Here is a 110,595-nt window from a genome sequence, read left to right on the forward strand (position 1 = left end):
TCCGGTCCGGCAGTCCGCCGAGGAGCAGTCGGACCCCGACGACGCTCGCTGCGAAGACCGTGAAGACGTTCGCGGCCCCGGTCAGTCCCTGCGCGCCGACGCCCTGCCCGACCAGGTGCTGGATGAGGAACGCGATCATGAAGCCCTCGGCCGCCCAAGCCACGAGTCCCGCCGCGCCCGGTCGTACGACGGCCCGCAGCACCGCCGCGAGACCCGCACCGGCCGGTCGTGCCGGGCTGCGGTGCACCGGAGCCGATCCGCCCCGCGTGAGCAGTGCCACTCCGAGCCCGGCGAGCTGGATGCCGATCGCGACGACCCACACGGTGCGGTGTCCGGCCGACTGGTACAGGTTCTCGCCGACCACGGGCCCCAGGGCGAGACCGATCCAGACGGCGAGTCCGAACAGGCCGAGTGCGCGGCTCCGCTGGGTCACCGGGACCTCGGCGACGACCCAGGCAGTCAGGGCGGTGGCGGTGGCCGCGTTGCCGGCGCCGAAGACGAGCCGGCTGACCGCGAGGCTCGGGACGCTGAGCGCGACGAGCACGATGCCGAGTCCGGCCGCCGCCAGCAACCCGGCACCGAGGAGGACACGTCGTGGACCGAGCCGGTCGCTCAGGATGCCGGCGAGTGGCATCGCGCCGATCGCCACGAACCCCGCGAGCGACACGAGCAGCCCACCGACGGCGGGGTCGGCGCCGAGCTGGTCCGTCGCCACCCGCGGCACCACCGGGGTGCTCGCACCGTTGACGACGTAGCCGGCGGTCGACGCCACGACGAGGAGCCAGAACGCGGTCCCCCGCGTGCCGGTCTCGGCGAGCGGTCTCACTCCCCGGCTCGGCGGGGGCGGCACTCCAAGCTGAGCCAGAGCTCGAAGCAGGCGCTCCGCGACAGGGCGGTCGCACCGATCGACGCGCGGCCCATCCGGCCGACGTCCGGTCCGAAGACGTCGAACAGCAGGTCGCTGGCCGCGTTCGACACCTGGTTGAGCTGCTCGAACCCGGGCGGGCAGAGGACGAAGCACAGCCCGCGGGACAGCGCAGTGACCTCGTCGAGTGAGCCGAGGGCGTAGCGGATCATGCCGAGGGCGTTGACCGCGGTGTAGCGGGCCGCTTCACGAGCCTGCTCGAGGGTGATGTCGACCCCGACCGACCCCGGGTACAGCATCGTGCCGTCCCGCGACTCCGGGGTCATGCCGCTCAGCTCCAGCAGGTCGCCGGTGCGGTGGAACGCGCGGAGCGAGCTGCCGTACCGGCCACCGTAGGGCGGGTTCGCGTAGTCCGGGATGACGAGTCCGAGTTCCTGCGCGCGGGCTTCAGCGGAGTGCTCCATGGCTCAACAGTATCCGGCGGTGGCGGTAATGGATACAACCTGTTTATGATGGGATCCATTCAGCGTCCGGGGGTGACGCGCACGAGGGAGGACCCGCGACATGACGATCGGTCTCGAGGACGGCACGATGGCCGCCCAGGCAGTGACGGCGATCGACGTGGCCGCCGAGCGGTCCCGCACCGCCGGCACCGCAGGGCGCCACTACTTCAACGCGGCCGGCGCGGGCCTGGTCAGCGACGGCGTCCTGGAGGCAGTGGTCACCCACCTGCGCCGGGAACAGCGGGTGGGTGGGTACGAAGCCGCCAACCAGGTCGCCGACGAGGTTGCCGGCGTCTACACCGCGGCCGCCACCCTGCTCGGGTCGGCGCCGGACGAGATCGCCCTGTTCGACAGCGCCACGAGCGGCCTGCGCGGTGTCTTCGACGCGCTGCGGCTCGGCGCCGGGGACACGGTCGTCGCACCCCGATCCAGCTACGTCAGCCAGGCGCTCCGGTTGTTGGCCATGCAGCGGCACGACGACGTGCGGCTCGAGGTCGTGCCGAGCGACGCCACCGGTGCCATGGACCTCGAGGCCCTGGACCGCGCCGTCGCCGGAGCGAGCGGCCGTGTCGTCGTGAGCGCGGTGCACGTGCCGACCTCGTCCGGCCTCGTCGAACCGATCGCGGAGATCAGCGCCGTCGCCCGTCGCCACGGCGCCCTGACCGTCGTCGACGCCACGCAGTCCGTCGGCCAGATCGACATCGACGTGCGCGCCGTCGACTGCGACGCCCTCGTCACCACCGGCCGGAAGTTCCTGCGCGGGCCGCGCGGCACCGGGATCGCCTACCTGCGCCGCGGGATGCTCGAGGGCGTCGGTGCGTGGGCGCCGGATGTCCGCGGAGCCGTCTGGACCGGCGAGGATGAGTGGACGATGGACGGCACCGCGCGACAGCTCGAGACGTGGGAGTGCTCCGTCGCCGCACGGCTCGGCCTCGGAGTGGCGCTGCGCGAAGCGCTCGACCGCGGGCCGGCGGCGACCGAGGCGCACCTGGTCGGCCTCGGCGCCCACCTGCGCACCGCGCTCGACGCCGTGGACGGCGTCACCGTGGCGGACCCGTCCGCGTCAGCGTCCGCGATCGTCACCTTCACGGTCGACGGCGTCGCCGGCAAGGAGGTCTCGGCCCGGCTCCGGCAGCGCCGCATCGACTCGATCTCCGTCCCCGCGAGCCACGCGCAGTGGGACCTTGGCGCCCGTGGCCTGCCGAGCGTCGTCCGCGTCTCGCCGCACGTGTACAACGACGACGAGGACGTCCGGGTCCTGCTCGAGGGCGTCGCGGACGTCGTCGCCGAGGTCCGCGCGTGACGGCCGTGCACGACGTCGTCGTCCTCGGACTCGGCATCCACGGATCCGCCGCCACGTACGAGCTCGCGCGCCGCGGCCTCGACGTCGTCGCGGTGGAGCGCTTCGCGCCGGGACACGAGCGCGGCTCGTCGCACGGCGCCACCCGGATGATCCGCCGCGCGTACCCACACCCGGTGTGGAACGACCTCGTCGACCGTGCGTACCGCGGGTGGGACCGCTGGGGGACCGCAGCCGGCGCGCCCTTCCTGCACCGGACCGGTGGACTGTACGCGCACCGGGGCGAGCCGACGATGCAGGGTGGGGCGAGCCTCCCGGTCGACCGCGCAGCCTGGCCGACGCTCGCGCCCTCGCTGCGTCCGCCCGAGACCTACGGCGCGGTCCACGACCCCGACGCCGGTGTGCTCGAGGCCGCGCGGGCGCTCGCGTTCGCGCAGTCCGCCGCCGCGGCGGCCGGCGCCGACCTGCGGTACGGCGAGACCGTGCTCGACTGGCAGGTCGACGACGGCGTCGTCACCGTCCGGACCGACGCCGGCAGTGTCCGCGCGCGACGGCTCGTGCTCGCCGGCGGCGCCTGGGCGTCGCACCTGGTACCCGAGGCCGCCGCGTTCTTCGAGGTCTGGCGCATCGTCACGCTCACCGCGCCGACGGGGCAGACCGTGGCACAGCCGCCCGCGCTCGGGTGCTTCTCGATCGACCTGCCGGAGGGGCTCGTCTTCGGGCTCCCGGAGACCGCCGGATCCGGCGCGAAGATCGGCATCGACGCCGGACCCGTGTGGGACCCGGACGTGCCCGTCGCACCGCCGACCGAGGCCGAGGTCGCGCACCTGGCCGAGCTCCTCGAAGGGTTCGTCCCCGGCATCGTCACCGCCGGTGCCCAGGCAGTCGCGTGCCTCTACACGATGACCCCGGACAAGCGGTTCGTCGTCGGCGCCCTGCCCGAGCAGCCCGAGGTGCTCCTCGCCGCGGCCTGCTCCGGCCACGGCTTCAAGTTCGGGCCGGCGATCGGTGCGGCCGTCGCCGACCTGGTGCAGGGCATCGACCGCCCCGACCTCGCGTTCCTCAGCCCCGCACGGATGGTGACCACCGCATGACCGCCCCAGCTGCACGCTCCACCCGACGCGTCGCCGTCGCCGCACCGCACCCCGCTGCCCTCGACGCCGCCGCCGAGGCGGTCGCGGCCGGCGGGGACGCCATCGACGCCGCGCTCGCGGCGGCCACCGCACTGACCGTCGTCTACCCGCACCAGTGCAGCATCGGCGGGGACCTCGTCGCCCTCGTCCGTCCGCCAGGACAGCCCGTCGTCGCCGTGGTCTCCGCCGGCGCCGCACCGGCCGGCATCGACGTCGCGGCGCTCGCGCAGCACGACCGGATGCCCCGGCAGGGCGCCCAGACCGTGACGGTCCCCGGCGTCGTCGCCGGGTGGCAGGCGATCGACGCACTCGGCGGCCGGCTCGGGCTCGCCGACCCGTTGACCCGCGCAGCACGACTCGCGGCCGACGGGGTCCCCGTCTCCGCCGGACTCGGCCGTGCGATCGCGGTCCGGACCGACGAGCTCCACGCCGACCCCGGGATGCGCGAGGTCTTCACCGACGACGCCGGGGTGCTCCTGGCCGAAGGCGACCCGCTCGTGCAGCCGGCACTCGCCGCGACCCTGACCGAACTCGCTGCCGACCCGGGCGCGATGTACCGGGGACGGATCGCCGCCTCGATCACCGCTCGGCTGCGGGAGCTCGGCGGTGCACACACCGAGGCCGACTTCGCCGCGCACGACGCCGAGCTCGTCGAGCCCCGCGGCACGACGATCGGCGGTGCCCGATGGTGGGTCGCTCCGCCACCCACGCAGGGCGTCGTGCTGCTCGGGATCCTGCCGGAAGCACTCGCTGGCGGCAGTGAGCACGGCACCGCGACCGCCGCGACCGCCGACCTCGTCGACGCCGTGCACCGTGCCGCACTCGTCCGTCAGGCGGAACTCGGCGACCCCGCGGCGGCTCCATCGACGTCGCGGCCATGCTCGACCCACGCGACTCCGGTCGGGTCGGCGCACTGCCCCGCGCCGGCCGTGCCCTCGGCGACACGGTCGCGGTGACCGCTGCGGACAGCGACGGCACCGTCGTCACGCTCATCCAGAGCGTCTACCAGCTCTTCGGCTCCGGCATCCTCGACCCGGGGACGGGCGTGGTGCTGCACAACCGCGGCTCCGCCTTCAGCACCGACCCCGCACACCCCGCCCACGTCGGACCGGGCCTGCGACCGCCGCACACCCTGTTGCCGGTGATCGCCGAGACGGACGACCTGGTGCTCGGCCTCGGCTGCCAGGGCGGCAGCGCCCAGCCGTGGATCCTCGCCCAGCTCGCCCGTGACCTGGTCGCCGCGGGCAGCGACCCCGACGAGGTCCTCGGCCGACCGCGGTTCGTGATCGGTGCGCGCGACCTCGGGCACGAGGTGATGACGCTCGTCGCCGAACCCGGCTCCGAGGACGCGATCGCCGCGGCCGAAGCCCTCGGCCTGCCGGTCGCCCGCACCGACGGCCCCGTCGACGAGGCCGGGCACGTCCAGACCGTCCGGCTGCACGCCGACGGACACCTCGACGCCGCGAGCGACCCCCGCGCGGACGGCCGCGCCGTCGTCCTCGACGCCCACTGACCGCACGATCCACCCGAGAAGGAAGCCCATGAGCAGCACCCACGTCCTCGATCCGCTGACCTCCGTCGAGATCGCCTCCTTCGTCACCGCCGTCCGTGCCTCCGGGCGCATCGGGGACCGGCCGCGCTTCTGGGGGATCGCGCTCGACGAGGAGAAGGCCAGGGGCACGACCGCCGGTGGCGCCCGTCCGGTGCGGATCGTCGTGATGGACCCGGACGCCCACGCCGCTTGGGAGGTGCGCGGGTGGACCGCCGGCCCGGACTCGCCCGCGATCGTCGAGCTGTGGACCGACGTGGACCACCGTCGCCCCGGCGTCTCGAGTGACGAAGCACGGCTCATCGCGCAGGCCGCACGGAAGTCGCCGCTCATCATCGAGGCGCTCGCGAAGCGCGGGATCACCGACACGTCGCTCGTCTGGGTCGACCCGGAGTCGATCACCGGCTTCGTGCCCGAGGACCTCGCCGACCGCCGCCTGAGCTGGGGCACGGTCTGGTACCGCGAGTTCCCCGAGGACAACGGTTACGCACGACCCGTCGCCGGGCTCGTCCCGATCCTCGACCTCGACACCCTCGAAGTCATCCGGATCGAGGACCACGGCGTCATCCCGATGGCGAGCGAGACCGGCGTCTACACCTCCGGCACCTGGGGTCCCGACCGCGAGGTCTCCGCGCTCGACATCGTCCAGCCGAACGGTCCCGGCTTCACGATCGACGGGCACGAGGTCCGCTGGCAGAACTGGACCTTCCGCGTCGGCTTCTCGCACCGCGAGGGGCTCGTGCTGCACGACCTGTCCTACCGTGACGGCGACGTCGAGCGCCCGGTGCTGCACCGTGCGGCCGTCAACGAGATGTACGTGCCGTACCTGGACAGCGACCCGACCGCGTACCGGAAGAACTTCTTCGACTGGGGCGAGTACGGCGCCGGCCCGCTGACCGCGAGCCTCGAGCTCGGTTGCGACTGCCTGGGGGAGATCCGCTACTTCGACGTCGACTTCCTGGACGGCCACGGCGAACCGCAGACGATCGTCAACGGCATCTGCCTGCACGAGGAGGACGACTCGATCCTCTGGAAGCACGTCAACACCCGCACCGGCAGCGCCGAGGTCCGTCGCAGCCGCCGACTCGTGATCTCGAGCTTCGCGACCGTGGCGAACTACGACTACGGCTTCTACTGGTCGCTGTACCAGGACGGCTCCGTCGAGCTCGAGGTGAAGCTCACCGGCCTGATGTCGGTGTCCGGCATCGCCGACGGCGAGACCCCGCGGTACGGCCGGATGGTCGCACCGAACGTGCAGGCCCCGACGCACCAGCACTACTTCGCCGTCCGGCTCGACACCGCCGTCGACGGGCCGTTGAACCGGCTGGTCGAGGTGCACGCCGAGCCCGAGCCCGACGAGGCCCTGAACCCCTACGGCAACGCCTGCATCGCGGTCGAGACGCCGATCGGTTCCGAGGCCGACGGCGCCCGGATGACCGACCCGGCCCGCGCGCTGCACTGGCGCATCGAGAGCGAGTCCGCGCAGAACCGCTACGGCGAGAGCACGGCCTACCGCCTGGCGGTCCAGAACACCGCGCAGCTGCACGTCCGCCCCGGCAGCATCGTCGAGCGGAAGGCGCCGTTCGTCGCGAAGCACCTCTGGGCGAGCGCCTTCGACCCCGAGGAGCGCTTCATCGCCGGCGAGTACCCGAACCAGGGCGAGCTCGGTGACGACGGGGTGCACGTCTGGCAGCAGGCGGACCGGTCCCTCGAGAACGAGCGCCTCGTGCTGTGGCCCGTCCTCGGCGTGCACCACTTCCCGCGGCCGGAGCAGTGGCCGATCATGCCCGTCGACACGATCGGCTTCCGGCTCGAACCCGACGGCTTCTTCGACCGGAACCCCTCGCTCGACGTCCCGCCGTCGGCGACCGACCACTGCGCGCCGGGTTCCGGCCACGACCACGACCACGCGGCGCACGACCACGCGGCGCACGACCACCACGCCGACGCCGCGCACGACGGGCACGTGCACGCCGAGCAGCAGCACGACCACGAGGGCGGCCGCTGATGCCCGCGCCCGAGCACACCGCGGAGCACCTCGCCGACTGGTCCGCCGTCCGCCTGGCCGACGCCGTCGCGAACCGCGAGGTGTCGGCGGTGGAGGTGATGCGCGCCCACCTGGACCGGATCGAGGAACGCAACCCGCGCCTCCAGGCCGTCGTCTCCCAGCAGCCCGACTCGGTCTCGTTGGCCGCGGCAGAAGCGGCGGACCGCCGCACCGCCGCGGCACGCGCCGCGGGCGAACCGCTCCCGCTCCTGCACGGCCTGCCCACCGCGGTGAAAGACCTGATGGACGTCGCCGGCCTGCCGACCACGAACGGGTCGGCGGCGTTCGCCGACGCGCGCCCCGCCGAGCAGGACAGCGTCCTGGCGACGCTGCTCCGCGACGCAGGCGCGATCATCATCGGCAAGACGAACACGCCGGAGATGGGCCAGGGCGTGCTGACCTTCAACCCGGTGTTCGGCACGACCGTGAACCCCTGGGACACCTCGCGGCACGCGGGTGGGTCCAGTGGTGGCGCCGCAGCGGCCCTCGCCGGGCGGATCCTGCCGATCGCCGACGGCTCCGACAGCGGCGGGAGCCTGCGCTACCCGGCCGCGTTCTGCAACGTCGTCGGCGTCCGGCCGAGCCCGGGACGGGTGCCGAGCGGCCGGACCGGCAACGCCTGGACGCCGCACGGCGTCACCGGCCCGATGGCACGCGACTCCGCCGATGCGGCACGCTTCATGGAAGCCCTCGCCGTCGAGAAGACCGTCTGGCCGATGTCCGCCATGACGCAGCACCCGGTCCGTCCGGTGGAGCTCGACGGCCTGCGCGTCGCGTGGAGCGAGGACGCCGGCGGCCTGCCGATCGACCCGGTCGTGCGTGCCGTGCACCGCGCGTTCGGCGAGCAGCTCGCCGGGCTCGGCGCGGTCGTCGAGGCCGACGAGCCCGACTTCGCGGGTGCCGACGAAGCGTGGGAGACCATCGAGACGTTCGAGTTCTTCCTGGGCGGGCGGCATGCCGTCGATGCCGGGGCCACCGGCTTCCGTCCCGACTACGTCCGGAACGTCGAGCAAGGGCGCGCCACCACGGCGGCGCAGCTCGCCGATGCGTACGAGCGTCGGACCCGGATGTACCGGGACACGGCTGCGGTGCTCGACCGGCACGACGTGCTCGTGCTGCCGGCGACGCCGATGGTCGCACCGCCGGCCGAGGTCGAGTGGGTCGACGAGGTCGACGGCCACCGCTTCGACCGCTACTTCACGTGGCAGATGCTCGCGAACCGGCTGACGTTGACGGCGCACCCGGTCGTGGTGACCGCGGCCGGGTTCACGCCCGAGGGGCTGCCGGTCGGCGTGCAGGTCGTCGGGCGGTACGGCCGCGAGGCCCAGCTGCTCGCGGTGACGCGCGCGATCGAGGAGGCCACCGGCTGGATCCGGCGGGCGCCGGTCCTGTAGACGGCGGGCGCGGCCCGGTCGGGAGGCGCGGGTCGGCCCCGCCCCGTCGGTGCGGCGCTGAGCGGCCCGGTCTCTCGTGCCGCTTTCGCTGGTCGCGCCGGGTCAGCCGGTGAAGACGGTGGACGAGCGGCGCTCGTACCAGTGCGCCAGGTGCTCGCCGGCGCGCAGGACGTGGTCGCGCATGAGCTCGGCGGCGCGCTCGCGGTCGCCGGCGACGAGCGCCTCGATGAGCTCCTCGTGCTCGCGGAAGTTCTCCTCGCGGTGCCGGGAGTTCTCGCGGAGCACCAGGGCCGAGACGTTCCGGGGAAGGCGTCGTTGATCTCGACGAGCATCCGGGTCAGCCGGGTGTTGCCGGAGGCCTGGTAGATGAGCCCGTGGAACTGGTCGTTGTCGCTGCCCTCGCGCTGCTTCGGCTGCTCGCCCTCGGCCGCCGCCAGGGAGCGCTCGTACATCGCCTGGTTCACCGAGCGGAGCTGCGCGATGGTGGCGTCGTCGAGCCGGTCCACGGCGCGACGGGCTGCGAGCGACTCGAGCTCGGCGCGGACCTCGTACGCCTCGCGGACCTCCCACGGCACCGGCACCCGGACCACCGCGCCACGGTTCGGCACGACCTCGATGAGGCCGCCGGTCTGCAGCTGCCGGAGCGCTTCGCGGACCGGGGTGCGGCTGATGCCGAACTGCGCGGCGAGGTCGGCCTGGCGGAGCGGTGCGCCGATGGGGATCTCGCCGGACATGATCTTCGCGCGGATCCGGGCGGCGAGGTCGTCGACGAGTGCATTGCCGTCGCTGGTGGTCACGTCGTGGTCTCCCTCGGTACGTCGTCACAGCGAACCCCCGCTGCGGATCCAATCCTGCCAGGTGTTGGATCCCGTTGCCGTATCCGACTCGCTCGTGATTGGATCCAATCATGTCCGTGTTGCTCGTCGTCATGCTCGTCGCAGCCATCGGTGCGCTCGGGCTCGGCATCGCTGGCGGGCGACGGGTCGGGCCGGTCGCACTCGTCGCCGAGGCGGTGATGCTCGTCGCGATGCTCGACGTCCACGTGCCGGCGCTCCACATGGTGCCGGCGCCGTTCTGGGCGCTCCTGCTCGGTGGATGCGCGATGGGCACGGCTGCGGTGGACCGGTGGCGTCGCCGGAGTCGCCCCGGTGGTGACCACCTGCACGCGCTCGGGATGCTCCTCGGCGCGGTGTTCGTGCTGCTCGCGGGTGGTCACGCCGGTGCCGGTGCCGGCGCGGTGCACTCCCACGGTGCGGTGCTGCTGCCGGTCGGGGTGGCGGTCGCGGTGCACGCCGGTGTGGTGCTGTGGAACGTCGTCGGTGGCCGGGTGCCGCGGGTCGAGTCCGTGCGCCGGGCGGCGTCGCTGGTGAGCGTGCTGGCCATGGGCGCGATGGTCGTCGTGCACTGAGCCGGCGCGGCGGGGGTGCGTCGCGCCTCCAGGCTGGGTGTCTCGCACCCCAGTGCTACCAAATTGGATCCAATTCTGGCAGTATCGGATCACATGTGCGGGAGTTCCGCCCCACGAGCCGCCGACGAGGAGACGCCCACGATGATCATCGACGCCTACAACACCACGCAGGACCGCCGCGGCCGCAGTGACTACCTGAGCGGCGTGCGCCCGGGCGAGGAGCCGCCGGCGTACACGCCGTTCGACGCGAACCGGATCCTCGACCGCATGGACGCCGCGGGGGTCGACCGCGCCATGGTCTGCTCGCTCGCGCAGGGGATCGAGAACGACTTCCTGATGGACCTGGTCGCCGCGCACCCGGACCGGCTGTTCGGCTTCGGCCAGGTCATGCCGCAGTGGGAGAACGCGACCGACGAGATCCGTCGCTTCGCCGAGGGCGGGCTGGTCGGCCTGAAGCTGCACCCCAGCCTGCACGGCTACCACGTCGCGGACCACGGCCTGCTCGACCCGCTGTTCGAGGTCTGCGCCGAGCTCGGCCTGCCCGTGCTGATCAACGCACTCGACGACGCGTTCTGTGCACCGTTCTCCATCGAGGAGATCGCGAAGAACTTCCCGACGGTGCCGACGATCATCGCCCACATGGGTGCGGTGTGGAACGTGCCCGAGGCGATCATCGTCGCCGAGCGGAACCCGCACGTCTACCTCGAGACCTCGGCCACCCTGATGTCCGACGTCAAGCGGGCGTACGCGCGCCTCGGCGCGGAGAAGATCCTGCTCGGGTCGGAGTGGCCGGGCAGCGACTTCGACCTCGAGCGCATGAAGATCGCGAAGGCGATCCCGGACGAGGCCGATCGGGCCCTGGTCGAGGGTGGCAACATGGCGCGGATCCTGGGCTGGTCGTGAGCGACTCGACGGGCGGGGCTCCGTCCGGCGGCAGTGACCGTCCGGTGCTCGCCGGCCCGCCGTCCGGGATGGGCGCCGCGGACCAGGAGCTGCTCCGGATCGCGACCGACGTGCTCGACCGGCGGTACCGCACGGGGTGCACGAGGTCGCCGCAGCACTCCGGCTCGCCGACGGCAGTGTGGTCACCGGGCTGCACGTCGAGGCATCGGCCGGTCGCGCGTCGGTCTGCGCCGAGTCCGCTGCGCTGAGTGCGGCCGTCGTCGCCGGGTCGCCGGTGGTGTCGGTCGTGGGTGTGCTCCGCAGGCCGGGCGGGACGATGCACCTGATCGAGCCGTGCGGGGTCTGCGCGGAGCTGCTCGGTGACCACGCGCCCGACGCCCGGGTGTGGGTCGCGGTCGGGAACGGGTTCGGGCCGGTCGGGGTCGCCGAGCTGCTTCCCTTCCGGCGGCGGCGGAGCGCGCGGGCGGCGGCTGGAGCGGTGACGGCGCCCGCGGGGACACCGCCCGGTTCGGCGACACCGCCCGGTTCGGCGACACCGCCCGGTTCGGCGACACCGCCCGGTTCGGCGACACCTGAGGTTTAACACCGCGGAAACACCCCGGACCCCTGCGGTGCCGGATCCCGTCAGAGGATGACGGCGACGGCGCGCACCGGTCCCCACCCGCTGCACGATCCGTCCCGGAAGGAACCACCAGCATGCTCGCCGTCTCCGGCAACGCCGTCCTGATCGTCGTCGACATCCAGGGGGAGCTGCCTCGACGATGCCCACGCCCGGCATCCCCGTGATGGGCGGCCGTGCCGAGCGCGCACCGCGCGTCCGTGACCTCATCGAGCACTGCCGCTCCTCGGGTGTGCCCGTCGTCTTCATCCAAGAGGTCCACAAGCCGGACCTCGTCGACATCGGCCGTGAGCTCGACGGCGCCGAGGGCCCGCACTGCATCGAGGGTGAGGAGCAGACCGAGCTGGCCTCGTGGATCGACCCTCGGCCCGAGGAGTTCGTCATCCGCAAGCGGCGCTACTCGGCGTTCTTCGGCACCGAGCTCGAGATCGTGCTCAAGGCGTACAAGGCCGGCACCGTCCTGCTCGTCGGCGGACTCACCGACGTCTGCATCCACTACACGGCGGCCGACGCCCACCAGCACGACTACGCCGTCCGGGTCCTCACCGACTGCGTCGCCGGGTCGAGCGAACGTGCGCACGACGCGGCACTGGAGGCGATCGGGTACCTGCAGCGGGACGCCCTCGTGACCGCTGCGGACGTGCGCACCTGGCTCGACGAGCGGGAGCCCGTCGGTGTGTGAGGCGGCCGGCCGGTCCGCGCGGCTCGTCGTCGGACACGTCCGGACGATGGACCCCGGGGTGCCGACCGCCGAGGCCCTGCTCGTCGTCGGCGACCGGATCGCGGCGGTCGGGACGCTCGACGACGTGCGAGCGGCGGCTCCGGAGGGCACGGCCGAGGACCACGTCGAGGGCACCGTCCTGCCGGGGTTCACCGACGCCCACGCGCACGCGCAGCGCGCCGGACTCAAAGCGCTGCAGCTCGTGGACGGCGACGCCGACGCAGCGACGTTCTCGGCCGCGATGCTCGCCGACGGCGACGCGGACCCGGACGCCCCGGACTGGATCGGGGACGCACCGCCGACGCTCGGGGACCGGCTCGCCGCGATCCGCCGCATCCAGCCGCTGCTGCACGCGATGGGGTTCACCGGTGTCGTCGACCCGGCCGTCACGCTGCCCGAGCTCGAGGGGTACCGGGAGGCGCACCGGCGGGGACTCCTGACCCTGCGCGTGGTCGCGATGCCCTACCCCGAGCTCGGCAGTGCAGCGGTTCCCGACGTCGATGCGGCCCTGGCGGTGCTCGACTCGATCGACGGCGTGACCGGTGACGGCGACGACCGCCTCCGGCTCGGCCCGGTCAAGGTCTACTACGACGGCGAGGGCATGAAGGGGCAGGCGCTGCTCGAACGGCCCTGGACCGGCGACGACCACGGCGTGCAGCGGATCGCGGCGGCTGACTTCGCCCGCCTTGCAGCGTCGTGCGTGGCCTCGGGGTGGGGGCTCGGTGTCCACGCGGTGGGCAGTCGTGCGGTCGCCGAGGTGCTCGACGGGCTCGAGGCAGCGGAACGGGACACGGGGCGATCGGTCGCCGGACTCCGCTGCCAGCTCATCCACGCGTACCTCGAGCCGAGCGTCGCGAGCGCTGACCGTGCGGCACGCCTCGGTGTCGTGGCGTCGCTGCAGCCCTCGATCGCCTGGAAGAACGCCGCCGGGCTGCAGCGCCGGCTCGGCAGCCGTGTCGACGAGGTCAACCCGATGCGGACCTGGGCCGACGCCGGTGCCACGGTCGCCATGGGCTCGGACGCGCCGTACTTCCCCTTCGACCCGCGTGAGGTGGTCCCCGTCGCCGCGGCCCGTCGGATGCGCGGCCTCGACGAGCCGATCGGCCCGGCACAGGCACTCTCGGTGCTCGAGGCGGTCGAGGCCTACACGCGCGGTGCGGCACACGCGTCCTTCGCCGAGGACCGTCGCGGCGTGCTGCGCGCCGGCGCCCTGGCGGACTGGGTGCTGCTCGACGTGGACCCGGCCGCGTGCACGGTCGACGAGTTCGCCGCGGCGCGGGTCCTGCGCACCGACGTCGGCGGCGTGACGGTCTTCGACGCCGCTGCTCGTCCCGGGCAGATGTAATCCACTCGAAACACAGTTGGATGCGGATTGTTCTAAATTGGATCCAAGTTGGACCCGCCCCTGGGACTGACTCCCTGGCATCACCCCGAATCCCACTGGAGGACAGCACCATGGTGAGGAAGCGCATCCTCGTCGGCGTCGCGTTGGCGACCGCCGTCGGACTCTCCCTGAGCGCGTGCACCGCGTCCGGCTCCGCTGACGGCGGCGACAGCTCGTCGAGCACCGACACGATCAACGCAGAGCTCTGGTACGCCCCGGCGACCTTCGACCCCGCGAAGGCCTCGGCCAGCTCGGACGTCGAGGTCGCACGACTCGGCTTCGACACCCTGCTCCGGCAGGGCGAGGGCGACGACGGCGGCTACATCGGCGGGCTCGCGACGAAGTGGGACGCCGAGTCGGCGTCGAAGTACGAGTTCACGATCCGCGACGGCGCCACGTGCTCCGACGGCACCGAGATCACGCCGACGGTCGTCGAGAAGTCCTTCGAGTACCTGGTCGGCCTCGACGACTCGGGTGCGCAGACCTGGAAGAACCAGGCCTTCGGCTCGGGTGACCCGGAGTTCACCGCCGACGACGCCGCCGGCACGCTGACGATCTCGCTCAGCGAGCCGTACTCGCAGCTGCTCGGCGGCCTGACCCGCCCCGGTACCGGGATCATCTGCCCGGCCGGTCTCGCCGACACGAAGGGCCTCGCGGCCGGCACCGTCGACGGCGCCTGGTCCGGCCCGTACACGCTCGCGAAGTCCTCTGCCGGCAAGAGCGTCTCCTACGCGCTGCGGTCCGACTACGACGCCTGGCCGGCCTGGAAGACCGTCACCGGTGAGCCGGCCAAGACGATCAACCTGACCGTGCAGGGCGATTCCAACACGAGCGCCAACCTGCTGCAGTCCGGAGGTGTCGACGTCGCACGCTTCTACGACTCGAACGCCGAGCGCTTCAGCGGCGACGACTACTCCACCGTGCAGTTCGCCAGCTCGGCCTACAACCTCGTGTTCAACGAGGCAGAGGGCTCCGGCTCGGTGTTCGCCGACGACCAGCCGCTCCGTGCCGCGGTCGCCCAGGCGATCGACACGAAGGGGTTCAACAACGCCGGTCTCGACGGACTCGGGGTCGAGCAGAACACGGTGAACGCGGCGAGCTACCGCTGCGCGGTGGACGACTCGTCGCTCGTGCAGTCCTACGACGCGAAGGCCGCGACGAAGGAGCTCACGGGCAAGACGATCCGCCTGCTCATCATGTCGAACTGGGACCCCGCCGCCGACTTCCTGGCGGAGTCGCTGCGGAACGCCGGTGCGACCGTGAAGGTCTCGGCACCGGACCCTGCCGACTGGACCAAGCAGATGCGCACCGAGCCCAAGACCTGGGACGTCGCCGTGGCGGCCGAGGACGCGCAGACCGGGCTGATCAACACCTCGATCGCGCGCTACGTCGGACCGACCTACGCCGAGGGCGGCACGAACGTGTCCTCGAGCGACAACCCCGAGGGACTCGCGGCCTACCAGGCGGCGATGGCCACGTCGGACGCCGACCAGCAGTGCGAGGACTTCGCCACTGCGCAGAAGTCGATCCTCGAGCGCGTCGACATGACCCCGCTCATCACGGACACGCACCGGTACGTCGCCCGCAAGGGCTTCGAGACCCACGTGTTCTCGGGCTACTGGGACGTCTCCGCGATGCGGATCGTCTCCTGATCGCCTGACCGAACGAGCACCACGCACCACGCACCACGCACCACGCACCGAGCACCACCGCACCACCCCAGCCCGGACCGGAGCACCAGGAGGACCCGCGATGAGCACCACCACCGTCGACCATCTCCCCGTGCCCGGTCCGGGCACCCCGGGTCTCCGGGAACCCCGACCGCCGTCGCACCCCGGGCCGCGAGCCTCGGTGGCGCATGGCGCCGCTTCCTGCTCCGCCGTGCCGTCGGACTCGTCATCAACCTGGCGCTGCTCGTCCTCGTGACGTTCCTCATCGTGCAGCTCATCCCCGGCGACCCGGCAACGGCCATCGCCGGCGACACCGCGACGCTCGCCCAGGTCGAGCTCGTCCGGCACCAACTCGGTCTCGACCAGCCGATCCCCGTCCAGCTGTGGCACTACGTCGCCGGCGTCGTGCAGGGCGACTTCGGTGACTCGTACAAGTACCGCGCACCGGCGATGGACATCGTCATGACGGCCGTGCCGTACACGCTGACGATCACGATCGCCGCGGTCCTGCTGCTGCTCGTCCTCGGACTCGCACTCGGCATGACCGTCGGCGTCCTCACCCGCGGTGACCGGCACCGCTGGCTCGACGTCTCGTTCTCGGCGGTCACCGGCCTGATCTCGTCGATCCCCACGTACGTGCTCGCCACCGGGTTCGTCGTCGTCTTCGCGGTCCTGCTGCACGTGCTGCCGCCCGCGTACTCGCCGGCCTACGACTTCGGCGCGGCGGCGGTCCTGCCGATCGCCTCGCTCACCGTGGGCGGCACGTGCTCGGTGGCCCGCATCGTCCGCCGTGAGACCGCCGTCATCCTCGAGCAGGACTACATGCGCACCGCCCGCGGGTGGCGGCTGCCGGCGCTGTCGATCTACGCCAAGCACATGCTGCCGAACCTGCTCACCACCGCACTGACGCTGTCCGGGATCATCCTGACGGCCCTGCTCGGCTCGGCACTCATCACCGAGGCGGTCTTCGCGTGGCCGGGCCTGGGCGGCGTCATCGTGCAGGCGATCGCGGTGGACAAGGACTACCCCGTGATCCGCGCCGCGGTCTTCGTGATCGGGCTCATCTCGCTCGTGATCACGCTCGTCATCGACATCATCCTGGGTCTCATCGACCCGCGCACCCTCGGGGAGAAGCGTGGCTGACACCATCACCGCCGTCCAGGCGGCCTCGACCGACCCGGCATCGCGTCCCCGCACCTTCGCGTGGAACGGCGGGCTGATCGTCGGCTTGGCGATGTTCGGGCTGATCCTGATCGTGGCGGTCGTCGCACCGTTCGTGTTCGGCGCCCAGGCCACGGGCATCGGCGGAACCTCTGGGCTGGGGTCCACCGCCGAGCACCCGCTCGGTACCGACACCCTCGGCCGCGACATGCTCGCGCGCACCCTGGTCGCCACCCGGGCCACGGTCCTGATGGCGCTCGCCGCCACGGCCCTGTCCGCGATCGTGGGCATCGCGCTCGGCATCGGCGTCTGGCTCGCCCCCGCCGGGTGCGCGAGGCTCGGGCTGCGCGGGATCGAGTTCGCGGTCAGCTACCCGACGATGCTCGTCGCGATCATCGTCGCAGCGATCCTCGGGCAGGGCATGGTGCAGGTCGTCGTGGCCATCGCCGTCGCGAACATCGCCGGCTTCGCCCGTCTGACCGCCAACCTGGCGGCGAAGATCTCCACCAGCGAGTACGTCACCACCGCACGCCTGATGGGGGTCCCGGCGCACCGGGTCGCCATGCGGCACGTCCTGCCGAACATGGCCGAGCCGACGCTGATCCTGATCGCCGGCGCCTTCTCCGGATCGCTCGTCGAGATCTCCGGACTGTCCTTCATCGGCCTCGGCGCGCAGACCCCCGCGTTCGACTGGGGCACCCTGCTCAACGACGGGTTGGACCGGATCGTCGTGAACCCCGTCGTCATCGTCGGCCCCGCGGTCGCGCTGACCTTCGCCTCCCTCGCCGCCCTGCTCGTCGGCGACGGACTGGCCGCTGCCGCGAACCCGCGGTCGAACACCACGCGGTCCCGCACCACCCGCGCGACCGGCCCGTCGACGCTCGCGGTCGAGGACGACGCCGTGCTCGTCGCGGACGGCATCTCGGTGCAGCACGCCGCCAGTGGACGCGCCCTGGTCAAGGACGTCTCGTTCACCATCCGGCGGGGCGAGGTGCTCGGGATCGTCGGCGAGTCCGGTTCGGGCAAGTCGTTGACGGCCTCGCTCGTCGCCAAGCTGCTGGGCGAGGGGCTCGAGGGCTCCGCGCGGCGGCTCGAACTCGGCGGCGTCGACCTGCTCGGTCGAGTGCCGGACCGGGTGCTCGCCTCCCGCATCGGGCTCGTCTACCAGGACCCGGGCACCGCGCTGAACCCGGCGATGGTGCTCGGCATCCAGTTGTCCGACGTGCTGCGGATGCGGCTGCGACACAGCCGACGTGACGCGATCCGACTCCTGACGCAGGGCTTCCGCGCGGTGATGCTGACCGATCCCGAGGGTCGACTGCGCCAGTACCCGCACCAGCTCTCCGGCGGCATGAAGCAGCGCGCGATGATCGCGTCGGCGATGAGCACGAAGCCCGACCTGCTCATCGCGGACGAACCGACCACCGCCCTCGACGTCACCGTCCAGCGTGAGGTGCTGACCGTGCTCAAGCGGATGAACGAGGACTCCGGCACCGCCGTGCTGTTCATCTCCCACGACCTCGGCGTCGTCCGAGCACTGTGCGACCGGGTCCTGGTGATGCGGAACGGCGAGATCGTCGAGCGCATCGACGACGTCGCCGGGCTCTCCCCGGACACCGTCGACCACCCGTACACGAAGCAGCTCCTGGCGGCCACTCCGGTTGTGACGGTGCCCACGGAGTCCACGCGCACCGAGCAGGCGGAGGCACACGCATGACCGACACCACGACGACGCGCGAACGCCGCGCAACCGACACCGGCACGGCCCCCATGATCGACGTCCGCGCCCTCGACGTCGCGTTCGGCTCGACGACCGTCCTGCACGGCGTCGACCTCCGCCTCGAGCGAGGTCGCACCGTCGGCGTCGTCGGCGAGTCCGGCTCGGGCAAGTCCACCCTCGCCAAGGTCCTGGTCGGCACCGTGAAGCCCGCCTCGGGCAGCGCCGCGGTGGACGGCGTCGACCTGACCGCGGCCGACCGGTCAACCCTGCGCGGGTACCGCCGTCGGATCCAGATGATCCCGCAGGACCCGTACTCGTCGCTCTCGCCGCGACGGACCGTCGCGCAGACCCTGGCCGAGGCGATCGACCCCGTCCGCCCCCGGGTCGCCACCCACGAGGACCGCATCGGCGGCTGGCTCGAGCGGGTCGGGCTGTCCCGGGACATGATGCACCGCTACCCGCACGAGTTCTCCGGCGGGCAACGGCAGCGCATCGCCATCGCCCGCGGCCTCGTCATCGACCCGCACCTGGTCATCGCCGACGAGATCACCTCGGCGCTCGACGTCTCGGTGCAGGCGCAGATCCTGGAGCTGCTCGCCGACATCAAGGAGTCCCTCGGCCTGACGATGATGTTCATCTCGCACAACCTGGCGGTCGTGCAGCGTGTGAGCGACGAGGTCGTCGTGCTGTACCAGGGTGAGGTCGTCGAGGCCGGTCCGGTCGAGCAGATCTACGCCGATCCGCAGCACTGGTACACGCGTCGTCTCCTCGACGCGGACCCCGGTTCCGCCCGTTTCAGCCTGGCCGGCTGACCGACCCGGAAGGCCCGCTGTGGCGGCACGACTCCCGACGACCCCGCACGCCGACGGCGTGCTCCGACTGGTCGGCGCGACCCTGGTCGACGGCACGGGTGCTCCGCCCCGCGCCGACGCCGAGGTCGAGCTGCGTGACGGCGACGTCACCTACGTCGGTCCACGGCGCGCCCCGGCTGCGGACGTGCCGACGGTCGACCTGTCCGGCCGGTGGCTGCTGCCCGGCTTCGTCGACGCGCACGTGCACCTCAGCATGGTGCCGACGACGCCCGAGGAACAGCGGGCACGGTTCCCGGAGGAGCACGTGCTCGAGGTCGCCGAGGTGCTCCGGAGCACCCTGCACGCCGGCGTCACGACCGCGCGGGACCTGGACGGGCTGACCCCCGGCTACCGCGACGCCGTCGCCCGGGGCACCGTCGTCGGTCCGCGCCTGCACCTCGCGATCGCCATGCTCTCGCCGACCGGTGGCCACGCCGACCCGGTCCGGCCGAACGGGTCGCTGCCGGCCTGGGCCGTCCGGCCGGGCATGCCCGCGCCGGGCGTCGTCGACACCGACGAGGACGTCGTCCGGACGGTCCGCTCGCTGCTCCGCACCGGCGCCGACGCGATCAAGGTCTCCACGTCCGGTGGGGTCGGTTCGCCGACCGACGACCCGGACGACGTCGGCATCACCGAGGACCAGGTGCGGCTCGTCGTCCACCTGGTCGGCGAACGCGGCGGCCGCCCGGTCACCGCCCACGCGCTCACCGACGCCGCGGCCCGCGCCGCCGTGCTCGGCGGAGCCGCCAGCATCGAACACGGCTACGACCTGCACGACGACACCATCGCGCTCATGGTCGAACGCGGCACGGTGCTCGTCCCCACCCTCAGCACGCTCCTGCGCGAACTCGACCCGTCCACCGCCTCTGCGGAACGCCTCGCACAGCGCGCGGCACTGCACGCTCGCGGCCTCGACAGCGTGCGACGTGCCGTCGCCGCCGGCGTGCCCGTCGCGCTCGGCACCGACGCGGGTGTGCACCCGCACGGTCGGAACCTCGCCGAACTCGCCCGCCTCGTGCAGGTCGGGCTCTCGCCGCTCGCCGCGATCACGGCCGGCACGCTGCAGGGTGCCCGGCTGCTCGGTCTGGAGGCCCGGCTCGGCTCCGTCGAGCCCGGCAAGGCCGGTGACCTGGTCGTCTCGGGCGTCGACCCGCTCGCCGACGTCGGCGCGCTGGCCGACGCTGCCAGCGTGCGCGCGGTCATGCAGGCGGGTCGTGTGGTCAAGGACCTGGACGGACTGGTGACCACGGCCTCCTGACCGTGGCGCCACCCGCGCAGCCGGCGGTGGTCAGCGCAGCGCGGCCACCGCGCGCTCGATGACGGCGACGACCCGGTCCGGAGCGGCGTGCGCGACGGCGTGACTCGTGTCGACCTCGTCGACCACTGCTCCCATCCGGGCGACGAAGTCGCGCTGGATCGCGGGCAGCAGGTGCCGGTCGCTCGTGGCGACCAGGTACCAGCTCGGGCGGGTCCGCCAGGCGGGCTCTGCCGTGGGTTGCTGGAAGGCAGCGTCGGCGGTGACACGACCCTCCGCACGTGCGGCCCGGAGCACGTCCTCGGGCACGTCCCAAGCGAGCGCCAGCCGCGACTCCTCGTCGTCCTGTGCGATCCACTCGCCGGCCGGGCCGCGGTGCATGTACTGCGAGACGAGAGCGGGTTCCCGGGTCTCGACGATCCCGGAGACCGACTCGCCCGCGTCCGGAGCGAAGGCCGCGACGTAGACCAGTCCGACGACGCGGTCGTGCGTGCCCGCGTTCGTGATGACGGCGCCGCCGTAGGAGTGGCCGACGAGCAGGACCGGGCCGTCGATGCCGTCGACCAGGGCGCGGACCGAGGCCTCGTCGTCGCGGAGCGAGGTCATCGCGTTGTCGGCGAGCGTGTACGGGATGCGGCGGTCGCGCAGGAGCGGGGCGACGGACGACCAGGTGGACGGCGAACCGCCGGAGCCGTGGACCAGGACCACGTGGACGCTCATGCGTGGGTCGCCACGGCGAGGGGGAGCAGGACGGTCGGAGCGGGAGCGGCCTCGCGCCCCGCGAACGGCACCGGCTGGCAGACCATCAGGTAGTCGCCGGGCTCGACCTCGGACAGGTCCGCGTTCTCGAGGATCACGACGCCGGCGCCGCACAGGGCGACGTGTGTCGGCCACGCCTCGGTGTGCGCCGGGGCCTCCATCGTCATGTAGTCGATGCCGGCGAACCGGACCCCGCGGTCGACCAGCCACTGCGCGCCGCTCGGGCCGAGGCCGACCCACGTCTCCGACCGCTCGTTCCGGGTCAGCGCGTCGGTCGAGTTGCGCGTGCGGAACAGCACGCGCTCGGCGCCGGCCGCACCCGCCTCCTCGAGGTCGTCGGCGGTGATCTCCTCGACGACGTGTCGCAGGTCGAGGACGCGGACCGGGCCGACCACGCTCTCGAGCGCGATCTCGTCGACGGTCGTCGCGCCGGGCACGAAGTGCGACGGCGCGTCGACGTGCGTGCCCGTGTGCGCACCGATCAGCCAGCGGGAGACGTCCGACGGGTACCCGTTCGCGATCTCCTCGACCATCTCGAAGGTGGGGCGCCGGCCCCAGTGCAGCATCTCGGGGGAGATGGGGATGTTGATGTCGATCGCGTCGGTCATGGCTTCCTCCCGGAACTCCGGCACAATGGATTCGGATTGCTGCAAATTGTATCCAATTATCACGGAGGTGCAAGGCATGGCGAACGCGTTCGACGACACGACGCGCGCTGGACTCGTGGTCGGCGGTCGGCCAGAGCGGGTCGCGCCGCTCGTGCTCGGGTGGGAACCGATCCCCGAGTCGATCTCCCTGCAGGGCGGCGATCCCGCACGCTTCCTGCTCGAACCCGTCACCGCCGCGGCCGTCGTCTTCGACCACGGCTGGGTGCTCCTCGACGGCGGGTTCAACGTCGACCGCGTGCGCGACCCCGAGGAGCGGGCCGCGCACTACGAGTACGAGAGCTACACGGCGGTCGTACCGCCCGGCGACGCGCTCGCCGAGGGGTCGCGGCTGCGGGACTGGCGTGGGACGACCTGGCGCTCTGCGCGATCTCGCACGTGCACCTCGACCACACGGGCGGCCTGCGGCTCGTCCCACCGGGTACCCCGGTCGCGCTGCAGCGACGGGAGTGGGACTGGTTGCAGAGCGGCATCGGTCGGCGGGAGACGGTCGTCGTCGACGACGTGCTCGACGCCGACGTCCGGGTGTTCCTGCTCGACGGGGACACGGAACTGGCACCCGGCCTGACCGCACTCGACACCCGCGGACACACGCCGGGGCACCAGTCGTTCCGCGTCGACCTGCCGGATCGGACCGTGGTGCTCGCGTGCGACGCCGCCGACCTCGAGCGGAACCTCACCGAGCGGACTCCGTGTGGGTGGGTGGGGAGGGCCGGGGACGAGCTCGAGGCGCAGCGTTCGATCGACCGGCTGGCGGACCTGGCCGCCGAGCCCGGCGTCGAGGTCTGGCCCGGGCACGACCCCGAGTGGGCGGCCTGGCGGCGCTGAGCCGGCGGGTCCGGCCAGCGGGGCACCGCGCTCGGGATGGGTCACCCTGCCCGCAGTGGTTGCTCCGGCAGTGCGGCCCACACATCCGCCCAGATGAGCTCGAAGTCGACGGGCGCGAGCCGGTGCGCCCGCACCGCCCGCTCCAGGATCGAGAGCGCGTCGAGCGACCCAGCGAGGAGCCGCTCGTCGCCGTGCACCTCCGGCCGACCGTTGCCCAGGAACGTGGTCACGGTGACCGATCGCACCCGCGGACGGAGCCGCCGAGTGGCCCGGCCGAGGACGACGAACCCCGCGGCGTACAGCGCGAGTCCGACGGGCATGCCCGCCGCCGGCACCGAGACCGCCAGGACCACGACCACGAGCGCGGTGAACGCCCCGACCGCGGGCCAGACGTGCCATGCCCGGAGCAGCAGGCGTTCGCTCGTGTTCGTCCCGGGTGGGAACACGACGAGTGTCCGCGAGGTCCACATCGTGCGTCCCACCGGCCGGATCGTGTACCGGCCCCACAGGTGCGGCCCGTCGATCAGGCGGTCGCGGACCGACGTCGCCGTGGTCACCGCTCCGCCGGCAGGAGCTCGGCGCGGACGGGCACGGCCGTGCTGACGACGTCCCGGTGCCGGACGGTCGTGAGGCAGGGGAAGCAGACCAGGTCACCATCGCGGACGTCGGCCGGCAGCGGAGCCGGGAGGCGGTGGAACGGACCGTCGGCCTGACCGTCACATCGGGTGACGACGTACATCGTGGCGAGGGAGCGGTGCTCCGGCGTCCGATCAGACGCACCTGGTCGAGCACGGCGCAGGTCGGCAGGACCGCGTCCAGTTCCAGGAGCACCACCCCGGTGCGCGGCCGTCGGACCCGGGTGACCGACGCGACCGCGACGCTGACGTCTCGAGGGGTCCAGCCGCGTGGGCGGTAGCGCGGCGGCGCCTGCTCCGCGGTGTGCACGCTCGGGGTGCCGGTCAGGTCGGCGAGCCGGACCATCGAGATCGCGGCGACCACCAGGTCGTCGGTGGTCGCCACGGTGTGGGCCGGCCACAGGACCGGGTCCATCGGATCCGGCAGGGATGCGCGGAGCGTCGGCATGATCGCTGTCAGTGTCACACCGGACACGTTCCCGCGCGGACAGGCAAGGGGGAAGGTGCCCTGACGGAACCCCTACGCCCGAGTGCCGACTCCTGACGGTCCGCTCACTCGATGTCGACGTCCCGCTTGCCGCGCCGCACGATCAGCGGGTCCGGCTTGCCGATCACGTCGACCGCCTTGTCCGGGTAGTCGAACTGCGTCAGGAAGTACCGCATCGCGTTGAGTCGGGCGCGCTTCTTGTCGTTCGACCGCACGATGGTCCACGGCGCGTACCGCTTGTCGGTGCGCGTGAACATCGCCATCTTCGCCTCGGTGTAGTCCTCCCAGCGGTCGAGGGACAGCAGGTCGATGTCGGACAACTTCCACCGGCGCACCGGGTCGAGCTGCCGCATCGCGAACCGGGTGCGCTGCTCGCGGCGAGTGACCGAGAACCAGAACTTCGTCAGGTGGATGCCGGAGTCGACGAGCATCCGCTCGAACTGCGGCACCTGGGTCATGAAGGACTCGTACTGGTCGTCGTCACAGAACCCCATCACCCGTTCGACGCCGGCCCGGTTGTACCAGGAGCGGTCGAACAGGACCATTTCGCCAGCCGACGGCAGGTGCTGCACGTAGCGCTGGAAGTACCACTCACCGCGCTCCCGCTCGCTCGGCTTGCTGAGCGCCACCACGCGCGAGGTGCGGGGGTTGAGGTGCTCCGTGAACCGCTTGATGGTGCCGCCCTTGCCCGCGGCGTCACGCCCCTCGAACAGCACGACGACCTTCTGGCCGGTGTCCTCGAGCCAGTACTGGCACTTCAGGAGCTCGATCTGCAGCTGGTACTTCGCGTACTCGTACTCCTCGCGCGGCAGCCGCTCGTCGTACGGGTAGTCGTCGCGCCACGTCAGGACGGGGTTGCCGTGCGGGTCGATGAGGTCCGGGTCAGCAGTGTGCCCGTCGGCGACGCTGTAGCCCTCGGTCCGGAGCTGCTCGATGTACTCCCGGAGTGGTTGCGAGTACGGCGCTGTGTCCACGGTGTCTCCTCTGCCCGCCGATCGGTCGGCTGGTCCCATCCTGTCCTGTGCGACCCGACAACTGCCCAACCGGACGTGTCCCACAGGTGGCCAGGCGGCTGCGTCACCGGACGCGGTAGCGTTCTCGATGGCCTGTCCCCGACCCCGGATCGAGCAACGATGCCTGACGTCCACCTGCCTGCCGCCGACCGCTACGAGCAGCTCCCGTACCAGCGTGTGGGGAGGAGCGGCCTGCTGCTGCCGCGTATCTCCCTCGGCCTGTGGAACAACTTCGGCGCCGACCGCGCACTCGCCACGCAGCGCGACATCGTGCTGCACGCCTTCGACCGCGGGATCACCCACTTCGACCTGGCGAACAACTACGGTCCGCCTGCCGGGTCGGCCGAGGAGCAGTTCGGCCGCATCCTCGAGTCGGACCTGCGTCCGTACCGTGATGAGATCGTGGTGTCGACGAAGGCCGGCTACGACATGTGGCCGGGCCCGTACGGCGACCGGGGTTCGCGCAAGTACATGCTCGCGTCGCTCGACCAGTCGCTCGGGCGCCTCGGGCTGGACTACGTCGACGTGTTCTACTCGCACCGTCCCGACCCCGAGACACCCATCGAGGAGACGGTCAGCGCGCTCGTGACCGCGGTCCGTTCGGGCAAGGCGCTCTACGCGGGCATCTCGAACTACGACCCGGCGCAGACCGCCGCGGCAGCCGAGGCGCTCGCCGCCGAGAACATGCACCTGCTCATCCACCAGCCGCGCTACAACATGTTCGACCGGGTCCCCGAGGACGGGCTCTTCGACGAGCTCACGCGACTCGGCACCGGTGCGATCGTGTTCTCGCCGTTGGCCGGTGGGCTGCTGACGGACCGCTACCTGGACGGTTCGGTGCCGGTCGGCTCGCGTGCCGCCGAGGGCCGTTGGTTCGGTGCGGACCGCATCGACGACGAGTACCTGACCACGGCGCGCGCACTCAACGACATCGCGGCTGCCCGCGGGCAGACGCTCGCGCAGCTCGCGATCACGTGGGTGCTCCGGCAGCCCGCCGTCACGTCGGCGCTGGTCGGGGCATCGAGCGTCCGTCAGCTGGACGGCACGCTCGACTCGCTCGCGGGTGCCCCGCTCACCGACGAGGAGCTCGCGGCGATCGACGCACTGGTACCGCGCGGCTGACGCGCGCCGGAGGCAGTGGGCGTGACCCTTGGACGGACGGGAGGTGGGCCCCACCCGCCGGTACCGGCGCACCGCGCCAGCGGGGCGACGGCCGTGACGGGAGGGACGGTGCCAGCTGGCACCGTGCCTCCCGTCTCTTGCTGGGTTGCCCTAGACCGCCGCGGTCGCCTCGTCGCGGTGCGGGAGCTTCCAACCCGGGCGCACGAAGTGGCAGGTGTACCCGGCGGGGTACTTCTCCAGGTAGTCCTGGTGCTCCTCTTCGGCCTGCCAGAAGTCGCCCGCGGGCTCGACCTCGGTGACGACCTTGCCGGGCCAGATGCCGGAGGCGTCCACGTCGGCGATGGTGTCGCGCGCGACTTGCTCCTGCTCCGGCGAGGTGAAGAAGATCGCCGAACGGTACGCACGGCCGACGTCGTTGCCCTGGCGGTCCTTCGTCGACGGGTCGTGGATCTGGAAGAAGAACTCGAGCAGGTCGCGGTACGAGATCTCCGACGGGTCGAAGACGATCTCGACCGCCTCGGCGTGGTCACCGTGGTTGCGGTACGTCGCGTTCGGGGTGTCGCCACCCGAGTAGCCGACGCGGGTGCTGATGATGCCGGGTCGGCGGCGGAGGAGCTGCTGCGCTCCCCAGAAGCAGCCGCCGGCGAGGATGGCGGTTTCGGTGGTGGTCATGGTGGCCTCCTGAGGTCGTCGTGCCGCTGGCTGCGGCACCGTGTGGTGCAACCGGCGACGGGGCTGCGGTGTTCCCGTCGCCGGGCGGATGTCGGGCCGCGTCAGTTCGTGGTGTCCTCGAGCGCGTCGAGCGCGGCCATGTCGTCGGCCGACAGCACGAAATCGACGTCGGCGTTCGCGGCGATGCGCGACGGGGTCGTGGACTTCGGCAGCGGCAGGACGTCCTTCTCGAGCAGGTAACGGATCGCGACCTGGGCGACGGACTTGTCGTACTTCGCCGCGATCTCGGCGATCTGCTCGTTCTCGAGCAGGCCACCGGTGGCGAGCGGCGAGTAGCCCTCGGTGAGGATGTCGTGCTCGCGGTCGAACGCGGTCGTCTCGTCCTGGGTGTTGCCGATGAACCAGCGGATCTGGTTCGCGTGCGAGACGACGTCGGTGCGGCCGAGCAGGTCCTCGAGGTCGGCGACGGCGAAGTTCGAGACACCGATCGAGCGGGTCCGGCCGGCGTCGTAGACCTCTTCCAGCACCTTCCACACCTCGACGTTGCCGTCGCGGTGGTCGGAGCCGATGGCGTCCCAAGGCCACGGCGCGTGCACGAGGTACAGGTCGATGACGCCGACGTCGAGGTTGCGGCTCGAGGTCTCGAAGGCCTCACGGGCGCCGTCGGCGGTCTTGATCTCGGCGGGCAGCTTCGTCGTGACGAAGACCTCGTCGCGGGGGACGGCGCTGTCACGGATGGCCTGGCCGACGCTGGCCTCGTTGCCGTAGGCCAGAGCGGTGTCGATGTGGCGGTAGCCGGCGTCCAGGGCGGTCTTCGTGGCGTCGTAGGCGTCGGAACCGGACGGGATCTGCCAGGTGCCGAAGCCGATCTTCGGGATGTGCAGGCCGTTGGACAGGGTGAACGTGTCGGTGAGAGCGGGCATGCGACGGACAGTACGCCGCGGGTTGGTGGACGTGTGGAGCGCCGCCGCCGCGCACCGCACCCCGGAACGGGCATCGCGCCCAGACTCACATGGGCGCGATGCCCGCCTGAGGGCGCGAACGCGTCAGGCGACGGACGACTGTCAGCGCGTGCGCGCGCCGATGCGCGGCAGCACGAAGCCGAGGACGATCATCGCGACGGCGAGGAACGCGTGCAGGACGTTGTCCGCGCTGTTCAGGGGGACGAAGTTCGCGGGGTCCGCCATGCCGGCCGTGAACAGACCGTAGACGAACAGGACCGCGTAGACGATGCCGCCGACGACCAGGTAGAGGCGAGCGCCCGACGCCGAACGGGCTGCGACGAGTCCGACGATGCCGAAGAGCAGGTGCACGATGTTGTGCAGGACCGATACCTGGAACAGCCCTAGGAGCAGGGCCATGGAACCGTGGCCGGCCATCGACATCGAGCCCATGTCCATCGTGAGTCCGGGGATGAAGCCGGCGATGCCGACGATCAGGAAGACGACACCGAAGAGGAGTGCACCCTTCTGGGTCCACGTCGAGCCGGTGCGGTTGCGAGCGGTTGCTGCGTTGCTGGTCATGGTGGGACCTCTCATCTCGTACGCGTCGCGGATGTGACGCACAGGGCATTCGTAGTCGATGCGCAGTCGGATTGCAGGGACGATCCGATTTCCGAACGTCGGCGCACCTGCTGAGTCGGCCCGCATGCCCCGCTGCCTACGCTCCGCCGTACGGCAACACCGACGGAAGGCAGCACCATGGCAAGCGGAGTCGCAGCGGTATGGGTCCCGGTCACCGACATGCAGCGGGCGGTCGCGTTCTACCGCGACACCCTCGGACTGACGGTCACGGACGAGTCCGACGACTGGAGCGAGATCGACGCGAACGGCTTGATGATCGGGCTGAACGGCCGTGAATCGGCGAGTCCGTCGAGCGGCGGGGGAGCGGTCATCACGTTCCAGCCGGACGGGTCGATCGAGGACGAGCTGGCGAGCATCCGTGAGCGTGGTGCGGATGTGCAGGGCGAGATCAGCGAGCACCCGTGGGGCAAGATCGTCCCGTTCAAGGACAGCGAGGGCAACGACCTGCAGTTCTACGCGCCGCCGCAGGGCTGACGTGACCCCAGCACAGACGGGAGGCCCGGTGCCAGCTGGCACCGGGCCTCCCGTCTGCGCGCGGTCGCCTGCAGAGCGCTACGCGACAGCGATCTCGTTGGGCACGCCCGGCAGTGCATCGCTCGAGGCGACGACCTTCCCGGTGGTGAGGTCGACGGCGTGGACCTTCCGCTCGGCGGGGTCGGTGACGTAGGCGATGTCGCCAGCGACCTTCACGGCGGGGTGGGCGTCCTGCCACTCGGCCGGGCCCTCCCACGCGTCGATCACGGGGAACGAGTCGAGTTGCTCACCGGTGGTCTCGTCGAAGGTGTGCAGGGCGCCGTCGTCGCCGAGGACCACCGCTTCGTCGCCGGGGCCGCGTGCGAGGTCGCGGAACGTGAAGCCGACGCCGTCGGGCATGTCCGCGATGGTGTACTTCCCCGAAGCCGCGTCGATCAGGGCGATCTGGTCGAGCAGGTAGCCCTCGCTGTCCGGGTCGTCGTTGTAGTCGCCGACCGCAACCGACGAGTGTGGCGTGGTGAACAGGTTGCCGGTGCGGCCGTACTCGGTCGGGGCGTCGAGCTTCTCGAACGCGCCGTCGGCGTAGACGAGGGCGCCGTCGGTGCAGCCGAACACCGCGACCTCACCCGTGACGGCACCTTCGCCGTGCACGTCCGGGCACTGCTCGGACCGGGTGATCTCCTCGCCGTCGGCGTCCAGGGCGCGCACGCCCGAGCGGCTCTCCTCGGTCCCGATGGTGGTCAGGAGCGTGCCGTCCTCGAGCTCGATCGCGACGCCGTGGTGCGCCGCCTCGGACTCGGTGGTCCGGGCGTCGGGCAGGGCGTCGCCGTCGAGCTCGGTGTTGTCGAAGGTCGTCACGTCGCCGGTGCCGTCGGCGAACAGGGCGGTGCGGTCACCGTGCACGACGGCGTGCCCACCGGTGTCGGCCGGGAAGACCGCGTCGGTGAGGGCCGGGTCCGCCGCGGTGTCGAGTAGCCGGAAGCCCTCGGGCACCGTGACGAGCACGTGGCGGCCGTCGCCGGCGGGGTTCACCCGGGTGAAGCCGTCGATGGCGTCGTCGGCCACGACCCGCAGGTCCTGGTCGAGCACGAGCAGGCCGCCGTCGTAGGTGAGTGTGATGCGGGTGCCGTCGGCCTTCGGGGTCGAGGTCCGCTCGGCGTCGGCGGCGGTGGTGGCGCACCCGGTCAGGGCCAGGGCTGCGGCACCGAGCAGCGCGGCCGGCAGTGCCGCGGCGCGGAGGGTCTGGGTTCTGGTCATGAACAATACTGTACTGATTCTCATTCTCATCAAGAAATCGGAGCCGTCAGGCCGTCGACGATCGACTCGGTGTTCGAGCGCATCATCCCGAGGTAGGTCGACGCGGCGCCGTCCTCGGTCAGGGACTCGGTCGCCAGCGAGCGGATCGACACGTGCACGTCGACCTCGTCCGCCAGGACCTCGGCCAGGCGTGCGGGTTGCGAGGCGTCGGCGAAGATCGTCGAGACGCCCGCCTGCTCGATCGCGTCCGCCAGGTCACGCAGGTCGGCGGCACTCGGGGACGCCAGGGTCGTGCCGCTCGGGATCACGGCACCCACCACCCGGAAGCCGTAGCGGTCGGCGAGGTAGCCGAACACGTGGTGGTTCGTCACCAGGGCCTTGCGATCGGCGGGGACGGTGTCGAACGCGGCGGTCATGTCGTCGTCGAGGGCATCGAGCCGGTCGGTGTAGGCCTCGGCGCCGGGTGCGTCGATGCCGGCGGCGTCCAGTTCGTCGTCGAGGGCCGCGACCACGTCGACCATGCGCGCGGGGTCCGTCCAGAAGTGCGGGTCCGGGCCGCTGTCGTCGTCGGTGGTCCACTCCAGGGCGTCGATCGCGTCTCCGGCGGTGAAGACGGGCACGCCGTCGTCGGCCGCGGCGCGGACGTGGTGGGCTATCCCTTCCTCGAGCCCGAGGCCGTTCTCGACCACGAGGTCGGCGCTCCGGAGTCGCGCCGCCTGCTGCGCGGAGACCTCGAACGAGTGCGGATCGCCGCCAGGGGGCATGAGCACCATGACGTCGACGTCGTCGCCGACGACCTCGGCCACGACGTCGCCCAGGATGTTCGTCGTCACGGCGACGAGTGGGCGGTCCGAGCCGGTCGTGGTGCAGCCGGCCGTCGTGACGGCGACGGCTGCGACGACGAGTGCTGCGGTCAGTGCGCGCCCGTGCACCCTCACAGTCCCACCTCGGCGAAGGCGACGGGCGCGAAGGGGAGCTCGACGGTCCGGGCCACGCGGGCGCCGTCCGCGAAGTCGACCTCGTGGACGACGGGGGTCGTGGGGTCGGCCACGTACGCACGCTGCGCGTCGAGCTGCAGCAGCGGTGCTCGGTCGCCGTCGACCAGGGGATCAGTCGTCGCGACCTTCCCGGTCGAGGCGGTCACCACGACCACCCGACCGGCGTCGTCGACCCCGACCACGTGCTCGTCCTGGTCGTCGACGGCGACCACCACACGCAGGGGCCGTTCGGTCGGCACGTGCTGCCAGGAGCCCTGTCGGACGTCGAGCAACCAGAAACCGGTGTCGCCCGCGAGTCCGGCGACCGTGGGGCGGCCGGACCGCGCGGCGAACGCGGTCGGTCGTTCGGCGTCGTCCGGCAGCGCGACGAACGAGGCGTCGCCGGCATCGTCGACGACGACCGCTCCGTCGGCGCAGCCCACCACGGCGCCGGCGCGGGTGACGATCCCACCAGCGGGGTCGGTGCAGGCGTGTCCGGCGCTGGCCGTCCCGGTCGACCCGGTCTGCGCTCCGTCGCCATCGAGGACGCGGACGGTGTCGCCCTCGGCGGCCACCAGGTGCTCGCCGAGCGGCAGCAGCACGGTCGCGTCGAGTCGGGCGGTCTCGTCGAGCTCGCCCTGCCCGAGTGCCGCGCGGTCGAGCACCACTGCCTCGCCGCGCTCCGGCCAGGCGATCGTGGTCATCGTCTCCGACGAGTGCACCTGGACCGGACCGCCGCCCTCGAGCGTCCCGACGACGCGCGGCTCGGCGGCGTAGTAGTGCGTGTGGTCGCCGTGGTCGACGGTCCAGGAGCCGCCGTCGACGATCGTCGTGCGGTCGCCGTCGCCGTCGCTCGTCACCAGGAACCGGCCGTCGGTCGCGGAGTGCTCGGCTGCGCCGACGCGGTCCAGGTCGGTCGTCTCGCCGGTGAGCAGGTCGTGCCGGGCCGTCTCGCCGGTCGCGGAGACGGCCAGGAGGCCCAGCTGCGGTTCCTGGGACTCGGTCGCGCCCGCCACGTAGCCGTGCGGGGCCGTGGTCGCGCTGGCGTCGTCGGCCGGCGGTGTCGACGCGGTGGAGCACGCCGTGACGGTGAGCGCGAGGCCGGTCGTCAGGCCCAGGGCGCCCAGGAATCGAGTGCGTCGTGCGCGTGTGCGGTCGGTGGTCGGGTCGTGGTTCATGGTGCCTCTCGTGCTGTGGCTCGGACGGGGTGTTCGACGGGCCTGGTGGTCGCGCGCGCGGTGCTGCGGACGACGGCGGCGGTGACACGGGACAGGGCGACCCCGGCGACGGCGACGGCCGCGATGCTGGCGCCGGCGGCGGTTCCGACGTGCCACGAGACGAGCAGGCCGACCAGGACGGCGACGACACCGAGCACCGCGCCGAGGAGCATCGTCGAGGCCACGTGCTTCGTCCAGGCGCGGGCTGCGGCGGCGGGCGCGAGCAGCAACCCCACGACCAGCAGGGTGCCGACGGCCCGGTACGAGGCGACGACGGCGAGTGTGACCAGGCCGATGAGGACCACCTCGGCGAGGCGGGGGTGCAGGCCGAGCGTCGCGGCCTTGCGGACGTCGAAGGCCAGTGCCGTGAACGGTCGGTGGAACACGGCGGCGACGAGCAGGGCGACGGCGACGGCGATCGCCAGGCCGACGAGGTCGGCGCGGGTGACGGCCAGCACGTCGCCGAACAGGATCGCGGTGACGTCGGTGGCGAAGGACCGCGATGCCGACACGATGATGACCCCGAGGGCGAGCATCCCGACGAAGAGCAGCCCGATCGAGGTGTCGTACGACAAGCCACCGCGTCGTCGCAGCGCCCCGACGCCGAACACCATCACGCCGGCGCTCACAGCGGCGCCGAGCACTGCGGGCACGCCGGTGAGCGCTGCGATCGCGACGCCGGGCAGCATGCCGTGCGACAGTGCCTCGCCCAGGAACGCCATCCCACGCACGAGCACCCACGTCCCGACGACGGCGCACAGCACTGCGGCCAGGGAGCCGCCGGTCAGGGCGCGCACCATGAAGTCGACGGTGAAGGGGTCGGTCAGCCAGGTCACGATCCGAGACGCTACATGAAAACGACTATCGATACTGATAGCGTGCTCAGGTGTTCGCGACCGATCCGATGCCCGCCGTCCGCCTCGAGCAGGTGACCGCCCTCCGCGGAGAGCGGACCGTCCTCGACGGCCTCGACGCGACCTTCCCTGCCGGCCGGGTCACCGCGCTGACCGGACCCAACGGATCCGGCAAGTCGACGTTGCTCGACGTGGTGGCGGGCGTGCTGCGGCCGACCGCCGGGCGCGTCACGGGCCTCCCGTCAGACGGCGTCGCCCACGTGAGCCAGTCCGTCCCACCGACCACGCTCCCGCTCACCGTCCGCGCGGCCGTCGCGATGGGCCGGTGGCGTGACCGGGCCTGGTGGCGTCCGCTCGGACGTGACGACCGAGCCGTCGTCGACGCGCAGCTCGCGCGGATGGCGATCGCTGACCTGGCGGACCGGCCCCTCGACGCGTTGTCCGGCGGGCAGCGGCAGCGCACGCTCGTGGCACTCGGGCTGGCGCAGCGGGCCGGGGTGCTGCTCGTCGACGAACCGACGGCCGGGGTCGACGCGGCGTCCGCGGCGCTCGTGGTGTCGGCGCTCGCCGCCGAGGCTGCCGACGGCGTCGTCGTCGTGCACGCTGCACACGACCCTGCAGCGATCGCCGCAGCCGACGCCGTGGTCACCCTCTCCGCGCCCTGACGGCGCGGGCGGCAGTCAGGGGCAGGCGACGGCGACGGAACCCGTCGAGGTCGTCACCGGCGCCGGTGCCGGAGCCTCGTCGGCGACCGGCGCTGCGCTCGAGCGGCGCAGTCCGAGGGAGACGAGCACGATCGCGCCCACGACGGCGACCCCTCCGGACAACCAGAAGTCCGCGGCGAGCCCGAACGACGACACCGCCGCGCCGCCGAGCACCGACCCCGCGGCGATCGCGAGCTGGATGGTCGTGACGAACAGCGCGAGCCCGGTCTCGGACCCGGCGGGTGACGCCGTGGACATCCACGTCTGCATGCCGAGCGGCAACGCGCCCCAGACCAGCCCCCACACCACGAGCAGCACGAACACCCCGACGACCGAGTGCGCGAGCAGGGGAAGCAGGACCACGGCGGCCGCGAGGGCGACCTTCGACACGCTGATCGTCCCGAGAACGCTCCGCCCGAGGGTGAAGCCGGCGGCGAAGTTCCCCACGATTCCCGCGACGCCGAACACCAGCAGCGCGAGCGTGACGGTGTCCGGGCCGACCCCGACCAGGTCCTGCAGGTACGGCGCGATGTACGTGTACGCGGCGAACTGTGCGGCGAACAGGAACGCGGCGGCGATCAGACCGACACGGGCGCGGGGGACGCGGAGCAGCGAGCCGAGCGTCGCGAACCGGACCTGCTGCTGCGCGGGGATGCGCGGCAGCATCGCGAGCTGCAGGACGAGTGCGACCAGACCGAGCACGCCGCCGATGACGAACGCGAGCCGCCAGGTGGCGAGCGACGAGACGAGGGCGCCGAGCGGCAGGCTCACGACCGTCGCGACCGAGACGCCGGCGGTGATGAGCGAGGTCGCCCGGATCGTGGCTGCCGGCCGGACCAGTCGACCGGCGATGCCGGCGCCGATCGCCCAGAACCCGCCGATGCCGACGCCCAGGAGCATGCGCGCCACGAGCAGCACACCGAACGACGGGGCGATCGCTGCGAGGCCGTCCGCCACCACGAGCAGCACGGTCAGCGAGACGAGCACGACACGGCGGTCCACCCGCGAGGTCAGGACCGTGACGACCGGTGCCGCGACGGCACCGACGAGCCCCGTGGCGACGACCATGAGCCCGGCCGTGCCGATCCCGACGTCGAGGTCGGCGGCGATGGCGGGCAGGAGTCCGATCGGCAGGAACTCGGAGAGCACGAGGACGAAGGACCCGAGTGCGACGGACGTGACACCGAGCCACCCGCGGCGCTCTGCTGACGAGGTCATGGGTTCGTCAAGCAGCGCCGGTCGCGGGCCATTCCCGCGTGTCGTGTCGCTACTCGCTGGCTACCGGCACGGTGCGGCCCGACGCCACCGACTCCTGCGCGGCGAGCACGATCGACAGGGTCCGCAGCCCGACGTGCACGTCCGGCTGCGGCTGCACGCCCGACCGGACGGCGTCGACGAACGTCCGGAGCATCACGGCGTCGGGGTCGGCACCGTAGCGGGACTCGATCGGCAGCCCCGTCTCCGCGACGATCCCGCGCGCAGCCGCCCCGAAGAAGTCGAGCGACACCGTGCCGCCCGTCCCGGCGACGTCGAGCGTCAGTCCACCCCACACCGCCGAGGTGTCCGGCTTGCTCCACGAGCAGTCGATCGCCGCGACGACGCCGTTCGCGTACGTGATCGTGACGAGTCCGGCGGTCTCCGCCCGTGCCCGGGCCGCGTGCAGCGTGCGGTTCGCCACGGCCGTGACGGTGACGGGCGCCGACCCCATCAGGCCCTCGAGCAGGTCCGCGATGTGCACGACGTGGTCGACGATCGCGCCACCGCCGGACAGCTCCGGCTCGGTGAACCACGACCGGGTCAGGGGGAGCATGCCGTTGTTCGCGCCGCGGACCGAGAACAGCTGTCCGAGCGCACCGGAGTCGTGCGCCGCTCGGAGCTTGTCGAACGCCGAGCTGAACCGCACCGGGAACGCCACCATGAGCATGACGCCCGCGGCCTCGACGGCGTCGCGGATCGCGAGGCCGTCCTCCCACGTGGTCGCGAGCGGCTTCTCGCACAGGACGTGCGCACCTGCGGCCGCCGCGGCCTCGACGAGTTCGCGGTGCCGGGCGTTCTCGCTCGTGACGACGACGGCGTCCGGGGCCCAGGCGAGCAGCTCGTCGTACGTCTCCGCGTAGGCGACCCCGAGCTCGTCGGCCAGCTCGCGGCCGCGCAGCTCGATGACCGTCTCGCCCGTGCTGACGCCGTCCGGGTCGGCACCCCGGACCTCGACCCCGGGCATCGCGGCGAGGGCGCTGAGGTAGCCGATCGCATGGGTGTGGGCGAACGACATCACGGCGATCTTCAGGGCGCTCATGCGCGAGCCCCCGTCGTCAGGGACACCGGCTGCCCCGTGTCCATCGACTCGAGTGCCGCGTTCGCGATCCGGACCGCCTCGGCGCCGTCCGCCGCCGACACCCGTGGAGCGGCACCGCCGGCGAACGCTCCGAGGAACTCGGCCAGTTCGAGTCCGTACGGGTCGTCGGCGGGGTCGACCTCGGGCAGGAAGCCGTCCGCGGCGTCGGGCACCGCGAGGTCGGCGACGTAGTCCTGTTCGTCGAGCGACCGGTGCGCCAGGCTGCCGCGCGTACCCGTCACCGAGTACTCGGTCGAGAACGCGAGGTGCTGCGGTCCCCAGATCCCGGCGACGTGACTGATCGCACCGGACTCGTGCGTGAGCAAGACGTGCGCCGCCTCCACCGGCTCGGCCTCGGTGCCGGCACGGACGCCGACCGCCGACACCGTGGTGACGGGTCCGGCGACCCACCGCGCGATGTCGAGGTCGTGGATCATCTGGTCCATCACGATGCCGCCGGACAGTGCCCGGTCGGCGAACCACGCGGTGCGGATCGGGAAGGCCCCGGAGCGCACGAACCGCAGGACCGCCAGGTCGCCCAGGAGGCCCGTGGTGACGGCGTCGTGCAGGCGCACGTACGCGGGGAAGAAGCGCACCACGTGGGCCGGGAAGAGCTGTTGGCCAGCGTCCTGCGCACGGGCCACCAGGTCGGCAGCGTCGGCGTCGGTCCGGGCGAGCGGTTTCTCCGACACGACGTCCTTGCCGGCGGCGAGTGCGGCGCGCACGACCTCGGCGTGGGCGAAGGTCGGCGTCACCACGTCCACGACGTCGACGGTGGCGAACAGGTCGTCGAGCGAGTCGACGACGGTGATCGACGACCCCGCGGCGGCTGCCGCCGAGGCGAACGCCGCCGCGAGCTCCGGTGCGCCGTCCTGCGCGTACACGACGACCGGGCCGAGGCGGAGCAGGCCGGGCATGTGCGCGTGGGCGATGCCGCCGGCGCCGACGAGGCCGATCCGGGGAGGGGTCGGGGGCATCGGGGCTCCTTCGCGGGGTGGGCCGGTCGACGGTGACGGGGACGACGCCATGCTACCGAGCGGGGCGTCGCGGCTGACGCGGGCTCGGTGTCAGGCGTCGAGGGCGCGCCGCGCGGCCGCCACGACCTCGGCATCGGTCACGAAGTGCGCCGAACCGTCGTCGGCCCCACCCATCGGGACCCCTGCATGGGCGCTGTCCGGCGCGGCACGCTTGGCCGACAGGTGCACGGCGGCGGCACCCGTTGCGACCAGCGCCCGGATGTCGGCGGGGGTGACGCCGGCACCGGCCATGACCTGCACCGGCCCGGCTGCGTCGACCATCCGGGCGATCGTGGCAGCGCCGGCTCCAGCGGTGGGCGCGCCACCGGAGGTCAGCACGCGCGTGAAGCCGAGCGCCGCGAGCGTGGCTGCTGCCGCGACGGGGTCCACCGCGTGGTCGATCGCCCGGTGCAGGGTGATCTCGGCGGTCGTGCTGACCGAGCGGGCGGCGTCGACGAAGCGGCGCAGGGCGTCCTCGTCGAGGGTCCGGTCCGGGCGCAGCGCACCGACGACGACGCCGGCGGCACCGGAGCGCAGGACCGTCCGGACCTCGCGCACCATGAGCTCGACCTCGTCGGGGGTGTGCACGAACCCGCCGGGGCGGCACCGGACCAGCGCGTGCGCCGGGATCCCGGTCTCGTGGGTCGTCTCGACCAGGGCCTGCGACGGGGTCAGCCCCCGAGCTCGAGCCCGACGCAGAGCTCGACCCGGTCGGCCCCGCCGTCCCGTGCGACGACCGCACCCTGCGGCGAGGTCACCGCGATCTCGAGTGCAACGGGCGAAGGGGTCATGCAGAGGCTCCGAGTGGCTGGTCCGAGGCCGGGATGATCCTGGCGGTCAGGTCCGGGGCCTCGGGGAACACTCGATCGTAGGGGAACATCGGCCGCTCGATCCTGTGGTGCCCGAGGCGCAGCAGGTCCTGGTCGACACCACCCGGGGTGAGCGCGAGCATCCAGTCGGCGGCCATGTCGAACAGCTCCGGCTCGAGGTACCCGATCTTCACCACGACGACGTCGGCCTGCCGTGGTGCCAGGTCGAGGTCGGTGAAGTCGTGCTCGTGGTGGTACGGCTTGCGCATCTTCGTCAGGATCGCGAAGACGCTGCCGACCTGCAGCACGACCTCGGTCTCGGCGTCGCGGTCGCCGTGCTTGATCGCGTGCACACGGCCGGTCATCGTGATCGGTCCGGCGTGCACGGCATCGACCGACGCACCTGCGGTCACCGTGACGGTCGCACCCACACCGGCCTCGACCGCGGTCGCCACGGCGGCAGCGCCGGGGATGCTCGCGTAGATCAGGGTGGGGCCGTCGGCGCTCGCGAAGGCAGGGTTCGCGAGCACCTGGGTCAGCCCCAGGTCATGTCGCCCGAGCCGCCCGCGGTGGGGTTGTCGCCGGAGTCGGACACGAAGTACGGGTGTGCGGCGCCGGGCGCGAGCGCGGCGGCGAGGCACTCGTCGAACGTGCCGGTGGGTGCGACGAACACGAAGTCCTCGCGGACGTCCCAGAAGGCACGGGCGAGGCGCTCGGCCCCGGCGGCCACGGCGGCCTCGTCCCACCCGGTGACGACGGTGACGGCCTGGTCGCGGGGCTGGTCCGCCCAGGCGTAGCCGACCCAGATCGCGGCGTCGAGCACGCCGTCGGTCTGCTCGACGAGCGGCACCTGGGCGTACAACGAGGCGGCGGGTTCGAGGCGGGTCGAGGTCTGCTCGCCGGGCAACAGGACGGGGATGGGGATCCAGGCCTTCACGGGGCGCTGCGCTCCGGCAGGACGCGTGGTGAGCACGTCGACCAGGTTCCGGACGGCACGTTCCTTGGTCTCCATGGCGTCCTCGTGCGGGGCCATCCGGTAGCAGGTGACGAGGTCGACCTGGTGGGCGAGCTCGCGCGTGACGTTGCCGTGCAGGTCCATCGAGGCCGACACGATGACGTCCGGGCCGATCACCGCACGGATCCGTCCGAGCAGGTCTGCCTCGGCGTCGTCGAGCCCCTCGACGACCATCGCGCCGTGGATGTCGTACCAGAGGCCGTCCACGTGCTCGGCGTCGACGATCGCGCGCAGTCGCGTGACGATCTCGGCCGCGAGCTCCTCGTACGACGCCCGGTCCACGATGCCGCCGGGCAGTGCGTGCCCGATGAGCGCCCCGCGGAAGTCCGCCGCGTCCGACATCGCGGACAGGAACGGGTACCGCGCCACGACCTCGTCGCCACGGTCCGGGTGGAACGCCGGCGCGTGGGTGCGGGTGGGCGTGAAGGTCGACGTCTCGATGGCCAGTCCGGCGATGGCGACGACCGGACGGCGGGCACCGGCAGGGTCGGCGGGGACGGCGGGGGTGGCGGACACGGTCTCAGACACGGACGCTCCTGTTCCTGGTGGTGGACTGCGGGATGGGGGTGGACAGTTCCTCGAGCGACGCGGCGAGGCCTCGCTGCAGCGCGAACTGCCCGGCACCGACGAGCCCGGCGTCGGCACCGAGCGACACCGGTTCGATGGCCAGGTGCTGCGTCATGAGCGGGTGGCAGCTCTCGTAGAGCTGACTGCGCACGGCCGCGATGAAGGGGTCGAGGGTGGAGAGGATGCCGCCCAGGTAGACGGCGTCCGGGTTGAAGAAGTTCACGTTGGCCGCGAGCACCTCGCCGAGGTACCGACCGGCCAGGCGCACGGCACGGGTGGCCTCGGGGTGCGCGTCCGAGGCGAGTCGGACGACGTCGGCGGTCGAGGAGACGTCGACCCCGGCGCTCGACAGGATCCGCACCAGGGCGGCTCCGGACGCGACGGTCTCGAGGCACCCGGTGTTCCCGCACGAGCACGGGGTGTCGCCGGCGGCGTCGATCCGCACGTGGGTGATGTCACCGGCCGAGCCCGTGGACCCGCGGTACAGGCGGCCGTCGATGACGATGCCCGCGCCGATCGCCGACCCGGCCTTGATCGTGATGGTCTGCCGGCGTCCCGGAGGCTGCACGCTCTGCTCGCCGGCGGCCATGCAGTTCGCGTCGTTGTCGACGATCGCCGGCAGGCCGAAGCGGTCGGACAGCCAGGCGGCCACCGGGAACCCGTTCCAGCCCGGCATCCGGCTCGGCAGGTCGACGACACCGGCCTCGACGTCGACGGGTCCGGGCAGACTGAGCCCGACCCCGCGCAGACCGGCGCGGCCACGGTCGTCGGCGAGCCGCTCGAGCAGGCCGGCCAACCGCTGCAGGCCCGCGGTCGGGCCGTCGGAGAGTGCGAACGGGACGTTCGCGACGGACTCGAGCGCGCCTCCCGGCAGCACGATCCCGACCCGTGCGTGCCCGCCGCCGACGTCCGCGGCGACCGCGTACTCGTCGACGCCGCCGATGCGGAGCACCTTGCGGGGGCGTCCGCCGGTCGAGACGTCGGTGCCCTCTTCCGCGAGGAGCCCGTGCGACAGCAGCTGGGTGACGACGTGCGACACCGTCGACGGAGCGGCGCCGAGCAGCGTGGCGATCTCGGTGCGACTCGACGCCTGACCCGACGCGACGAGTTCGAGGACGCGAGCAGAGAGGTCCGTCACGACTTTCTCCAATCCGGGGAAACGACGGTCGAACCGACCGAACACCCGGAGCCTAACCGGCGGTACGGCCCGTTCACCCTTTCGTCCAAACGGCAGAAACGCAGTTTTTACACGAAGATGTTTGTTTTTCCAACGGCTTTGGCCATTGACTGTGTCCGTGCCGCTCGGCACGCGTGCTCCACCTCCCCAGAACTCCCACGCACCAGGAGACACACATGACCAAGCCCCGCCGCTGGGCGCTCCTCACCGGAGCAGCGATCGCCGTGAGCGCCCTGCTCGCCGGATGTTCCGGGGCGGCTCCGCCACCTCGAACGCGAACCCGGACGAGATCGACTACGCCCTCCCCGCGAACTTCACGCCCAACTGGATCCTGCCGATCGGCACCGCCGCGCACCTCAACACGAACAACGGCTCCATCGCGCAGTCGCTGTACGAGCCGCTCGTCGCGTACGACGGTTCCACCGGCAAGATCGCGTGGAACAAGGACGGTTCCGTCGCCACGGACGCGAAGTTCGCCGACGACGGCAAGAGCGTCGAGATCACCCTCGGTGACCGGCACTGGTCCGACGGCGAGGCGATCACGAGCCGTGACGTCGAGTTCTGGTTCAACCTGATCAAGGCGAACAAGGACCAGTGGGGCTCGTACTCGAAGGGCAAGGCGCCGGACAACTGGACCGCTTTCAAGACCGTCGACGACACCCACTTCACGATCACGTTCGACAAGGCGTACAACTCGGACTGGATGCTCGCCAACCAGCTGAGCCACATCATCCCGCTGCCGCAGCACGCCTGGGACAAGACGAGCGCGAGCGCGAAGGTCACCGACGCCGACGAGACCACCGCCGGCGCGAAGCAGGTCTGGAAGTACCTGAACACCGCGGCCGGCAAGATCTCCGACTACGCCACCGACGACCTGTGGAAGACCATCTCCGGGCCCTACGGCGTCAAGACCTTCACCACGGCCGGCAAGGTCACCCTGACGGCGAACACGAAGTACGACGGTGGCGAGAAGCCCTCGATCACGACCGTCAACCTGCTGCCGTTCACGACGGCCGACGCCGAGGTGAACGCGGTCCGTTCCGGCGAGGTCGACTACGGCTACATCAACGCCACGGACATGGACCAGGAGTCGTCGTTCACGGCGAAGGGCTACGAGGTCGAGCCGTGGACCGGCTGGGCCATCACCTACATGCCGTACAACTTCAACAACCCGGACATGGGCGCCGTCTTCAAGCAGCTGTACGCCCGCCAGGCCGTGCAGATGTCGATCGACCAGAAGTCGCTGTCGAAGGTCGTCTTCAACGGCACCGCCACCTCGACCTACGGCCCGATCCCGCAGGCGCAGGAGTCGGACTACGTCTCCGACGTGCAGAAGGACAACCCGTACCCGTTCAGCACGTCGAAGGCCAAGGAGCTGCTGACCAGCCACGGTTGGGAGGAGCAGGGCGGCACGATGGTCTGCACCGACCCCGGAACGTCCGACAGCCAGTGCGGCGAGGGCGTGCAGGACGGCACGAAGTTCACCATGAACGTGCTGTCGCAGTCCGGTTCGACCGTGACCGACAACATGATGAGCGCGATCCAGTCCTCGCTCGCGAAGACCGGCATCGGCTTCACCATCAAGACCGCGCCGGTGTCGAGCGTCCTGTCACAGACCCCGACGTGCACGAGCGACGAGGCCAGCTGTGACTGGGACCTGTCGTTCTTCGGCACCGCGGGCAGCTGGTACTTCCCCGCCTACCCGACCGGTGAGTCGCTCTTCCAGACCGGTGGTTCGGCGAACTTCGGCAGCTACTCGAACAAGCAGGTCGACGACCTCATCGACGCGACCACCACCTCGACCGACGCCACCGCCGTGCAGGACTACAGCGCAGCGGTCGCGAAGGACCTGCCGGTGATCTGGCTGCCGAGCCCCGACTACCAGATCTCGGTCGTCAAGAAGGGCCTGTCCGGGTTCGACCAGGACTCGCTCGCCAACTTCCACCCGGCCCAGTGGAAGTGGACCAAGTAGGAACGTGACCACGGACGGGAGGCGCGGTGTGCGCCCGACGCGCACCGCGCCTCCCGTCCGCTCCGACGCAACAACCCAGACGACGGAAGCCGCATGACCACAGTCCTCTACCTCACCAGGCGCGTCCTGCAGGCGCTCGCGGTGATCCTCATCGTCACGATCGTGGTGTTCTGCCTGCTGCACGCGCTGCCCGGCGGACCCGCCCGCGGTGTCCTCGGCGTCTCCGCGACCCCCGCGCAGATCACCGCGTTCAACCAGGCGCAGGGACTCGACCAGGCCCTGCCGGTGCAGTACCTGCGGTTCCTCGGCCGCCTGCTCACCGGAGACCTCGGCACCTCGTACACGCTCAACGAACCGGTGTCACAGCTCATCGCCGAGCGCCTGCCGAAGACCCTCGTCCTCACCGGCATCTCCGCCGTCCTCGGCCTCGTCGTCGCGATCCCGGTCGGCATGCTCCAGGCCGCACGCCGCAACGGCGCGGTCGACTACGCCGCCACCGCGCTGGCCTTCGTCTTCTACTCGACACCGGCCTTCTTCCTCGGCCTCGTCCTGATCATCGTGTTCAGCCAGCAGCTACCGTGGCTGCCGTCGCAGGCGCCGAGTGGCAACACGCTCGCCGAGGTGTTCCAGGACCCCGCCGGGCTCGTCCTGCCCGTCGTCACCGGAGCGCTCGCGATGATCGCCGTGTTCAGCCGGTACATGCGGGCATCGACCCTCGAGAACCTGCAGGAGGACTACGTCCGCACCGCGCGCGCCGGTGGTGCCTCGACGATGACGATCCTGCGCCGGCACGTGTTCCGGAACTCGCTGACGCCCGTCGTCGCGATGCTCGGCTACTACCTGCCCGTGCTGTTCGGCGGTGCCCTCGTCACGGAGCAGCTGTTCAACTACCCCGGCATGGGGCTCCTGTTCTGGAACGCGGCGCAGTCGTCGGACTACCCGACGCTGCTCGGCTGCGTCCTCGTCATCTCCATCGCGACCGTCATCGGCACCCTGCTCGCCGACGTCGCCCAGTCCCTCATCGATCCCCGAGTGAAGGCGGACCGCGCATGAGCGCCACGTCAGTCATCGACACTGCGTCCACCCATGACGTGAAGGCGGACCGCGCATGAGCGCCGTACAACTGGCACCCGAAGCACCGGGCGCTCCCGTCACCGTCGCGGCCACCGGGTTCCGGCTCGCCGCCCGCCGGTTCCGCGGCAACACGCTCGCCGTGATCGGCCTGGCCGTGATCGTCGTCATCGTCCTGTTCTGCTTCGTCGGACCGTTCCTGTACCCGACCGACCAGACCCACACCCTGCTCGAGCAGGCCAACCAGGGACCGAGCGCGGCGCACTGGCTCGGCACCGACGCCGTCGGCCACGACGTGCTCGGCCGGCTGATGTACGGCGGCAAGGTCTCGCTCATGGTCGGCATCGCCGCCGGGGTCCTGGCCACCGTCGTCGGCACCCTCTGGGGTTCCGTCGCGGGCTACGTCGGCGGCTGGGTCGACGCGCTGATGATGCGCGTCGTCGACGCGGGCATCGCGATCCCGGCGCTGTTCATCCTGCTCGTCATCTCGGCCATCACGACCCCCGGTGTCGCCGGGCTCATCCTGATCCTCGGGTTGGTCTCGTGGCTGGTGCCGTCCCGCCTGATCCGCGCCGAGACCCTGACGCTGAAGAACCGCGACTACGTGCTCACCCTGCGCGCGATCGGCGGCTCGCACGCCCGGGCCATCGGCAAGCACCTGCTGCCGAACTCGGTGTCCACGATCGTCGTCGCCGCCACCTTCCAGGTCGCCGACGCGATCCTGCTCGTCGCCTACGTCTCGTACCTCGGGCTCGGCGTGCAGCCGCCCGCGACGGACTGGGGCGGCATGCTCTCGGCGGGACTCACCGCCGCGTACTCCGGACGCTGGTGGCTCATCGTGCCGCCGGGCCTGGCCGTGATCCTGATCGTCTGCGCGTTCAACGCCGTGGGCGACGGACTCCGGGACGCCTTCGACGTGAGGGGCCGCTGATGACCACCGAACCGATCCTGCGAACGACCGACCTCGGCGTCTCGTTCAGCACCGAGTCCGGCACCGTGTCGGCCGTCCGGGGCGTGTCCCTGACGGTCGCGCCGGGTGAGACGCTCGCCCTGGTCGGCGAGTCCGGCTCCGGCAAGTCCACGGTGGCGCTCGCCGCGATGGGCCTGCTCTCCGGCAACGCGACGGCGACGGGCAGCGCGCTCGTCGCCGGTCACGAGGTCGTCGGCGCGTCCGAGCCGTCGCTCCGTGCACTGCGGGGCTCGACCGTCTCGATGGTCTTCCAGGAGCCCGCGACGGCCCTCGACCCGCTCACCCGGGTCGGCGCGCAGATCGCCGAGGTGATCCGGAACCACCGCACGGTCACCGCCGCGCAGGCCGCGGACGAGGCCGTCGACCTGCTCCGTCGCGTCGGGATCCCGTCGCCGGAGCAGCGGGCACGGTCGTTCCCCTTCCAGCTGTCCGGCGGGCAACGCCAGCGCGTGGTGATCGCGATGGCGATCGCGAACTCGCCGAAGCTGCTCATCGCGGACGAGCCGACGACCGCCCTCGACGTGACCGTGCAGGCCGAGATCCTCGAACTGCTCCGGAAGCTCGCCGTCGACACCGGCACGGGCGTGCTGCTCGTGACGCACAACATGGGCGTCGTCGCGGACTTCGCGGACCGCGTCGCGGTCATGTTGCAGGGCGAGATCGTCGAGACCGGCAGCGTCGAGGACGTCCTGCTCCGTCCGGAGCACGAGTACACGAAGCGGCTGCTCGCCGCGGTGCCACGGCTCGACGTGGCGGGCGACCGTCCTGCCGCTCCCGTCGACACGCGGTCCGCTGACGCGGCAGCCGGGAGGCCCGGTGCGGCCCCGGTGGTCGACCTGCGGGACGTCACGGTGACGTTCGGGCGCGGGGCGCGCGCCGTCCACGCGTTGCAGGGGATCGACATCGCCGTGCACGCGGGCGAGACGGTCGGCCTGGTCGGCGAGTCCGGCTCCGGCAAGTCCACCGCGGCCCGGGTGGCGCTCGGGCTCGTCAAGCCGACGTCCGGCACGGTGTCGCTGTTCGGGCAGGACCTGCGCAGCGCCCGTGGTCGTGATCGACGGGCGCTCCGGTCCGGCGTCGGCGTCGTGCTGCAGGACCCGGTGGCCTCGCTCGACGCCCGGATGTCCGTGGCGGAGTGCATCGCCGAACCGCTCGCCGTGCACCGCCGTGGGATGTCGTCGGCGGACCGTCGTCGCCGGATCGACGAGGTGCTCGACGCCGTCCGGTTGCCGCGGTCGCTCGCGTCGCGTGCACCCCGCGAGCTCTCGGGCGGCCAGCGCCAGCGGGTCTCCCTCGCCCGTGCCCTGGTGCTCGAGCCGCGGTTGCTCGTCGCCGACGAACCGACCTCGGCGCTCGACGTCAGCGTGCAGGAGACCGTGCTCGAGGTCCTCGGCGAACTGCAGGACGACCTGGGCTTCGCGTGCCTGTTCGTCTCGCACGACCTGGCCGTCGTGCAGCACTTCGCCGAGCGCGTCGTGGTGATGCGCCAGGGCGTCGTCGAGGAGCAGGGCACCACCGGCACGACGCTGCTGCACCCCACGACCGACTACACCCGACGCCTGCTCGCCGCCGTCCCCGTGCCGGACCCCGTCCTGCAACGGCAGCGCCGGACCGAGCGCCTCGCCTCGCTCGCGGCGGTGACCGCGTGACCCGGGTGATCGCCGGCGTCGACGTCGGCGGCACGAACACCAAGGTCGTCCTGACGACCCCGGACCTCGAGGTCATCGACCGCGTCGACCTGCCGACGCCCGCCCACGCGGGCGGGGCGGCGATCGTGACGGCCGCCGTCGGGGCGGTGACGGGCCTGCTCGTCCGGCACCGGGCCTCCTTGACGGGTGTCGGGGTGGGCGCGGCCGGCGTGGTCGACGCGGCCACGGGCACCGTCCTGGTGACGGGCAACTCGTTCACCGGCTGGGCCGGTTACGGCGTGACCCGCGCGGTCAACGACGCCCTCGGCGTGCCGGCGACGCTCGACAACGACGTGAACGCGTTCCTGCTCGGCGAGATCGCCACCGGTGCCGTCGCGGGGGAGTCCGACGTGCTCGGGATGACCCTCGGCACCGGGGTCGGCGGTGCGTTCGTGCTCGGCGGACGGCTGTTCGCGGGGCCGCGCGGCGCCGCCGGCGAGATCGGCCACGTGCCGGGATTCGGCGACGCGCTGTGCACCTGCGGACAGGTCGGACACCTCGAGACCATCGCGGGCGCGCGGGGCATCGCCGACCGGTACGCCGAACGGTCCGGCCGGCGGCTGTCGGCGCGCGACGTCGCGGTCGCCGCGCGTGCCGGTGACACGGACGCCGCTGCCGTCTTCGAGGCCGCGGGCTGGGGGCTGGCGCGCGCCGCCCTGCTCACCGCCGGGATCCTCGACGTCACGACGATCGTGATCGGCGGCGGCATCGCGCGGTCGTGGGACCTGCTCGAACCGGCCATCACCGCGGCGATCGCGGTCGAGCCACCCGTCAGCGGTGCGACGATCCGGCTGGCGCAGTCGACCCTCGGGTCGGACGCCGTGGCGCTCGGCGCCGCGTCGCAGGTGCGGGCGTTGGTACCGGAGGCCGAGTCGGTCTAGGGCCTCGTGCGAGCGATTCCCCGGGAGCCGCCGGAGCGCTCCGGCGAACGTTTAGGGGACTCCGAGGGCAGAGCGGGCTGTGTCGCATGTCCGCCACCGACGCTGTGGCGATGTCTGGCACGTCGACCGCGAACCCCGTCCGATCCGCTCCCCGTCCGCCGCCTGCTCGCCCGACTCCGGTCGGTCGGCCGCAGTCGGGCTGACCGCGCACCGTGGGAACGCCCGGCGTTCGTCGGGCTGCTCGTGGCGACGGCGGTGTTGTACATCGTCGGTCTGGGGGTGAACGGTTGGGCGAACGCGTTCTACGCCGCCGCGGTCCAGGCCGGCAGCCAGAGTTGGGAAGCGTTCTTCTACGGTTCCTCCGATGCCGCGAACGCGATCACGGTCGACAAGCCGCCGGCGTTCCTCTGGGTGATCGGGATCTCGGTCCGGCTGTTCGGGTTGAACTCGTGGTCCATCCTGGTCCCCCAGGCGCTGATGGGCGTTGCGTCCGTGGCGATCCTGTACCGGATCGTCCGCCGACGTTTCACGGCGGGCGCCGCGCTGGTGGCCGGAGCGTCGCTCGCCGTGACCCCGGTGGCGACCCTCATGTTCCGGTACGACAACCCGGACGCACTCCTGACGCTCCTGATGGTCGGTGCCATCGCGCTGACCCTGCGCGGCGTCGAGTCCGGCCGGATGCGGTGGGTGGTCTGGGCCGGCGTGCTCGTCGGGCTGGGCTTCCTGACGAAGCAGCTCCAGGCGTTCCTGGTGCTCCCGCCCCTCGTCGGCGTCTACCTGTACGCATCGCCCCGACCGCTGGTCAGGCGCTTCGGGCACCTGCTCGCCGCCGCCGTGGCGGTCGTGGTGTCGGCGGGTTGGTGGGTCGCCATCGTGGAGCTCGTGCCGGCGTCGGCGCGGCCCTACATCGGCGGCTCGCAGACGAACAGCTTCCTCGAGCTCACGTTCGGGTACAACGGGCTCGGCCGGGTCACCGGTGACGAGGCCGGCAGCGTGGTGCCCGGTTCCGGGACGACGGGTGCGGGCTCGTGGGGGTCGACCGGTCTGACGCGGCTGTTCGGATCCGAGTTCGCCACCCAGATCACCTGGCTCATGCCGACGGCGCTGCTGCTCCTGGTCGTCGCCCTGGTGGCGGTCGGGTTCCGGACGCGGACGAACCCCGGGCTCGCGACCGTCCTCGTCCTCGGCGCCTCGCTGCTGACGACCGGTCTGGTGTTCAGCTTCATGGGCGGGATCTTCCACCCGTACTACACGATCGCACTCGCACCGTACATCGCCGGACTGGTCGGCATCGGCGCCGGCCTGCTCTGGCAACGTCGGACGGTCCTAAGCTGGCGGATCGTGGCGGCGGTCGCCGTGGCGGTGACGGGGGCGTGGTCGTTCCGGTTGCTCGACGAGACGTCCTCGTGGCAGCCCTGGATCCGGTGGGTCGTCCTCGCCGCGACGGTCGTCGGTGCCGTCCTCGTGCTCCTTCGGCCTCGTCGGCGGAGCGTCGCCACCGCCACCGTGGCGGCGGTGCTCGTCGCAGCGCTCCTCGGGCCCGCAGCGTTCTCGGTGCAGACGACGACCGTCGCGCACAGCGGAGCGCTCCCGTCGGCCGGTCCCTCGGTCGCGGGTGCCGTGGGTGGTGCCGGCGGGGGACCCGTCGGCGGCGCCCGGCCCGGTGGCGGTGGTGCGGGCGGCACCGCTCCGGGCGGCAACGGAGGCGCCCCCGGCGCGGGTACCGACGGCCCGGGGATGCGGCGCCGGGATCGAGCTCGGACGGCACGGTCCAGACCGGGCCGACCGGCGGTGGCGGTGGCGGTGGCGGTGGCGCGACGAACCTCCTCGGTGGGTCCACCGAGGTGTCACAGCAGGTGGTCACGGCGCTGTCCGCCGACGCCGCGGAGTACACGTGGGTCGCGGCGACGGTCGGCTCGAACAGCGCCGCGAGCTATCAGCTGGCGACGGGCGACCCGGTGATGGCGATCGGCGGGTACAACGGCACCGACCCCGCACCGACGCTCGCGCAGTTCCGGTCCGCGGTCGCCGCCGGCGAAGTCCACTGGTTCGTCGGTGGGTCGTCCACGGGGTCCGGATCGACGACCTCGTCGGACAGCACCGAAGCCGAGCAGATCACCGCCTGGGTCTCCGCGAACTTCGCGTCCCAGACCATCGACGGTGTCACCGTCTACGACCTGACCGCGTCGTCCTGACCCACGGTGCGCCACCGATACCGACGCCGACGCGTTCGCGTCGTCAGTTCCCCGGCTCGGTGATCCGCTCACCGGTCGTCGGGTCCCACCCGACCGTGCGGGGTTCGGCGGGGCGGTCGCGGCGCTCGGTCTTCGGGAAGAACCCTCGCGTGGACGGCAGGTAGCTCAGGACCGTCGCGGCGACGAGGGCGATCGGGTAGAGGAAGCCGGCGGCTCCCGCGCCGAGCACGAGCCCGACCACGGTGTTCACCACGGCGAAGCCGGCGACGATCGCGAGCCAGAGCCGTGCGGACGTCGATCCGCGGGCCATCCGGATCGCCAGCCAGACGAACAGGGCCGCGAAGGCGAGGCCGATGACGGAACCGACCAGTGCGACGGCGAGCCCACCGTCGGTGTTCACCACCGCGACGACCAGGAACCCGAGGCGGACGAGCACCACGGCGCACCAGATGCCGGACGCGATGGTGACGACGGTCGGGCGCGTCCTCCGCGCGGTGTTCGTGCTCATGTCGCTCCTTCGGTTTCCCGGTCGCCACGATCCTAGGGCGACCGGGTCCGTCGAAGTGCGGACTGGCGCGGCCCTCGAACGAGGGTCAGGATGCTGCCTAGTTGCACAGCGCAACGGGTCAGGTACTTCCCCGACAGAGGAGTCGTCATGAAGAAGTCCATCGCAGCCGCGTTCGCCGCCGCGGCCGTCATCACCGCGGGCGTGTTCGCCGCGTCACCCGCCTCGGCACTGCCGGCCAGCACGAAGGTCGTCGGCGGCGAGAAGGCCCCCACCACCTCGTGGGCGGTCCAGCTCGAAGCGTCGGGCGGCTCCATCCCGTCGGGCTACGTCAGCAACTGCACCGGCGAGCAGATCAACGCCTCGTGGATCCTCACCGCCCGTCACTGCATCGACGGCATCGGTGCGATGAACGTGTACCACTCCAACTCCACGACCAACCGGGGCACCGCCGTCGCCGTCGACCGCGTCAGCGCCTCGCCCGCGGGCGACATCGCACTCGTGCACCTGCGAACCGCCTACTCGCTGTCCACCTACGCCCCGCTCGACCTCACCGCGACCGCCAAGTCGAGCGGGACCGGCACCATCCAGGGCTACGGCCTGCGCGCGAACGCGACCCAGTCCGACGGGCTCTACCAGGCCACCGTCTCGCTCACCGGCGCGAGCACCGACGCCTACAGCGGTCGTGCCCAGCACCTCACCGGCGTGACCGGCGCCTCAAACCACGGCGACTCCGGCGGCCCCCTGCTCGTGAACGGCAAGGTCGTCGCCGTCTGCTCCACCGGTGACAGCGCCGACCCCGGTGCCGACACCAAGGCCGGCTCGAACTACGCCCTGCTGTCGCAGGCCTCGTCCTGGATCAAGACCACGGCGGGCGTCTGAACCAACAGGCGGACGGGAGGCCCGTGGCGACGTCGCCACGGGCCTCCCGTCCGCCATCAGCCGCGTCCAGAGCGGCTGGTCGCCCCCGCGCTGGGTCAGGAGTTGTCGATCACGCGGACGAAGTCGATCTTCATCTGCTGCGGGAACTGCGTCGTGCCGTCCGGGTACCCGGGCCAGCTGCCGCCGACGGCGAGGTTCAGCACGATGAAGAACGGCTTGTCGAAGACCCACGGGTTGCCACCCGTGTCGGCCGGCGTGACCGTCTTGTAGGCGACACCGTCGACCGACCAGGTGATCGATCCGGGCTTCCAATCGACCGCGAACGTGTGGAACGTGTCCGCGAACGACCACCCCTGTGGGTGCTGGTAGCTCGACGTGATGCCCTGGCCGCCGGAGTACCCGGGCCCATGGACCGTGCCATGCACCGTCGCCGGCTCGTACCCGACGTTCTCCATCACGTCGACCTCGCCGGAGTTCGGCCAGCCGACCTGGGGCAGGTCGGAGCCGAGCATCCAGAACGCCGGCCAGATGCCTTGGCCGCGCGGGATCTGGATCCGGGCCTCGACGCGGCCGTACCGGGGCGTGTACTTGCCCTGCGTCGTGAGTCGGGCGCTGGTGTACGAACCGTCGGCCTCGCGCTTCGCCGTGATGACCAGGTTGCCCTGCCCGTCGAGCGCCGAGTTGTCGCGCGAGTCCGTGTAGTCCTCGAGCTCGTTGTTGCCCCAGCCGCCGCCTCCGGTCTCGTTCGTCCAGGCCGATCGATCCGGTGCGCTGCCCGCGGCTCCGTCGAAGTCCTGCGACCAGACCACGTCGCCGCTCGCGGCGTTCGCGGGGTCCGCTCCCTGCAGGACGGGGCCCGCACCGAGTGCGAGGGCCGCCGCTCCGGCGACCGTGAGAGCGACCAGTCGCCGCTTCCGAGTGGTGTGCATCATCGGTCCTCCCGGGATCAGTTGTACGAGGCGACGCGGTTCGGGGCGGTGTTGCCAGCCGGTGTCGGCACCGCACCACCGACGCCGTTGATGACGCTCGAGATGGTGCCGGTGTCGCCGAGCGAGACCGTGACCAGGCCGTGCGCTCGGACGCCGGCGGTCTGCGGGACCTCGAACGCGCGGTCGGCGTGCACCGCGGGGTTCGTGTTGAAGAAGCAGTAGACGCCGCCGCCCCAGATCTCGTGGCTCGTCACGTTCGCGGCGACCTTGTACGCGGCGTAGCCGGCGCCCGTCGGGCTCTGCCACGAGGCGTTGTCGGGCACGTCGTAGGGCATCTCGTTCTGGAAGAAGATCGTCTTGCCGTTGTTGCCGTTCCACTGCACTTCGTACTTCTGGTAGTGCTCGACGAACAGCCCGGTGGCGAGGACGTCGTTGCCGTTCACCTCGACGCCGGTCGCGCCGGTGTTCACGGTCCATCCGGTCGGCGCGCCGCCGTGGTCCGCGCGCCAGGCCCAGATGTGGTCGATGAGCGTGTCGTCGGCGTTCACCTGCAGCGTGGTCGAGGCCTTGCCCTGCACGCTCGAGCCGACGCGGAAGAAGACGTCCTGGATGCTCTGCGGGTCGCCGGCGTGGTCGACGTGCGACCCGGACGTGCCGAGGCGGACGAGCTGCGCGCTGTTCTGGGTCCCGGCATCGACGACGAGGTTCGAGACGTTCACCCCGGCGACGTCGGTCGAGGTCAGGACGGCGTTGCCCTTGGTCGGCACGAGCGTCGGGAACCCGATGCCCGTCACGACGGTGTCCGCCCGGGTGACGTTGATCGCCGCGTCGAGCTGGTAGGTACCCGGGGTGAAGAACAGGTTCAGCCCCTGGGCCAGCGCGCCGTTGATCGTCGCCGCCGAGTCGCCCGGGTGGGCGACGTAGAAGTTCCGCATCGGGATGTCGGTGCCGCCGGTGTTCGGCCACGTGACGCCGCTCGAGTTCTGCCGCAGCGACGGGACGAACACGTGGTACTTGTTCGACGAGTCGACGTACAGGTACGGCTTCTCCCGTGTCGTCGGGGTGGTAGCGAGCGTGGTGTAGCTCTTCGAGAAGTCGTTCGCCGGGGCGCCGTTCACGCCCGAGAACGTCATGTTCCAGTTGCCGCCCTGCCACGAACCGATCGTCGAGTTCCGGGTGTACCACTGCTGCTGCGACCCGGACGTCACGGTGCCGTCGACCTTGGTGTCGGCGATGTAGCCGCCTGACGAGTACCCCTGGCCACCGTCCTGGTTCGACGGTCCCATCGTCAGGTTCCCCTTGATGTGCACCCGACGCATCGGCGCGGCCTGCGAGACCGCCCACCGGTCGGTGCCGCCCTCTGGCACGATCGCCACGTTCTCGACCGACCGCCAGAAGTTCTGCGTCGCGTTCTTCTCGTCCCCGGCGTTCCATCCGGAATCGACGTTCACGGCACCGTTGATGGTCACGTCGTCGGGGTTCTTCCCCAGACCGGCGACCGATGTGTAGAAGCCCAGGTTCGCCCAGACGCGGCCGTAGTTGCCGGGCTTGAACAGGAACGCGTACCGCTGCGTGCCGAACTGCGCGCTCGTGCTGCGGAGCTGACCGGTGAAGGCGGCGTCGACGTCGGCCTGGATGGTCGACGCGGGCACCGAGGGGTCGTAGATCTTGACGTTGCTCCCGAAGTCCGGGGTGTCGCTCGTCGTGACCGCCTGGGCGGAGATCGCGGGGACGAGGGCCCCCACGACACCGGCGCTCAACGCGATCGCGACGAGTTGCTTCATCCGTCGTTGCATGATGCTCGATTCGTCATCGTGCGGCGTCGTTGCCACACGGAACAGACCGTAGACCTGTCGGAGCGCGCAGACAGTCGGACGAAATGGGGACCAGTGGCGGTCCCTGTTCGCAGCGGACCGACCCCGGCGCACGACGCTGAACGCGCGTCCACGCGCGACGACGACAGTGGAACGCATGAGCCAGTACGACAAGCGCGACCCGAACACCCTCTACCCGGCCCCGCCGTACCCGGAGCAGGAGCAGTCGCTGCCGGGTGCCGCGTGGAAGATGGACCCGAAGCCCGACCACGGTGAGGAGAGCTACGTCGGCCGGGAGCGGCTGACCGGCTACCGCGGCATCATCACCGGCGCCGACTCCGGCATCGGTCGCGCCGCCGCCATCGCCCTCTCGCGTGAGGGCGCCGACCTGGTGCTGTCCTACCTGCCGGACGAGCAGGAGGACGCCGAAGAGGTCCGCGACCTGCTCGAGTCAGAGGGACGTCGCGCCGTGCTCTTCCCCGGGGACATCTCCGACGAGCAGTACTGCACGGACCTGGTGCAGAAGGGCGTCGACGAGTTCGGCGGTCTCGACACCCTGGTCATGGTCGCCGGCCGCATGGACAGCAACGAGGACATCCTGACCCTCGACACGTCGATGTTCGACTCGACGTTCAAGACCAACATCTACTCGCTGTTCTGGCTGACCAAGGCAGCGGTGCCGCACCTCGAACCCGGCTCCACCATCGTGACGACCGGTTCGATCCAGGCGTCGACGCCCTCGGCCGACAAGATCGACTACGCCGTGTCGAAGGGCGCGATCAAGCTCTTCACCGAGGCCGTCGCCCAGCAGCTCGCACCGAAGGGCATCCGCGTGAACTCCGTCGCCCCCGGACCGGTGTGGACGCCGCTGCAGCCGGGCTCCGACGACGCCGAGACGGTGTCGCACTTCGGCGAGACCTCGCCGTTCGGCCGCCCCGGACAGCCCGCCGAGCTCGGTGCCGCGTACGTGCACCTGGTGAGCCCGGAGTCGAGCTACCAGTCCGGTTCCACGATCACGATCGCCGGCGGAACGCCCGCGTTCTGATCGGCGTCGTGACGGACGAGGAGACCACGTGTCAGCAGTGACGCACACCGTGCTGGTCGAGTGGGACGGAACGGACCGGTCGTCAGAGGCCGACGCCCTGTCCCGCGAGCACCTACCGCGGATCGACGGTGTCGAGTCCGTGCAATCGGGGACGAGCGTGAGCACCGAGGGGCTCGAGGGCGAGTTCCAGTGGATGCTCGTGGTGCGGTTCCGCGATCGGGCAGCGCTCGCCGGCTACCTGCCGCACCCGGAGCACCGTCCGGTGGCCGAGTTCATCGGCGGGGCGAGTGCCCGGGTCGTGGTGTTCGACGTCGAGGACGCCGCGTAGCCGGACGCGCTCACTCCACCAACGACTGCGTCCCGAGCACGATCGCCAGCGCCAACCGCTCGGCGTCCACCGACCCCGGCACCGCCGTGTACGCCAGGATCCGCAGGTCCTCGGGCCCGACCACCAGGGTGTCGCAGTCGAGCGTGATGAGCCCGACGTCGGGGTGGTCGATCACCTTGCGGCGGGCCGTCTCGCCCAGGGTCGTCGCACCCGAGTCCCACAGCTCGACGAATCGCGGGCTCGCCGCCCGCAGGTCGCGCACGAGCTGCTGCAACTGCCGGTCGAGCGGGTAGCGGGCCGCGGTCATGCGGAGTCCGGCGACCAGGTTCTCCTCGAACGCCGCCTGTTCCGCGGGTGTGTGCACGGCGCGGCTGCCGGCACCGACCAGGTGCCGCCATGCGGTGTTCCGCTCGTTCCCGCGCATCCCGCCGATCGGCCCCATCAGGGCTTCGTGCGGAGTGTTGGTCACGAGCAGGTTCCCGGCGGCGTCGAGCACCGCGACCGGGGTGTCCGCCAGTCGGTCGAGCAGCCGCTGCACGCTCGGCGGGATCCGCGACGGCACGACGTCCGCGCCCGGGGCCGCGTGCCCGGCGAGCCGGTACAGCAGCTCGCGTTCGGCATCCGAGACCCGGAGGGCACGTGTCAGGGCCTCGACCACCTGGGCGGACGGCGACGTTGCGCGTCCCTGCTCCAAGCGGGTCAGGTAGTCGGCGGAGATCCCCGCGAGGCCCGCGAGTTCCTCGCGCCGCAGCCCCGCCGCCCGACGGCGCGGCCCGACGGTCATGCCGGCGGCCGCGGGGGTGACGTGGTCGCGGAGCCGTCGCAGGGTGTGCCCGAAGTCCGTGTCCGCCATGCCACCAGTCTGCGCGCACGTCGCGGCCGCGTCCTGGCCCCGCCAGTCCTACGACAACCGGGCGACTCCCTGCCGACTGCGTCGAGCGTGACGCTGGACCCATGACAACGACACTCATCACCGGCGCCACCCGTGGCCTCGGCAAGGAAACCGCCCGCCAGCTCGTCGCTGCCGGCCACACCGTCTGGATCGGCGCTCGCGACGCCGACCAGGGAGCGGCCGTCGCCGCCGAGATCGGCGCACGCTCCGTCCAGCTCGACGTCCGCGACGACGACTCGGTCGCCGCAGCCTTCGCGCACATCGACGCGAACGGCGGCCTGGACGTCCTGGTCAACAACGCCGGCATCGCGATGTGGGGTCTGAACGGGCCGGACGCGCTCGCCGTCTTCGACACGAACGCCGTCGGCATCGTCCGCACGACCGAGGCCGCGCTGCCGATCCTGCGCCGGTCGGAGCGCCCCTCGTCGTCAACGTCGGGAGCGCGCTCGGCTCGTTCACGGCGGTCCACGACCCGGACAGCGCGGCGTCGACCGTGCAGGCCGCGGTCTACGGCGCGAGCAAGTCGGCCGTCTCGATGCTCACGGTGCAGTACGCCCGCATCGCACCCGAGGTGCGCTTCGTGGTCCTCGAGCCCGGCTACACGGCGACCGAGCTCGGCGGGGTGCCGAACCCGCACGGTCGCCCCGTCGAGGTGAGCGCGGCGACCGTCGCGGCCGCCGCGAGCGTGGGCCCGGAGGGCCCGACCGGCGTGTTCCTGGAGGACGGCCAGCCGCTCGGGTGGTGACGTCGTGACGGACTGGAGGCACGGTGCCAGCTGGCACCGTGCCTCCCGTCCGCCGTGCGGTCGCGTCTACAGCAGCTGGCGCGCGTTGGTCGACGCGAGGTCCAGCAGCTCGTCGCCGCGTCCGGACAACACCGTGCGGATGGCGTAGAGCGTGAAGCCCTTCGCCTGCTCGAGCGTGACCGCCGGGGGCATCGACAGCTCCTGCCGGTTCGCGCGCACCGAAACGAGCGCGGGGCCGTCGTGCGCGAGCGCGGCGGCCATCGCGTCCTCGAAGTCGTCGGACACGTCGACCTTGAAGCCCTTGATGCCGATCGCCTCGGCGACCGCGGCGAAGTCCGGGTTCTGCAGCTCCGTGCCGTAGTTCACGAACCCGGCGGCCTTCATCTCGAGCTCGACGAAGTTCAGCGACGAGTTGTCGAACACGACGATCTTCACCGGCAGCTTGTTCTGCACGATCGTGATGAGCTCGCCGAGCAGCATCGTCAGGCCGCCGTCACCCGCGAGGGCGATCACCTGGCGGTCCGGGAACGCCGTCTGCGCACCGATCGCCTGCGGGACGGCGTTCGCCATCGTGCCGTGCACGAACGAGCCGATCAGACGACGCTTGCCGTTCATCGTGAGGTAGCGCGACGCCCACACGACGGGGGAGCCGACGTCCGGGATGAACACGGCGTCGTCTGCAGCGATCCGGTCGAGCACACGAGCGACGTACTGCGGGTGCAGCGGCTTCTTCCGGCCGGCTGGGACGGCCAGGTCGTCGAGCTTCTCGCGGGTCTTCCGGTAGTGCTTCAGGGCGTTGTCGAGGTGCGTCGTCGGGTGCGAACCGGTCAGCAGCGGGATGAGCGCGAGCGCGGTGTCCTTCACGGTGCCGACCAGGCCGATGTCGACGGGGTGCCGCCGGCCGAGCTGCGACCCGCGGATGTCGACCTGCACGTGCTTCGCCTTGGCGGGGAAGAACTGCTGGTACGGGAAGTCGGTGCCGAGCATGAGCACGACGTCGGCGTCCTCCATCGCGCGGTACCCGGACGCGAAGCCGAGCAGGCCCGTCATGCCGACGTCGTAGGGGTTGTCCCACTCGATGTGCTCCTTGCCGCGCAGGGCGTGCACGATCGGGGCCTGCAGACGCTCGGCCAGCGCGATGACCTCGTCGTGCGCCCCGGCGACGCCGGCACCGGCCAGGATCGTGACCTTGTCGGCGCCGTTCAGCAGCTCGGCGGTGCGGAGCAGCTCGGCCTCGCTCGGCACGATGCGGGGCGTCGTGCGCTCGATGCGGGTGGTGCGGTCGTCCTTCGCCTCGGCGAGCAGGACGTCGCCGGGGATCACGAGCACCGCGACCCCGCGCTTCTCGACGGCCTCGCGCATCGCGATCTCGAGCAGGCGGGGCATCTGGGTCGGGTCGGCGACGTACTCGACGTAGACCGAGCACTCGCGGAACAGCTCCTGCGGGTGGGTCTCCTGGAAGTAGCCGGAACCGATCTCGGCGGTGGGGATGTGCGCGGCGATCGCGAGGACCGGGACGCGCGACCGGTTGGCGTCGAACAGGCCGTTGACCAGGTGCAGGTTGCCGGGGCCGCAGCTGCCGGCGCAGACCGCGAGCTCGCCGGTCAGTTCGGCCTCGGCGCTCGCGGCGAAGGCGGCGGCCTCCTCGTGGCGGACGTGCTCCCACCGGATCGTGCCGTCCTTGCGCAGCGCATCGGTGAAGCCGTTGAGGGAGTCCCCCGGCAGGCCGTAGACGCGGGCGACGTCGTTCTTGCGGAGGGTGGCGACGATGTTCTCGGCAACGGTTGGCATGCCTCCTGTCTACTCGCGGGCGGCTGCGCTGAGTGCTTTCAGAGGCTCGCGGGGCCCTCGGTCGGAGTCCGGGCTGGGACGATGGTCGGATGACCGACGCGCCGCTGCTCCGCCCCCGCCGACCGGAGTCCGACGGCACCGGGATCCTCGAGCCGTCGCCGTACCCGCTCGTCTCCGTCGCGATCGCGGTCATCGCCGTGGTCGTCATCACGCTCGTCGGGTTCGCCCTCGGCACGGTCGACCTCGGACTGTCGAAGGCTCTGAACGCCCTGCACACCGGCGCGATCGGGGCGTTCACCACCGCCGTCTACCACGTCATCAGTCCGGGTCCGGCGATCGGGATCACCGTCGTCGTCGTGGCCGTGATCTGGTGGCGCACCCGGAGTCTCCGCCCGGCCCTGGCCTTCGGCGGCACGATCGCCATCACGTGGGTGCCGTCCGCGGTCGTGAAGGAGATCGTCCACCGCGCCAGGCCCGACGTCGCCGTGCTGCCGCACCCGTTCCCCGTGCAGCCCGACCCCGGGTACCCGAGCGGGCACACCGTCTACATCACGGCGTTCGTGATCGCGCTGATCTGGCTGTTGCGCGAGACCCGGTGGCACCGGCTCGCACGCACGCTCGGGGTCGTCGCGATCGTGGTGGTGTTCTTCTCGGTGTCGATCGACGCGGTGCACTACCCGACCGACGCGGTGGCCTCGATCCTGTGGGCGCTCGCCGTGGCCCCGGGGGTGCGGGTGGTGTGGGTCGACTGGCTCATGCCGCGGATCCCGTTCCTGCGGGGGCGGTAGTCGACGGGGCTGCCGACTCGGAACGACTTCCTCGTTGTCGTGCGACGTCGATGAAGTCGTTCCGGGTCGACCCCGACCGAATCAGGCCAGGCGGGTGCGACCCCGGGCGACGAGCAGTGCCACGACGGCCACCACGGCTGCCGCGAGCATCACGATCGCCAGCGGTGCTGCCGTCGCCGACCCGCCGATGCTGACGAGCGGGGACACCAGCGCCGCGAGCCCGAACTGCAACGCCCCGAGCACGGCCGACGCGCTGCCGGCAGCGGCGGGGACCGCACCGAGTGCCAGCGCCGTGGCGTTGCCGAGCACCAGGCCGAGCGAGCCGACCGCGGTGAACAGCGGGACGGCGAGCCAGAACACCGGCGCCGCGAAGACGACGAGCAACGCGAACGCCACCGTCGACGCGAACACCAGGGCGATGCCGAGCGACAGCACGCCGGTGACCGAACGGGTCTCGGTGAGCTTGGCGGACACGATGCTCACACCCATCAGGGCGAGCGCGTTCAGCCCGAAGGCCAGGCCGTAGCCGACGGTGCCGAGCCCGATCATGTCCTGGTACAGGAACGGCGAGGCCGAGATGTAGGCCATCATCACGGCGAACGCGAAGCCGAACACGGCGATGTAGCCGAGGAAGGTGCGGGAGCGCAGCGCGCGGAGCGGCGAACCGGAGCCCTTGCGCTCCTCGCGCAGCACGTCGCGGTGCGCCTTCAGGTGGGTCTCGCGGATCACGGCGAGCACCGCGACGAGCATGACCACGGACAGACCGAGGACGATCGACAGCAGTCCGCGCCAGCCGATCGGGCCGGTGAGCAGGCCGCCGAGCAGCGGAGCGACGACCGGGGCGACCCCGCCGACGATCATCATGAGCGAGAACGCGCGGGCTGCGGGCTTGCCGGTCGCCAGGTCGGAGATGACCGCACGGCTGATCACCATGCCAGCCGCACCGCCCAGACCCTGCAGGAGTCGGGCCGCGATGAGCACGCCGATGTTCGGTGCGAACACGGCGGCGACGCTCGCGAGGACGCACAGCGCCGCGCCGGCGATGAGCGGCGGCACGCGGCCGAACCGGTCGGACAGCGGGCCGAAGACCAGCTGGCCGGCCGTGACACCGACCAGGAACGCGGTCAGCGTGAGCTGCACGGTGGTGGCGCTCGCACCGAGCTCGGTGGTCATCTGCGGGAACGCCGGCAGGTACAGGTCGGTGGCGAAGGGGGCGACGGCGCTGAGCAGGCCGAGCACCAGCAGCAGCGGGGTCGTGATGCCCTGCTGCCTGGTCGTGGGTTTCGCGACGTGCGCGCGGATGGTTCCGGTGTCCGTGGTCATTGTTATGAAAGCATAAATCATTACCGATCCTCGGTACAGTACGGACATGCACTCCGCCGTGTCCGACCACGTCCTCGCCGACCTCGCCGACGTCGTGCTGCGGATCTCGCGGGAGATCGACCCGCACGGCGCCGGGGCGCTCGACATCGTGCCGCTCACCGGGACCGAGGCGCTCGTGATGCGCTGGGTCGACCGCAACCCCGGCACCTCGCCGAGCGCGACGGCGGGGGCGACCGCGCTCAAGCGCAGCAACCTCAGCGTCGCGCTGCGCTCCCTGGTGTCGAAGGGGATGGTCGAACGGCGGCAGGACCCGGACGATGCGCGGACCGTGCAGCTGCACTCGACCGACGTGGCACGGGAGAGCATCGGACGCCTCCGCGCGCACTGGGCCGGCAAGCTCCGCGACGCGCTCGGCGACGACGACGCCGGGTTGCCCGGGGCGCTCGCGCTGCTCGACCGGATCGACGAGGGACTCCGCGGGGTCTAGTCCTGCGGCGCGTCGTCCTCGATCGGCAGTAGCCGCCGAGCGCCGTGTCCTTCGTCGCCGAGCGTGTCGCCCGGGTTCACGACCGAACACGCCCCGAGCGAGACGCAGCCGCACCCGATGCACTGCGTCATCTCCTGCTGCAGCCGCTCGAGTTCCAGCTGGCGGGCCCGGAGCCGTGCACGCCACCGCTCGTTCAGTCGGTTCCAGTCGCGCAGGGACGGCATCCGGTCGGCCGGCAGCGTGCCGAACTGCTCGGCGACCTCGCTGAGCGGGATGCCGAGGCGCTTCGCCACCTGGATGATCGCGATCCGCCGTTCGACGTGTCGCGGGTACATCCGCGTGCCGCCGTCGGTGCGCTCGGGCCGGATCAGGCCCTTGCGCTCGTAGAAGTGCAGGGCCGACGCGGCGACGCCGGTGCGTCGGACGATCTCGCCGATCGGGAGGAGGTCGGTCGGGCGGGGCGGCTGGATCTCGACCATGGTCGAGATCTTACGGTGGCTCGGACGGGAGGCCCGTGGCGGGCCCGCCACGGGCCTCCCGTCCGTCCGTCGGTCACGTCTACCGCTGCTGGAACGACTCCCAGAGCAGGAACGCGGTGAACAGCACGAACGGCGTGCACGCCACCACGTTGAGCCATCGGTGCTCGACGACCACCGCGACGAACTCGCGCAGGAACGCGCTCGGCACGTAGTACGGCGCCGTCCGCGAACCCACCACCTGTGCCGGCAGGTCGAGCCGCCGGGCCAGGGTGGCGGCGCGGAGCACGTGGTAGTCGTTCGTGACCACGACGACCTGACCGTCGCGCCCGGCCTCGGCCTGGACGGCGCGCGAGAACCGCAGGTTCTCGCGGGTGTTGCGTGACTCGGTCTCGGGCCGGACGTCCTCGGGATCTGCGCCGTTCGCCAGCAGGTACTCCGCCATCGCGGTGCCCTCGGGGCGAGGCTCGTCGTCGCCCTGCCCGCCGGAGGGGATCAACAGTGGCCGGCGCCCGGCGGCCCGCTCGGCGCGGTAGACCACGAGCGCCCGGTCGAGACGGCTGCGGAGCAGGGGCGGCACCTCGCCGCGGATCAGCCCGGAACCGAGGACGACGATCGCGTCCGGCACCGTCCCGTGGCGCATCCGGCCGTAGACCACGGAGTACACGGCGAACGCGACGAGGGACACCGCGAAGTACCCGCAGACGAACACCATCAGCACGGCGACCGCGATCCGGGTGCCGTCCCAGAGCGTGAAGCCCTCGCCGCTGGCGGACACGAACAGGGCGATGGCGACCGCGGGCAGCACGAACACGAGCACCCCGGCGACCAGCGACAGCGTGTTGCCGAGACTGCGCCCCTCGGAGCGGAGCATCTGGAACCCGTTCGCGATGAGGGCCACGCCGAGGACGGCGACCGCGAGCGGGACGAGCAGGAACACGATGCCGACGACCAGGCTGAACCCCGGTACGACGATCGTCAGGGCGGACACGGCCGTGGCGAGTGCGAAGAACGCCGCTGCCGTCAGGAACACGCCGTTCCGGAGCATCCGCGGGTCGTGCCGCCGCCCCACCAGGTAGAGCACGAGGAACACCAGGGCGAAGACGGGCGCTGCGCCCAGGGCGGTCATCGGTCGGCCCAACGGAGCGCGGTCATGCGCTCACGGTACCCGCCCGGATCAGGCGACCGCGCGGCGGATCAGGGCGGCGACGGTCGCCTCGTCCGCCTCGGAGAACTCCGGCGTGATCGCCCACGACGTCGGCCAGAACGAGCCGTCGTCGAGTGCAGCCGAGTCCTGGAACCCGAGCGTCGAGTAGCGGGCCGTGAACTTCGCGGCGTCCTGGAAGAAGAACGCCGCCTTGCCGTCCTTGTAGTACGCGGGCATGCCGTACCAGAGCTTCGGTGCGAGGTCGGGCGCGACCTCGAGCGCGATCCGGTGGATGCGTTCCGCGAGTCCCCGGTCCGGCTGGGGCATCTCGGCGATCTTCACCTCGACCGCGGCGGCGTCCGCTGCCGCCTTCTCCGCCTTGGTGCCCTTCGTGCCGCGGGTGCGTCTGACCTCGGCGGCGTGCTCCTGCATCGCCGCGCGTTCCTCGTCGGTGAAGGTGCCCTCGGTCTTCGTCGTCCGCGCCATGGTCGTGCCCTTCTGTGTCGGTGCGTCGATCATGCACCCGCTCGCGCGTGCTGCGCTCGTCCGATGGTGCTGCTGGCAGGCTCGGTCCATGACCTACATCGCCAGCGACGACCGCTACGACTCGATGACGTACCGCCGCACCGGCCGCTCCGGCCTCGACCTGCCGCTGCTCTCCCTGGGGTACTGGCACAACTTCGGTGACGACGTGCCGTTCGAGACGCAGCGCGCGATCAGCCGTCGGGCCTTCGACCTCGGCATCACCCACCACGACCTGGCGAACAACTACGGTCCGCCGTACGGAGCCGCCGAGGTGAACTTCGGGCGTCTGATGCGTGAGGACTTCCGGCCCTACCGCGACGAGATGATCGTGTCGACCAAGGCCGGCTGGGACATGTGGCCGGGGCCGTACGGTCAGGGTGGCGGTTCACGGAAGTACGTGCTGGCCTCGCTCGACCAGTCCCTGCAGCGGACGGGTCTCGACTACGTCGACGTCTTCTACTCGCACCGACTCGACGCCTCGACCCCGCTCGAGGAGACGATGGGCGCGCTGCACACCGCGGTCCAGCAGGGCAAGGCGCTCTACGTCGGCATCTCGTCGTACGACGCGGAGCGCAGCCGTCAAGCGGCCGCGATCCTGCGCGACCTCGGCACGCCGCTGCTCATCCACCAGCCGTCGTACTCGATGCTCAACCGCTGGATCGAGACCGAGGGGCTGCTCGACGCCGCAGGCGAACACGGCTTCGGCGTGATCGGCTTCACCGCACTGGCGCAGGGCCTGCTCACCGGCAAGTACCTGGACGGGGTGCCGTCGGACTCCCGAGCCGCCGCCGGCAAGTCGCTCGACGCCTCGAGCATCACACCAGAGGTCGTCGGGCACCTCCGAGCGCTGAACGACGTCGCCGCCGCTCGTGGACAGTCCCTGGCGCAGCTCGCACTGGCCTGGGCGCTCCGGGACGAGCGGGTGACCTCGCTCGTGATCGGGGCGTCGAAGGTGTCGCAGCTCGAGGACAACGTCGCGGCGCTGGCGAACACCTCGTTCACCGACGAGGAGCTCCGCACCATCGACCAGCACTCCGTCGGCATCACCGACGTCGACCTGTGGGCGGGAGCGCGTGCCGGCGAGGTCTCCTGACCGCGGACCTACGAGCGGTGCGGTGCCGCACCCACCGGGGTGCGACCGCGGAGTCGCTCGCGACTGAGCGCCGGCAGCGCGAACCCGGTGTCCCGTTCGAGCACGTGGGTGCCCGGCGCGACGATCGCGTCGATCGCGTCGAGCAGCCCGTCGTCGAGGACGATCTCGGACGCCTGCACGTAGGCGTCGACGTGCGACACGGTACGCGGCCCGATCACCACCGAGGACACGTCGGGGTGTGTCAGGGCGAAGGCGACCGCGAGCTCCGACACCGTGAACCCGGAGTCGTCGGCCAGGCGTCCGAGCCGGTCGGCGACCTCGAGCTTCCGACGGTTCCGCGGGGCGCCGATGTCGTACGCGTCCGGTTGTTCGTCGACGTGTGGTGAGCGTGGTTGGACGGTGCCGGCGCGGTAGGTCCCCGCGAGCCAGCCGCCGGCGAGGGGTGCTCCGGCCAGGACCCCGAGACCGAAACGACGGGCGACCGGGAACACCGTGCGCTCCGCCGTGCGGGTGAGGATCGAGTAGGGCACGTGCGTCGCGGTGGCGCTCTTCGACCCGGACCGCAGCCACTGCGCCTCGACGAGCTCCTCGGCCGGGAACCCGGGGAGGCCGAAGGCGCGGATCTTGCCCTGTGCGACCAGGTCAGCGAGGGCGTCGAGTGTCTCGTCGAGCGACGTCGCCGGGTCCGGCAGTGCCGGCTGGTACAGGTCGATGACGTCGGTGCCGAGTCGCTGCAGGCTCCGCTCCACGGCACGGAACATCCACCGCCGCCCGTTGCCGCGGTGCGCCGGGTCCTGGTCGACCGGGGCGCCGAACCGCACCGACAGGAACACGTCCTCACGCCGTCCGGCGATCGCCGCGCCCACCGCGGTCTCGGCCAGGCCCGCGCCGTCGGCGTCCGAGACGTCGACCGACGTCACGCCGCGGGTGAGTGCCTCGAGCACGAGGGTCACACCGGCCGACGGGTCGTTGGCCGCGACGCCGGCGACGGCACGCGTCCCGAGCGTCAGCGAGCTGACGGGCGCCCCCGTGCGCCCCATGCGTCGCTGTTCCATGCGCGCCACGATATGGGCCGTGCGGGCCGCAGGACGGTCCGGTGACGAAGCATTACCCCTGGCCCCGACCGGAACGGTTGGTACGATGGGCGCAGTTCTGAAACACGCAGTGTGTATCTACCGGCCGCCGGCTCCCCGGCGGACAACGGCGGCACCCGATGGGTCCGCCCCCACCGAACCGGGCCGGGCCGAGAAGGCACACCCCCATGCTCCACACCAGTCCCACCCCGTCCGCGCCCGCGCCGGAGCGCACGGCCACCGCGACCGCCGGAGACGCCTCGCTCGTCTCCCTCGCCGGACGCTGGTACTTCCCGGTGGCGTTCATCGCCCGCCTGCCGTTCGCCATGATGGTCGTCGGGGTCCTCACCCTCGTGGTGGCGGCGCGTGACTCCGTGGCCCTCGGCGGCGTGAACTCCGCCTCGGTCGGCATCGGTGCCGCGGTGTTCGGACCGATGGTCGGCGCCGCCGCGGACCGGTTCGGCCAGCGTGCCGTGCTCGTCCCCGTCGGCCTCGTCAACGCGGCGCTGCTCGGCGCGTTCCCCTTCGTCGTCAGCGGCAGCGCGCCGGACCTGGCCGTGCTCGCGATGGCGTTCTGCATCGGGGCGTCCGCGCCCCAGGTCGCGCCGATGTCCCGCACCCGGCTCGTCGCCATCATCGCGCAGCGCATGCGACCGGCCCGCCGCGAGAAGACCCTCAGCGGCACGATGGCGTACGAGTCGGCCGCCGACGAGACCGTCTTCATCATCGGCCCGTTCCTGGTCGGCATCCTCGCCAGCGCGATCGCCCCGTGGGTCGCGGTCGCCGGCGCCTCGGCCCTGACCTTCGTGTTCGTGACCGCGTTCGCGCTGCACCCCACCGGCAAGCTCGTGCTCGGGCAGCACGAGGAACTGACCCAGGCCCCGGCGCGTCAGCTCCTGCGTCCGCGGCTCGTGGTGGTCGTCGTCGGGATCCTCGGCATCGGCCTGTTCTTCGGCTCGACCCTGACGTCGCTGACGGCGTTCATGGAGACCCACGGCGAGGCGTCCCAGGCCGGCCTGCTCTACGGCCTGATGGGCATCGGTTCTGCCGGACTCGCGCTCGGGTCCGCAGCGTTCCCGCGGTCGTTCGGCCTCGGCTGGCGCTGGCTCGTGTTCGGCGTCGTGCTGCTCGGCGGCGCGATCGCGTTCTCGCAGGCCGACTCCGTCGTGGCGGTCGGCATCGTCCTGGCGATCATGGGCGTCGGCATCGGCCCGACCCTCGTCGCCCAGTACAGCCTCGGTTCGGACCGTTCACCGGTCGGCCGGTCCGCGACCACGATGACGATCCTCGGTTCCGCCGTGATCGTCGGGCAGTCGATCGCGTCCGCCATCACCGGCGACCTGGCCGAGCAGCACGGCACAGCCGCGGCGATGGTGCTCCCCGCCGCCTCGGCAGCGGTCGTCGTGCTGGCGGCCGTCGTCAACCTGCTGCTGCGTCGCCGGACGGCTGCCTGAAGCAGATCGCACCGGGCCGATCGCGGTCTCCTTGGCGTCCGAACCCTGTCGCCGTTCAGGGATGGCCGTCGCTGTTCCGACGAGCACGGCGTCGGACTTCCGGGACCACGAGCTCCGGCACAGCTCGAAGCATGAACTGGTCGAAGTCCGGGACGGTGAACGCTGCGTATCCGTGTTCGGGGGTGTACAAGAGGCCCATGTCGATCAGCTCCGCTCGAGTCGGCCCGAGTTGCGTGGACTCCCGCTTGAGGACTCGAGCAACATCGGCGGCCTTGTGCGCGTCCGGTCCGAGCTCCGCCATGGCACGGAGGTAGGCGGTCTGCAATCCTGTTGCGCGGTCGAGGCGCACCCGGAAGAACGACCGGTCCAGTTTGGTGAGGTACCCCTCGCGAGCGGCGTCGATGTCGTCGGCGGTGATCTCCGGACCAGCGGCGATCTCCCAGGCCTGGTATCCGAGCTCCTGGAGGAAGTAGGGGTACCCCTTGGTGATCTCCAGTGCGAGGTCGACGGCGTCGGAAGCGAACGAGGCCTCCTCCAGCTCGGCCGGGCGGATGAGCGCCTCCCTGGCGTCGTCGTCGCCGAGCGAGTCGATCTCCGGGAACCTGAAGAGGCGCTCCGCGTAGGACTTTGCGTCGCCAGCGAGCTCGGCGATCTGGGGGAGCCCGGCGCCGACGAAGGTGATCGGGAGCTTGCGCTGGACTGTCTTGTGCAGGGCCTGGATCATGGCTTCGAGCTGCGCTGACCGCAGGAACTGTACTTCGTCCACGAGGATCGCGACGCCCCGACCGTGTTCCTGCGCAGCCTGTCCGAGCGCGACGAGGACGTCCGTCAGGTCCAGGGCGAGGTCGCCGTGATCAGCCAACCCCTCCGCCGGCTCGACATCCCAGGTCATCGACCACGTACCGGTGTGGTCCACGGACATGCCGAAGGCGGTCAGGACTTCGGCCGCCCGTCGCGCGCGATCCGTCCATCGCTTGCGTGGAGAGATCTGGAGCAGTGCCGACCGGAGGAGCGAGGCCATCGTCTGCCGGAACTGTCCATCGTCGTGCTTGCTCGCCTCGAGCTCGACGACCTCCCAGTTCGCCGTTCGTGCCAGCTCCGCGAACTCGTTGAGCAGCACCGTCTTCCCGACGCCTCGGAGCCCGGTCATGATCAGCGACTGGTCTGTACGCCCGCGGGCGAGCCGCTGGAGGAGCACTTCGAAAGCGCGGGTGTGTTCGAAGCGTCCCGCAACGATCTCGGGAGTCGCTCCGGCGTTCGGCGTGTACGGATTCCTCACGCTGTCCATGCGCCAGACCTTAGCGGATTTACCTCGTTTTAGTCATCGCAGATAAAATGGGATAACACTCGAAAGATCAGGACTCGGTGTCGTCGACCAACAGGTCCTCGTGCCGGTAGTCGTCGGCACGCAGCCCGGCGCGGGCGATCATGTGCGTCGAGACGGGCACCAGGAACAGCTGGAACACCATGATGGGCAGGACGACCCAGAACGCCGTCCAGGTCCCCACCGCGACCACGATCGCGGCCAGGGCGAACGCCAACCCGAGCACCTGCGGCTTCGCCATGGCGTGCAGGCGGACGAGCGGGTCCGGGAACCGCACGATGCCGACGCCGGCGCCGAGGGACAGCAGCGAACCGATGAGCAGCAGGGCGAGCGCGATCCACGCCCGCACGCCGGCGCCGTCGAGAAACGCCTGGATCATCTCGGTCACGACTGCTCCTCTGCTTCGGCGGCGTGCTCGGGGGTGGTGACGGTGAGCCCCTCGTCCGACGGGTCTGACGACGGCGTGACCGCGCGGGCCACCGCGACGGTCGCGAACACGCTCGTCGCCGCGATCACCACGAGCACGGGGACCCCGGTCAGGTCGCGCCGGACCACCATCGACGCCGCGATCACCACGAGCACGGTCGTCAGGACCATGTCCGATCCGATCATCCGGTCGAGGATCGTCGGGCCGCGCACGATCCGGAAGACCGCGAGTGCGAGGGTGGCGCCGAGCAGCGCCAGGACCAGGGCGATGCCGATCCCCATGACGACGACGGCGGCGCTCATCGGGTGACCTCCGGCAGCGGTTCGGACAGTTCGGAGACGTCCTGCTTCGAACCCAGGGCACGGATCACCATGGCCTCGATACCGAGGGCCTCGCGACGAGCGGCCTCGACCTGCTCGACCCGTTCGGTGTCGAGCACGTGCAGCAGCAGGCGCCGGCGCCGCAGGTCGACGTCGGCGACGTACGAGCCGGGCACCAGCGAGATCGCGAGGGTCGCCAGCGTGAAGGTCATCTCGGCGGTGGAGTGCAGCTGCACGAGCGTGATGGAGCTGCGGCGGACGCCCCGCGGGCGGAACGCGACCCAGGCGACCCGGAACGACGCCGTGATGACGAGCCCTGACCACACCACGAGGAACCGGACGGCGTGCACGATCGAGAACCGGGCTGACAGCGGGACCGGCGGCAGCGGCAGCGCCTGGGTGACCAGGAGCGCCACCACGATGCCGCAGAGCAGGGTCAGTGGTGTCCACGAGCCCCAGAGCAGGGCCCACAGGACGGTCAGACCGGCGACGAGTGGGACGTCGTACCGCCACGCCACCGCGATGCGGCGGGCGTTGGCGACGTGTCGGGTGTCGGTGTTCACCGGTCACCTCCGAGGACGGCCTGCACGTACCGGTCCGGCGACTCGAGCGACTCCGCTGCGCGGCTGGCGTACCCGTAGAGCGGTCCCGCGACCACGGTGAGGGCGACGGATCCGAGGACCGCGACCGTCGTCACGCCGACGAGCATGCGTGGCAGCCGGACCTTGGTCGGCGCTTCGCCGACCGTCTCGGTCGACCCGGTGGTCGGGCGGGAGGCACTGCTCGCGTGGGGTGCGTCGGTGACCGTCACCGAGCCTCCTGGGTGGAAGGCCTCACCCGTCTCCTCGGAGACGGTCAGGGGGCGGGTTCCGGCGACCGCAGGGCGGCGTGCGGTTCGGCGGTCGTCGCGTGCGGCGCCGCGGCCTCGGCCGCGGGCTTCGGCCGCCAGAAGGCGGCGTCCCACACGCGCATCAGCGCGTACAGCGTGAGGAGCGACGTGACCACGCCGGCGGCGATCGTGACGTACGCCAGCGGGGAGCCGTCCTCGGCGGCGGCGCGGAACAGCCCGAGCTTGCCGATGAAGCCGGAGAACGGGGGATGCCGCCCAGGTTGAACGCCGGGACCAGGTACAGCGCGGCCAACAGCGGCGCGGCCTTCAACAACCCGCCGAGCGACCGGGTCGACGTGGTCCCACCGACGCGTTCCATCAGGCCGGACACCAGGAACAACGTGGTCTGCACGACGATGTGGTGCACCGTGTAGAACACCGCGGCAGCCGTCCCCGCGACCGTCCCGAGCCCGACACCCATCACCATGAAGCCGATGTGGCTGATGAGCGTGAAGGACAGCAGACGCTTGACGTCGGTCTGGGACACCGCACCGAGCACCCCGACGACCATCGTCAACACCGCCACCACGAGCAGCACGTTGTTCAACTGCGGCCCGGGGAAGATCACCGTCTCGAGGCGGATGATCGCGTAGATGCCGACCTTCGTCAGCAGACCGGCGAAGACGGCCGTGACCGGGGCCGGGGCGGTCGGGTACGAGTCCGGCAGCCAGAAGGCCAGCGGGAAGACCGCCGCCTTGATGCCGAACCCGATGAGCAGCATGGTGTGCAGGAGCAGCTGCACGTGCTCGGGCAGGTCGGCGACGCGCTCGCTGATCTGTGCGATGTTGACCGTGCCGGTCGCGCCGTACACCAGGCCGATCGCGGCGAGGAAGATCGCCGACGCGATCAGGCTCGTGACGATGTACGTGGTGCCGGCTCGGACCCGCTGCTCGCTGCCGCCCAGGGTGATGAGCACGTAGCTCGCCACGAGCAGCATCTCGAACGCGACGTACAGGTTGAACAGGTCGCCGGCGATGAACGAGTCGAGCACGCCCGCGGCCAGCACGAGGTAGGTCGGGTAGAAGATCGTGACCGGGGCTTCACCGTCGTCGGCTGCGAGCCCCTGGCCGATCGAGAACAGCAGGACGATGAGCAGCACGCTGGCGCTCACCGTGAGGAGCAGGGCGCTCAGCCGGTCGACCACCAGCGAGATGCCGTACGGGGCGTCCCACCCACCGACCTGCACGACGATCGTGCCGTGGTGGTCGACGAGCACCATGAGGGTCGCGGCGACGGCGAGTGCGACGACGAGCACCACGACGGTGATCGCACGCTGCAGCTTCTGGTGCCGCAGGAGGCCGAGTGCGACGGCTGCGCCGAGCAGCGGGACGAGGACGAGGAGCGGGACGAGCCAGGTCATCGGGTCACTCCGTCCTGGTGCGGTTGGTGTTCGTGCGGATCGTCGGCGTCCTCGGGGGACTTCGGGTCGAAGTCGGCTTCGGGGTCGTCGTCGGGGTCGTCGCGCGGGCGGCCGATGGCGACGTCGGCTTCGTCGACCTCGACCTCGTCGGCGCGGGACAGCTGCCACGAGCGGTGGATGAGGGCGAGCAGGAATGCGCTGACGGCGAAGGTGATGACGATCGCGGTCAGCGCGAAGGCCTGGGGGAGCGGGTCGGTGATGCCCTCGGAGGACTTGCCGATCGGCGGGTTGCCGGCGGCGCCGGACATCACCAGCAGGAGCAGGTTCAGGGCGTTGCCGAGCAGCAGGAAGCCGAGCAGCATCCGGGTCAGGGACCGTTCGAGCAGCAGGTAGACGCCGCAGGAGAACAGCACGGCCATCGCGATCACGAGGACGAGGGTGACGGTCATGTGGCGCTCCCTTCCGGGGTGGGGGCCTCGAGGGTGTCGCGGACTGACCCCTCGGTGGTGTCGCGGGTGGGCGCCGAGGCGTCCTCGAGGCGTTGCCGGTCCACCTCGGCGCCGAGGCTGCGGAGGACGTCGAGCACCAGGCCGACGACGACCAGGTACACGCCGATGTCGAAGAACGTGGCGGTGACGAACTCGACGTGGCCGAGGATCGGGACGGTCGCCTCGAAGAACTCGGAGTACAGGGCTTCGCGACCGAAGAACAGCGGCACGATCGCGGTGATCGCCGCCGTCGCGACACCGAGCCCGAGCAGTCGACCGGCCCGGACCGGGGCGGCGGCGCCGAGTTCTGCCGGGCCGCCAGCCAGGTAGCGGGCCGCCAGCGCGATGCCGGCGACGAGGCCACCGGCGAAGCCGCCGCCGGCCGCGTTGTGCCCGGCGAACAGCAGGTAGACCGACAGGACGATGAGCCCGTGGAACAGCAGTCGGACCACGACGTCGAGGAGTGCCGAGCGGCCGGTCGGGATGGCGGCGCTCGTCGGCAGCCAGGCGCGCGGCTCGCCGTCGGTGCGCTGGCCGTCGGCCGTCAGGGTCTCCGGCAGGTCGCGGAGCCGGGGCAGCGTGTCCTCGCGGGAGTTCACGAAGATGAGGCTCGCGACGCCCGTGGCCGCGGCGACGACGACGGTGAGCTCACCGAGGGTGTCCCAGCCGCGCAGGTCGACGAGGGCGACGTTGACGACGTTGAGGCCGTGCCCGAACGAGCTCGTGAGCGCCGGCAGGTCCGGCCAGATCGGGTCGGCGGTGCGCGCCGAGGCGGCGACGATGACGACGACCGCCAGCGTGAGGCCGGCCAGCCCCGCGAAGAGCGCGCGCACGATGCGGAACCGGCTCGGGTTCGTCGTCGCGATGCGCGGGGGAGCCGCCGGAGCACCAGGACGAACGCGATGAGGGTGACGGTCTCGACCACGAGCTGGGTGAGTGCGAGGTCGACCGCGCCGTGCAGCACGAACAGGACGGACATGCCGTAGCCGGTCACACCCACCAGGACGGCGGCGGCGAACCGGGTCTTCGCGGTGAGGACGGCGATGGCACCGACGGACATCACGATGACGACCGGGATCTGCCCCCACGAGTCCGAGAACCGGACGTGGAACTCCCACGGGCCGCCGAGCAGGAGGTTCGCGAGTGCACCCGCGACGAACACCGACAGGATCACCGTCAGGTAGTAGGGGAGCGAACCCCGCTGGACACCGGCGGTCAGGCCCGTCGCGAACCGGTCGAGGCCGCGCATGAGGTGCCGGTAGGTGCCCGAGGCGCTCGGGAACCCGGCGAGCTGGTGCTGCAGTGCCTCGACCGGTCGTCGGAGGGCGAACAGCGCGAGGCCGCCGACCAGGGTGACGGCGGAGATGCCGAGTGCCGGTTCGAGGCCGTGCCAGAGTGCGAGGTGGGGCACTTCCTCGCCGGGGAGCGAGGCCACCGTCGCGGCGGGCTCGATGCCGTGCGCGACGACCGGGGTCAGCAAGCCGAGGGCGAGGCCGGTCAGCGCCAGGATCGACGGCACCACACCCAGGCCGTGCAGCGCGTGCGGTTCCGTCTGGGCGACGTCGGGCTTGCGGGCGAACGCTCCCCAGAAGAACCGGAGTGAGTACGCCACGGTGAGCACCGAGCCGAGGGTCACACCGATGAGGGCGGTCCACGCCCAGCCGGCGTCGGGGCCGTGCAGCGACTCGGTGAAGCCGGTCAGCACGGCTTCCTTCGCGACGAAGCCGATCGTCGGCGGGATGCCGGCCATGGACACGAGCGCGAGGGCGGCCACGACGGCCAGCCACGGTGCCTTCCGGCCGAGGCCACTCAGGCGCCCGAGGTCGCGGGTGCCGGTGGTGTGGTCGATCGCACCGACCACCAGGAAGAGCGTGGACTTGAACGCGGCGTGCGCCACGAGCAGCGCGACTCCGCCGAGCGCCACCGCGGGCGCGCCCCACCCGGCGGCGAGCACGAGGAACCCGAGCTGCGCGACGGTGCCGTAGGCGAGCAGGAGCTTGAGGTCGGTCTGGCGGAGCGCCCGGTAGCCACCGATGAGCATGCCGAGGACACCGAGCACGGTGATGGTCTCGCGCCAGCCGTCGAGCAGTGCGAACGCCGGGGCGAGCCGGGCCACGAGGTAGATGCCGGCCTTCACCATCGCAGCCGCGTGCAGGTACGCGCTGACCGGGGTCGGAGCGGCCATGGCCGCCGGCAACCAGAAGTGGAACGGCACGATCGCCGACTTCGTCAGCGCGCCGAGCAGGACGAGGACCACCGAGACGGTGACGATCGGTCCGGTCGGCGGAGCGGCGATGATGCCGGAGAGCGAGGTCGTGCCCGCCGCGACCGACAGCATGACCAGACCGGCGAGCATCGCCAGACCGCCGGCGGTGGTGACGACGAGGGCCTGCATCGCGGCCGCACGGCTCGCACGCTTGTCGGCGTCGTGTCCGATGAGCAGGTACGAGAAGACCGTGGTCGCTTCCCACAGGACGAAGAGCACGATGACGTCGTCGGCGAGGACGAGGCCGAACATCGACCCGGCGAACGCGGTCAGCACGCCTGCGAACCGGCCGATCCCCGGTTCGTCGCGCCCGAAGTACGAGGCGCAGTAGACGAGCACGAGGGCCCCGACGATCGACACCACGAGCGCGAGCACCCACGACAGGGCGTCCATCCGCAGTGTGATCTCGAGGTCGAGCTGCGGGACCCACCGGTGCCGTTCGACGACGCTGCCGTGCAGGGCTGCGTCCGTCTGCAGCACCGTCAGCACGGCGGCGGCTGCGGGCGCGAGGGCTGCGACGTAGAACACGCGGCGGCCGAGGACGGGGGTCAGGGCGGGGACGATCAGGGCGACGATCGCGAACGCGACGAGGACGAGGACCATCGGGCACCTCCTCGGGGTCGGGCTGCAGTCCGGCTCACTGGGCCCTCACAGCCTACGAAGAGTGGGATGTGGAGAACCTGTGCGACCGGACAGCCTGCGCGCGCTCGGTTCACACTGTGAACACCACTCTGCCCGTGCTCCCGGCGGGCTGTCCGGCCCACGTCGCCTCGACGTCCGCCAACCGCACGGCCGTCGCGTCCACCCGGACGGTGCCGTCCGCGATCGCACCGACGATGCCCGGGAGCTCGGCGACGAACCCGGCGCGGCCGACCGAGCCCTGCCCACTGCCGACGATCGTCAGGCCCGTGGCGCGCAGCGCCGCGGACGGGATCGTCGCCTCGTGTCCCGCGGTGGAGCCGATCGCGATCCAGTCGAGTCGGCGGCCCGGGTCGGTGCGGGCGGTGACGACGGCGCGCATCACGTCGGCCGCGGGCTGGCCCCAGACGTAGTCGATGACGACGTCCACGTCGGCTGCCGCTGTACCGAGGGCGTCGACGTCGGTCAACGGCAGCACGACGTCGGCGCCGAGGGCGGTGAGCGCCGCCAGCCGCTCCGGGTTGCGCCCGCTCGCGACGACGTGTGCGGCACCGAGGTGCTTCGCCACCTGCACCGCCGCAGTGCCCGAGGCCCCGGTCGCGCCGAGCACGAGGACGTGGCTGCCCGGGGCGAAGTCGATCCGCCGGCGCAGGGCCACCCACGACGACAGCACCGGGTTCACGCCGGCGGCCACGGTGACCGGGTCGGCACCGTGGGGCAGGACGACGCTCGCCCGCGGGTCGACCGCGACGCGCTCGGCCATGGTGCCGCGGGTGTCGCTCGCGACGGCGACGTAGCGGAGCGTGCCGTCGGGGAACCGGGCGACGCCGTCGACGCCGGGGACCAGGGGAGCGCGCCCTCGCTCGTGTAGTGCGAACCGTCGGCCTGCGACCGGACCCGCGGGTGGAGCCCGGCCGCGACGACGTCGACGACGACCTCGCCGGGTCCGGGAGCCGGTTCGCCGAACTCCTGCCAGGTCGGGGCGTGGCCGAACTCGGTGACGACTGCTGCGTGCATGGTGTCCTCCATTTGCTTCGTGTTACGAACAAAGTAGTTCGCATCACGAAGTTCGTCAACTACGCTGGAGTCGTGCAGGAGATGACCGAGGACGAGCAGCTCGTCGATGCCCTGGGCGAGGCCGCGTTCCGGACGATGGGCCCGCTGACCGGGCTCGCGGCCGATGCGGGGCTGTCACTGACGCAGCTGCGGGTCCTCGCGATCCTGCGTGACCGTCGTCTGCGGATCGGTGACCTGGCGCAGTACCTGGGGCTCGAGAAGTCGACGATGACCGGTTTGGTGGCGCGCGCGGAGAAGAAGGGGTTGCTCGCACGGCAGCCGAACGCGGACGACGCCCGTGCGGTGGACGTCGTGATCACCGACGCCGGTCTCGAGGTGGCGCGCTCGCTCGAGGGCGCGATCCGCGATGCACTGCTGCCGCTCACCGCTCGGTTGCCGGAGCGGGACCGGCGGCAGCTGCGCGCGCTCCTGGAGCGGATGCTGCGCTGAACCCTCAGCGGCCGTGTGCGCGTGCCGGGATCTGCGTCGCGAGCTTGCCGCCGGAGACGTCGAGCAGGGTGCCGGTGATGTAGCCCGAGGCGTCGCTCGCCACGAAGACGAGCAGGTCGGCGACGTCGTCCGCGGTCTCCCACCGGCGCAGCGACAGGGTGTCGAGCAGGCGGTCCTGGGCCTCGGTCGGCATGGTCGCGAAGCCGTTCATCGCCGTCGGGACCATGCCCGGCGCGTACGCGTTGACGGTGATGCCCCACGGGCCGAGCTCCGACGCCAGCACCCGGGTGAACGAGACGACCGCGGCCTTGGACGCCGCGTAGGCAGCGCTGCCGACACTCGGGATGATCGCGGCGAACGAGGCGGCGTTGATGATCCGCCCCCGGCCCGCGGCCTGCATCACCGGCGCGACGGCCTGGCTCATCAGGAAGGTGCCCCCGAGGTTGACGTCCATGCACCGGCGCCAGGCGTCCCACTGCAACTCGGCGATGGTGCCCTCGACGTTGATGCCGGCGTTGTTCACGAGCACGTCGATCGTGCCGTGGCGGGCGACGACCTCGTCGACGGCGGCCCGGACCGACTCCGGATCGGCGACGTTGCACACGACGTGGTCGAGCGGGAAGTCGGGCTCGAAGGCCAGGTCGAGGGCGACGACGCGGCAGCCCTCGGCAGCGAAGCGATCGGCGAGCGTGCGTCCGATCCCGCGTGCTGCGCCGGTCACGACCACCACACGGTCGGTCAGGTCGAGGTGCATCGTTGCTCCTGTCGTCGGTGCGGATCATCGGTGACCGCAATAGGCATACTATTCGAGCATGACGGATCAGCGTGTGCTCTGGGTCACCGGCGGCGGCAGCGGCATGGGGGCCGCGAGTGCCGAGGCCGCTGCGCGCGACGGGTGGACGGTGGTCCTCAGCGGGCGGCGCGTGGAGCGGCTCGAGCAGGTCGCGGCGACGATAACGGCCGCCGGCGGCACGGCGGAGGTCCTGCCCCTCGACGCTGCCGATCCCGCTGCCGTCGCGTCTGCGCGGGACACGGTGCTCGAGCGGTTCGGGCGACTCGACGCGGTCGTGCTCGCCGCCGGGCTGAACGCGCCGCGGCGCCGGTGGGACGACCAGTCGTTGCCGGACTTCCGCGCGATCGTCGACACGAACCTCACCGCGGTGGTCACGGTCGTCGACGCCGCACTGCCTGCGCTGCGCGAGTCCGGCGGCGTGGTCGTCGTGGTGTCGTCCTACGCCGGGTGGTCCTTCCAGCCCGGCGCCGGCGTCGCGTACTCCGCCTCGAAGACCGCGCTCGGTTCGGTCGTCCGGAGCCTCAACCAGCAGGAGGCGCACCACGGGGTCCGGGCGACGCACCTGTGCCCCGGTGACGTCGCGACCGACTTCCTCGACCAGCGGCCCTCGGTGCCCGACGCCGCCGCACGATCGGTGATGCTGCAGCCGGAGGACATCGCCCGAGCGGTGTCGTTCGTGCTCGAGGCGCCGGCGTACATGCGCGTCGACGAGCTCGTGGTCAGCCCGGTGTCCCAGCGGTGACCAGCACGTTCGACCGCGTCCTCGACCAGATCGGTGACGCCGTGGTCTCCGGTGCCATCGCCGTGGGCAGCCGCCGGAGCATCGACGACCTGGTGGCGTCGACCGGGGCCAGCCGCAGCATCGTCCGCGAGGCCGTCCGCGTCCTCGTCGCCCTCGGCCTGCTCACCGCGCGGCGCCGGGTCGGCGTGACCGTCCTCGGCGTGCGGGAGTGGGACGTCCTGGACCCGCGCGTGGTGCGGTGGCGCCTCCGGGGACCGGACGGTGACCGTGTGGCGGTCGAGCTCCGCGAGCTGCGTGCGGCGATCGAACCCGTCGCCGCTGCCGCAGCGGCCCGGCGGGCGCCGCTCGACGAGTGCGCGGACGGACGGGAGGCGCTCCGCACCACCGCGGACGAACTCGCCGCTGCCGCGACCCGCGACGACCGCCTCGACTTCGTGATCGCGGACGTGCGGTTCCACGCGCTCGTGCTCGACCTGTCCGGCAACGCGCTGTACCGACGGCTGCACCAGGTGGTCGGCGAGGTGCTGCGCGAACGCGGGCGCATCCGCCCGGACCGGCACGACGTCGGGCTCCACCTCGAACTCGCCGATGCCGTCCTCGACGGCCGCCCGGACGAGGCGGCCTCGACGATGCGGGCGATCGTCGACCGCACGTGAGTGGACTGCCTCGGACCTGGGAAGATGGAGTCCGGTGCGCTCCTCCGGCGCCCGAGGAGGGTGAGCGTGGACGCAGCACAGGACCTGGTCGTCCAGCTCATCGGCACCCCGTGGACGTTCGTCGTGGTCGGCCTCGTGCTCGCCGTCGGCAGTGTCGCGGTCTTCCTCCCCAGCCAGGCGCTCGTCGTCGCGGTCGGCACGCTCCTGGTGGGTGGTGACGGCGGTCTCCTGCCGGTCCTCGTCCTCGTCGTCGCGGCCGCGATCGGCATGGTCCTCGGCGACCTCGGGCTGTACCACCTGGCGCGCTCGGTCGACCTCGGCTCGAGGTCGTGGTTCGCGCGTCCGAAGGTCCGCAGGGCCCGGGACGCCATCGACGGCCGCTACCGTGCCGCTCCCGGGCGCATCGCGGTCCTCGGACGCTTCATCCCGATGGGCCGGCTGACGACCAACCTGGTCGGCGCGGACAGCGGGCTCGACGTCCGGCGGTTCCTGGTCAGCTGCGTGCTCGCCGACGTCGTGTGGGCCGCGTACTGCGTCGGCATCGCGGCGGCCACCGGGCGCTGGAGCCGCGAGCAGCCCTTCCTCGTCACGACCCTCGCAGTCGTGGCGTCGATCCTGCTCGGCCTCGCGATCTCGGCGATCGAGAAGGCCGTGCGACGACGAAGCGAGGCGGCGGCCGCGGCCTGACGAACGTAGTGTGGGTACACCGTTCGAAGGAGAACCCGTGCTGCTCGACGACCTCGTGCCCGACCCTGACGCGCTCGAGCGCATCGCCACCGGCAGCACCTGGGCGGAGGGACCCTGCTGGATCCCGTCGTCCCGCACCCTGCGCTGGTCGGACATCCCCGGCGACCGGATCCTGCAGTGGCACGCCGACTCCGGCAAGACCTCCACGTACGCTGAGGGCGTCGAGTTCACCAACGGCCGGACCCTCGACCGCGACGGCAGCGTCGTCCAGTGCTCGCACGGGCTCCGGCGGGTGGAGCGGGACCGCGACGGTGTCGTCACGCCGATCGTCGACGCCTGGGCCGGCGGGCGGTTCAACTCGCCGAACGACGTCGTCGTCGCCCGGGACGGCAGCGTGTGGTTCACCGACCCGGCCTACGGCATCACCCAGCCGCGCGAAGGGCACGCGGGCGTGCGCGAGTACGGCGACCACTGGACGTTCCGGTGCGGACCGTCCGGTGAGGACCTGCGCCCCGTCGCGACCGACGTCGACGAGCCGAACGGCCTGGCCTTCGACCCGTCCGAGCAGGTCCTCTACATCGCGAGCTCATCGGGGGACGAACCGGTCATCCGCGCCTACGACCGCCGCGGTGACGGCGGCGACCTGCTCAAGAACGGGCGGGTGTTCGCGCGACTCGAGCCGGGCGAGGGCGCACCGGACGGCATCCGGGTCGACGTGCACGGCAACGTGTGGTCCTCGTCGCACCGCGGCGTCGTGGTGTTCGACCCCTCCGGCGAGCGGATCGGCGAGGTGGCCGTCCCCGAGGTGACGTCGAACCTGTGCTTCGGCGGAGACGACGGCACGACGCTGTTCCTGACGGCGACGACGTCGGTGTACCGGATCGCCACGACGACGAGGGACGCTGCCGTATCCTGACTCGGCCATGCAGTGCGACTACTTCGACCGCGGGGTGTGCCGGTCCTGCACGCTCATTGGACAGCCCTACGCCGACCAGGTCCTCGACAAGGAGCTCCGCACCCGCGAACTCCTGCACGACGCCGTCGAGGCGGCTGGTGGCCCCGGAGCCGTCACGTGGTCACCGGCGATCACGAGCCCCGAGTCCGGCTACCGGAACAAGGCGAAGATGGTGGTCGGCGGCTCGACCGAGCACCCGACCGTCGGCATCCTCGACCACCGGCAGCGCGGCGTCGACCTGCGGCACTGCGGGATCTGCACGCCCGGCATCCGACACGCGCTGCCCCTGCTCGCCGAGTTCGTCCAGACCGCGGGGCTGATCCCGTACGACGTCGCTGCCCGACGCGGCGAGCTGAAGTACGTCCTGGTCACCGAGTCGCCCGACGGCGAACTCATGGTGCGGTTCGTCCTGCGGTCCGAAGGGCAGGTGGCTCGGATCCGGCAGTACCTCGACGTGCTGCGCGACGCCCTGCCGAACGTGGTGGTCGTCACGGCGAACCTGCTGCCCGAGCACAAGGCCGTGACCGAGGGCGACCGGGAGATCGTGCTCACCGAGCAGGAGACGCTGCCGATGCGCCTGGGCGGGATCACGATGCACCTGCGGCCGCAGAGCTTCTTCCAGACCAACACCGTCGTCGCCACCGAGCTGTACGCGCAGGCCTCGGCGTGGATCGACGAGCTCGACCCGGCGTCGATGTGGGACCTGTACTGCGGCGTGGGTGGGTTCGCCCTGCACGCTGCTCGACCTGGCCGAGCGGTGACCGGCATCGAGACCAGTGCCGAGGCGATCCGGTCGGCGAAGCAGTCCGCGCGCGCGGCCGGGCTCGAGGGGCTCCGGTTCGCCGCCGACGACGCCACCGAGCACGCACTGCGCGCCCGACCCGACACGGTGCCCGAGCTCGTCCTGGTGAACCCGCCCCGTCGCGGGATCGGGGAGGCGCTGTCGACCTGGCTCGAGGCGTCCGACGTGCAGCACGTCGTCTACTCGAGCTGCAACCCGGTGACCCTGGCGAAGGACCTCGCACGCATGCCGTCGTTCCGGCTGCGCCGCGCGCGCGTGCTCGACATGTTCCCCAGACCGGCCATCTCGAGGCCGTCACGCTGCTGTCGCGGGCGTGATCCGGGCCTCCTGGCCGTCATTGCCAGGGAATTGCCAAGGTGACGTACCCGGGTACGGGTCGATGACCATGGCCATGGGCATCGAGGCGTACAGGTTCGAGTGCGGGGTACATAGCACCAACGGGTAGAACCGTTTGTCTCAGTTTGATAACGGTGAAGAGTTTCCTATGGTTGCCGACCGAGGTGCCGCCGGCCCGATGACCACTGCCCCCGGTGGCGCACCCCACAACTGACCGCGATCGGTCGGGGTGGGCAGTGGATTCCGCGTTCGAAGCGGCTCGTGACCCCGGTGGAGCAATCACATGAAGAAGCTTTCCCGTACCCGCACCATCGTCGGCGGCCTCGCGTTCGCCGGCATCGCCGCGACCGGTGTCGGCCTCGCGGCAACCCCCGCGAACGCTGCGTCCGGCTCGACCTGGGACGCCCTCGCGCAGTGCGAGTCCGGCGGCAACTGGGCCATCAACACCGGCAACGGCTACTACGGCGGCCTGCAGTTCAACCTCGGCACCTGGCAGGCGAACGGCGGCGTCGGCAGCCCTGCCGGCGCGAGCCGCGAAGCCCAGATCGCCGTCGCCGAGCGTGTCCTCGCCACGCAGGGCTGGGGTGCCTGGCCCGCCTGCTCGGCCCAGCTCGGACTGAGCGGCACGAGCGGTGCCGCTCCGGCCGCCGCTGCTCCGGCTCCCGCAGCCCCCGCTGCTCCGGCCCCGACGCAGCAGGCCGCACCGGCCCCCGCTGCCCCCGAGCAGGCCGCGCCGAGCACACAGGCTCCGGCACCCACGCAGGAGGCCGCCCCGGCAGCCACCACGCCGAGCAAGCCCGCCGCCGTGAAGACGAGCGGCAAGACGTACACGATCGCCTCGGGCGACACACTCGACAGCATCGCCACCAAGCTCAAGATCGACGGTGGCTGGAACAAGCTGTGGGCCGCGAACACGTCGACCATCGACGACGCGAACCTCATCTACTCGGGCCAGGAGCTGCAGCTCCCCGCCTGATCGTTCCACCGAACGAACACGACGACGCCCCGCGACCTCGGTCGCGGGGCGTCGTGCCGTCCTGGGCTACTGCGGCTCGTCCGCCAGCCAGCTCGCGACGTCGTCGGACCGGAGCGCTTGCGACAGCGAGCGCACCCCGAGGTCGTTCAGCGTGACGTAGGACTGTCCGTCCGGCGAGGTACCCGCTCCGGCCGTCGGCACCGTGAAGGTCCGCAGGTCGTCGGGGCGGACGTCGCGCAGGGACCACCCGAGACCGACCATCGTCGGGAACGTGAGCCCGGGGTCCACGGCGAGGTGCTTGCTCGTCGCGGTGACGAAGTCCTGGATCCGTCCGGGGTTCGTGATCGTGCCGCGGGAGAGCAGTCCCTGTGCGATGCCCCGCATGAACGCCTGTTGGTTCCGGACGCGGGTGTGGTCGGCGTCGGCGAAGGAGTACCGTTCGCGGACGAAGGCCAGCGCGGTGTCTCCGTCGAGTCGGTTGGGTCCGGCGGCGAAGGAGTGGCCGCGGGCGTCGAACGCCTCGGGGAGTCCACCGTCACGCCGCCGAGTGCGTCGGTCATGCCCTTGAACCCGCCGAAGTCGATCTCGGCGACGTGGTCGACGCGGACGTCGAGCAGCTGCTCGACCGTCTGCACGGTGAGCGGGACGCCGCCCCAGGAGTACGCGGCGTTGATCTTCGCCCGGCCGTGTCCGGGGACGTCCACCCACGAGTCGCGCATGATCGACATCAGGTACACGGCCCGGCGGTCGGCGGGGACGTGCGCGAGCATGAGGACGTCGGACCGTCCGCCCGAGACTCCGTCGCCGTCGGGGTCGTCGCTCGCCCGACTGTCCGAGCCGATGAGCAGGATGTTCTCCGCGCCCCGTGTCGCCGCGGGGCGGTCGCCACCCGGGAAGGCATCGGTGATGGTGTCGGTGTGGGCGTCGAAGCTGCGCGCCAGGCCGCCGACGAAGATGCTCGCGACGACGGCCATCACGGTGGCGATGCCGACCAGCGAGCCGATCGTCGCGATGAGCGCCACGAGGAAGGGTCGTCGGCGCTTCGGGTGGCGGGCGGTCCGTGCTGCGGTCTCGGCGGCCTGACGGGCCGCCCGTCGTTCGGACATGCGGGACTCCTGCGGATTCGGTCGGCCGTGCCGCCGACCGATCGATCCTACCGCATGTGGTATTTCACGTACAGGGTGTCACCGTTCGGTCGGTGACGGCTTCCTGAGGAGCTCACTGAGGGCGGCTCGTAGTGCCGGGTCGTCCGGCAGGACCTCGCGTTCGATGTGCCGAGCGGTCTCCCATGCCCGGCGTCCGTGATCGGTCACCGTCACGAGGCGCCGCCGTCGGTCGTCGGGGTGCGGCGTGCGCTCGACCAGGCCGTCCCGCTCCATGCGCTCGAGGGTCCGTGACATCGTCTGCGGCTGCACCCGTGCCGTGCGGGCGATCGTGTCGGCGCCGGTGGGGCCCGTGCGGATCAGGATGTCGACCGCGATGAGGGCGGCGTGCGGCAGCCCGATGGCGCGCAGGCGTTCGTCCCAGTCCCGTTCGACCGAGCGTGCCGCGGCCGACAGGAGCCGGCCGAGGGGCCACTGCTCGGTCGTGTCGTCCATGCGCGCAGTCTACGGTCGACACCTGTCGTGATCAGCGTCGCGACCGTCTAGTAATCAGCATGCTGACGATCGGTGTACGCTCGCCGTCGTGTCCCGCTTCCTCCGCATCGTCCTCCCTGCGCTCGTCATCGTGGTCTGGCTCGCGATCGCCTCCGTCGGTGGTCCCTACTTCGGCAAGATCTCCGAGGTGTCGACGAACGACCAGACCTCGTTCCTGCCGGCATCGGCCGACGCCACCAAGGTGCAGGAGCGGTCGTCGGAGTTCCGGCAGGAGTCGGGCGCACCCGCGATCATCGTGCTCGAGCGCGACGGCGGCATGTCGTCGTCCGACCTGACCGCGGCCAAGGACCTCGCGACCCAGCTCGGTGACCGCGACGACGTCGAAGCCGTCAGCCCGGTGATCCCGAGCGAGGACGGCGACGCGGTGGAGATCGTCGCGACCCTCACCACGGCAGCCGACACCGGTGACGCGGTCGAGGCGATCCGCGCCGATGCCGACGACTCCCTGCCCAGCGGTGTCAGCGGGTACGTCACCGGGCCCGCCGGGTTCACCGCCGACCTGACCGAGGCGTTCGCCGGCATCGACGGCCTGCTGCTCGGGGTGGCGCTCGCCGCGGTCTTCGTGATCCTGATCATCGTCTACCGCTCACCGCTGCTGCCGATCCTCGTACTCGGCACCGCGACGTTCGCCCTGTGCGCCTCGATCCTCGTGGTGTGGTGGCTCGCGAAGGCCGACATCGTCACCGTGAACGGCCAGGTGCAGGGGATCCTGTCGATCCTGGTGATCGGCGCCGCGACGGACTACGCCCTGCTCTACACGGCGCGCTTCCGCGAGGCGCTGCGCGACCACCGCACCGGCTGGGGTGCGACGAAGGCGGCCCTGCGGGGAGCCTCGAGCCGATCCTGGCCTCGGGCGGCACCGTCATCGTGGGCGTGCTCTGCCTGCTGCTCTCCGACCTCAACTCGAACAAGGCGCTCGGTCCCGTCGCCGCGATCGGCATCGCGTTCAGCCTGCTCGCCGCCCTGTCGCTGCTGCCCGCTCTGCTGCTCGCGTTCCGTCGCGCTGCGTTCTGGCCGCTCCGTCCCGCGTACGGCAGCGCCCACCCGGTGCTCACCGGACCGGACGCGCGCGGCATCTGGGCCCGCGTCGGTCGGCTCGTCGCCAAGCGTTCCCGGGTGGTGTGGATCGTCTGCACGGTCGGGCTGCTCGCGATGGGCACGGGCCTGGTCGGGCTCAAGGCCGACGGGGTCCCGCAGAGCGACCTGGTCATCGGGGCCTCGCAGGCACGCGACGGGCAGGACGTCCTGGCCGACCACTTCCCCGGCGGCTCCGGCAGCCCGGCGCAGGTCATCGGGTCGGAGCGCGACCTCGACGCACTCGTCGACGCCGTCACGGGGGTCGACGGCGTCGACGGGGTCGTCGCCGCCGCGAAGGACGCACCGTCCGGAACGGTGCCCGTGGCGGGCGACTCGGCCTCGAGCGGCGCCGCCGCTCCGACGGTGTCGCGGGGCGACGTGCTGCTCGAGGCCACGCTGTCCGACCCGGCCGACTCCGACGCCGCCGAACAGACGGTCCGCGACCTCCGCTCCGCCGTCGAACGGGTCGATCCCGGCGCGGTCGTCGGTGGCGTGACCGCGACGGCCGTCGACACGAACGACACCGGGATCCGCGACCGCACGCTGATCATCCCCGTGGTGCTGGTCGTGATCCTGCTCATCCTGATGCTCCTGCTCCGCAGCGTCGTCGCACCGCTCGTGCTCATCGGCAGCGTGATCGTGTCGTTCGCGGCGGCCCTCGGCGTTGGAGCGCTCGTGTTCGACCACGTGTTCCACTTCCCCGGTGCGGACCCGAGCGTGCCGCTGTACTCGTTCGTGTTCCTCGTCGCGCTCGGGGTGGACTACAACATCTTCCTCATGACGCGGGTGCGGGAAGAGGCGCTGCGGCACGGTCCGCACGAGGGGTCCTGCGCGGACTCGGGGTCACCGGCGGGGTGATCACCTCGGCGGGCGTGGTGCTCGCTGCGACGTTCGCGGCCCTCGGCGTCATCCCGATCCTGTTCCTCGTGCAGATCGCCTTCGTCGTGGCGTTCGGCGTCCTGCTCGACACGATCGTCGTCCGTTCGCTGCTCGTGCCGGCGATCGCGTACGACCTCGGTCGGCGGGCCTGGTGGCCGTCGCGCCTCTCGCGCGCGAACCATCACATGTGACACGCTGGGTGCATGCCAGTTCCTTCGACGCAGCCCGCCGCCGAACGCAAGCTCCTCCGTGACACCGTGCAGGACAAGATCCGCGACGCGATCATGGACGGCACGCTGGAGCCCGGCGAACGGCTCAACGACGACGACCTGATCGCGTGGCTCGGGGTCTCCCGCACCCCGATCCGCGAGGCGCTCGCGGAACTCGCCCGCGCCGGCCTGATCGAGATGGCACCGAACCGCTACACCCGCGTGGCGGCCCCGACGAAGGACGAGCTCCTCGACGCCTACCGCACGCTCGGCGTCATCTACGGCGGCGTCGTGCGCCTGGCCGTGCCGAACTTCACCGAGCCGCAGCGCAAGAAGATCGTGAAGATGCTCGACGACGTCATCGCGCGGGTCGGCGCCGACGAGCAGGACCAGGTCGCCCGCAACGGCGCCGACATCTACTCGCAGTGGGCGGACGCCTGCGGCAACCCGTCGCTCGTGCAGCTCTGCCGGTCGACCACCGACGGGCTGTCCTTCAAGCTCCGGGTCCCCGAACTCGCCGAGCTGATCCCGGCCGCGGTGATCCTGCCCGAACTCGAGAACCTCAAGGCAGCCGTCCTGGCGAAGGACCCGATCGCGGCCGAGCTCGCGATGGAGGCCATCCACCTGCTGCCGTCGCGCGCGTAGCGCCCCGTCGCCCCGCGCGACCAGGAGACGGACAGGAGGCCCGTGGCGATCCCGCCACGGGCCTCCCGTCCGCCGTCACGCGATCCGCCGCGTGAGGGGTGTCGCAGGGGGTGTGGGGTGACCTTCCAGGCGGATTCCATGTCCCCTGTGGGCGCTCCGGTTATGGTTTCCCGGTGAGCAACGAACCCGAGCAGACGACGGAGCCCGCGCGCCGCGGTGCCGTGACGCCGCGCCACGGGCGCCAGAAGCGACGAGCGGGAGTGGTGTTCCCGGCCATCGCGGGCGTGCTCACCATGGCCGTCCTGCTGAGCGGCGGGTACGCGGCCTACGCCTACAACCAGCTGTCCGGGGGCGTGACGATCGTCAACGCCATCACCGGCAAGAAGGACGACAAGAACGACGTCGACGGCCAGGCGCAGAACATCCTGCTCGTCGGGGACGACCACCGTCCGGACAACGCCACCCCCGAGCAGCTCGCCGAACTGAGCACCGAGTCGGACGGCGGGGCGACGAACACCGACACGATGATCGTCCTGCACATCAGCGCAGACGGTTCGCAGGCGACGATGATCTCGTTCCCCCGCGATTCGTACGTCGACATCCCCGACGTCGGCAAGGGCAAGCTCAACAGCGCCTTCTACTACGGCACGCTCAACGGTGGCGGCGACACCGGTGGGGCGAAGCTCCTCATCAAGACGATCGAGAACCTGAGCGGCCTGCAGATCGACCACTACGTGCGGGTCTCGCTGCTCGGCTTCTACCAGGTGGTCAAGGAGCTCGGTCCGATCGACGTCTGCCTGAACCAGGCCACCAACGATCCGTACTCCGGGGTCAACCTGCCCGCGGGCAAGTCCACGCTGGACGCCAAGCAGGCCCTGTCGTTCGTCCGCCAGCGCCACGGGCTGCCGAACGGCGACCTGGACCGCAACGTCCGGCAGCAGTACTTCCTGTCGCAGGAGGCACGGAAGGTCACCTCGGCGGGCACGCTGCTCAACCCGGTCAAGATGGGCAACATCCTGAAGGCCGTCGGGGGTCGATCCAGACCGACACCAACCTGCTCGACCTCGCCTCGCAGATGAGCAACTTGCGGCCGGCCAACATCCAGTCCGCCACGATCCCGACGCTCGGGACGCCGACTATCTACGTCAACGGTTCCGCGCTGTCGATCGTCGAGATCGACACCGTCGGGCTGCCCGCCTTCGTGCAGGGACTGGTCGGCGAACCCGAGGCCTACACGAAGGCCGCGGCTGCGCAGCCGGCGAGCACCTCCGTCACGGTGCTGAACGGCAGCGGTGTCACGGGCGCCGCCGGTGCTGCCGGCCAGGTCCTGACGAGTCGTGGGTTCCAGGTCGCACCGGCCGGTTCGTCCGCCACGACGACGACGACGCAGGTGCAGTACCCCGCCGGGCAGGAGTCGCAGGCGAAGGCCATCGCGGCGGTCGTGCCCGGTGCCGTCGCGGTCCGCACCGGTGCCGTGACCGGCGTCACGCTCGTCCTCGGTACCGACGGCAAGGCCCCGAAAGCCGCCAGCGAGCCGAGCGCGCCCGCCTCGACGCCTGCCGACACCGGCTCGGGGTCGAAGCCGTCCGAGCAGGCGAGCAAGGAGCCGGCGCCGAAGTCGACCGCGGTGCACAACTACGGCACCGAGGGCGCCTGCATCAACTGACGCCACCACGGAGCACGGGTCGCTAGGTTCGAGGGGTGAGCAGCGCAGCGCGTTCGATCGTCCTGATGACCTACAACATCAAGAACCCTGACCCGGAGCACGACTGGCCGGCCCGACTCCCCGTGATCCTCGACGTCATCCGCCGGCACGACCCGGACCTGGTGTGCGTGCAGGAGGCCTTCGCGCACCAGCTGGACGACCTGCGCGCCGGTCTGCCGGACCACGCGGACGTCGGGCAGGGGCGCGAGGGCGGCACCGCGGGGAGCACCCGGCGGTGTTCTACCGACGCGACCGGTTCCGACCGACGGACGAGGGTTCGTTCTGGCTGTCGGACACCCCGGACGAGCCGGTCTCGAACACGTGGGGCAGTCTGTTCCCCCGGATCGCGAACCACGCGGTGTTCCTGGACACCGACGGCCCGGCGGTCACGGTGCTCACCACGCACCTTGACCACGAAGTCGGCGAGCACGGCGACGAGGTGCGCGGGAAGAGTGCGGCGCTCATCGTCGAACGGCTCGCGCGGGAGACCGGTCCGGTCGTCGTCGCCGGGGACTGCAACGAGCCGGCCGGCGCCGGTGCCGCGTCACGGGTGTTCGCGGACGCCGGGTTCGACGACACCTGGCTGCTCGCGGGCGACCCGGGGATCGGACCGCGACGTTCAACGACTGGCAGCCGCCGGTGGACACCGGGGAGCGCATCGACTGGGTGCTGACCCGCGGGGTCGCCGGCGTCGACCGGGTCGTCATCGACCACGAGGGTCCGGAGACGTGGTTCGCAAGCGATCACTTCCCGGTGATCGCGACGATCCGCGTGTGAGTCAGCAGCTCCGCTGCGCGTGCACGGGCATCGGGGAGCCGAGCACCGTGACGGTGGTCTCGTCCGTCAGCGCCGAGACGCCGTTCGTGCCGGAGGTGGCTTCGTCGTCCGAGGTGCCCCAGCCGGCGACCAGCAGCAACTGCCAGGCGCGGAAGTCGTCCGAGCCGAAGGAGACCCGTTCCGAGCGCGGGGCGTCCGCGATCTCGTCGGCGATGTCGTCGCCGACCTGCACGCCGCCGGGACCGGTCAGCTCGATCCGTGCTCCGAGCCGACTGCGGACCTGGTCGCGCAGCACACGGATCTCGACGGCGTTGCCCGCCTGCGCATCTGTGGTCAGGGCTGCGACGCGGATGGCGCCGCCCCACGTGTAGGTGGTGCCGGCCGGGAAGCACGCGCCGCCGTCGCCCTCGGCGGTCTGGGTACGCGACGGGGTGCCGAGCAGGCGTTCGAGCAGGCTCACGGTCAACCGGGAGTCGCGCATCGACGACTCGACGACGGTCTTCCCACCGTTGCGGAGCACCAGGGACTCGGCGTCGAGCTCGATCGAGTCGACGCGCCGGAGCTTCGCGTTCGACACGTGCACCGGAGCGGCGTCGTGCGACGTCTCCGCTGCGACGGCGGTGTCCGCCCCGAGCCCGGTGGTGCCGTCGAGCGCGAGCGCACCGGCCGAGAAGGCGAGCACGGCAGCGCCGAGCGCCAGCAGGGTCCGAGGGGTCACCGTTCGACGGTACGACCCCGGACGGTCCAGAACGACAGGTGTTACCGAATCGGGTCCTGGCCGTCACCGGACCGTGACAAACGAGGAAGACGCACCTGCGGCCCTGGACCGGTGCGGCCGGCGGAAGCTGGCCGCTCCGCGCGCCGGGGGACAGCCTCCTGGACGGCCCGCAGTGCGCCCCTGCGTACCGTCGGCGGCATGACGGACCAGCAGAACGACCAGGCAGGGCTCGACCAGGCAGCGCTCGACCACGCAGGGCTCGACCAATACGCCATGCAGGACCCGACGAAGATGTACGCCGACAAGAAGCCGGACGAGCAGTACCTCGAAGGCGCCGGCACCGACGCCGAGATGGCGGAGAACGTCCCCGCCGACCACGGCGAGGACACCTACCGCGGCTCCGGCCGTCTGACGGGCCGCAAGGCCCTCGTCACCGGTGGCGACTCCGGCATCGGCGCAGCGGTCGCCATCGCCTACGCACGCGAGGGCGCCGACGTCGCGATCTCGTACCTGCCCGAGGAGCAGGAGGACGCCGACCGCATCGTCGCGCTCATCGAGGCAGCCGGACGCAAGGCCGTCGCGCTGCCCGGCGACATCACCTCACTCGCGGTCTGCGAGCAGATCGTCGCCGACACCGTCGCGCAGCTCGGCGGGATCGACATCCTGGTGAACAACGCGGGCAAGCAGCAGAACGTCTCCTCGATCGAGGACATCTCGGACGAGGAGTTCGACGAGACGTTCAAGACGAACGCCTACGCGACGTTCCGGATCACGAAGGCCGCCGTGCCGCACCTGCAGCCGGGCTCCACGATCATCAACACCACGTCGATCCAGGCGTACGCGCCGTCGCCGCACCTGGTGCACTACGCGGCCACGAAGGCCACCGTGAACAACCTGGCGAAGGGCCTGGCCGCGCAGCTCGCGCCGAAGGGCATCCGCGTCAACGCCGTCGCACCGGGGCCGATCTGGACGCCGCTGCAGCCGGCCGGCGGGCAGCCGCCCGAGGCGCTGCCGTCCGCGGGCGAGCAGACCTACCTGGGCCGCTGGGGGCAGCCGGCCGAGCTCGCCCCGGCGTACGTGTTCCTGGCGAGCGGTGAGTCGTCCTACGTGGTCGGCGAGACGCTCCACGTCGACGGTGGGATGCCGACGCCGTAGCGCGTCGCCGACGGGCTGACGGGAGGCGCGGTGCCGGTGGGTACCGCGCCTCCCGTCGTCCGGGTGGTCCCGTCTGCGGGCCGTGGTGACGTCAGCAGGTGACGGCGCGCGCCATCCGCTCGAGGAGCTCCCGCGCCGACAGTGCTGCCGCGAGTTCGACCTCGACCGGGTTGATGCCGATCGCGTGCTCGAACGCGCGGCGACGTGCCTGGTCGACGATCGGCACCTCGGGGCGTTGCGGCAGCACCGCGATGGCCCGGGCGGCGGCGTCGAACGCTCCCGTGGGTCGGCCGAGTTGCTCCCACATCGCGCGGACGTCGTGTGCGACCTGCTCCGGGTCGCCGCCGAACTCGAAGCCGGCCGAGGCCATCGTCGCGAGTCCCTGTGCGGTGGGGTCGTTCGGGGTCATGCCCGGCATCGTCACACGGATCCGTGCGAACGCGCTGGGCGTGGTGACCGTGTCCGTGTCCCCCCATGTGCTGACACCCGTACCGGGGATTCTGTTGTCCCCCGTTCTGCGTTTGGATGGACGTGCCCCGGGTCGGGGCGACCTCGGACAGGACGTCCGTGGAACGACGGAGGGCACGATGCTCGAGAACACCAGCGCCGACACGCAGGCCGCAGCGGCCGCGGCGGCGACCCTGCACCTCCGGATCACGATCGTGGGGGCCACCGTCGACCTGCTCCGTGACGTCCCCTTCCACGAAGCACGCGCCGTGCACGTGGCCGAGCGGATGGGCATCCCCGTCGAGGAGCTCCAGCAGCACTTCCCGTCCTGGGACGGCCTGGTGCTCGCAGCCGTCGACCGCTGGAACGGCGGTCGGATGGACGAGGTCACCCGCGAGGTCGGCGACGGCTCGACCGTCGAGTTCCTGCGCGCGATCGTCGCGTCGAACGCCGATGACCCCGCGCTCATGCGCCTGCTCGTCGCCCTGCTGTCCGTCGCGGGCAACCCCGAGCACCCGATGGCGACCTACCTGCGCTCGCGCTACCAGCTCTTCTACGCACAGGTGAAGCGCGGTCTCGAGCACGACATCGCCGTCGGCCGTGCCCCGCACACCATGGAACCCCGTCGCGGCGCCGAGCAGCTCATCGCGCTGTACGAGGGGCTGCAGCTGCAGGCCCTGCTCCGATCGGACCTCGACCTGGTCCCGGCGTTCGACCGTGCGGTGGCCCGACTCGAGCGCGGCTGGATGGAGCGCTACGAGCCGCAGGCAGCCCGCCGGCACGCGACGTGGAGCGACGGCGACGACGGCAGCTGGGACATCTAGCCCGGACCGTCAGCGACCGTCCGGCGCCGACCGCGACCCGCGTGGCACCGAGCCGTCACCGGGGTCGTACCCGGTGTCGCGGATGACCCGGAGCGCGGTGGTGTCGTTGTGGACCGAGTGCACGACGACCCGGCGGGTCCGCCGGAGCGCTCGGCGTGCGCCCGGTGTCGCGAACAGGCCGCCGAGCACGAGCCCGGCACCGATCCCGAGCGCCACGGAGACCGCGGCCACGAAGTCGAGGGCCGCGCTCGACGAGCCCGACATGAAGTTCAGCAGGGCGTTCGACACGGCGACACCGGGCAGCAGCGCTCCGCAGAACGCCGGCACCGCGATCGCCGCGACCGCGGTCCGCATCCGCGCCGCCGCGTAGGTGGACAGCACTCCGAGCAGGACCGCCGCCAGGAACGTCGCTCCGAGCAGCGGCAGGCCGAGCTGCCGCAGCCCCCACAGCGAGGCACCCGCCGCCACCGAGAACACGACCGCGACGGGGATCACCCGTGCACTGGCCTGCTGCACGAAGCAGTTCGCCCCGGCCGACACCACCGTGAGCGAGAGCGACGCCCACAACGGCAGCGCCTGGGTGACGATGCCCGACGGGTCGACCTCGAGGTGCAGCCACTTCGTCATCGCGATCCCCGCGGGCACCCCCACGACGATCGCGGCGATGACCAGGCCGATGTAGAAGGCCCGGGCGACCGCCATCGCACGGAAGCCGGAGATCGCGTCCTGCGCCCACGTCACGAGCGAGACGTGCGGCAGGAGCAGCACCACCAGGGCCGCCACCATCGTGGCGGCACCCGCCGGGTGCAGCACGCCCGCACCGATGGCCAGGGTGCCGATCACCGACGCGACCGCTCCCTGTGCCCCGGACACGAAGAACTGCGGGTAGCCACGACCGGTCAGCCAGCGCCCGGACAGGATGATCCCGAACATCAGCACGAAGGCGCCGATGCCCGCTCGCCACCCACCACCGGCCTGCATCGCGATCGAGGTCCCCAGGATCGAGAGCCCGACGTCGGCGAGCCACGTGGGCCAGCGCGGCGGCATCCGCAGCACCGCCACGAGGGCGTTCACGCCCGAGGTCATGTCCCGTACGTCGTGGATCAGGTCGTCGACGATCTGGTTCGCGCGCGCGAGTCGGTCGAGGTCGGATCCGTCGGAGCTCACTGTCCGGACCTTCACGAGCGGCGGGATGTCGGCCGGTGCGTACTGGAGCGTCACCGAACTGCCGGAGAAGTCGAGGTCGAGCGGGGCCAGGTTCCACTTCGTCGACACCGCGACGACGGCGGTCTCGACGCTGCGGGTGTCAGCACCGGAGGCGAGCATCACCTCGGCCAGGTCGAGGCAGAAGTCGACGATCTGGGCGGCGGTGTACTGGTCGCGCCCCTTGGCGTCGGGTTCGACGTGTTCGTAGATCGTGCCACGCAGTCGGGCACGTGCGTCGCGCAGGTCGTGCTGCGCCAGGCTGCGGCGTCGGGGGCGGGGTGGCCGGTGTGGGCGCCCCGGTTTCGGTTCGCCGGGGAGTGCTGCTCGGCCATCCGACCATGGTGCCAGTCGCGATCTGGACGCGACCAGAGCGGACGGGAGGCCCGGTGCCAGCTGGCATCGGGCCTCCCGTCCGGTGGTCGGTCGCGTCTCGGACGCGAGCCGACTACTGCTCGAACGTCGCGTCGAGCGTGATGTCGACGCCGGTGAGTGCCTTGCTGACCGGGCAGGTCGCCTTGGCGTCCTCGGCGGCCTTCAGGAAGGTCGCCTCGTCGATGCCGGTGACCTCACCGTGCACGGTCAGGGCGATGCCGGTGAGCTTGAAGCCGCCGGCGGAGTCCGGGCCGAGCGAGACGTCGGCCTTGACGTCGAGGGCCTCGACCGTGCCGCCGGCCTCGCCGAGGACGGCGGAGAACTGCATGGCGTAGCAGGCCGAGTGTGCGGCGGCGATGAGCTCCTCGGGGCTGGTGCTGCCACCGGCCTCGTCGGCGGCGCGCTTCGGGAACGAGACGTCGTAGGTGCCGACCTTCGAGCTGGAGAGTTCGACCTGGCCGGAACCGTCGTTGAGGCCGCCGTTCCAGGCGGTGCGTGCGGTGCGCGTGGGCATGGCCGCTCCTTTCGTGTGGGGGATCGGACCCGAGCAGGACCGTCGCAGCCGAGTCAAGCGGAGAACGCGCGTTCTCGCAAGCGGCTCACGGCGAAGACGCAGGCTTTGCGGGTGTTCCGCGCGTACTTGGTGAGTTCGGGCGTACCTGGTCGGAACTTTCTGGCAGGTACGCCCGATCCTTCGTGCCATCGCGGGCGCTCTGGGAAGAACCGAACTCCGGAGGCTGGGCGACAGGTGTCGTGTTCAACGACAGGTGTAGCCTGAATGGCGTTCAAAGGAGACCCACCATGCGCGCCGTCGTGTTCGAGCAGTACCAGACCTTCCCGTCCCTGACGGAGGTCCCGAAGCCCACCCCGGGTCCGGGGAGGTGCTCCTCAAGGTCGCCGGCGCCGGTGCGTGCCACTCGGACGTCGCGGTCTACCGCGAGTTCGCCGCCGGTGCTCCGGGGTCGCAGCAGCCCCCGTTCGTGCTCGGGCACGAGAACTCCGGCTGGGTCGAGTCCGTCGGTGACGGCGTGACCGGGTTCACCGAGGGTGACGCCTACCTGGTCTACGGGCCGGTCGGCTGCGGGCACTGCTCGTACTGCTCGAAGGGGCAGGACACCTACTGCGAGAACGCCGCGACGAACCCCTACATGGGCATCGGTCTCGGGCGGGACGGCGGCATGGCGGAGTACGTCAGCGTCCCCGCTCGCAACCTCGTCCCGCTCGGCGACGCCGACCCGATCGCCGCCGCACCGCTCAGCGACGCCGCACTCACGCCGTACCACGCGATCAAGAACGCGCTGCCGAACCTGGCGGGCGGCGGCAAGTACGCCCTGGTCGTCGGGCTGGGCGGCCTCGGGCAGATCGCCGTGCAGATCCTCACCGCGCTCACCGGCGCCACGGTCATCGCGACCGACATGAAGCAGGACGCCATGGACCGCGCTGCCGCCCGTGGCGCGATCACGGTGCCCGGCGGGCCGGACCAGGCCGCCGCGATCCGCGAGATCACCGGCGGCCGCGGGGTCGACGCCGCGTTCGACTTCGTCGGTGCCACCCCCACGATCAAGGTCGCGCAGGCCTCGATGGCGGTCGGCGGGCGGTTCACCGTCGTCGGGATCGCCGGCGGCACCACCGAGTGGGACTTCTTCCGGACGCCGTACGAGTCGACGATCACGAACACCTACTGGGGCACCATCGAGGACCTGCACGAGGTCGTCGCCATGTACCGCGCCGGGCAGATCGTCCCCGACGTCGAGCGCTACGCGCTGTCGGACGCGCTCGAGGCCTACCGGAAGCTCGAGGCCGGCGAGCTGTCGGGTCGCGCTGTGGTCGTCCCGACGCTCTGACCTCGCGGCGTCCCTGGTCGAATCGGGCGTACCTGGTCGGAACTTCGGACCAGGTACGCCCGATTCCGCTTCCCATCGCGAGTGTCCTGGGAAAGAACGACCCCGGGTCAGCGGCCCGCGGCGTAGCCCTGCGCACCGCGGGGGTTCGCCGCGGCGCCGAGGACACCGGTGGCCGGGTCCCGTGTCACGCAGGACAACCGTCCGAGCGACCAGTCGCCGGCGCGGGTGACGACGTGGCCGCGCGCCTCGAGTTCCGCGATGACGTCGTCGCCGAGTCGGTCCTCGACCACGAGCCCCGCCGGCTCCCACGTGCGCGGCCAGAACGACCCCGGGAACGACGTCGTGTGCAGCGCCGGGGCATCGATCGCCTGCTGCGGGGTGTACCCGCCGACGATCCACCGCAGCAGGAACAGCAGCTGCCACTGGTCCTGCTGGTCACCGCCGGGCGAACCGACCGCGGCCACGGGCACGCCGTCACGCAGCACCAGGGTCGGCGTCAGGGTCGTGCGGGGGCGCTCGCCGGGGCGCAGCGTCGACGCCGTGCCCGGTTCGAGCCAGGTCATCTGCAGCCGGGTGCCCAGGCAGAACCCGAGCTCCGGGATCGTCGGCGACGACTGCAGCCAGCCGCCCGACGGTGTCGCGCTCACGATGTTGCCCCAGCGGTCCACGACGTCGATGTGGCAGGTGTCGCCCCGGGTCTCGCCGTCGGGGGCCACGAACGGCTCGCCGCGGTCCTCGACCGGCGCGACGGGCGCGACCGGCGCGCGCTCGGTGTCCCGCGCGACCTGCACGGTCGGCTCGCCGAGACCAGCGCCCTCGCCGGCGGAGTACGACGTCCGGGCTGGCGGCATCGCCCGCTCGACGCCCGCGATCGTGCCCGGTCGCAGCTCGGCCGAGGCCCGCTCGCTTATCAGCGCTCGCCGCTCATCGGTGTACGCGTCGGACAGCAGCACGTCGAGGGGGACGTCGCCGTCCCCGTAGAACGCCTCGCGGTCGGCCATCGCGAGCTTCTGCGCCTCGACGATGGTGTGTGCGCCGACCGACGTCGACGGGTCGAGCAGTGCGTCGTCGAGCGGTTCGAGCAGCCGCAGGGTCTGCAGGAGCGCCGGACCCTGACCCCAGGGACCGGTCTTCGCGATCGTGCAGCCGCGGAACTCCGTTGTCGCCGCGGGCTCGTACGACGCCCGGAACGCCGCCAGGTCCGACGCCCGGACGACCCCGGCGTGGTCGCTGCCCGACGCGTGTCGGTGGGGCTCCCGCACGAAGCGGTCGATCGCCTCGGCGACGAAGCCCTCGGCCCACTCGCTCCGTGCGGCGTCGATGCGGGCGGTCCGACTGCCGGAGCCGTCACCGGCGTCGAGGAGCCGGTCGAGCACTGCGGCCAGCGCCTCGTTGCGCACCAGGTCCCCGGGGGCCGGCGCCGTGCCTCCCGGCAGCCACTGCGCGGCGGACGTGGGCCAGTGGTCACGGAACAGGCCCTGCACGGCGGTGATCGTCCGGACCACCCCGGCTGCGACCGGGTGGCCGTCACGGGCGTAGCCGATCGCCGGAGCGAGGACGTCCGCGAGCTCCCACGTGCCGTGGTCGCGGAGCAGCAGGAGCCACGCGTCGACGGCACCCGGCACGGTGGCGGCGAGCGCGCCGGAGCCGGGGACGAGGTCGAGGCCCTCGGCGCGGTAGTGCTCGGGCGTCGCACCGGCCGGTGCCGGACCCTGGCCGACGAGCACGACCGGCGTCGGGTCCGACGCCGTCGCGAACACCGCCGTCAGGTCGCCGCCCGGGCCGTTCAGGTGCGGCTCGACCACGTGCAGGACGAACGCGCCCGCGACGGCTGCGTCGAAGGCGTTGCCGCCGCGTTCGAGCACCGACTGCGCGGTGGCGGTCGCGATCCAGTGCGTCGCGGCCGCCATGCCGAACGTGCCCTGCAGGTCCGGGCGCGAGGTCTGCGTGGCGGGCGGGACGAAGGCGGGGTTCGGCGTCGGCATCCACCCATACTGTCCCCGGGGCTCGCTGCTCAGCCCAGGGCCACGACGATCCCCGCTGCGACGAGCAGTGCGACGTAGCCCCAGGCGTGCACGACCTCGGGCAGGTGCGGCGGGCGACGTCGGAGCAGCACGATGACCGGCATCGCGCCGACCAGCAGGGCCGCGGCTGCCCGGACGTCGACGGCCCCGACGAGTCCCGCGGCGTGCGGGACGACCGCCGGCAGCAGCATGGTCACCGCGGCGGCGGGCAGCGTGATCGCCAGCGTGAGGGGGTTCGCGAGCGTGGTCGCCGCGGTCATGGTGGCACCGGACCGGCGCAGCATCGGGACCGTCATCACGCTGCCGCCGACGCCGAGGAACGCCGCGACCGCACCGATCGGGAGGCCCGTGGCGGTCGGCACGCCGGTGCGGGTCGGTCCGTGGTCGCGTCCACCGCCGCGGGTCGCGACTGCGCGATCCGTCGCCGCGTCGCGCAGGAAGCCCGGGCGCAGGAGCAGGTCGGCGACCGTGACCCCGAGGTAGACGACGAAGCCCCAGCGCAGGAGCGCGTCCGGGGCCTCTCGCGCGGCGAGCACCCCGACCGCGCCGCCGACCCCGAGCAGGACGAACAGCGACGAACGACCCCGGAGCGGTGCGAGTGCGCCGCGCCGGGCCGAGACGGTGGCCACGGCGGCGTTCACGAGCATCACGAGGGCCGAGGTCGCCGTCGCCACCCGGACGGCGTCGCCACCGAGGGCTGCGTCGGCGACGGTGATGATCGGCACGGTGACGAACCCACCGCCGAACCCGAACAGGACGGTGGTGACCCCGACCAGGACCCCGATGACCACGAGCACGGTGAACGACATGCCTCCATCCCAACGGGGATCGCCACGGCGGACGATCGGGTGTGCGGCAGCTTCCTTCGAGACCTAGCCTCGTCGTGTGCGCAACGTCCCGGTCTCCGAGTTCGACCACCAGCCGTTCGACGTCCTGCCGATCGGCACCGACTACCCGCCGGACCACCTGCTCGCCCGGCACGAGCACCGACGGGCGCAGCTGCTCTACGGCGCGAGCGGCGTGATGCTCGTCGAGACCGACGACGGCTCGTGGACGGTGCCGACCGACCGGGCGGTCCTCATCCCGCCCGGGGTGCCCCACGAGGTCCGGATGCTCGACGTCAGCACCTGGAGCCTGTACGTCGAGCCGGACGCCGTGCCCTGGTGGCCGACCCGGTGCGCCGTCGTCGAGGTCGGGCCCCTGCTGCGCGAGGTGCTGCGCGCCGCCAACGCCCTCGACGTACCGTACGACGACGGCGGCCGGGACGGCACCCTCGTCCGCCTCGCCCTGCACGAGCTGCAGCGCGTCGCACCGATCCCGCTGAGCGTCTCGCTGCCGCCGCGGGGTGTCCTGCGCGACCTGTGTCGTGCGTACCTGGCCGAGCCCGACGTCCACGTGACGAACGCCGACTGGGCGCGCGCGGCGGCCGTCTCGGAACGCACCCTCGACCGCCACTTCCGTGCGGCCACGGGGGTGGGTCCCGCGAGCTGGCGGGTGCGTGCACGACTGTTGTCGAGCCTCCCGGCCCTGCGACGCGGCACCGTGACGGAGGTGGCGGGCTGGCTCGGCTACGCGACCCCCGCGGCGTTCACCGCCGCCTTCTCGAAGGCGTTCGGGGCCCCGCCGTCCCGGTTCCGCTGAGGTCTTGCGCTCCGGTTCGACCGTCTGGAGGCCCTGCTCGCCGCCCAGCGCACGCCCGCCCCGGTGGGTGGCCCGTCCACCGTCCCACCCGCCGGTTCGCCCGCCCCGTCGCCACGGACGGCGACGGCACGATCGTCACCCTGACCCGGGGACCCTTCCCCGAGTCGACCGCGTACCCCCGGAACTGGGGTTCTGCACGTCATGTCAAGGGGGTTGTGCAGGCTTCCCGGAAAAGCGACCATCGTTCGGTGGCGCGTAACCGGCGTGTCGCTCACGGTCGCGCAGGGGCGGGGCCGGCACACCGGATCGTCTCCCTGGGCGGTCCTGAGTCAGGGGAACCATGCGCACCACCACGTCCACGGCACGTCCGGCGCGCGGGCGACTCCTCGCCTCGGTCGTCGCGATCGCCGCACTCGCCGCCGGCCTCGTCGCCACCGCCACACCGGCCGTCGCGGCCACGGCCGTCCACGTCGGCACGGTCGCTGCGGGTTCGACGCTCTGGCCCGGGGACTCCGTCACCTCGAACAACGGGCAGTTCCAACTCGTCATGCAGGGCGACGGGAACCTGGTCGAGTACGGCATCGGCCGCAATGTCCTGTGGGCGTCGAACACCTCGGGCAAGGCCGGGGCCTTCACGCAGGTCCGGGCGAACGGCACGCTCGCCATCGTGCACAACAACGTGCGCATCGCCCTGTGGGGTGGCGCGGGGAACGTCGGCCGGAACTTCGGGGTCCGCCCCGACGGCACCATGCGCATGATCAACACCGCGAACAAGAGCGTCGTCGAGTTCCCGAACTACCAGGACAGCGTCGCCGCGGGCAACGTCATCCTGCCCGGCACCGTGCTGCGGTCCGACCGCACCGGGTCGCGCACCCTCACCATGCGCGGCGACGGCGTCCTCGCGCAGGTCGTCGACGGCAAGCAGGTCTGGGCCACGAAGACGGCCGGGAACGCCGGCGCCTACGCCTCCGTCCAGTCCGACGGCAACTTCGCCGTGTACTCCGCAGCGAAGAAGTGGCTCTGGTCGAGCGCCACGAGCAAGGCCGGTGGCGGCAAGCTCATGGTGCAGGTCGACGGCAACGTCGTGCTGTACGGCAAGGCCGACACCCGAGCGTGGTCGACCCGTCCGGTCACCGGCTTGCTCTGGCCCGTCGCGAGCACCAAGATCACCGGCAGGTACGGGGACGACCGCGGTGCCGGACACGTTCCGCGCTACCACCAGGGCACCGACTCCCCGGCGGCCGTCGGCACGCCCGTGTACGCCTCCGGCACCGGGACGGTCACGACCACCGTGTCGAACAACGCGTCCTACGGCAACTACGTCGTCGTGACCTACGGCAACACGACGGTGCTCACCGCGCACCTCAGCAAGATCGGCGTGAAGCAGGGGCAGATCGTGACGAAGGGCAACGAGGTCGGGAAGTCCGGCAACACCGGGCAGTCCACCGGGCCCCACGTGCACGTCGAGGTCCGGCAGGGCGGCACGCTCGTCGACCCGCTGGGGGTCCTGCACTTCCGGTGAGCCCAGCCTCGGGTCGAGATCGTTGGGCCGTGACCAGATCTGTCAGGATCGCGGAGCCGGCGCAGACACGGGTGGCCACTGCTACCGGGGCCCCGACACGTTCTGGGCGGTGCAGGAGGAAGCGCGGGACATCATCTTCCGGATCCCGGACCAGGGCACCCGCGTCGCCTCGGTGACCGTCAGCAACACAGCCGAGCCGCCGTACGACTACTGCTCCTGACGCGGGCGTCGGCGTGGCCGATCGCCTGTACGTGATGCTGTGCATGCAGTGCGTTGAAACAGCCCCCGTGAACGGGGGTGGCGACCGGGCGAGGATAATGACGGGTCATCAACTACGGTTGCAGGGACTCAGGGGAGGAACAATGGAGTTCGAAGAGCGTCTCGCCGCATTGGCGACCAAGGTGCAGAACCAGCGCGAGGCCATCCAGACCGAAGAGGCGACGAAGAACGCGTTCGTCATGCCGTTCATCTCGACGATCCTCGGCTACGACGTCTTCAACCCGCTGGAGGTCGTACCCGAGTTCACGGCCGACGTCGGAGTGAAGCGCGGCGAGAAGGTCGACTACGCGATCATGCGCGACGGCGAGGTGCAGATCCTCATCGAGTGCAAGAAGTCGACCGAGCCACTGAAGATCGAGCACGCTTCGCAGCTGTTCCGCTACTTCTCCGTCACGAACGCCCGGATCGCGGTCTTGACGAACGGCGAGGTCTACAACTTCTACACGGATCTCGATGCACCGAACAAGATGGACGACCGTCCGTTCCTGGTGTTGGACCTCGCCGACATCGATGAGACCCTGCTCCCCGAGCTGAGCAAGCTCACGAAGGACGTCTTCGACCTCGACTCGGTGATCAGTGCTGCTGAGGAACTGAAGTACGTCGGGTCGATCAAGCGAGCGATCGCCGTGCAGTTCCGTGAGCCGGAGGAGGACTTCGTGCGTCTCTTCACGTCGCGCGTCTACGACGGTCGGTTCACCCAGGAGGCGCGGGTCCAGTTCACGGCGCTCGTCACCAAGGCGTCGAAGCAATTCCTCAACGAGCAGGTCAACGATCGACTGAAGACCGCTCTCGGCGCTTCGTACAGCGCGCCCATCGGCGCGGAAGCACCGGCGGAGGCCATGACGAGCGCAGCCGTCGCCGAGGACGACCTCGACCGTGACACCGAGATCGAGACGACGCTCGAGGAACTCGAGGGGTACCAGATCGTGAAGGCCATCGCCTGCAGCGAGGTGAAGCCGGACCGCATTGCACACCGTGATCAGAAGTCGTACTTCGCGGTACTGCTCGACGACAACAACCGCAAGCCGATCGCGCGACTCTGGTTCAACGGCAAGAAGCAGAAGTACCTCGGGTTGTTCGACGAGGCCAAGGTCGAGACCAAGCACCCGATCGAGAACCTCGACGAGATCTACCTCCATGCCGAGGCGCTCCGAAAGGCTGCGCAGCGATTCGCGAATTGATGGGCCACCGCTGTCCCGCTCGGTGAGCAGGAACGGTCGGGTCACCTTCGGGTACCCGACCGTTTCTGCTCACGAAGTGCGCGTGGGGCGTCGCGGCTACCCTTGACTGGATGACAGCGCGCGGCGGGGCCCGGGCAGGGGACGGGGCCGACGCAGAGGCCGTGCTCGTGGCCTTCGCGCGCACGAACGGCGACGTCGCGGCGGCACGGCGGGTCGCGCGGCGGTTCGAGGGCCTGGACGACGGCGAGCGCTCCGCGCTGCTGTGGAGCGAGGACGACGGCGCGAAGCTCATCGCCGTGCTGCTGCTGGTGCAGGCCATGCGGGCACACCCGGACCCGGAGCTGACCGACGAGTACCTGTCGGCGGCGAAGGCCGAGCGGTTCGACGACCCGGCGCTCGTCGATCTGGCAGCCGAGGAGCTCGTCGGTGCGCCGCTCGTGGGCGGCTCGACCGGACCGTTGTTCGCACTCGTGAAGTCCGACGTCGCGATGGTGCGGCGGATCGCGATCGTGGCGACCCTGGCGTTCGCGAAGCAGGGCGACGCCGAGGTGCCGCTCGGCATCGCCGGACGCCTGGTGCGGGAGCGGAGCGACACCGTGCAGTCGGCGCTGGGGTGGGTTCTGCGCGAGACGGGCAAGCGGGCATCGGAGGCGGCGCTCGTGGCGTTCCTCGAGAAGAGCGGACGGTTCCTGACCCCTGCGGCACGCCAGACGGCGACCGAGCACCTGCCGCCGGCGGATCGCGACCGGCTGCGCGGCTGAGCACCAACGACGCTGGCAACCAACTGTGCAGTCGGTTCTACCGACCATGTGGTCGGTTAGAGTCACCGGGTGACCGACACCACCCCGAGCACCAGCACCGCCCCGATCCACCGCGCCTCCGTCCGTGAATGGGCGTCCCTCGGCGTCCTCACCCTGGCCGTCGTGCTGCTCGCGATCGACGGCACCGTGCTGGCCCTCGCCGTCCCGTCGCTGACCGCCGACCTCGACCCGACCGCGACCCAGGTGCTCTGGATCGGCGACGTCTACTCGTTCGCGCTCGCGGGGCTGCTCGTCACGATGGGCAACGTTGCCGACCGGATCGGTCGGAAGCGCCTGCTGCTCATCGGCGCGGTCGCGTTCGGCTTGGCCTCGGCCGCCGCGGCGTTCGCACAGACGCCCGAACTCCTCATCGCCGCGCGGGCACTGCTCGGCATCGCCGGGGCGACCCTGATGCCGTCGACCCTGTCGCTGGTGCGCACGATCTTCCGCGACGCCCGGCAGCGCACCACCGCGATCGCGGTGTGGTCGGCGGGTGCGACGGGTGGCGCCGCCGCCGGACCGCTCGTCGGCGGTGCGCTGCTCGAGCACTTCTGGTGGGGCTCGGTCTTCCTCATCAACATCCCCGTCATCGTCGTGATCGTCATCGCCGGCGCGATCCTGCTGCCCGAGTCGAGGGGCGGCTCGCGCACGCCGATCGACCTGCTGTCCGCCGTCCTCTCGGTGCTGGCGATCGTGCCGCTCGTGTACGCCGTGAAGCACGTCGCCGGGCATGGGTTCGACTGGACGGTGCCCCTGACGGCGCTCCTCGGCATCGGCGCCGGCTGGTGGTTCGTCCGGCGGCAGAAGCGACTCACGACGCCACTCATCGACCTGCAGCTGTTCCGGATCCCGGCGTTCTCGGGTGCCGTCGTCGCGAACTCGCTGTCGGTCTTCGCGCTGAGCGGACTGCTGTTCTTCTTCTCGCAGTACCTGCAGCTGGTCCGCGGGTTCACGCCGCTGCTCGCCGGCGCGGCCGAGCTGCCGGCGACCCTGGCCTCGATCGCGGTGATCGCGATCATCGGGCTGTTGTCCCGGCGGGTCGGACCCGGCCGGTCGATCGGCCTCGGCCTGGCGGTCGCCGCCGTGGGCATGGCCGGCCTCGCGTTCGCCGAGGGGCTGCCGACGTACTGGGGCATCGCGATCGCGCTCGCCGTGGTCGGTCTGGGCGTCGGGGTCTCGATGACCCTGGCCACCGACGCAGTGGTCGCCGCGGCACCTCGGGAGCGTGCTGGTGCGGCCTCGGCCATCTCGGAGACCGGGTACGAACTGGGCGTCGCACTCGGCATCGCGGTGCTCGGTTCGTTGCAGACCGCGTTTTACCGGTCGAACCTCGACGTGACGAGCGGCGCGGTCAGCGGCGGTGTCGGCGACCGGATCCGTGAGTCCCTGGCGTCGGCGTCCCAGGTCCTGCAGGACGGCGACCCGATCCTCGAACACGCGCGGCACGCCTTCACCGGCGGCATGCAGCTCGCCTCGATCTGCGCGGCCGTCGCGCTCGCCGTCGCCGCCGCGGTCGCACTCCGGGTGATCCCGAACCGGCAGGATGGACCGCATGAGCACTGAAGGTCGTCATGAGCACTGACGGCACACGCGATCGGGAGCGCACCCGCCAGGCGGTCATCGAGTCCGCCGAGCGGCTGCTCGCCGAGCGCGGCACCCGGGTGAGCGTCGCCGAGATCGCGGCGGACGCCGGCGTCTCGAAGAGCGGACTGCTGCACCACTTCCCGTCGAAGGACGCGCTGCTGCTCGCGGTCGTCGAGCAGGGCCTCACCACGTTCACGGACGAGGTCATGCGACACGTCGACCTGGCCGAGAACCGCCCCGGCAAGGTCCTCCGCGCCTACGTCCGGACGCTCAGCGGGGGCAGCGAGCGGGCGATGGAGGTCTTCTCACCGTCGTCGCACTGGACCGGCCTGATGGCCGTGCCGGGAGTCGAGGTCCTCGTCGCCGCCGACGCGCAGGACTGGCGCACGATCTTCGCGCGCGACGGCCTGCCGGAGGACCGAACACTCGTGGTCCGGAACGCCGCAGAGGGCCTGGCGGCGGCGATCGCGATGCCGCCCTACCTGGACGAGCGGGAGGTCGCGGTCACCCGCGACGCGCTGCTCGCCCTGGCCGAGCCCGGCTAGCGACCGAACACGTCGTCGAGCGTGAACGTCGCGAGGCGCCGCTCTTCGAGCAGCTTCCCCAGCCGTGGCAGCGCACCGATCGTCCCCGTGAAGTTCGCGTGCCCGATGACGATGTGCGCCGGCAGGAACCACTGCTCGGCGAACCCGACGATCTGGTCGGACGAGATGTTCCCGGAATCGGCGAGCGTGCCGTACCAGAGCAGTGGTGTCGAGTACCCCACTCGAGCCGCGGCGGCGTCGACGCGGGCATCGTGGTAGCCGAAGGGCGGTCGGAAGTACGGCCGTGCATCGACGCCGAAGGTCTGCTCGATGAAGTCGTGGTTCCGGACGAGCTCGTCCTCGATGCCCTGGTCCGACAGCTTCGTCAGCGCCGGATGGTCCCAGGTGTGGTTGGCGAGTTGCACCTGCCCCGACGCGACCAGGGGGCGCAGGAGATCGGCGTGGTCGGTCCAGGACGGCCGGACGCCGTTCACGAAGAAGGTCAGACGCGTCCCGGTGTCGGCCGCGAACCGGGCGTAAGCCTCGACCACGTCCGAACTCGCACCGTCGTCAACCGTCCACGCGATGCCGGCGGTCCCCTCCGGTAATGCGGTCACCGTGCCGGCCGGCAGGGGCCGTCGTGCGATCGGCGTCGCGGTCGGCGTCGGCGTCGGTGTCGCAGTCGCAGTCGCCGTCGGTGTCGACGACGACCCCGGTGTCGTCGTCGGGCGAGCGGTCGCGGACGGTGCGGTCGCCGGCCTCCGTCCCGTCGCCGCGCACGCGGCGACGGTCGTGGCCGTGAGCAGGCCGGCGGCGCTGGCGAGCAGCGCGCGGCGGGTGGTTCGGTGGTCCATCGGTCGTATCGTCCGGGATCGTCGCCGGGGTCCGCATCGGCTCGGCGAATGATCCGTGGTGGCCGATCGGCCACCACGGCCCGGGCCGTGGGTACCGTGGGGCCATGCACACCGAGGTGCCCCGGATCGACGCCGCACTCGTGGAACGACTCGTCGCAGCACAGTTCCCCGAGTGGAGCGGCCTGCCCGTGCGCGAGGTCGACCACCAGGGCTGGGACAACCGCACGTACCGACTCGGCGACGAGCTGTCCGTCCGCCTGCCGAGTGCCGTCGGCTACGTGCCCGGGGTCGAGAAGGAGCAGGACGTCCTGCCGTACCTGGCGCGCCGGTTGGACGTCGCGGTCCCCGAGCCGGTCGGCCTGGGGGCATCGGGCGAGGGGTACCCGTTCCCGTGGTCTGTTCGACGGTGGCTCGACGGCACGGTGGCAGCGCGTGCGAACGCCCTCGACCACGAGCGCTTCGCCACCGACGTGGGCGCGGTCCTCCGGCAGCTCCGGAGCCTCCCCGCCACCGGGGGCCGACCGCCGGCGCGCACTCGTTCCACCGCGGCGAGCACCCGTCGGTGTACGGCGCCCAGGTCGTCGCGGCACTCGACACCCTGGGGTCGGAGGTCGACCGAGCGGCGTGCGAGCATGTCTGGTCCGCGGCGACGGCGACCAGATGGGCGCGTCCCGGCGTCTGGTTCCACGGCGACGTCCCGCCCGGCAACCTGCTCGTCGACGGCGGGGGACGGCTCAGCGCGCTGATCGACTTCGGCACCTGCGGCGTCGGGGACCCGGCGTGCGACCTGGTGCTCGCGTGGACGTTCCTCGACCCGGCGGCGCGACCGGTGTTCCGCGAGGCCGTGGGGCTCGACGCCGACACCTGGGCGCGCGGACGAGGGTGGGCGCTGTGGAAGGCGCTCATCATGCTCGCCGGCAGCGCCGGTCCGGGCGACCGCGCGGTACACGAGCGCGTGCTCGCGACGGTGCTCGCCTGACCGTTCTGTCCCATCGCGCCCGCAGTGGGAAGCCGGATCGCGCGTCGAGAGCCGGAACGAACGACCTCGTACGCGCGGTTCGTCTCACCACGCGCGGAACGGCGCACGACGCGCGGAACGGCCCCGGGGCTGTGAACGCGCCACGGGGCGGGCGCGTACCGAGGAGGGAGAAGCGAGTCGTGCCTCCCGGCCGGCCCGAAGCGACCACGAGAGGAACGCGACGTGCGCGCACTGACCTGGCAGGGCACCGAGAAGGTGTCCGTCGAGACCGTCCCCGACCCGACCATCCAGGAGCCGACCGACGCGATCGTGCGGATCACGTCCACCGCGATCTGCGGCTCCGACCTGCACCTGTACCGGGTGCTCGGCCCGTACATCGACAAGGGCGACGTCCTCGGCCACGAACCCATGGGCATCGTGGAGGCGGTCGGCAGCGCCGTCACGAACCTGAAGGTCGGCGACCGCGTCGTCGTCCCCTTCAACATCTCGTGCGGCCACTGCTTCATGTGCAAGAACGGCCTGCAGTCGCAGTGCGAGACCACCCAGGTCACCGAGTACGGCTCGGGAGCGGCGCTCTTCGGCTACACGAAGATGTACGGCCAGGTCCCCGGCGGCCAGGCCGAGTACCTCCGGGTCCCGCACGCGGACTACGGCCCCATCGTCATCCCGGACGACGGCACGCCCGACGACCGCTGGCTGTTCCTCAGCGACATCCTGCCCACCGCGTGGCAGGCCGTGCAGTACGCGAACGTGCCCGAGGGCGGCACGCTCGCGGTGCTCGGACTCGGCCCCGTCGGCCAGTTCGCCGCCCGCATCGGCAAGCACCTGGGCTACCGCGTGCTCGCCGTCGATCCCGAACAGGTCCGCCGCGACCTGGGCGCGAAGCACGGCGCCGAGGTCTTCGACCTGACCAAGGACACCGTGCCGGAGCTCGTCGACCTGACGGACGGCCGCGGCCCGGACGGCGTCGTCGACGCCGTCGGCATGGAGGCGCACGGCAACCCCGTCGCCGGCTTCGCGCAGCGTGCGGCCGGGCTGCTGCCCGACGCCCTGGCGCAGAAGGCGATCGAGGTCGCCGGCATCGACCGGCTCGCAGCCGTGCACGCCGCGATCGACCTGGTGCGTCGCGGTGGCACCGTCTCCCTGAGCGGCGTCTACGGCGGCATGGCCGACCCGATGCCGATGATGACGCTCTTCGACAAGCAGATCACCATCCGCGAGGGACAGTGCAACGTGAAGCACTGGATCGACGACATCATGCCGCTCGTGCAGGACCCGTCGGACCCGCTCGGCACGCTCGACCTGACCACCCACCGGGTGTCGCTCGAGGACGCCCCGCACATGTACGAGGTGTTCCAGAAGAAGCAGGACGGCTGCGTGAAGGTCGTGCTCGACCCCGCCCTGGCCGCCGCCTGATGCGGATCGTCGTCGTCGGCGGGACCGGCAACGTCGGGACGGCGGTGCTCCGTCGCCTCGCCGAGGCCCGGGCCGCCGGCGGACGCGACGACGGCGTCGAGATCGTCGGCGTCGCACGGCGCCTGCCGGACGTGCACGTGGAGCCCTACCGTTCGGCCGTCTGGCACGCCGTCGACGTCGGCGCGTCCGACGCGGTCGGCCAGCTCACCGCGATCTTCACCGGCGCCGACGCCGTGATCCACTTGGCCTGGGCGCTGCAGCCGACGCACGACATCCCGCTGCAGCACCGGACGAACGTCACCGGCACCGCGAACGTGCTGTCGGCCGTTGCTCGTGCAGGGGTCCCGCAGGTCGTCGTCGCGTCGTCGGTCGGGACCTACCGGGGCGTCGACGCCGCGGGCAAGCGGACCCCGGTCGACGAGAGCTGGCCGACCGACGGCATCCCCACCGCGACGTACTCGATCCACAAGGCCGCGAACGAAGCGGCGATGGACGTCTTCGAGGCAGCCCATCCGTCCGTGGTCGTCACGCGGCTGCGCCCGGGGTTGATCTTCCAGCGGGACGCCGCCGCCGAGATCCGTGGACTGTTCCTCGGGCACCTCGTGCCGATGTCGATCGTCCGGTGGATCCGGTGGCTCGTGCTGCCCCTTCCGTACCCCTTCGTGTTCCAGGCGGTGCACGCCGACGACGTCGCCGACGCCTACTGGCGGACCGTCGACCAGCGGGCCGGCGGAGCGTTCAACATCGCCGCGTCGCCCGTGCTCAACCCGCCGCGGTTGGCCCGGGCCTTCGGCATGCTCGGCGCCGTCCGGATCCCGCTCGGACTGTTGCGCGGGATCGTGACGCTGACGTGGCGACTGCGGTTGCAGCCGACGGACGCCGGCTGGATCGACATCGCGGCCGGGGTGCCGATCATGCGGACCGACCGCGCCCGGTCGGTGCTCGGATGGGAGGCCCGGCACACCTCCGAAGACGCGTTGCGTGCGCTCGTGGCCGGGTTCGCGGACGGTGCGCACGTCGCCGCGTCGGATCCGCTGCGGGGGTAGCTGGGCTGGGCGGGGGCGGGCGCTGCCGGGGCGTACCGGGTGCTTTCGGGCGTACCGGGTCGGAAGTTTCGACCAGGTACGCCCGTTTCCCCGTTCCATCGCGGGTGTGATGGGAAGGAACGGGCGATCGGGTCGCGCTACGATTCGCTCGTCGTTGTGAGAAGGGGGAGCGCGATGGTGCTCAGTTGGTCGGCGTTCAGTGAACTCGAGGGACCGGGCGGCTCGGCTATGCCCGACCTGTTCGGCGGTTGGTTCGGCATCGCGTTCGGGGTCGTCGCAGCCCTGACGATCCTCACTACCCTGACGATCGTCGTCCTGACGCTCTACCGCGGCAAACGGATGGCCGACCGCGGTCAGAACCCGCTCACCCTGCAGGAGGACGTCGCGTACCAGGCGATGCGGAGCCGCACCCTCGCGCCCGAGAAGCCGCTCGAACAGCGGCTCGCCGAACTCGACGACCTGCACGCCCGCGGGGCGATCACCGACGACGAGCACCGGTCGGCGCGAGCCGAGGCCCTGCGCGGTTAGCCTGGGGCGGTGCTGCTGCCGACGGACCTGCTGGGGGAGTGGGTGCTCCGTCGGACCCTGGACGACCGGCGTGCCGGCGTGCAGGGCATCGTCACCGGCACCTCGACACTGACAGCGGTCGGCGCGGACGAGGTGCGCTGGGACGAAGCGGGCGTGATGACCTTCGACGGTCGGACCACCCCGGTGTCGCGGACGCTCGTCGTGCGTCGCCGCACCACGGGGAGCCCGGACGACTGGACCGTGCACTTCGCCGACGGCCGGGTGTTCCACGACTGGGTCTGGGGCGAGAGGGTGGCCCACGCCTGCGCACCGGACGACTACACCGGGGCACTGGACGGCGACGAGCAGCGGTGGACCGTGCGCTGGGAAGCCCGGGGCCCGGCGAAGGACTACCGGCTCGACAGCGTGCTGGAGCGTCACCGGCACGCGCCAGACTGAGGCCATGGCACGTTCCTCCGGTACCGAGACCCCGCGCATCACCCTGACCGAGCCCGTCGACCTGCAGGACTGGGTCCCCGGACCCGGTGACGTCCTGACCGGCGACCGCATCGAGGGGAAGCGCATCGGCGTGCTCGACCTGGCCGGTGAGCGCCTGCCCGACCTCGAGATCGAGGAGTGCGTCATCGACACGCTCCGCGGCGACGGCGCCGACTTCCGTGGCCTGCGGGTGCACGACTCGATCATCGACACGCTCGACGCCCCGGTGCTGCGGGCGTCGAGCAGTTCGTGGCGCGAGGTCCGGGTGTCCGGCGGTCGCATCGGTTCTGGCGAGCTGTACGACTCCGGGTTGAACGGCGTCGAGTTCGTCGGGA

At 71.6% G+C, this 110,595-nt stretch carries 111 protein-coding genes and 12 pseudogenes (2 of these 123 only partly in view); 66 read left to right on the forward strand and 57 right to left on the reverse strand.

The genetic code is table 11. The annotated features are described in order from the left end of the window. Positions 1-826, reverse strand: the 5' portion of a protein-coding gene (locus tag JN350_RS03750) for an MFS transporter (RefSeq protein WP_159572869.1). The gene continues 377 nt to the left of window position 1, outside the view; 826 of the gene's 1,203 nt are visible here — the first part of the coding sequence; its start codon is at positions 824-826; the stop codon falls past the left edge of the window. Then, entirely contained in the window at positions 823-1,329 is a 507-nt protein-coding gene (locus tag JN350_RS03755; protein WP_205463590.1) for a RidA family protein, read from the reverse strand. The genes JN350_RS03750 and JN350_RS03755 overlap by 4 nt, the downstream gene beginning before the upstream one ends. Before the next feature lie 100 nt (positions 1,330-1,429). Between JN350_RS03755 and JN350_RS03760 the strand changes: the two genes are divergently transcribed. Genes JN350_RS03760 through JN350_RS18945 form a run of 6 tightly spaced genes read left to right on the forward strand, consistent with a single transcriptional unit; the run spans position 1,430 to position 8,791 of the window. Then, positions 1,430-2,671: an aminotransferase class V-fold PLP-dependent enzyme gene (locus tag JN350_RS03760; RefSeq protein ID WP_131844896.1), complete on the forward strand. Its 1,242-nt coding sequence runs from the start codon at positions 1,430-1,432 to the stop codon at positions 2,669-2,671. Next, complete coding sequence (locus tag JN350_RS03765; protein WP_205463591.1) at positions 2,668-3,762, forward strand: FAD-dependent oxidoreductase; 1,095 nt, start codon at positions 2,668-2,670, stop codon at positions 3,760-3,762. Before JN350_RS03760 ends, JN350_RS03765 begins: the two co-directional genes overlap by 4 nt. Further along, entirely contained in the window at positions 3,759-4,757 is a 999-nt protein-coding gene (locus JN350_RS20045) for a gamma-glutamyltransferase (RefSeq protein ID WP_205463592.1), read from the forward strand. The genes JN350_RS03765 and JN350_RS20045 overlap by 4 nt, the downstream gene beginning before the upstream one ends. Further along, positions 4,679-5,314, forward strand: coding sequence for a gamma-glutamyltransferase (locus JN350_RS20050; RefSeq protein ID WP_205463593.1), 636 nt, complete (start codon positions 4,679-4,681; stop codon positions 5,312-5,314). The genes JN350_RS20045 and JN350_RS20050 overlap by 79 nt, the downstream gene beginning before the upstream one ends. A gap of 28 nt (positions 5,315-5,342) precedes the next feature. Beyond that, positions 5,343-7,358, forward strand: coding sequence for a primary-amine oxidase (locus JN350_RS03780; protein WP_205463594.1), 2,016 nt, complete (start codon positions 5,343-5,345; stop codon positions 7,356-7,358). Then, positions 7,358-8,791, forward strand: a complete 1,434-nt coding sequence (locus tag JN350_RS18945) for an amidase family protein (RefSeq protein ID WP_240347526.1) — start codon at positions 7,358-7,360, stop codon at positions 8,789-8,791. Before JN350_RS03780 ends, JN350_RS18945 begins: the two co-directional genes overlap by 1 nt. 102 nt (positions 8,792-8,893) lie before the next feature. Here the strand turns inward: JN350_RS18945 and JN350_RS20565 are convergent, their stop codons facing one another. After that, positions 8,894-9,076 carry an FCD domain-containing protein gene (locus JN350_RS20565; RefSeq protein WP_461964357.1) on the reverse strand — a complete coding sequence of 61 codons (183 nt, stop codon included), beginning with the start codon at positions 9,074-9,076 and terminating at the stop codon, positions 8,894-8,896. A 17-nt stretch (positions 9,077-9,093) separates the two neighbouring features. Then, a pseudogene (locus JN350_RS18950) lies at positions 9,094-9,588 on the reverse strand (GntR family transcriptional regulator); the annotation flags it as partial. 110 nt (positions 9,589-9,698) lie between these two features. On the opposite strand from JN350_RS18950, the gene JN350_RS03790 reads away from it, so the two are divergent. The 11 genes from JN350_RS03790 to JN350_RS03845 all read left to right on the forward strand — a co-directional run bounded on the left by JN350_RS03790 (position 9,699) and on the right by JN350_RS03845 (position 20,486). Continuing rightward, the gene (locus tag JN350_RS03790) at positions 9,699-10,199 is read left to right on the forward strand and encodes a hypothetical protein (RefSeq protein WP_205463596.1); all 501 of its coding nucleotides are present in this window, start codon (positions 9,699-9,701) and stop codon (positions 10,197-10,199) included. 141 nt (positions 10,200-10,340) lie between these two features. Then, the gene (locus JN350_RS03795; RefSeq protein WP_111086473.1) at positions 10,341-11,102 is read left to right on the forward strand and encodes an amidohydrolase family protein; all 762 of its coding nucleotides are present in this window, start codon (positions 10,341-10,343) and stop codon (positions 11,100-11,102) included. Continuing rightward, the gene (locus JN350_RS03800) at positions 11,099-11,350 is read left to right on the forward strand and encodes a hypothetical protein (RefSeq protein ID WP_205464531.1); all 252 of its coding nucleotides are present in this window, start codon (positions 11,099-11,101) and stop codon (positions 11,348-11,350) included. The genes JN350_RS03795 and JN350_RS03800 overlap by 4 nt, the downstream gene beginning before the upstream one ends. Positions 11,351-11,863: 513 nt before the next feature. Then, the gene (locus tag JN350_RS03810; RefSeq protein WP_205463598.1) at positions 11,864-12,403 is read left to right on the forward strand and encodes a cysteine hydrolase family protein; all 540 of its coding nucleotides are present in this window, start codon (positions 11,864-11,866) and stop codon (positions 12,401-12,403) included. Continuing rightward, positions 12,396-13,787 (forward strand): amidohydrolase, encoded by a 1,392-nt coding sequence (locus JN350_RS03815; RefSeq protein ID WP_205463599.1) that lies wholly within the window; start codon positions 12,396-12,398, stop codon positions 13,785-13,787. The genes JN350_RS03810 and JN350_RS03815 overlap by 8 nt, the downstream gene beginning before the upstream one ends. 110 nt (positions 13,788-13,897) lie before the next feature. Then, on the forward strand, positions 13,898-15,478 hold the full coding sequence (locus JN350_RS03820) for an ABC transporter substrate-binding protein (RefSeq protein WP_205463600.1): 1,581 nt from the start codon (positions 13,898-13,900) through the stop codon (positions 15,476-15,478). Between the two features lie 100 nt (positions 15,479-15,578). After that, positions 15,579-15,752: a hypothetical protein gene (locus JN350_RS03825; protein WP_205463601.1), complete on the forward strand. Its 174-nt coding sequence runs from the start codon at positions 15,579-15,581 to the stop codon at positions 15,750-15,752. Beyond that, on the forward strand, positions 15,749-16,639 hold the full coding sequence (locus tag JN350_RS03830; RefSeq protein ID WP_205463602.1) for an ABC transporter permease: 891 nt from the start codon (positions 15,749-15,751) through the stop codon (positions 16,637-16,639). The genes JN350_RS03825 and JN350_RS03830 overlap by 4 nt, the downstream gene beginning before the upstream one ends. Next, the gene (locus JN350_RS03835) at positions 16,632-18,374 is read left to right on the forward strand and encodes a dipeptide/oligopeptide/nickel ABC transporter permease/ATP-binding protein (protein ID WP_240347527.1); all 1,743 of its coding nucleotides are present in this window, start codon (positions 16,632-16,634) and stop codon (positions 18,372-18,374) included. Before JN350_RS03830 ends, JN350_RS03835 begins: the two co-directional genes overlap by 8 nt. Then, positions 18,371-19,189: an ABC transporter ATP-binding protein gene (locus JN350_RS03840; RefSeq protein ID WP_111086467.1), complete on the forward strand. Its 819-nt coding sequence runs from the start codon at positions 18,371-18,373 to the stop codon at positions 19,187-19,189. Before JN350_RS03835 ends, JN350_RS03840 begins: the two co-directional genes overlap by 4 nt. Positions 19,190-19,208: 19 nt before the next feature. Beyond that, entirely contained in the window at positions 19,209-20,486 is a 1,278-nt protein-coding gene (locus JN350_RS03845) for a metal-dependent hydrolase family protein (protein WP_205463603.1), read from the forward strand. 30 nt (positions 20,487-20,516) lie between these two features. On the opposite strand, the gene JN350_RS03850 is transcribed toward JN350_RS03845, so the two are convergent. Then, on the reverse strand, positions 20,517-21,203 hold the full coding sequence (locus JN350_RS03850) for an alpha/beta fold hydrolase (protein ID WP_205463604.1): 687 nt from the start codon (positions 21,201-21,203) through the stop codon (positions 20,517-20,519). Next, entirely contained in the window at positions 21,200-21,850 is a 651-nt protein-coding gene (locus JN350_RS03855) for a cyclase family protein (RefSeq protein ID WP_205463605.1), read from the reverse strand. The genes JN350_RS03850 and JN350_RS03855 overlap by 4 nt, the downstream gene beginning before the upstream one ends. A gap of 159 nt (positions 21,851-22,009) precedes the next feature. Between JN350_RS03855 and JN350_RS03860 the strand changes: the two genes are divergently transcribed. Next, positions 22,010-22,735: an MBL fold metallo-hydrolase gene (locus tag JN350_RS03860; RefSeq protein ID WP_205463606.1), complete on the forward strand. Its 726-nt coding sequence runs from the start codon at positions 22,010-22,012 to the stop codon at positions 22,733-22,735. A 41-nt stretch (positions 22,736-22,776) separates the two neighbouring features. Here JN350_RS03860 and JN350_RS03865 read toward each other — a convergent pair whose 3' ends face one another. The 3 genes from JN350_RS03865 to ppk2 all read right to left on the reverse strand — a co-directional run bounded on the left by JN350_RS03865 (position 22,777) and on the right by ppk2 (position 24,870). Next, entirely contained in the window at positions 22,777-23,292 is a 516-nt protein-coding gene (locus tag JN350_RS03865) for a DUF6611 family protein (protein ID WP_205463607.1), read from the reverse strand. After that, the gene (locus tag JN350_RS03870; protein WP_205463608.1) at positions 23,289-23,474 is read right to left on the reverse strand and encodes a hypothetical protein; all 186 of its coding nucleotides are present in this window, start codon (positions 23,472-23,474) and stop codon (positions 23,289-23,291) included. The genes JN350_RS03865 and JN350_RS03870 overlap by 4 nt, the downstream gene beginning before the upstream one ends. Before the next feature lie 448 nt (positions 23,475-23,922). Continuing rightward, positions 23,923-24,870, reverse strand: a complete 948-nt coding sequence (ppk2, locus tag JN350_RS03875) for a polyphosphate kinase 2 (protein ID WP_111086461.1) — start codon at positions 24,868-24,870, stop codon at positions 23,923-23,925. A gap of 120 nt (positions 24,871-24,990) precedes the next feature. Between ppk2 and JN350_RS03880 the strand changes: the two genes are divergently transcribed. Continuing rightward, positions 24,991-25,992, forward strand: a complete 1,002-nt coding sequence (locus tag JN350_RS03880) for an aldo/keto reductase (protein ID WP_205463609.1) — start codon at positions 24,991-24,993, stop codon at positions 25,990-25,992. 150 nt (positions 25,993-26,142) lie between these two features. Here the strand turns inward: JN350_RS03880 and msrA are convergent, their stop codons facing one another. The 3 genes from msrA to JN350_RS03895 all read right to left on the reverse strand — a co-directional run bounded on the left by msrA (position 26,143) and on the right by JN350_RS03895 (position 28,187). Continuing rightward, positions 26,143-26,664: a peptide-methionine (S)-S-oxide reductase MsrA gene (msrA, locus tag JN350_RS03885; RefSeq protein WP_205463610.1), complete on the reverse strand. Its 522-nt coding sequence runs from the start codon at positions 26,662-26,664 to the stop codon at positions 26,143-26,145. A gap of 101 nt (positions 26,665-26,765) precedes the next feature. Further along, positions 26,766-27,587 carry an aldo/keto reductase gene (locus JN350_RS03890; protein WP_205463611.1) on the reverse strand — a complete coding sequence of 274 codons (822 nt, stop codon included), beginning with the start codon at positions 27,585-27,587 and terminating at the stop codon, positions 26,766-26,768. A 141-nt stretch (positions 27,588-27,728) separates the two neighbouring features. Further along, positions 27,729-28,187: a DUF4383 domain-containing protein gene (locus tag JN350_RS03895; protein WP_205463612.1), complete on the reverse strand. Its 459-nt coding sequence runs from the start codon at positions 28,185-28,187 to the stop codon at positions 27,729-27,731. 177 nt (positions 28,188-28,364) lie between these two features. Between JN350_RS03895 and JN350_RS03900 the strand changes: the two genes are divergently transcribed. Next, positions 28,365-28,721 (forward strand): VOC family protein, encoded by a 357-nt coding sequence (locus JN350_RS03900; RefSeq protein WP_123294566.1) that lies wholly within the window; start codon positions 28,365-28,367, stop codon positions 28,719-28,721. A gap of 78 nt (positions 28,722-28,799) precedes the next feature. On the opposite strand, the gene JN350_RS03905 is transcribed toward JN350_RS03900, so the two are convergent. The 4 genes from JN350_RS03905 to aztB are packed head-to-tail and all read right to left on the reverse strand — an operon-like array spanning position 28,800 to position 33,008. Beyond that, the gene (locus tag JN350_RS03905; protein ID WP_205463613.1) at positions 28,800-29,978 is read right to left on the reverse strand and encodes a hypothetical protein; all 1,179 of its coding nucleotides are present in this window, start codon (positions 29,976-29,978) and stop codon (positions 28,800-28,802) included. A 29-nt stretch (positions 29,979-30,007) separates the two neighbouring features. Further along, the gene (locus JN350_RS03910) at positions 30,008-30,916 is read right to left on the reverse strand and encodes a metal ABC transporter solute-binding protein, Zn/Mn family (protein ID WP_461963709.1); all 909 of its coding nucleotides are present in this window, start codon (positions 30,914-30,916) and stop codon (positions 30,008-30,010) included. Continuing rightward, positions 30,913-32,133: a YncE family protein gene (locus tag JN350_RS03915; RefSeq protein ID WP_205463614.1), complete on the reverse strand. Its 1,221-nt coding sequence runs from the start codon at positions 32,131-32,133 to the stop codon at positions 30,913-30,915. Before JN350_RS03915 ends, JN350_RS03910 begins: the two co-directional genes overlap by 4 nt. Then, positions 32,130-33,008, reverse strand: coding sequence for a zinc ABC transporter permease AztB (gene aztB / locus JN350_RS03920; RefSeq protein ID WP_205463615.1), 879 nt, complete (start codon positions 33,006-33,008; stop codon positions 32,130-32,132). Before aztB ends, JN350_RS03915 begins: the two co-directional genes overlap by 4 nt. 50 nt (positions 33,009-33,058) lie before the next feature. On the opposite strand from aztB, the gene aztA reads away from it, so the two are divergent. Beyond that, positions 33,059-33,691: a zinc ABC transporter ATP-binding protein AztA gene (gene aztA / locus JN350_RS03925; protein ID WP_240347529.1), complete on the forward strand. Its 633-nt coding sequence runs from the start codon at positions 33,059-33,061 to the stop codon at positions 33,689-33,691. Between the two features lie 15 nt (positions 33,692-33,706). Here the strand turns inward: aztA and JN350_RS03930 are convergent, their stop codons facing one another. The 7 genes and pseudogenes from JN350_RS03930 to JN350_RS03955 form a co-directional block, all read right to left on the reverse strand. Next, positions 33,707-34,948 (reverse strand): MFS transporter, encoded by a 1,242-nt coding sequence (locus tag JN350_RS03930; protein ID WP_205463616.1) that lies wholly within the window; start codon positions 34,946-34,948, stop codon positions 33,707-33,709. Positions 34,949-34,997: 49 nt separating this feature from the next. Then, positions 34,998-36,026 carry a Gfo/Idh/MocA family protein gene (locus JN350_RS03935; RefSeq protein WP_205463617.1) on the reverse strand — a complete coding sequence of 343 codons (1,029 nt, stop codon included), beginning with the start codon at positions 36,024-36,026 and terminating at the stop codon, positions 34,998-35,000. Further along, a complete protein-coding gene (locus JN350_RS03940; protein ID WP_205463618.1) occupies positions 36,023-37,042 on the reverse strand; it encodes a Gfo/Idh/MocA family protein in 1,020 nt (339 codons plus the stop codon). The genes JN350_RS03935 and JN350_RS03940 overlap by 4 nt, the downstream gene beginning before the upstream one ends. Before the next feature lie 90 nt (positions 37,043-37,132). Next, positions 37,133-37,780 (reverse strand): copper homeostasis protein CutC, encoded by a 648-nt coding sequence (locus JN350_RS03945; protein ID WP_461964359.1) that lies wholly within the window; start codon positions 37,778-37,780, stop codon positions 37,133-37,135. Beyond that, the gene (locus JN350_RS20055) at positions 37,753-37,872 is read right to left on the reverse strand and encodes a copper homeostasis protein CutC (RefSeq protein WP_275898014.1); all 120 of its coding nucleotides are present in this window, start codon (positions 37,870-37,872) and stop codon (positions 37,753-37,755) included. Before JN350_RS20055 ends, JN350_RS03945 begins: the two co-directional genes overlap by 28 nt. Further along, a pseudogene (locus tag JN350_RS03950) lies at positions 37,869-39,433 on the reverse strand (M81 family metallopeptidase). Before JN350_RS03950 ends, JN350_RS20055 begins: the two are co-directional and overlap by 4 nt. Next, positions 39,426-40,610 (reverse strand): ROK family transcriptional regulator, encoded by a 1,185-nt coding sequence (locus JN350_RS03955; protein ID WP_205463619.1) that lies wholly within the window; start codon positions 40,608-40,610, stop codon positions 39,426-39,428. The pseudogene JN350_RS03950 and the gene JN350_RS03955 overlap by 8 nt, the downstream one beginning before the upstream one ends. 283 nt (positions 40,611-40,893) lie before the next feature. On the opposite strand from JN350_RS03955, the gene JN350_RS03960 reads away from it, so the two are divergent. The 7 genes from JN350_RS03960 (at position 40,894) to JN350_RS18955 (ending at position 49,426) form a co-directional block, all read left to right on the forward strand. Continuing rightward, positions 40,894-42,621, forward strand: coding sequence for a peptide ABC transporter substrate-binding protein (locus JN350_RS03960; RefSeq protein ID WP_240347530.1), 1,728 nt, complete (start codon positions 40,894-40,896; stop codon positions 42,619-42,621). A gap of 93 nt (positions 42,622-42,714) precedes the next feature. Continuing rightward, positions 42,715-43,674, forward strand: coding sequence for an ABC transporter permease (locus tag JN350_RS03965; protein WP_205463620.1), 960 nt, complete (start codon positions 42,715-42,717; stop codon positions 43,672-43,674). 55 nt (positions 43,675-43,729) lie between these two features. Beyond that, complete coding sequence (locus JN350_RS03970) at positions 43,730-44,623, forward strand: ABC transporter permease (protein WP_111085912.1); 894 nt, start codon at positions 43,730-43,732, stop codon at positions 44,621-44,623. Beyond that, the gene (locus tag JN350_RS03975; RefSeq protein ID WP_205463621.1) at positions 44,623-46,311 is read left to right on the forward strand and encodes a dipeptide ABC transporter ATP-binding protein; all 1,689 of its coding nucleotides are present in this window, start codon (positions 44,623-44,625) and stop codon (positions 46,309-46,311) included. The genes JN350_RS03970 and JN350_RS03975 overlap by 1 nt, the downstream gene beginning before the upstream one ends. Continuing rightward, positions 46,308-47,231 carry an ROK family protein gene (locus JN350_RS03980; protein WP_205463622.1) on the forward strand — a complete coding sequence of 308 codons (924 nt, stop codon included), beginning with the start codon at positions 46,308-46,310 and terminating at the stop codon, positions 47,229-47,231. Before JN350_RS03975 ends, JN350_RS03980 begins: the two co-directional genes overlap by 4 nt. Positions 47,232-47,486: 255 nt before the next feature. Then, positions 47,487-49,193 (forward strand): glycosyltransferase family 39 protein, encoded by a 1,707-nt coding sequence (locus JN350_RS03985; RefSeq protein WP_240347531.1) that lies wholly within the window; start codon positions 47,487-47,489, stop codon positions 49,191-49,193. Next, positions 49,088-49,426, forward strand: a complete 339-nt coding sequence (locus JN350_RS18955) for a mannosyltransferase YkcB-related protein (RefSeq protein WP_461963723.1) — start codon at positions 49,088-49,090, stop codon at positions 49,424-49,426. Before JN350_RS03985 ends, JN350_RS18955 begins: the two co-directional genes overlap by 106 nt. 43 nt (positions 49,427-49,469) lie before the next feature. Here the strand turns inward: JN350_RS18955 and JN350_RS03990 are convergent, their stop codons facing one another. After that, on the reverse strand, positions 49,470-49,934 hold the full coding sequence (locus tag JN350_RS03990; protein ID WP_205463623.1) for a hypothetical protein: 465 nt from the start codon (positions 49,932-49,934) through the stop codon (positions 49,470-49,472). A 147-nt stretch (positions 49,935-50,081) separates the two neighbouring features. Here JN350_RS03990 and JN350_RS03995 point away from each other — a divergent pair, with 147 nt between their 5' ends. Beyond that, positions 50,082-50,813 (forward strand): S1 family peptidase, encoded by a 732-nt coding sequence (locus tag JN350_RS03995; protein ID WP_111085905.1) that lies wholly within the window; start codon positions 50,082-50,084, stop codon positions 50,811-50,813. Positions 50,814-50,908: 95 nt separating this feature from the next. Here the strand turns inward: JN350_RS03995 and JN350_RS04000 are convergent, their stop codons facing one another. Together JN350_RS04000 and JN350_RS04005 are read right to left on the reverse strand one after the other, a co-directional pair. Beyond that, on the reverse strand, positions 50,909-51,745 hold the full coding sequence (locus JN350_RS04000; RefSeq protein ID WP_240347533.1) for a glycoside hydrolase family 16 protein: 837 nt from the start codon (positions 51,743-51,745) through the stop codon (positions 50,909-50,911). Between the two features lie 14 nt (positions 51,746-51,759). Next, positions 51,760-53,526, reverse strand: a complete 1,767-nt coding sequence (locus JN350_RS04005) for a hypothetical protein (protein ID WP_194673814.1) — start codon at positions 53,524-53,526, stop codon at positions 51,760-51,762. Between the two features lie 187 nt (positions 53,527-53,713). Here JN350_RS04005 and JN350_RS04010 point away from each other — a divergent pair, with 187 nt between their 5' ends. Together JN350_RS04010 and JN350_RS04015 are read left to right on the forward strand one after the other, a co-directional pair. Then, on the forward strand, positions 53,714-54,601 hold the full coding sequence (locus JN350_RS04010) for an SDR family oxidoreductase (RefSeq protein WP_205463624.1): 888 nt from the start codon (positions 53,714-53,716) through the stop codon (positions 54,599-54,601). A gap of 28 nt (positions 54,602-54,629) precedes the next feature. Then, positions 54,630-54,929 (forward strand): Dabb family protein, encoded by a 300-nt coding sequence (locus JN350_RS04015; RefSeq protein ID WP_205463625.1) that lies wholly within the window; start codon positions 54,630-54,632, stop codon positions 54,927-54,929. A gap of 10 nt (positions 54,930-54,939) precedes the next feature. Here the strand turns inward: JN350_RS04015 and JN350_RS04020 are convergent, their stop codons facing one another. Then, the gene (locus JN350_RS04020; RefSeq protein WP_205463626.1) at positions 54,940-55,782 is read right to left on the reverse strand and encodes a helix-turn-helix transcriptional regulator; all 843 of its coding nucleotides are present in this window, start codon (positions 55,780-55,782) and stop codon (positions 54,940-54,942) included. A gap of 101 nt (positions 55,783-55,883) precedes the next feature. Here JN350_RS04020 and JN350_RS04025 point away from each other — a divergent pair, with 101 nt between their 5' ends. Then, on the forward strand, positions 55,884-56,477 hold the full coding sequence (locus tag JN350_RS04025) for an SDR family NAD(P)-dependent oxidoreductase (RefSeq protein WP_461963732.1): 594 nt from the start codon (positions 55,884-55,886) through the stop codon (positions 56,475-56,477). 155 nt (positions 56,478-56,632) lie between these two features. On the opposite strand, the gene poxB is transcribed toward JN350_RS04025, so the two are convergent. Next, positions 56,633-58,357: a ubiquinone-dependent pyruvate dehydrogenase gene (poxB, locus tag JN350_RS04030; RefSeq protein WP_205463627.1), complete on the reverse strand. Its 1,725-nt coding sequence runs from the start codon at positions 58,355-58,357 to the stop codon at positions 56,633-56,635. An 89-nt stretch (positions 58,358-58,446) separates the two neighbouring features. Between poxB and JN350_RS04035 the strand changes: the two genes are divergently transcribed. Next, positions 58,447-59,145, forward strand: coding sequence for a phosphatase PAP2 family protein (locus JN350_RS04035; RefSeq protein WP_194648962.1), 699 nt, complete (start codon positions 58,447-58,449; stop codon positions 59,143-59,145). Between the two features lie 81 nt (positions 59,146-59,226). Here the strand turns inward: JN350_RS04035 and JN350_RS04040 are convergent, their stop codons facing one another. Beyond that, positions 59,227-60,468 carry a multidrug effflux MFS transporter gene (locus JN350_RS04040; protein ID WP_205463628.1) on the reverse strand — a complete coding sequence of 414 codons (1,242 nt, stop codon included), beginning with the start codon at positions 60,466-60,468 and terminating at the stop codon, positions 59,227-59,229. 46 nt (positions 60,469-60,514) lie between these two features. Between JN350_RS04040 and JN350_RS04045 the strand changes: the two genes are divergently transcribed. Beyond that, positions 60,515-60,955, forward strand: coding sequence for a MarR family winged helix-turn-helix transcriptional regulator (locus tag JN350_RS04045; protein ID WP_240347534.1), 441 nt, complete (start codon positions 60,515-60,517; stop codon positions 60,953-60,955). Here the strand turns inward: JN350_RS04045 and soxR are convergent. The 3 genes from soxR to JN350_RS04060 all read right to left on the reverse strand — a co-directional run bounded on the left by soxR (position 60,952) and on the right by JN350_RS04060 (position 63,097). Further along, positions 60,952-61,434, reverse strand: a complete 483-nt coding sequence (gene soxR, locus JN350_RS04050) for a redox-sensitive transcriptional activator SoxR (RefSeq protein ID WP_111085894.1) — start codon at positions 61,432-61,434, stop codon at positions 60,952-60,954. The two genes, JN350_RS04045 and soxR, sit on opposite strands and share 4 nt — an antisense overlap. Before the next feature lie 79 nt (positions 61,435-61,513). Then, a complete protein-coding gene (locus tag JN350_RS04055; RefSeq protein WP_205463629.1) occupies positions 61,514-62,560 on the reverse strand; it encodes a YdcF family protein in 1,047 nt (348 codons plus the stop codon). Positions 62,561-62,608: 48 nt separating this feature from the next. Then, positions 62,609-63,097 carry an iron chaperone gene (locus tag JN350_RS04060; RefSeq protein ID WP_205463630.1) on the reverse strand — a complete coding sequence of 163 codons (489 nt, stop codon included), beginning with the start codon at positions 63,095-63,097 and terminating at the stop codon, positions 62,609-62,611. A gap of 55 nt (positions 63,098-63,152) precedes the next feature. On the opposite strand from JN350_RS04060, the gene mgrA reads away from it, so the two are divergent. Beyond that, positions 63,153-64,196 carry an L-glyceraldehyde 3-phosphate reductase gene (mgrA, locus tag JN350_RS04065; protein ID WP_205463631.1) on the forward strand — a complete coding sequence of 348 codons (1,044 nt, stop codon included), beginning with the start codon at positions 63,153-63,155 and terminating at the stop codon, positions 64,194-64,196. A gap of 8 nt (positions 64,197-64,204) precedes the next feature. On the opposite strand, the gene JN350_RS04070 is transcribed toward mgrA, so the two are convergent. Further along, positions 64,205-65,251 (reverse strand): aldo/keto reductase, encoded by a 1,047-nt coding sequence (locus JN350_RS04070; RefSeq protein ID WP_205463632.1) that lies wholly within the window; start codon positions 65,249-65,251, stop codon positions 64,205-64,207. A gap of 206 nt (positions 65,252-65,457) precedes the next feature. Here JN350_RS04070 and JN350_RS04075 point away from each other — a divergent pair, with 206 nt between their 5' ends. Then, the gene (locus tag JN350_RS04075) at positions 65,458-66,723 is read left to right on the forward strand and encodes an MFS transporter (protein ID WP_205463633.1); all 1,266 of its coding nucleotides are present in this window, start codon (positions 65,458-65,460) and stop codon (positions 66,721-66,723) included. 55 nt (positions 66,724-66,778) lie between these two features. Here JN350_RS04075 and JN350_RS04080 read toward each other — a convergent pair whose 3' ends face one another. From JN350_RS04080 to JN350_RS04120, 11 genes and pseudogenes are all read right to left on the reverse strand, one after another. Then, positions 66,779-68,011: an ATP-binding protein gene (locus JN350_RS04080; RefSeq protein WP_205463634.1), complete on the reverse strand. Its 1,233-nt coding sequence runs from the start codon at positions 68,009-68,011 to the stop codon at positions 66,779-66,781. 67 nt (positions 68,012-68,078) lie between these two features. Beyond that, the gene (locus JN350_RS04085; protein WP_228505532.1) at positions 68,079-68,426 is read right to left on the reverse strand and encodes a cation:proton antiporter; all 348 of its coding nucleotides are present in this window, start codon (positions 68,424-68,426) and stop codon (positions 68,079-68,081) included. A gap of 5 nt (positions 68,427-68,431) precedes the next feature. Next, a complete protein-coding gene (locus JN350_RS04090; protein ID WP_205463635.1) occupies positions 68,432-68,776 on the reverse strand; it encodes a sodium:proton antiporter in 345 nt (114 codons plus the stop codon). After that, positions 68,773-69,357 carry a Na+/H+ antiporter subunit E gene (locus JN350_RS04095; protein WP_123294606.1) on the reverse strand — a complete coding sequence of 195 codons (585 nt, stop codon included), beginning with the start codon at positions 69,355-69,357 and terminating at the stop codon, positions 68,773-68,775. The genes JN350_RS04090 and JN350_RS04095 overlap by 4 nt, the downstream gene beginning before the upstream one ends. Then, a pseudogene (locus JN350_RS04100) lies at positions 69,354-71,043 on the reverse strand (Na+/H+ antiporter subunit D). Before JN350_RS04100 ends, JN350_RS04095 begins: the two are co-directional and overlap by 4 nt. Next, positions 71,040-71,492 (reverse strand): Na(+)/H(+) antiporter subunit C, encoded by a 453-nt coding sequence (locus tag JN350_RS04105; protein ID WP_308202611.1) that lies wholly within the window; start codon positions 71,490-71,492, stop codon positions 71,040-71,042. The pseudogene JN350_RS04100 and the gene JN350_RS04105 overlap by 4 nt, the downstream one beginning before the upstream one ends. Beyond that, the gene (locus tag JN350_RS20570; protein ID WP_461964362.1) at positions 71,489-72,130 is read right to left on the reverse strand and encodes an MnhB domain-containing protein; all 642 of its coding nucleotides are present in this window, start codon (positions 72,128-72,130) and stop codon (positions 71,489-71,491) included. Before JN350_RS20570 ends, JN350_RS04105 begins: the two co-directional genes overlap by 4 nt. 63 nt (positions 72,131-72,193) lie before the next feature. Next, positions 72,194-72,364, reverse strand: a pseudogene (locus JN350_RS20575) (hypothetical protein); the annotation flags it as partial. A gap of 95 nt (positions 72,365-72,459) precedes the next feature. Next, a pseudogene (locus JN350_RS04110) lies at positions 72,460-74,400 on the reverse strand (proton-conducting transporter transmembrane domain-containing protein); the annotation flags it as partial. A 109-nt stretch (positions 74,401-74,509) separates the two neighbouring features. Next, positions 74,510-75,199, reverse strand: a complete 690-nt coding sequence (locus tag JN350_RS04115) for a quinone oxidoreductase family protein (RefSeq protein WP_205463636.1) — start codon at positions 75,197-75,199, stop codon at positions 74,510-74,512. After that, positions 75,115-75,453, reverse strand: coding sequence for a hypothetical protein (locus JN350_RS04120; RefSeq protein ID WP_205463637.1), 339 nt, complete (start codon positions 75,451-75,453; stop codon positions 75,115-75,117). Before JN350_RS04120 ends, JN350_RS04115 begins: the two co-directional genes overlap by 85 nt. Positions 75,454-75,534: 81 nt before the next feature. Here JN350_RS04120 and JN350_RS04125 point away from each other — a divergent pair, with 81 nt between their 5' ends. Further along, the gene (locus tag JN350_RS04125; RefSeq protein WP_111085883.1) at positions 75,535-75,942 is read left to right on the forward strand and encodes a MarR family winged helix-turn-helix transcriptional regulator; all 408 of its coding nucleotides are present in this window, start codon (positions 75,535-75,537) and stop codon (positions 75,940-75,942) included. A gap of 4 nt (positions 75,943-75,946) precedes the next feature. Here JN350_RS04125 and JN350_RS04130 read toward each other — a convergent pair whose 3' ends face one another. Further along, on the reverse strand, positions 75,947-76,696 hold the full coding sequence (locus tag JN350_RS04130) for an SDR family NAD(P)-dependent oxidoreductase (RefSeq protein WP_205463638.1): 750 nt from the start codon (positions 76,694-76,696) through the stop codon (positions 75,947-75,949). Between the two features lie 58 nt (positions 76,697-76,754). Between JN350_RS04130 and JN350_RS04135 the strand changes: the two genes are divergently transcribed. The 6 genes and pseudogenes from JN350_RS04135 (at position 76,755) to JN350_RS20060 (ending at position 81,889) form a co-directional block, all read left to right on the forward strand. Then, the gene (locus JN350_RS04135) at positions 76,755-77,477 is read left to right on the forward strand and encodes an SDR family oxidoreductase (protein WP_205463639.1); all 723 of its coding nucleotides are present in this window, start codon (positions 76,755-76,757) and stop codon (positions 77,475-77,477) included. Beyond that, a complete protein-coding gene (locus tag JN350_RS04140) occupies positions 77,474-78,133 on the forward strand; it encodes a FadR/GntR family transcriptional regulator (protein WP_205463640.1) in 660 nt (219 codons plus the stop codon). The genes JN350_RS04135 and JN350_RS04140 overlap by 4 nt, the downstream gene beginning before the upstream one ends. Before the next feature lie 66 nt (positions 78,134-78,199). After that, complete coding sequence (locus JN350_RS04145; RefSeq protein WP_205463641.1) at positions 78,200-78,820, forward strand: DedA family protein; 621 nt, start codon at positions 78,200-78,202, stop codon at positions 78,818-78,820. A 40-nt stretch (positions 78,821-78,860) separates the two neighbouring features. Beyond that, positions 78,861-79,736, forward strand: coding sequence for an SMP-30/gluconolactonase/LRE family protein (locus JN350_RS04150; RefSeq protein WP_461964364.1), 876 nt, complete (start codon positions 78,861-78,863; stop codon positions 79,734-79,736). Positions 79,737-79,743: 7 nt separating this feature from the next. Next, a pseudogene (rlmC, locus tag JN350_RS04155) lies at positions 79,744-80,894 on the forward strand (23S rRNA (uracil(747)-C(5))-methyltransferase RlmC). A 302-nt stretch (positions 80,895-81,196) separates the two neighbouring features. Beyond that, the gene (locus JN350_RS20060) at positions 81,197-81,889 is read left to right on the forward strand and encodes a LysM peptidoglycan-binding domain-containing protein (RefSeq protein WP_205463643.1); all 693 of its coding nucleotides are present in this window, start codon (positions 81,197-81,199) and stop codon (positions 81,887-81,889) included. 66 nt (positions 81,890-81,955) lie between these two features. Here JN350_RS20060 and JN350_RS04165 read toward each other — a convergent pair whose 3' ends face one another. The 4 genes and pseudogenes from JN350_RS04165 to JN350_RS04175 form a co-directional block, all read right to left on the reverse strand. Then, positions 81,956-82,273 carry a hypothetical protein gene (locus JN350_RS04165; RefSeq protein ID WP_240347536.1) on the reverse strand — a complete coding sequence of 106 codons (318 nt, stop codon included), beginning with the start codon at positions 82,271-82,273 and terminating at the stop codon, positions 81,956-81,958. Positions 82,274-82,315: 42 nt separating this feature from the next. After that, positions 82,316-82,546: pseudogene (locus JN350_RS20580) on the reverse strand (hypothetical protein); the annotation flags it as partial. Next, a pseudogene (locus tag JN350_RS20585) lies at positions 82,465-82,995 on the reverse strand (LCP family protein); the annotation flags it as partial. The pseudogenes JN350_RS20585 and JN350_RS20580, both read right to left, overlap by 82 nt. A 78-nt stretch (positions 82,996-83,073) precedes the next feature. Continuing rightward, positions 83,074-83,487, reverse strand: a complete 414-nt coding sequence (locus JN350_RS04175) for a MarR family winged helix-turn-helix transcriptional regulator (RefSeq protein ID WP_205463644.1) — start codon at positions 83,485-83,487, stop codon at positions 83,074-83,076. 88 nt (positions 83,488-83,575) lie between these two features. Here JN350_RS04175 and JN350_RS04180 point away from each other — a divergent pair. The 7 genes and pseudogenes from JN350_RS04180 to JN350_RS04200 all read left to right on the forward strand — a co-directional run bounded on the left by JN350_RS04180 (position 83,576) and on the right by JN350_RS04200 (position 88,839). Continuing rightward, positions 83,576-85,694 (forward strand): annotated as a pseudogene (locus JN350_RS04180) (MMPL family transporter). A gap of 12 nt (positions 85,695-85,706) precedes the next feature. After that, entirely contained in the window at positions 85,707-86,357 is a 651-nt protein-coding gene (locus JN350_RS04185) for a GntR family transcriptional regulator (RefSeq protein ID WP_111085873.1), read from the forward strand. Between the two features lie 173 nt (positions 86,358-86,530). After that, positions 86,531-87,436, forward strand: a complete 906-nt coding sequence (locus JN350_RS18970; RefSeq protein ID WP_240347537.1) for an LCP family protein — start codon at positions 86,531-86,533, stop codon at positions 87,434-87,436. Continuing rightward, positions 87,433-88,023 (forward strand): LytR C-terminal domain-containing protein, encoded by a 591-nt coding sequence (locus tag JN350_RS18975; protein WP_240347538.1) that lies wholly within the window; start codon positions 87,433-87,435, stop codon positions 88,021-88,023. Before JN350_RS18970 ends, JN350_RS18975 begins: the two co-directional genes overlap by 4 nt. A 65-nt stretch (positions 88,024-88,088) precedes the next feature. Further along, positions 88,089-88,268 (forward strand): annotated as a pseudogene (locus JN350_RS20590) (endonuclease/exonuclease/phosphatase family protein); the annotation flags it as partial. A 29-nt stretch (positions 88,269-88,297) separates the two neighbouring features. After that, positions 88,298-88,735 (forward strand): exonuclease/endonuclease/phosphatase family protein, encoded by a 438-nt coding sequence (locus JN350_RS04195; RefSeq protein ID WP_205463645.1) that lies wholly within the window; start codon positions 88,298-88,300, stop codon positions 88,733-88,735. Further along, the gene (locus tag JN350_RS04200) at positions 88,702-88,839 is read left to right on the forward strand and encodes a hypothetical protein (protein WP_205463646.1); all 138 of its coding nucleotides are present in this window, start codon (positions 88,702-88,704) and stop codon (positions 88,837-88,839) included. Before JN350_RS04195 ends, JN350_RS04200 begins: the two co-directional genes overlap by 34 nt. Position 88,840: 1 nt before the next feature. On the opposite strand, the gene JN350_RS04205 is transcribed toward JN350_RS04200, so the two are convergent. Continuing rightward, complete coding sequence (locus JN350_RS04205; protein WP_205463647.1) at positions 88,841-89,557, reverse strand: hypothetical protein; 717 nt, start codon at positions 89,555-89,557, stop codon at positions 88,841-88,843. A 273-nt stretch (positions 89,558-89,830) separates the two neighbouring features. On the opposite strand from JN350_RS04205, the gene JN350_RS04210 reads away from it, so the two are divergent. Beyond that, positions 89,831-90,712, forward strand: coding sequence for an SDR family oxidoreductase (locus JN350_RS04210; protein WP_131922778.1), 882 nt, complete (start codon positions 89,831-89,833; stop codon positions 90,710-90,712). A 91-nt stretch (positions 90,713-90,803) separates the two neighbouring features. Here the strand turns inward: JN350_RS04210 and JN350_RS04215 are convergent, their stop codons facing one another. Then, the gene (locus JN350_RS04215) at positions 90,804-91,121 is read right to left on the reverse strand and encodes a hypothetical protein (protein WP_205463648.1); all 318 of its coding nucleotides are present in this window, start codon (positions 91,119-91,121) and stop codon (positions 90,804-90,806) included. Positions 91,122-91,299: 178 nt separating this feature from the next. Here JN350_RS04215 and JN350_RS04220 point away from each other — a divergent pair, with 178 nt between their 5' ends. After that, positions 91,300-91,983, forward strand: coding sequence for a TetR/AcrR family transcriptional regulator (locus JN350_RS04220; RefSeq protein ID WP_205463649.1), 684 nt, complete (start codon positions 91,300-91,302; stop codon positions 91,981-91,983). A gap of 9 nt (positions 91,984-91,992) precedes the next feature. On the opposite strand, the gene JN350_RS04225 is transcribed toward JN350_RS04220, so the two are convergent. Together JN350_RS04225 and JN350_RS04230 are read right to left on the reverse strand one after the other, a co-directional pair. Then, positions 91,993-93,309: a threonine/serine exporter family protein gene (locus JN350_RS04225; RefSeq protein WP_240347539.1), complete on the reverse strand. Its 1,317-nt coding sequence runs from the start codon at positions 93,307-93,309 to the stop codon at positions 91,993-91,995. Between the two features lie 325 nt (positions 93,310-93,634). Beyond that, positions 93,635-94,075 carry an OsmC family protein gene (locus JN350_RS04230; RefSeq protein ID WP_111085865.1) on the reverse strand — a complete coding sequence of 147 codons (441 nt, stop codon included), beginning with the start codon at positions 94,073-94,075 and terminating at the stop codon, positions 93,635-93,637. Positions 94,076-94,362: 287 nt separating this feature from the next. Between JN350_RS04230 and JN350_RS04235 the strand changes: the two are divergent. Beyond that, positions 94,363-95,405 (forward strand): annotated as a pseudogene (locus tag JN350_RS04235) (NAD(P)-dependent alcohol dehydrogenase). Between the two features lie 107 nt (positions 95,406-95,512). Here the strand turns inward: JN350_RS04235 and JN350_RS04240 are convergent. After that, positions 95,513-97,390 (reverse strand): gamma-glutamyltransferase family protein, encoded by a 1,878-nt coding sequence (locus JN350_RS04240; protein ID WP_461963756.1) that lies wholly within the window; start codon positions 97,388-97,390, stop codon positions 95,513-95,515. A 29-nt stretch (positions 97,391-97,419) separates the two neighbouring features. Further along, positions 97,420-98,238 carry a sulfite exporter TauE/SafE family protein gene (locus JN350_RS04245; protein WP_205463650.1) on the reverse strand — a complete coding sequence of 273 codons (819 nt, stop codon included), beginning with the start codon at positions 98,236-98,238 and terminating at the stop codon, positions 97,420-97,422. Between the two features lie 76 nt (positions 98,239-98,314). On the opposite strand from JN350_RS04245, the gene JN350_RS04250 reads away from it, so the two are divergent. The 6 genes from JN350_RS04250 to JN350_RS04275 all read left to right on the forward strand — a co-directional run bounded on the left by JN350_RS04250 (position 98,315) and on the right by JN350_RS04275 (position 104,981). Continuing rightward, a complete protein-coding gene (locus tag JN350_RS04250; protein WP_205463651.1) occupies positions 98,315-99,070 on the forward strand; it encodes an AraC family transcriptional regulator in 756 nt (251 codons plus the stop codon). A gap of 340 nt (positions 99,071-99,410) precedes the next feature. After that, positions 99,411-100,592, forward strand: coding sequence for a peptidoglycan DD-metalloendopeptidase family protein (locus JN350_RS04255; protein ID WP_205463652.1), 1,182 nt, complete (start codon positions 99,411-99,413; stop codon positions 100,590-100,592). Between the two features lie 362 nt (positions 100,593-100,954). Further along, positions 100,955-102,052 carry a type I restriction endonuclease gene (locus tag JN350_RS04260; protein WP_205463653.1) on the forward strand — a complete coding sequence of 366 codons (1,098 nt, stop codon included), beginning with the start codon at positions 100,955-100,957 and terminating at the stop codon, positions 102,050-102,052. A 110-nt stretch (positions 102,053-102,162) separates the two neighbouring features. Further along, positions 102,163-102,813: a DNA alkylation repair protein gene (locus JN350_RS04265; protein WP_205463654.1), complete on the forward strand. Its 651-nt coding sequence runs from the start codon at positions 102,163-102,165 to the stop codon at positions 102,811-102,813. Positions 102,814-102,882: 69 nt separating this feature from the next. Beyond that, a complete protein-coding gene (locus tag JN350_RS04270; protein WP_240347540.1) occupies positions 102,883-104,415 on the forward strand; it encodes an MFS transporter in 1,533 nt (510 codons plus the stop codon). Between the two features lie 8 nt (positions 104,416-104,423). After that, positions 104,424-104,981 carry a TetR/AcrR family transcriptional regulator gene (locus JN350_RS04275; protein ID WP_205463655.1) on the forward strand — a complete coding sequence of 186 codons (558 nt, stop codon included), beginning with the start codon at positions 104,424-104,426 and terminating at the stop codon, positions 104,979-104,981. On the opposite strand, the gene JN350_RS04280 is transcribed toward JN350_RS04275, so the two are convergent. Then, positions 104,978-105,511: a polysaccharide deacetylase family protein gene (locus JN350_RS04280; protein WP_205463656.1), complete on the reverse strand. Its 534-nt coding sequence runs from the start codon at positions 105,509-105,511 to the stop codon at positions 104,978-104,980. The genes JN350_RS04275 and JN350_RS04280 overlap by 4 nt on opposite strands. A 19-nt stretch (positions 105,512-105,530) precedes the next feature. Next, positions 105,531-105,740: a hypothetical protein gene (locus JN350_RS04285; protein ID WP_205463657.1), complete on the reverse strand. Its 210-nt coding sequence runs from the start codon at positions 105,738-105,740 to the stop codon at positions 105,531-105,533. A gap of 178 nt (positions 105,741-105,918) precedes the next feature. Between JN350_RS04285 and JN350_RS20065 the strand changes: the two are divergent. The 7 genes and pseudogenes from JN350_RS20065 to JN350_RS04315 form a co-directional block, all read left to right on the forward strand. Further along, a pseudogene (locus JN350_RS20065) lies at positions 105,919-106,269 on the forward strand (phosphotransferase); the annotation flags it as partial. Positions 106,270-106,376: 107 nt separating this feature from the next. Continuing rightward, on the forward strand, positions 106,377-106,793 hold the full coding sequence (locus tag JN350_RS20070) for a phosphotransferase (RefSeq protein WP_275898015.1): 417 nt from the start codon (positions 106,377-106,379) through the stop codon (positions 106,791-106,793). A gap of 222 nt (positions 106,794-107,015) precedes the next feature. Then, entirely contained in the window at positions 107,016-108,209 is a 1,194-nt protein-coding gene (locus tag JN350_RS04295) for a zinc-dependent alcohol dehydrogenase (RefSeq protein ID WP_205463658.1), read from the forward strand. Then, positions 108,209-109,255, forward strand: coding sequence for an NAD-dependent epimerase/dehydratase family protein (locus tag JN350_RS04300; RefSeq protein WP_205463659.1), 1,047 nt, complete (start codon positions 108,209-108,211; stop codon positions 109,253-109,255). The genes JN350_RS04295 and JN350_RS04300 overlap by 1 nt, the downstream gene beginning before the upstream one ends. 174 nt (positions 109,256-109,429) lie before the next feature. Further along, positions 109,430-109,783: an SHOCT domain-containing protein gene (locus JN350_RS04305; protein ID WP_205463660.1), complete on the forward strand. Its 354-nt coding sequence runs from the start codon at positions 109,430-109,432 to the stop codon at positions 109,781-109,783. 9 nt (positions 109,784-109,792) lie between these two features. Next, positions 109,793-110,221 (forward strand): DUF6314 family protein, encoded by a 429-nt coding sequence (locus tag JN350_RS04310; protein ID WP_205463661.1) that lies wholly within the window; start codon positions 109,793-109,795, stop codon positions 110,219-110,221. A 4-nt stretch (positions 110,222-110,225) separates the two neighbouring features. Next, a protein-coding gene (locus JN350_RS04315; protein WP_205463662.1) for a pentapeptide repeat-containing protein crosses the window boundary here: on the forward strand, positions 110,226-110,595 show its 5' portion. 296 nt of this gene lie beyond the right edge of the window; the window shows 370 of its 666 coding nt (coding positions 1-370); it begins with the start codon at positions 110,226-110,228; its stop codon lies off the right edge, out of view.

Origin of the sequence: Curtobacterium sp. 24E2 (assembly GCF_016925595.1) — a bacterium.
GTDB lineage: Bacteria > Actinomycetota > Actinomycetes > Actinomycetales > Microbacteriaceae > Curtobacterium.

What these genes read in the sequence shown, in the direction of transcription:
- JN350_RS03755 (WP_205463590.1), bottom strand. Translation starts at nt 1,329, where the DNA reads ATGGAGCACTCCGCTGAAGCCCGCGCGCAGGAACTCGGACTCGTCATC.
- JN350_RS03760 (WP_131844896.1), top strand. Translation starts at nt 1,430, where the DNA reads ATGACGATCGGTCTCGAGGACGGCACGATGGCCGCCCAGGCAGTGACG.
- JN350_RS20045 (WP_205463592.1), top strand. Translation starts at nt 3,759, where the DNA reads ATGACCGCCCCAGCTGCACGCTCCACCCGACGCGTCGCCGTCGCCGCA.
- JN350_RS20050 (WP_205463593.1), top strand. Translation starts at nt 4,679, where the DNA reads ATGCTCGACCCACGCGACTCCGGTCGGGTCGGCGCACTGCCCCGCGCC.
- JN350_RS03780 (WP_205463594.1), top strand. Translation starts at nt 5,343, where the DNA reads ATGAGCAGCACCCACGTCCTCGATCCGCTGACCTCCGTCGAGATCGCC.
- JN350_RS18945 (WP_240347526.1), top strand. Translation starts at nt 7,358, where the DNA reads ATGCCCGCGCCCGAGCACACCGCGGAGCACCTCGCCGACTGGTCCGCC.
- JN350_RS03790 (WP_205463596.1), top strand. Translation starts at nt 9,699, where the DNA reads ATGTCCGTGTTGCTCGTCGTCATGCTCGTCGCAGCCATCGGTGCGCTC.
- JN350_RS03795 (WP_111086473.1), top strand. Translation starts at nt 10,341, where the DNA reads ATGATCATCGACGCCTACAACACCACGCAGGACCGCCGCGGCCGCAGT.
- JN350_RS03810 (WP_205463598.1), top strand. Translation starts at nt 11,864, where the DNA reads ATGCCCACGCCCGGCATCCCCGTGATGGGCGGCCGTGCCGAGCGCGCA.
- JN350_RS03820 (WP_205463600.1), top strand. Translation starts at nt 13,898, where the DNA reads ATGGTGAGGAAGCGCATCCTCGTCGGCGTCGCGTTGGCGACCGCCGTC.
- JN350_RS03825 (WP_205463601.1), top strand. Translation starts at nt 15,579, where the DNA reads ATGAGCACCACCACCGTCGACCATCTCCCCGTGCCCGGTCCGGGCACC.
- JN350_RS03840 (WP_111086467.1), top strand. Translation starts at nt 18,371, where the DNA reads ATGACCGACACCACGACGACGCGCGAACGCCGCGCAACCGACACCGGC.
- JN350_RS03850 (WP_205463604.1), bottom strand. Translation starts at nt 21,203, where the DNA reads ATGAGCGTCCACGTGGTCCTGGTCCACGGCTCCGGCGGTTCGCCGTCC.
- JN350_RS03855 (WP_205463605.1), bottom strand. Translation starts at nt 21,850, where the DNA reads ATGACCGACGCGATCGACATCAACATCCCCATCTCCCCCGAGATGCTG.
- JN350_RS03870 (WP_205463608.1), bottom strand. Translation starts at nt 23,474, where the DNA reads ATGTACGTCGTCACCCGATGTGACGGTCAGGCCGACGGTCCGTTCCAC.
- ppk2 (WP_111086461.1), bottom strand. Translation starts at nt 24,870, where the DNA reads ATGGGACCAGCCGACCGATCGGCGGGCAGAGGAGACACCGTGGACACA.
- JN350_RS03880 (WP_205463609.1), top strand. Translation starts at nt 24,991, where the DNA reads ATGCCTGACGTCCACCTGCCTGCCGCCGACCGCTACGAGCAGCTCCCG.
- msrA (WP_205463610.1), bottom strand. Translation starts at nt 26,664, where the DNA reads ATGACCACCACCGAAACCGCCATCCTCGCCGGCGGCTGCTTCTGGGGA.
- JN350_RS03890 (WP_205463611.1), bottom strand. Translation starts at nt 27,587, where the DNA reads ATGCCCGCTCTCACCGACACGTTCACCCTGTCCAACGGCCTGCACATC.
- JN350_RS03895 (WP_205463612.1), bottom strand. Translation starts at nt 28,187, where the DNA reads ATGACCAGCAACGCAGCAACCGCTCGCAACCGCACCGGCTCGACGTGG.
- JN350_RS03900 (WP_123294566.1), top strand. Translation starts at nt 28,365, where the DNA reads ATGGCAAGCGGAGTCGCAGCGGTATGGGTCCCGGTCACCGACATGCAG.
- JN350_RS03905 (WP_205463613.1), bottom strand. Translation starts at nt 29,978, where the DNA reads ATGACCAGAACCCAGACCCTCCGCGCCGCGGCACTGCCGGCCGCGCTG.
- JN350_RS03915 (WP_205463614.1), bottom strand. Translation starts at nt 32,133, where the DNA reads ATGAACCACGACCCGACCACCGACCGCACACGCGCACGACGCACTCGA.
- JN350_RS03930 (WP_205463616.1), bottom strand. Translation starts at nt 34,948, where the DNA reads ATGACCTCGTCAGCAGAGCGCCGCGGGTGGCTCGGTGTCACGTCCGTC.
- JN350_RS03935 (WP_205463617.1), bottom strand. Translation starts at nt 36,026, where the DNA reads ATGAGCGCCCTGAAGATCGCCGTGATGTCGTTCGCCCACACCCATGCG.
- JN350_RS03940 (WP_205463618.1), bottom strand. Translation starts at nt 37,042, where the DNA reads ATGCCCCCGACCCCTCCCCGGATCGGCCTCGTCGGCGCCGGCGGCATC.
- JN350_RS20055 (WP_275898014.1), bottom strand. Translation starts at nt 37,872, where the DNA reads ATGACCCCTTCGCCCGTTGCACTCGAGATCGCGGTGACCTCGCCGCAG.
- JN350_RS03960 (WP_240347530.1), top strand. Translation starts at nt 40,894, where the DNA reads ATGTTCCGGGGCGGCTCCGCCACCTCGAACGCGAACCCGGACGAGATC.
- JN350_RS03965 (WP_205463620.1), top strand. Translation starts at nt 42,715, where the DNA reads ATGACCACAGTCCTCTACCTCACCAGGCGCGTCCTGCAGGCGCTCGCG.
- JN350_RS03970 (WP_111085912.1), top strand. Translation starts at nt 43,730, where the DNA reads ATGAGCGCCGTACAACTGGCACCCGAAGCACCGGGCGCTCCCGTCACC.
- JN350_RS03975 (WP_205463621.1), top strand. Translation starts at nt 44,623, where the DNA reads ATGACCACCGAACCGATCCTGCGAACGACCGACCTCGGCGTCTCGTTC.
- JN350_RS03990 (WP_205463623.1), bottom strand. Translation starts at nt 49,934, where the DNA reads ATGAGCACGAACACCGCGCGGAGGACGCGCCCGACCGTCGTCACCATC.
- JN350_RS03995 (WP_111085905.1), top strand. Translation starts at nt 50,082, where the DNA reads ATGAAGAAGTCCATCGCAGCCGCGTTCGCCGCCGCGGCCGTCATCACC.
- JN350_RS04000 (WP_240347533.1), bottom strand. Translation starts at nt 51,745, where the DNA reads ATGATGCACACCACTCGGAAGCGGCGACTGGTCGCTCTCACGGTCGCC.
- JN350_RS04005 (WP_194673814.1), bottom strand. Translation starts at nt 53,526, where the DNA reads ATGAAGCAACTCGTCGCGATCGCGTTGAGCGCCGGTGTCGTGGGGGCC.
- JN350_RS04010 (WP_205463624.1), top strand. Translation starts at nt 53,714, where the DNA reads ATGAGCCAGTACGACAAGCGCGACCCGAACACCCTCTACCCGGCCCCG.
- JN350_RS04020 (WP_205463626.1), bottom strand. Translation starts at nt 55,782, where the DNA reads ATGGCGGACACGGACTTCGGGCACACCCTGCGACGGCTCCGCGACCAC.
- JN350_RS04025 (WP_461963732.1), top strand. Translation starts at nt 55,884, where the DNA reads ATGACAACGACACTCATCACCGGCGCCACCCGTGGCCTCGGCAAGGAA.
- poxB (WP_205463627.1), bottom strand. Translation starts at nt 58,357, where the DNA reads ATGCCAACCGTTGCCGAGAACATCGTCGCCACCCTCCGCAAGAACGAC.
- JN350_RS04035 (WP_194648962.1), top strand. Translation starts at nt 58,447, where the DNA reads ATGACCGACGCGCCGCTGCTCCGCCCCCGCCGACCGGAGTCCGACGGC.
- JN350_RS04040 (WP_205463628.1), bottom strand. Translation starts at nt 60,468, where the DNA reads ATGACCACGGACACCGGAACCATCCGCGCGCACGTCGCGAAACCCACG.
- JN350_RS04045 (WP_240347534.1), top strand. Translation starts at nt 60,515, where the DNA reads ATGCACTCCGCCGTGTCCGACCACGTCCTCGCCGACCTCGCCGACGTC.
- soxR (WP_111085894.1), bottom strand. Translation starts at nt 61,434, where the DNA reads ATGGTCGAGATCCAGCCGCCCCGCCCGACCGACCTCCTCCCGATCGGC.
- JN350_RS04055 (WP_205463629.1), bottom strand. Translation starts at nt 62,560, where the DNA reads ATGACCGCCCTGGGCGCAGCGCCCGTCTTCGCCCTGGTGTTCCTCGTG.
- JN350_RS04060 (WP_205463630.1), bottom strand. Translation starts at nt 63,097, where the DNA reads ATGATCGACGCACCGACACAGAAGGGCACGACCATGGCGCGGACGACG.
- mgrA (WP_205463631.1), top strand. Translation starts at nt 63,153, where the DNA reads ATGACCTACATCGCCAGCGACGACCGCTACGACTCGATGACGTACCGC.
- JN350_RS04070 (WP_205463632.1), bottom strand. Translation starts at nt 65,251, where the DNA reads ATGGAACAGCGACGCATGGGGCGCACGGGGGCGCCCGTCAGCTCGCTG.
- JN350_RS04075 (WP_205463633.1), top strand. Translation starts at nt 65,458, where the DNA reads ATGCTCCACACCAGTCCCACCCCGTCCGCGCCCGCGCCGGAGCGCACG.
- JN350_RS04080 (WP_205463634.1), bottom strand. Translation starts at nt 68,011, where the DNA reads ATGGACAGCGTGAGGAATCCGTACACGCCGAACGCCGGAGCGACTCCC.
- JN350_RS04085 (WP_228505532.1), bottom strand. Translation starts at nt 68,426, where the DNA reads ATGATCCAGGCGTTTCTCGACGGCGCCGGCGTGCGGGCGTGGATCGCG.
- JN350_RS04090 (WP_205463635.1), bottom strand. Translation starts at nt 68,776, where the DNA reads ATGAGCGCCGCCGTCGTCGTCATGGGGATCGGCATCGCCCTGGTCCTG.
- JN350_RS04105 (WP_308202611.1), bottom strand. Translation starts at nt 71,492, where the DNA reads ATGACCGTCACCCTCGTCCTCGTGATCGCGATGGCCGTGCTGTTCTCC.
- JN350_RS04115 (WP_205463636.1), bottom strand. Translation starts at nt 75,199, where the DNA reads ATGGCCGAGCGCGTCGCGGTCGACCCGCGGGCGAGCGTCGTCCTGCCC.
- JN350_RS04120 (WP_205463637.1), bottom strand. Translation starts at nt 75,453, where the DNA reads ATGCACGCAGCAGTCGTCACCGAGTTCGGCCACGCCCCGACCTGGCAG.
- JN350_RS04125 (WP_111085883.1), top strand. Translation starts at nt 75,535, where the DNA reads ATGACCGAGGACGAGCAGCTCGTCGATGCCCTGGGCGAGGCCGCGTTC.
- JN350_RS04130 (WP_205463638.1), bottom strand. Translation starts at nt 76,696, where the DNA reads ATGCACCTCGACCTGACCGACCGTGTGGTGGTCGTGACCGGCGCAGCA.
- JN350_RS04135 (WP_205463639.1), top strand. Translation starts at nt 76,755, where the DNA reads ATGACGGATCAGCGTGTGCTCTGGGTCACCGGCGGCGGCAGCGGCATG.
- JN350_RS20060 (WP_205463643.1), top strand. Translation starts at nt 81,197, where the DNA reads ATGAAGAAGCTTTCCCGTACCCGCACCATCGTCGGCGGCCTCGCGTTC.
- JN350_RS04165 (WP_240347536.1), bottom strand. Translation starts at nt 82,273, where the DNA reads ATGCGGGGCATCGCACAGGGACTGCTCTCCCGCGGCACGATCACGAAC.
- JN350_RS04175 (WP_205463644.1), bottom strand. Translation starts at nt 83,487, where the DNA reads ATGGACGACACGACCGAGCAGTGGCCCCTCGGCCGGCTCCTGTCGGCC.
- JN350_RS04185 (WP_111085873.1), top strand. Translation starts at nt 85,707, where the DNA reads ATGCCAGTTCCTTCGACGCAGCCCGCCGCCGAACGCAAGCTCCTCCGT.
- JN350_RS18975 (WP_240347538.1), top strand. Translation starts at nt 87,433, where the DNA reads ATGAGCAACTTGCGGCCGGCCAACATCCAGTCCGCCACGATCCCGACG.
- JN350_RS04210 (WP_131922778.1), top strand. Translation starts at nt 89,831, where the DNA reads ATGCAGGACCCGACGAAGATGTACGCCGACAAGAAGCCGGACGAGCAG.
- JN350_RS04215 (WP_205463648.1), bottom strand. Translation starts at nt 91,121, where the DNA reads ATGACCCCGAACGACCCCACCGCACAGGGACTCGCGACGATGGCCTCG.
- JN350_RS04220 (WP_205463649.1), top strand. Translation starts at nt 91,300, where the DNA reads ATGCTCGAGAACACCAGCGCCGACACGCAGGCCGCAGCGGCCGCGGCG.
- JN350_RS04225 (WP_240347539.1), bottom strand. Translation starts at nt 93,309, where the DNA reads ATGCTCGCCTCCGGTGCTGACACCCGCAGCGTCGAGACCGCCGTCGTC.
- JN350_RS04230 (WP_111085865.1), bottom strand. Translation starts at nt 94,075, where the DNA reads ATGCCCACGCGCACCGCACGCACCGCCTGGAACGGCGGCCTCAACGAC.
- JN350_RS04240 (WP_461963756.1), bottom strand. Translation starts at nt 97,390, where the DNA reads ATGCCGACGCCGAACCCCGCCTTCGTCCCGCCCGCCACGCAGACCTCG.
- JN350_RS04245 (WP_205463650.1), bottom strand. Translation starts at nt 98,238, where the DNA reads ATGTCGTTCACCGTGCTCGTGGTCATCGGGGTCCTGGTCGGGGTCACC.
- JN350_RS04255 (WP_205463652.1), top strand. Translation starts at nt 99,411, where the DNA reads ATGCGCACCACCACGTCCACGGCACGTCCGGCGCGCGGGCGACTCCTC.
- JN350_RS04260 (WP_205463653.1), top strand. Translation starts at nt 100,955, where the DNA reads ATGGAGTTCGAAGAGCGTCTCGCCGCATTGGCGACCAAGGTGCAGAAC.
- JN350_RS04265 (WP_205463654.1), top strand. Translation starts at nt 102,163, where the DNA reads ATGACAGCGCGCGGCGGGGCCCGGGCAGGGGACGGGGCCGACGCAGAG.
- JN350_RS04275 (WP_205463655.1), top strand. Translation starts at nt 104,424, where the DNA reads ATGAGCACTGACGGCACACGCGATCGGGAGCGCACCCGCCAGGCGGTC.
- JN350_RS04300 (WP_205463659.1), top strand. Translation starts at nt 108,209, where the DNA reads ATGCGGATCGTCGTCGTCGGCGGGACCGGCAACGTCGGGACGGCGGTG.
- JN350_RS04305 (WP_205463660.1), top strand. Translation starts at nt 109,430, where the DNA reads ATGGTGCTCAGTTGGTCGGCGTTCAGTGAACTCGAGGGACCGGGCGGC.